We start from the raw sequence: 102,825 nt of genomic DNA on the forward strand, positions 1-102,825 counted from the left end.
GTAAACTTATATGCCCTTGATGCGCTTCTGCTATTTCTCTGCATAAAGCTAGCCCTAAACCACTCCCCGTACTTTTTGTTGAATAAAAGGGCACTAAAGCATTTGCCATTACTTGCTCGCTCATTCCTTTGCCGCAGTCGCTTACATTTATAACACATGCTTGGGGTACAAACTCGACCTGAATATGTATTTCATTGGCGTTGGAGCCTGACTCGTGTGAATTTTTTAATAGGTTTATCAGCAGCTGCTCGAGTTGGGCTTGATCAGCTTGTAATTCATTGTGTGAATTTTTTATTTCGTAGCTAAATTGCCAGTGATTTTTTAAATTATTGAGTGTGTTTTGCCAGTTAATCCGTGTTTTTTGTGGCTGAGGCAATTTAGCAAACTTGCCATAGCCTTGTACAAATTCAGTTAAATGACTAATTCGCTCATCAATAGTTGCAAATACACGGGCAAGGCGGGGCTCATCGACTTTATTTGCGAGCAATTGTGCGCTATGTAACATGGACGACATAGGACCGAGTGAATTATTTAATTCGTGGCTGATAATGCGTATTACCTTTTTCCACACGGCAACTTCTTGGCGACTAAGCTCACGGGTTAATTGTTTAAATATATATAAATGATGCTTTTGGTTATTGAGTAAAAACTCCCCTGTGGCTAAATGCCAAGTTTGCGAGTCTTGATTCTCTATTTCTATATTAAAGAGGCCATCAACACCGTGCTCTATAGCTGCTATTAATTGCAGAGGCGAATTTTTGAGTAATTTACTTAGCTGCATACCTTCAAGGCGGGTTGCGCTATTAAATAAACTACGGCTAATTAAATTACTAAATACCACCGTATTATTATCATTGACCAGTAATAACGCTTGCGGCGAGCTTTGCAATACTTTATCAAGCATTAACTCGCGCTGGTAAATCCATTGTTTTTCTTGGCGAAGCTGTTTAGCGGTTTGATTATAAAGTCGGCATAGTTTTCCAAGTTCATCATTACTTTTATACGCTAGTAAGCTGGAGAGCTCACCATCTTTAAAATTAAGCAACCCGGTTTCGAGCGATTGCATGCCAAGCTTTATTGGCTTGGTGAGAGCTCTTGAAAGCAAGGTGCTAAATGCAAGCGTTAGTAATATTAAAAACAGAGTGTAGTACATATCAAAACCACTAAGTGCGGCAATAATAAAAACAGGCAGCGCGCTACAAAGTGAGCAAATTAACACAACCTTTTGGCTTAGGGTAAAGTGGCTAATAATGTTTGGCATTAATAATCAATACCCATTTTTTGTAATCGCCTGTAAAGTGCTTGTCGGCTTAAACCAAATTCACGGGCCACTTTGGCTATAACACCTTGATGAGCGCGCATTGCTTGTTCTATTTCCTGTTTGGTCGGCTCTGCTTTTGCTTCTTGTTGAGCAGTAACCGATGACGAAAGTGCAAAATCATCGACTGTAAGCGCACCTGTTGGTTTTAGTACCGCTACACGTTTACAAGCATTTTCTAGCTCTCGAACGTTACCTGGCCATTTATAATGTTGAAGTGCTTTCTCTGTGTTTATAGTCAGCTCTCGGTGAGGTAAGAAGTGGCTAATGAGTGCTAAAACATCATCTTGCCTTTCGCTAAGGGCAGGCACATTGAGTTCAATTACATTAAGGCGATAATATAAGTCTTCCCTAAATCGACCTTGTTCAATTGCTTGTAGTAAGTTTTCGTTAGTAGCCGATATTACTCGCACATTTACTTTTTGTGTTTGTGTTGAGCCTAAACGTTCAAACTCGCCGGTTTGTACTACGCGTAGTAATTTTATTTGTCCTGAGAGTGGTAAATTACCAATTTCATCTAAAAATAACGTACCGCCATCAGCTGCTTCAAATCGACCAATACGTTGTTTAGTTATCCCCGTGTATGCGCCAGCTTCAGCGCCAAAAAGTTCGGCTTCTATAAGTTCTTGTGCTAGTGCGCCTGCGTTTACCTTAATAAAAGGTTGCGATACAAGTGGGGAGTTTTTTTGAATGATATGCGCAATGCACTCTTTACCACTCCCATTAGGGCCTGTAATTAATGCAGATATATCAGATTTAGCTACTTGTAGCGCCATAGTGACCAGTCGTTCCATAGCCGTGCTTTTAAATATTAGCCCGGCAAGGTCTGCGCTTTTAAATGTACCTTCACGCTCTTGTTGATGGCGATTATGTGTAGCAACTGTTTTTTTAGCACTGCCTAGCTCTATTAAGTTACCGATACAAACTAGTAGTTTTGCATCATCCCAGGGTTTTGGTAAGTAATCAGCAGCACCGGCTTTTACAAGCTCAATGGCGGTGGCAAGTTCGGTCCAAGCTGTAATAAGTATAATAGGTAGGTGTGGGTTTATTTCTCGTAGTTCATAAAACAACGTTTTACCTTCTTCGCCAGAGGTTGTGTCGCTGGTAAAGTTCATGTCTTGAATTACAAGCTCAATTCGCTGATAGCGAACTATTTGCAGTGCATCAAATGTGTTTGTGGCAGTCACTACCGAAAAGTCGTGGATCTCGAGCAATAACGAAAGTGCGTCGAGTACTGCTTGGTTATCATCAACAATTAATATTTTATGAGTCATAGGTTTTTTTTATAATTTTTTAATGGCTACACTGCCTTACTAATCAGTGTAGCATAGTGATTTTTGCATGATTTAGTAACCTGAACTCTGGATAATAAATCTACCTCAAGCGGATTCTAGGTTAAATTGTGCGAGTTGCGATACTGGGCGAAATATTAGCAGCGCGTTTAGCCGGCGCTAATACCGCAAGTAAGCTCATTAAAAATACGGCAATGGCGGTAACGGCTATATAACTTGGCGGTAGTGCAGCTACAGAAAAATACTGCATTAACATTTTCCCAAGCAGTATTGCTGTTACTACACCTAAGGCTAAACCTAGGCTACAAATTAATGCATTTTCTACTAAAAAGTAGCTAACAATAGCTGACTTTCTTGCGCCAAGTGCTCTGCGTGTACCAATTTGCTTAGTACGTTTGCTAATATTAAATAAGGTTAAGCCAAAAATACCGAGAGCGGTTATAAGCACTAAAATAGTGATTAATACTATGAGCATGCGCATCATGAGGCGATCTTGAGCAGTATACTCATTTTTTAATTCATCAAGTCCTTTAATGTTGTTAATAACGCGTTTGCTGTAATTTTCGAGCATGGCATTTTCTATTTCTTTCATTACAGCTGCTCGCTGACCAGGCTCTGTACGAACGGCAACTTGTGCATAACTTGCTGCTTTAATATAAGGAATAAACGCAAGATTATCGGGTTTACTATCTTTGAGCCACGGGCCTTTCATGTTTCCGATCACGCCAATAATTTTAAGTGGTAGGTCGCCAAAATAAACTATTTTCCCTAAACCATCTCTATCAGGGTAGAGCTCATCAAGTAAGGCTTTAGTGACTATAGTGACGTTGGTGCGCTTTTGTGTAATTTCGTTTGTAACGAGCACTTCATCTTCGGTAAAGTTTCGCCCAGCAATTAAGTTTACGCCGTAGGTATTAATTGCGTGGTCATCTATAAAAAAATAAGCGGTCCTGACACTTAGGCCTTCTTGTGGAGCAGGTTTTAAATTAAAGCTCGAAGCGCTGCCACTCCCTGATAGCGGAATACTGCTACTTAATGCGGCATCGACCACGCCTGGCATTTTTCTAAGCATGCTTTCATCAAGCTCAAACTGCTGACTTAAGTTAATATCAGTACCAAAGGTCATTACATTAAACTTAAATATATCTTGTTCAGGGTAGCCCGTTTCTTGGTTTAAATAGCTAATTCTGTCTTGAATGATAAATGCAGCATTACTGACTATTGCCGTTGTGATTGCAATTTGAATTAGCAGTAATACAGCCCCCACCTTTGAGCGGCATAAGGCGTTGAATATAGGTTTTATTTCTAACATTGTTAAATTCCTTATTGGCTCTTAAGGTAAATGGCAGGGTTGGTTTTACACACTAGCCAAGCTGGGTACAAACCAGCCAAAATGCAGGTTGTAATTGCAATCAATGGGGCGCTCAATAGCATGGTTAAATCCATTGTCGCTAAGTTTTCATAGTAGTCGTAGCTTTGCCCTACGCCCATTAAGCCAAGTTGTGCTAGTACAATTCCTAGCATGCCACCTATAAAGCCAAGCATGGCGACCTCAACTAAGTGCTGTAAAAATATTTGCCTTTTACTAGCACCTAATGCGCGTCTTACACCTACTTCCGGCGCTCTGCGTAAAAATTTAGCTAAAAGTAAACCTAAAATATTGGCTAAGCAGACACCTAAGAACATAAAGCTCAGGCCCACTAAAATTTTATTGTCTTCGGTGACGACGTTGTTGTATTGCATCCATTGGTTTACATCGCGAAGTTTATACTCAAGTTCTTTACGATTAAATCGACCACGTTTTTGTTGTTCTTGCATATAGGCTAATAAGTAATTTTGATAGGCTTGTTTTTGCTCAAGCGTATTGAGCTCTGCCCAAAACTGGATCCATACTTGCTCAGATTGCAGTTTATCTGCAAAGGTTGGTGTGTTTTCGTGTTTCCATCCATTGCTATTGCCCCAACTTACTAGCTCTTTTGCCTTTATTAAGCTAAAGGGCATAAATAACTCTTCTACTTGATTAAATGCACCGTTATTTAAATCATAATATTTAATATTGAGAGGCCAATGGTTAATAACACCAACTACTTGATAGCTTGCATCATCTAAGTAAATCAGTTTTCCGACGGAGTTTTGTCCTGCAAATAGTTTATCGTTTATCTCTTGGGTAATAACAACCACAGGTGCGGCTGAGTTTTCTTGCTCTTTGCTCCAAGCCCCTCCGTATAAAAATGACAAATTAAACATGCTAAAAAAGTCAGGCGTTGTCATGCGAGCATTACCTATAAAAGGTTTTATTTTGTCGGAGTCTAGATAAACTGAAAAGCCGGTACGCATCATAGCCACTTTTTTCTCTGACGTGGGTGTGTTTAATAAGTTCTCTGCATCTTGATAGGTCAGTTGCAGTGGCATGTTATCTTCTGTCCTCCACGTACTACCATCGTCCATTGTTTGTAATTGCACACTGTAAAGTTGGCTGCTTTTTTCTGGGATAGGATCGGCCGACATCATGTGATAAACACTAAGGCTGGTCATTGTTATGCCTATACCTAACGCAATGGCAAGTACCATTAAAAAGCTAACCAGTGGGGTGCGCTTGAAGCTGCGCCAACTTAAATCTAAATAATGAATAAACATTAGCTAAACCCCCGATGCTGTTTTTATAGTTTGCGCGCCCTGATAAAGCGTAAAGTCGGCAAGTTGTCCATCAACAACTTGAATATTACGCGGAGCACGACGGGCTAATTCGCTATCATGCGTTACCATTACAATAGTGGCACCGTCGCGATTGATTTGTTCAAGTAACTCCATAACTTGGCGAGCCATTAAGCTGTCAAGGTTACCTGTTGGCTCATCGGCAAGTAAAAAACGAGGTTCACCAGCAAGCGCACGGGCTATTGCCACACGTTGTTGCTGGCCACCAGAGAGTTGTTGAGGTAAGTGTTTAGCGCGAGATGCTAAACCAACTTGTTCAAGGCATTGCTCAATTCGACGTTTTCGCTCATTTGCTTTAATCCCTCTGTAGCGAAGAGGAACTTCTATGTTTTCATATAAATTTAAATCGGGGATCAAATTAAAGCCTTGGAATATAAAGCCAATTTTTTGATTACGTAAATCAGCACGTTGGTTATCGTTTAGGCTGCCAACATTAACACCATCCAACAGGTATTCACCTTCGTTAAAAGGCTCGAGCATACCTGCAATATTTAAAAAGGTTGTTTTTCCTGAGCCGCTAGGACCAGTAACAGCAATAAATTCGCCTTCGTTAACGTGCAGGTTAAAGTCTCGAAGCGCATGGGTTTGTACCATTTCTGTTTGGTATACTTTACTTACATTGTTCATTTGTAACATGGTTGTTCCTAATTATTTTTAGCGTTGGTTGAGAACGTCTGTTTAATTTAATAAAATCGTGTTGGCTTGCTTAAAGTCGCTGTAGCTTGAAATAATAATTTCATCGTTTTCTTTTAGTCCGCTCAAAAGCTCAACCGCATTAATGCTGGTGGCACCTATTGTAATAGGTATGCGCTTTGCGATATTGCCATCGACTTTATAAGCTACAATTCCGCCTTGCTGCATAAATGCACCACGCTTTACTTGCATTACACCTTCTCGGTTGTCGAGTAAAATACGTGCAGTTAAGCGTTGGTTCTGACGAATATTGTTAGTAACACCTTTAAACCGGACGCGTGCTGTTACTTCACGATTATTTACTTCTGGTGATATGGCGGATAAATTCCCCATCACTGTTTCATTGCCTAACTTAAGCTCTACTTCCATACCGAGCCCTAATTCGTTTGCGTAACTTTCAGGAACTTGGAGTTCGGCTTCAAAATTACTTAAGTCGACGAGAGTCATAAGAGGTTGGCTTTGCGTCACTGCGGCTTTTTGTTGCACTAATAGGTTACCCACAATCCCTGTAACGGTAGCCTTAATAGATAGGTTTCTTACTTTTCGGATTAAGTCATCAACAATAAGTTGTTGGCGGATTACATCACTTTTAGCTGCTTGTAGTTCAAAGGCGAGCGTGTCTTTGGCAAGTAATACCTCTTGTTGTGCATGCTTATATGTGAGCCTTGCACGTGATAAATCATCAACTGCTTTTTCAAGATCAATTTGGCTGATTAAGTGCTTTTGAATTGATAACTGCGCACGACGATTTTCGCGCTCAGCGGCGTTAAGCTCAACTTGTGCCATATCGAGTGTTTTATTTAAGGTGAGTGTTTGGCGTCTTGCTTGCAAATGTTGCCTTTGCTGCTCGCCTTCAAGCCTTTTAAGTACAGACTCCTGTTGCTTTAATTCATTAGTCAACTCAGGACTTTGCAGCAGGGCAAGTGTGTCGCCTTGTTTTACTGTATCACCGGCCTTTACTTTTAAATCTATAAATCCACGTTCTGGGCTATAGATTTGAGGGGCATTGGCAGCAACAATTTTACCACTGGCGGCAATGTCCCGAATAAGCGCTTTAACATGTACTTTTGCAATTTGCACTTTTGAGCGGCTAATAGAGCTTTTAGCGCTATGGCTAGTTAAAAAAATATAAGCAATTGTAGAGAGCACAATGAAAACAATCGCAGTGATTATTGCGTATTTTTTATAGCTGATAGGTGCCTTTACCTGTACATCTTGTGCGCTGGTATCTTTAATCATTTAATTCTCCCTACATTGCTTTTATGTATTTTTCGCACAGCAGTAATAAAGCTGCTGTGCAAATTGCGGCAATAGGAGAGAGTAAAAATAAGCTTAGAGTAAACATAGTAATTCCAATTAGCGATTATATATAAAGCTATACGATTAATATGCCAACAATTATGGTATTGATATTTAAGTGATTTTATTTTTTTGTTCTTTAAATTCATGTCCGCGGACAGTTTGTGTGTCCGCATCGGACACTGGTTTAAATAAAAATTCACTATAAACGTACAAAAAATGACATGAACTTTCATAACTATACTAATGAGCAGCAATAATCGGGGATGTTAAGTCATTAAAGTAATGAAATAGCACAAAACTATCTAAATGTTAACTGAATAGCCCTTCCATTGCTGAATACTTATTCACTTTTGTTGCCTTTACGTTTACGTAAGCTGTCACGACGAAGCCTTGTGTTTTTTACAATATGTTAAAGTTGACACCAGTGTCATGAAAAAATAGTGGTTAAAATAACGCTAAATGTTAAAAGTAATGGTAAAAAGAAATCTTGCTATGAAGTGAGAAATATTCAAGAATGTGAATATGTATTCAAAGTGCTATTGACTCTATTTAAGATAGAGGCTAGTTTTGTCCGTCTGTTAGCAAATCGTCGAGTAGTTCATCCACGCTAACAGTGCAGCAAGGGGAGGGGTCTATGTTATACGACTCAAAGTTAGAAAAAGAAAATTGTGGCTTTGGCTTAATAGCTCAAGTTAATGGTCAAGCTAGCCATAGGCTTATTCGTACAGCTATTACGGGGCTTGATCGCATGCAGCACCGTGGCGGTATATCTGCTGATGGTAAAACAGGTGATGGCTGTGGTTTATTATTACAAAAGCCAGATAGCTTTTTCCGTGCTATTGCTAGTGAACACAACTGGCACTTAGGCAAAAACTATGCAGTGGGTATGATATTTTTAAATTCAGATCCCGTTTTAGCGCAAGCTGCAAAAAAAATACTTAGTGAAGAATTAGAAAAAGAAACGCTAAATATTTTAGGTTGGCGTGTTGTGCCAACCGACCCATCTATGTTGGGTCCTATTGCTGTACAGCAATTACCGGGTTTTGAACAAATTTTTGTTAGCGCGCCAGAAGGTTGGCGCTCTAAAGATTTAGAGCGTCGCTTGTACGTAGCACGCCGCCGCGCGGAAAAGCGCATTGTTGATGACGAAGCTTTCTATATCGCAAGTCTATCTGGTTTGGTAACTATCTATAAAGGCTTAATGATGCCTGCAGATTTACCAAATTTTTACCTAGATTTAGCTGATATTCGTATGACGAGTGCGATTTGTGTTTTTCATCAGCGCTTTTCTACTAATACTCAGCCGCGTTGGCCTTTAGCTCAACCTTTCCGCTATTTAGCACACAATGGTGAAATTAATACTATTGAAGGTAACCGCCAGTGGGCACGCGCACGTTCATATAAGTTTGCGTCACCGCTTATTCCTGATTTACAAAGCGCAGCGCCGTTTGTAAACGAAACCGGTTCTGATTCATCAAGCCTAGATAATATGCTTGAGCTATTTTTAGCTGGCGGTATGGATTTATTCCGCGCTATGCGTATGCTCGTTCCACCTGCATGGCAGAAAAACCGTGCAATGGACGACGATTTACGTGCATTTTACGACTTTAACTCTATGCATATGGAACCATGGGATGGCCCCGCCGGTATTGTTATGTCGGATGGTCGTTTTGCGGCTTGTAACCTTGACCGTAATGGGCTTCGTCCTGCGCGTTATGTAATTACACAAGATGGTTTTATTACGCTTGCATCAGAAGTAGGTATTTGGGATTACACTGCCGATGAAGTGGTTGAAAAAGGCCGTGTTGGTCCAGGTGAATTATTAGTCATTGATACTAAACTTGGCAAAATCTGGCACTCTGATGAAATCGATCAAGACTTAAAATCTCGCCACCCTTATAAATCATGGCTTGAAGAAAACGTTAAGCGTTTAGTTCCATTTGAAGAACTGACTGAGCAAGACGCCGGTAATCGCTCATTTGATGACGAAACGTTAGCTAAATATCAAAAAATGTTTGGTTATACCAACGAAGAGCTTGATAGCGTTATCCGTGTAATGGGTGAAAATGGTCAAGAAGCGACAGGCTCTATGGGTGACGACACGCCATTTGCTGTGCTTAGTGAAGGACACCGTTCGCTTTATGATTACTTCCGCCAAAAATTTGCGCAGGTAACAAATCCACCTATCGATCCACTGCGTGAAAACCATGTAATGTCGCTTGCAACCTGTATTGGTAGTGAGCAAAACGTATTTAACGAAACTACAGGCCATGCTAAGCGCCTACAGTTCGATACACCAATTTTAATGTACGCAGATATGCAGCAGCTATTAAATGCTGATGAAGCGCACTACAGCTACTGTAAAATTGACATTACCTACACAGTTGAAGAAGGTTTAGAAAGCGCGGTTACGCGTATTTGTGACCAAGCACAAGAAAAAGCAGCCGCTGGTTGTATTATGCTTATTTTAACTGACCGTAACTTTGATGAAGTAAATTTACCAATCCCAGCAGCTATGGCTGTAGGTGCGGTACAAAAACGTTTAGTTGATAACAACCTTCGTTGTGAATCAAACATTATCATTGAAACCGGTAGCGTACGTGATGCGCACCAGTTTGCTGTGTTATTAGGTTTTGGTGCTACAGCAATTTACCCATACCTAGCGTATGAGTCGCTTGTTGCGATGAGCGACAGCAAAATTATTAATAAATCGTACTGCGAGGTAACTCTTGCTTACCGTAAAGCCATTAATAAAGGCTTGTACAAAATTATGTCTAAAATGGGCATAAGTACGGTTGCGTCATACCGTTGTTCAATGTTGTTTGAAGCGGTTGGTCTATCTGATGCTATTGTTGACATGTGCTTTAAAGGTGTGGCAAGTCGTATACAAGGTGCATGCTTTACTGACTTTGATGACGATCAGCAAAGTTTGCACAAACTTGCTTTAAGTAAGCGTAAATTATTAAGCCACGGCGGTTTATTTAAGTACGTTCACGGTGGTGAGTATCATGCTTATAACCCAGATGTTATTCAAACGCTTCAAAAAGCGGTGCGTTCAGGTGATTATAAAGACTACAGTGCGTACGCTGATTTAGTTAATAATCGCCCAATAGCGACTTTGCGCGATATGTTAGCGCTTAAATTACCTGAGCAAGGTATAAGCATCGATGAAGTAGAGTCTGCAGAAAACCTATACAAGCGTTTTGACTCAGCAGCAATGAGTATTGGTGCACTATCTCCAGAAGCGCATGAGGCGCTAGCAATTGCAATGAATCGCTTAGGTGGTTGTTCAAACTCTGGTGAAGGCGGCGAAGATAAACTGCGTTACGGTACAGAGAAAAACTCGCGTATTAAGCAAGTTGCTTCAGGTCGATTTGGTGTAACGCCTCATTACTTACGCAGTGCTGACGTTATTCAAATTAAAGTAGCACAAGGTGCAAAACCAGGCGAAGGTGGACAATTGCCGGGTGAAAAAGTAACCCCGTATATTGCAAAACTTCGTTATTCGGTACCGGGTGTTACGTTAATTTCGCCACCACCACATCACGATATTTATTCAATTGAAGATTTAGCACAGCTGATTTTCGATTTAAAACAAGTTAACCCTAAAGCACTTATTTCTGTAAAACTGGTCTCAGAACCAGGTGTAGGAACTATTGCAACAGGTGTTGCTAAAGCATATGCCGATTTAATTACTATTTCTGGTTATGACGGCGGTACAGGCGCAAGTCCGCTTACTTCTGTTAAATATGCGGGTAGCCCTTGGGAGCTTGGTCTTGCTGAAACGCAGCAGGCACTTGTTGAAAATGGCCTTCGTCATCGTATTCGCTTACAAACAGATGGTGGCTTAAAAACAGGTTTAGATATTATTAAAGCAGCGATTTTAGGTGCCGAGAGCTTTGGTTTTGGTACCGGCCCAATGGTTGCGCTTGGTTGTAAATACTTACGAATTTGTCACTTAAATAACTGTGCGACCGGTGTTGCAACACAAGACGAAACACTTCGTCAAAAGCATTACCACGGCTTACCAGAAATGGCGATGAACTACTTTAAGTTCATAGCTCAAGAAGCGCGTGAAATTATGGCAAGCTTAGGTGTTGCAAATTTAACTGACTTAATTGGTCGCCTGGATTTACTAGAAGAAATTGAAGGTAAAACAGCGAAGCAAAAGAAAATTGATTTATCTTCTGTAATTGCTCAGCCAAATAACCCAACAGGTGAGACTCTTTATTGCAGTGTACCTAATAGCTCGCATTATTTAGGAAAGCTCAATGAGAGCTTACTTGCTAAGGCACAAGAAGCAATTGATGCATCAAGCGGTATTTCACTAGTAAGTCGTATTTGTAATACGGACAGATCGGTTGGTGCAATGCTTTCTGGCTATATTGCTGATAAATATGGTAATCAAGGTATGGCGGCAGACCCTGTAGCAATTGAACTACATGGTACTGCGGGTCAATCATTTGGTGTGTGGAATGCTGGCGGTCTTGAAATGACACTGGTTGGTGATGCTAATGATTACGTAGGTAAAGGCATGGCGGGTGGTAAGCTAGTAATTCGTCCACCACTTGGTTCGTCTTTTGAAAGTCATAAAGCAACAATTGCAGGCAATACATGTTTATACGGCGCAACGGGTGGCAAACTATTTGCTGCAGGTTGTGCTGGCGAGCGTTTTGCAGTGCGTAACTCAGGTGTGCAAGCGGTTGTAGAAGGCGTAGGTGACAACGGTTGTGAATACATGACGGGCGGCGTTGTATGTGTACTGGGCAATGTAGGTGTTAACTTTGGTGCGGGTATGACAGGTGGTTTTGCTTATATTTTAGATGAACGAAATGATTTTGAAAAACGCATTAATCCAGAGCTTGTAGAAATAGTAACACTGGATGAATTAACATCGCATCAAGAGCATTTACGCGGCTTAATTGCCGAGCATTTAGAGCTTACAGGCTCATGCCGTGCAGAAAGTATTTTAGCTAACTTTGAATTGTACTTACCTATGTTTAAATTAGTTAAACCGATATCAAGCGACGTAAAAAGTTTACTCGGGCATCGCGCTCGCAGTAGTGCCGAACTACGTGTTCAGGCGCAATAAGGGGGCAGTATGAGCGAAAATGTATATCAATTTATAGACGTGCAGCGTGTAGACCCACGCAAGAAACCAATCTCGTCACGTAAAAAATCTTTCGTAGAAATTTACGAACCCTTTTCAGAGAATCAGGTTAACTCACAAGCTGACCGTTGTTTAGATTGTGGTAACCCATACTGTGAGTGGAAATGTCCAGTACATAACTACATTCCACAATGGTTAAAGTTAATACGCACAGGCCGTATTATCGAGGCGGCTGAGCTTTCTCATCGTACAAATAGCTTACCAGAGGTTTGTGGGCGTGTTTGCCCACAAGACCGCTTGTGTGAAGGCTCGTGTACGCTCGACGAAGAGTTTGGTGCAGTTACAATTGGTAATATTGAAAAGTATATTACTGATGAGGCATTTAAAATGGGCTGGAAGCCTGATATGTCTTATGTAACATGGACCGACAAAAAAGTAGCTATTATTGGTGCGGGCCCTGCAGGTTTAGGCTGTGCTGATATTTTAGTACGAAATGGTGTTAAACCAGTGGTGTTCGATCGTCACCCAGAAATTGGCGGACTACTCACATTTGGTATTCCTTCTTTTAAACTTGAAAAATCAGTAATGCAAAAGCGCCGTGAAATTTTCACTGAAATGGGCGTAGAATTTAAGTTAAATGTTGAAGTAGGTGTTGATATTACACTTGATCAAATTTTAGCTGATTACGACGCTGTATTTTTAGGGGTTGGTACGTATCAGAGTATGCGTGCGGGCCTTGAAAACGAAGATGCACCAGGTGTTCACGATGCATTGCCGTTTTTGATTGGTAATACGAACCGTGTAATGGGCTACGACGAGACAAAACAACCGTGTATTGATATGGCTAATCAAAAAGTAGTTGTACTTGGCGGTGGTGATACAGCGATGGACTGTGTACGTACGTCTATTCGACAAAATGCGGCAAAAGTAACCTGTGCTTATCGTCGTGATAAAGAAAATATGCCAGGCTCTAAACGTGAAGTTAAAAACGCGAAAGAAGAAGGCGTTATATTTACGTATAACGTTCAGCCTAAAGGCATTGTATTGGACGATAAAGGTAAAGTGACCGGCGTTAAAATGGTTAAAACTAAATTAGGCGAACCTGACGCAAAAGGCAGAAGCCGCGCTGAAGAAGTACCTGGTTCAGAGCATGTTATTGAAGCAGACCAAGTTATTATGGCGTTTGGTTTCCAACCTCACAAAATGGATTGGTTAGAAAAATACGATGTAGAAATAAACCACTGGGGTGGCATCAATGCACCAGAACAAGGTGAGTTTACACATCAAACTACTAACCCTAAAATATTTGCTGGTGGCGACATTGTACGTGGTTCAGATTTAGTGGTAACTGCTATTTTTGAAGGACGTAACGCTGCAGAAGGTATTATGGATTACTTAAAAGTTTAATTGCTCGTATTGATTAAATGATATTTAAAGCAAGCCAAGAGGCTTGCTTTTTTATTTGTTCTATTCGAATGTAATATCAACGTAATTTGTGGCAAACGGGGCTACATTCACACCACCTTTTGTATGATTTTCTTTAGCCATATCTCCAGTTACTAACTTCATACAGTAACTACCAGAAAAAGTTGCTTTGTCATTGTTGGTTGTTCTTTCTAAGCCTAATGCGTTTGCTTTGGCATCTACTAACCAGCTTTATGGGCTAGTTTCATACATACAAACGTTTCCGACACTCCTTTATTCTTTGTCGTTTATATTCTAATACTAGTTCGGTTAATTAAGTGGTCTATCTTGAGATAACAGAATCGTGTCGATAATAAGGCTAAAGTTTCGCTATTTAGCTGTTCTCGTTAAACCCTCTTACAGTACTCTGCATTCATGCAGTCGTATCTCACAAGCGTTAACGCAGCTAGCATTAAGCTCAACTTCTGAAATTAATTAATGTGTTGTGTACTAGGTCCACACACAATTCATAGAATCGTTATTACCACCTTTAGCTGAGCAGGTTTATGTTATTGCTCTACACCCAGTCAGTTCAATTATTACAGAAATAAAAGGGCGAACTTAAATGATTTTAGAAAATGGTATTAGGACTAAGTAATTTGATTTCATAAAAATGTATTTATCTGGGATAAGTGCAAAAGGCTAAATATATAGGCACAATTGTCAGTGCTAATTACTAACCTTAATAGTTGATTTAAACATAAAGTCAGTTCATTATTAAAGGCTGTTTACGGTTTGCTTACTTTATATAATAAGGTTGGCTCTTACTATAATGATAAAATAAATATAAATTATGTACGAATATTCAAACAATTCAGAAAGGAAGCTCATTGTCCGATTCTTTTCTTCGATAGGCTTTATAGCAACCTTTTCTATGGCTAGCTTAGCGTTTATCAATAATAGCTATTTATTAACATTTACTTTAGTAGCTTCTTCGTTTGTTTATTTATTGGCATTCAATATAGGTAGAGGTGTAGAGAAATCTGCAACCATAATTTTATACAACCTTTATGCACTGATGTTTTACCTAGTCCTCACTGGTGGAGCACAAGGAACAGGACCAATATGGATATTTATAGTATCTCCTGTTACTTATTCAATACGTGGGCTTAAGCGAGGTACTTATGATATTGTTTTATTTTTATCGGCGATTGTTCTCGGTTTCTATTGCGCTGATACATTTAATATATATGACTACAATCCTGAGCAGTTTCCAGTCAGAATCATACTCGCTTTTATAATTGTTGCATCGCTGAGTGGTTATTACGAATTCTCAAGAGAGAAATACAGCAGTAAATTAATTGCTTTAAGCCAAAAAAATGAATTTTTAGCAACTATAGATCCACTCACTAATCTGCCAAACCGCCGTTTCACTATGAATAAGCTTATAGTTTTTAAAAATGAGCTTAAAAACAATAATATTCCGTTTGTAATATTATTAGCTGATGTAGATAATTTTAAAAAAATTAATGATCAATTTGGCCATGATTTTGGCGATGAAGCTCTTATCCATTTAGCCAAAACATTTGAGAAAAGTATTCCGCAAAATGCGATTGCTTCCCGTTGGGGCGGTGAGGAGTTTTTAATTGTGATTCCAGATGCAACAGTTGAGCAGGGGGAGCTCGTTGCAGAAAAAATCCATAATGCCCTTGAATCTTCAGCTGTAAGCCTATTCTCTGATAGTGTAAATATAACGCTAAGCATTGGCATCACAGCTGCAAACGCTGAGCGCTCAATTGACCTAGATATTAAGCATGCTGATGAACTACTTTATAAAGCAAAAGAGCAAGGTAAAAACAGAACGTGCTCTTTTTAAATGTTTATTTCAATCCATCGAGAACGAATCTAGAGATGGCCTTATTTTAGCTTTTCTGCGTTTTACGCTCATATAGCAAAATATATTGCACGCAACTTGTACCGTGATTAAAGCCCAATAACTAATACCTAAACCACTTAATCCATTTTCCTTTTCGCTTGCAAGGTAATAGGCCACAACCGCTAGGTGAAAAACTAAAAAGCTATTTAAAAAACGAAATAAGCGTTGTTTAAAACAAGTATGTTTATATTTACTAAATATAATTAAACAGGTGCTTAGTACTAATAACAACCAACTTAAAATTATACAAAAATCAACTAAAGTACTGTGCATTATTTAATCCTTGAAGACGTTATTTACTAACATATTAGGCGTGAGCCATTATTAGTTCTTTAGCATTTGCTTTAGCTGTTTTACTTATATTGTCACCGCCTAGTAAACGGGCTATTTCATTAATGCGGCCATCTTTATTTAAAGGCAGCATATGAGTAAATGTCTCCCCTTGTGCTATTTCTTTAGCTACAAAAAATTGCTGATGTGCACTACTGGCAACTTGCGGTAAATGAGTAACACAGATTACTTGGGTCGACTTTCCTAACTGGCGTAATAACTTACCTACAGCAGATGCCGTTGGGCCAGAAATACCTACATCAACTTCATCAAAAATAAGTGTTGGAGTTGTTACTTTTTGGGCAATAATAACTTGTATAGCAAGGCTTATACGAGAAAGCTCACCACCTGATGCTACTTTAGCTAATGGTTGAAGTGGTTGCCCCGGATTAGTTGATACTAAAAAAGAAACATTATCAAAGCCTAAGCTGTTTGGTGTACGATTACTCTCTTGGGTTAAGGCTATTTCAAAAACACCGTTTTCCATAGATAAATTAGCCATGCTTTCACTTATTAATATATTCAGTGTATTAGCATACTCACAGCGGCTTTTACTTAATTCATCAGCAGTTTGCTTATAACTAAGTAATGCGCTTTCTATTTCTGACTCAAGTTGCTCTAGGCGATTACTATTGTTACTTATTGACTCAAGCTCTTGAGCAATTGATTGATGAAACTCAACTAACTGCTGAGGTTTTATATGATGCTTACGCGCTAAATCCATCGCACCACTTAGTCTATTCTCTACTTCAACTAAGCGGGCAGGGTCTAAATCTGCTTGCTCAGTGTAATTACGCACTTCACGGCTTGCTTCTTCAACTTGTACTGCGGCTTCACTAAGCATAGCAGCTACGCTTGCTAAACTTTCGTCATATTGAGCCAGCTCAGTAAATTGTTGAGCACTATGCTGGAGTAATGAACAGGCATTTTGCTCATCACTTTCGTATAACTGTTGTAATTCGCGTTGGCACGATTCTAATATCGTTTGACTATTACTAAGCTTATAATGCTCAGCTTCAATTAAATCAAACTCATTCTCTTGCAATGCAAATTCATCAAGTTCAGCAACTTGATATTCTAATAATTGTTTTTGCGCAGCTTGCTGCTGTTGTTGTTGCTCTAAGTGTTTAAATTCTTTTTGTAAGTTAGCAAACTGTTTATAGTTTTTATTTACCGAGTTTACTAAGTGGTGATGCCCTGCATAGGCATCTAAAAGCTGTAACTGATGCTCAGCTTTTAATAAATGTTGGTGGGCATGTTGTCCATGAATAGATATTAAATATTGTCCTAGTTCTTTTAATTGTGACGCGGTAACTGCACTACCATTAATATAGCTTTTACTGCGGCCGTTTTTGCAAACAACACGACGCAACAAGCACTCATTGTCTGAAGTGCTTAGCATATGTTGCTCTAAAAATGCTTGAGCAAGCGGTAGATCTGTTAAGTCAAATTGTGCACATACTTCTGCTTTATCAGAACTTGGGCGCACTGCTGATGCTTCAGCGCGTTCACCTAAGCACAGGGATAGGGCATCTATAGCAATAGATTTACCTGCACCTGTCTCACCTGTGATCGCGGTCATACCGCTGCGCCACTCGGTGCTTAAATTACTCACGATTGCGAAATTTTTAACTTCTAAACCAATTAACATACTGTTTATCCATCCAGTCAATTAACTGTTAATTTATACAGTGTTTTGGTTTTTTGCAAATTAATTTTGTATTATTTACGCAACACTTACATCTTGAGTAAACTGTGTGTCGGTAGTCTGGGAGGAGGTGTCAATTTTATCATCAACAATATCAGTCAGTTGTACAGTGTCTTCAGTTATAATTAGAGCTATGAGGGGAGGTAGTACATTTATATAAAAACTCTTATTGTATAAAATTCCTTGCTGAGGCAATTCAGATACAAAGTACTGTATATTATCAATCAATGGTTGAATTATATTTGTCTGATTAGTTTTAATTAACTCGTTAGACAACGTGTTAATTAGCAAGTCGGCGATATCTTCAAGCTGTTGCAAGTTCTCGTCTGTATGTGGTTGAACTACAAAAAAATTATTCACAATAGCTTGAATGCGAGGAATGTATTTTGGGCGAATTATTTTAGCATCAAGTAGTTCATTAAGCTTTGTTTTAAGGCGAGTATTTACATGCGAAACACGTTCATTAAATAGCTTTTTTCTAGCTTCAATTGCCTTTTTACGATTACTTTCTACTTTAAGGTAAGTAGCTAGTAATGTAATCAATAACAATAGAGCAAAAAAAACAACATAAGTCATTATTATCCGTTCCTGAAATGGTTAATTATTTTTATAGTGACATTTTGCTCTATAGTACTGCTTTTAGCAATAAAATTAGTATAAACGACTACCCCAATTTAGTTTTGTACGCAAAACGTTGTAGTAAGAGTAATTTTTTGGATGAATTAAGCGCAACTGTTTATCGGCTTTTTTAATTACTACTTCATCACCGGGTAATACGGCAAGAACTACATGGCTGTCGCAACTTACCTGAAGGCTATCTGTATTTTCTAGGCTTAGCTTTAAACGAACCTCGTTATCGGCATCTACCACTAAAGGTCTGCTAGATAAGGTATGAGGAAACATAGGTACTAACGAGATTGCATTTAGCTCGGGCGTTAAGATTGGCCCGCCACCTGATAGCGAATAGGCTGTAGAGCCTGTCGGGGTTGATACTATTAAACCATCGGAGCGCTGAGAAAACACAAAGTCATTATTTATAAAAGCTTCAAATTCAATCATGTGCGCCACTTTATCGGCATGAAGTACCGCTTCGTTAACAGCTGAGTTGGCGCTTTTTAATTCATTATGTCGATATACTTCTACTTCTAATAAAAAGCGTTTTTCTTCTAAGTATTCACCACTGAGTACTTGCTCTAAGCTTGCTTCAAACCCTTCAGGGTTTAAATCAGTTAAAAAGCCTAGGTTACCTCTATTTACACCAATTACAGCAATGTTAAAGCGCGCAAGCACGCGTGCTGCGCCAAGCATGTTACCGTCACCACCTACAACAATGGCTAAATCGGCTTGTTCACCTAAGTCGACTAACTTTACAAGTTTGTCATGCGGAATATCGTCTAACTGACTCCCTGTGCGTTTTTCTACTATTACCTCAAAGCCAAGCGCAAGTAAAAAGGTATGTAAACGCTGCAGAGTAGCCGCTGCTCCTGGGTGATTAGGTTTGCCAATTAGGCCTATGGTGTTAAAAGGAGAGTCCATAATGTACGCACAAAGAGATTTAATAATAGTAGAGTAACTCAAAACAGAAGTGTTTGAAAATACAGATTATAGCAATATTATAAACCTTCAATTTTATTCGCAGTGAGTTAGCTGCACGACTTGAAAAAGAACTAAACGCCCCGATATCTCTTTCATGCAACAAGATGTAGATACCATGAAACTAAACCCACGAGATCAGCAAATTTTTTCAGCTGTTATGAACATGTACTGTAATGGTGAAGGCTTGCCTGTTCCATCAACAAAAATTGCCAAGCTCAAAGGCATGGCAGTGTGTTCGGCTACAGTTCGTAATGCTATGGCTCGCTTAGAAAAAGTGGGCTTATTGTATTCACCTCATACATCCGCTGGGCGAGTGCCTACAAATGAAGGATTTGATTATTGGTTTGACGAATTTTTTGTGCTTGGCGATATTGCTAATTATTGGCAACCACAGCAATCACAACTCGTTGAGTTAGCCCATGGTTTGAGCCAAAAATATCAAGTCTGTTGTTGTGTTGGTTTACCTCAAGCCAGTTCACAGCAAGTATTTAGAGTAGAAGTGCTTGATTTTGATTCTACCGACTGGCTTATTTTATTAATAGATAGGGCTGGGCAGAGTCACAATATTTGTATTGATAAACCTCATGATTCGTCAGACTCTGTTCGTTATCAATTTGCCACATGGTTAAATACAGTATTTAGCCAACAAACCTTAATGGAAGGTTTGTACCGTATGCAAGCTATGGCAAATACAGCGCCTCGAAATTGCCATGATTCGCTTAATCAATGGACGCGACAATTGAGCCAGAAATTAGGCTCAGATAACAGTATTGTTGTTGGTGAAAATTACCTCTACAAACAAATTGATTGCGAGCAGAGCTTAAATATTGGTGTTTCATTTTTAAATTACGTAGAAGATAAGCTCGCTTTTAAAAACGGGTTATCAGTACTTAATAGCGAAAAGCTGCCTTTTACTGAGTGCAACGAATTGATTGTAATAAGTGTGCCATACTTTCAAAATCAAGAATATCAAAGCCGCTTTTGTATAATTTGCCCTAAATCAGCGCAGATTGAAGAAATAATTCAAGAATTTAAATTAATTGAGGCATCTAACTCTTGAATCTTTTTATTCAATCCCCATAATTACCGCAGTTGTAAAGAATTGGAGCACGTATTTTATGTCTGAGCAGACACAAAACCCTGAGCAAGAAGTAGAATTAAACGAAGAAATTTCTAAAATGCAGGCTGATGTAGAAGCAGCAGTAGAAGCCGCTGATCAGCATGCAGAACAAGAGCAAAGCCCTGAAGCAGAAATTGCTATGTTATATGCAGAGCTTGAAGCTGCAAAGCAAACAATTGCTGATCAAAAAGACGGTGTTGTTCGTGCCGCAGCAGACGTAGATAATATTCGTCGTCGTGCAGCACAAGATGTAGAAAAAGCACATAAATTTGCACTAGAAAAATTTGCCAACGAATTACTACCTGTAATTGATAACCTTGAACGTGCTATTGAATTTTCTGATAAAGAAAATGAGACTTTAAAGCCGTTACTTGAAGGTATCGATATGACGGTTAAGAGCTTTAATGACGCTGTTTCTAAATTTGGTGTTGAAATTGTAAACCCACAAGGTGAGCAGTTTAATCCAGATTTTCATCAAGCAATGTCAATTCAGCCAAGTAACGATGTAACACCTAATACAGTGCTTGCTGTTATGCAAAAAGGTTACACATTGAATGGTCGTTTATTACGCCCTGCGATGGTTATGGTTTCTAAAGCTGCTGATGCTTAATTAATTTAAGATTATTAGCTTTGATAAAAATGCCTCATATTGAGGCATTTTTTTTGTCTTTTTTATAGTGAATTAACTGCACGAGCATAGTGAGTAACACGGCGCTAAACATTAAACTTGAAAATGGCACTGCGCTTTCTGCATGCATAATGGCAAGTAGCGGGCCAACTAATGCACCACTACCAAAACGAAGTGTGCCAATTACGGCCGTTGCCGTACCTGTGTTTCTTTCAAATTTCATTAATATTAGTGAATCAGCATTACTTGCAGTGACACCTAAACTCATCATTAATGGCGCAATAGCAGCCACAATATAATAAAGTGATAAGTGCAATAAGCTAAATGTTAACAGCGAAAGCCCCGATACAAACCCACATACAAGCCCAATATAGAGCATTTTTCGAGAGCCCAGCCTTGGTACAATTCGCGTATTTAAAAAGTTACCAAACATAAGCGCCATTACATTAAACGCAAATAGCACACCAAATAATTGTTCTGAAACCTCATATAAATCTAAATAAATAAATGGTACTGAGGTCAAAAAGCAAAAAAATCCAAACGATACAAACATAGAACTGAGTATATCCGCACGTGCGTCTTTATTACTGAGTACTGTTTTATAGCTATCAAAAAACAGAGCAAGGCCCTTTTTTTCATTTGTATGAATAGGTATATCTATTAAATACACTTGTACAAACGCTAATATTAAAAAGCTATAACCAGCAAGTACTAAAAATATGCTCGACCAAACAGAGAACCCTAAAATAAACGAACCAACAGAGGGGGCTACTAACGGTGCTACCATCATGATCATCGACACATACGACATTCCCTTAGCTGTATTTTGCTGATAAATATGGCGAATAATACCCGGTACGACTACGGTTGCTGCAGCTCCCGTAAATGCTTGCACTGCTCTAAGAGTCCAAAATGCATGGATTTCGGTGGTAAATGCCAGTGCAAGTGAGCTTGCGCCAAATAGGGTTAAGCCAATACGTGCGAGCTTACGACGGCCAATTTGATCGGCAATAGGGCCAAAAAATAACATACCTAATGAATAACCAGCTAAGTAAATACTCAACGATATTTGTACATTTGGCATATTAGTGTGTAAATCGTTTGCAATTACCAGCATGGCGGGCAAATACATATCAATCGCCAATGGAGTAATCGCTACGATACTGGCTAATAAAGGCAATAAAATACGGGTATTAAAAGACGAGGCTGAGGTGTCCATGTGTAAACTCAACAATCACTAAAAACAAGGGTTATAGTGTAACAGGGCATTGTATTTGGATAAACTTAGTTTGCCTGCTAAGTTTATCGTCTCATCGCATCTTTTAATATAAAGGTATATAAAGCAAATATTTTAAATTGGTACTGTGTTTGCTATTCTACAAGCAATAAAAAATTTATTACTTAAGAGAATTACCATGAAAAAACTAGTACTTGCAGTATTAGCGACAGCTGTTTTAGCCGGTTGTAAAACGTCGCCAACAGGACGCACACAAATAGCGCTTTACTCAGATCAACAAATGAGTGAAATGGGCACTGCTAGTTTTGCAGATATGAAAAAAAACCAACCAATTAATAAAGATGCAAAAACAAATGCATATGTAAATTGCATTGCTGAAAAAGTAGTGGCTGTATTACCAAAAGAATACGCGTCGCAAAATTGGGAAGTAGTGGTATTTGAAGATGAATCTGCTAACGCTTTTGCACTACCTGGTGGCTATATTGGGGTTCATACGGGCTTATTAAAAATAGCCACCAATCAAGACCAACTAGCAACAGTGCTAGGGCACGAAGTTGGGCACGTAATTGCTGAGCATTCTAATGAACGAGTTTCACAAAGCTCTATTTTAGATACAGGTATGCAACTAGGTAGTGCAGCACTTGAAATGGGTAATATTCAATACCGTAATGAAATTATGCAGGGTCTAGGCTTAGGCGCACAGTATGGTGTTGTTTTGCCATTTAGCCGTTCGCATGAGTCAGAAGCTGATGAAATTGGCTTAGATTTAATGGCGGAAGCAGGCTTTAATCCACAAGAATCAGTAACCCTTTGGCAAAATATGAGTGCTGCAGGCAGTGGTACAACACCTGAGTTTTTATCAACTCACCCAGCGCCAACTAACCGTATTAAAAACTTACAAGCGCAAATGAGCAAAGCTCTTGGCGAACAAAGTACAGCTAAAGCGCAGGGTAAAAACCCACAATGTAAGCTGTAATTTAGCTTATATAATAAAAACCCTGTAAATAGTTTACTTACAGGGTTTTTGTTTTTTTACTATAAAAACTTATTATCTAGTATTCAGGTTATTTAGTATTAAGTGCCTTGTTAAATACGCCTTTAAAACGATCAAAATCTTCAATTTGCGGCAAATGACCTAAATTATTCAGTTCAAATAGTTGAGCATTAGGGATAAGTGATGCAGCATGCTTACCTAACTTATCGTATCGACCAAGCTCGTAATCAACATCGTCTTTTTTCCAGTTGCGACCTGGACCGGTCCTGTCTCGTGTACCAATAATTAATTTAACCGGCACAGTTAAATCTTTAAATTCGGTTACTACAGGCTGAGTGAAAATCATGTCATATGTTTTAGCATTTACCCACGCCATTTTTTCTTTATCTGGGCCTTGTATTTGCCCTGTTATAAAGTCAGTTAAGGCTGAATATGTTGTATTCCACTTACCATCGTAGTAATTTTTTTGTTGATACTTTCTTACACCTTCAGGTGTTTTTGCTAATTCATTTTTATAGAAAAAGTTAGTATCTTTGTAATCAACATACAGCAAGTAGTTTTCAAGCCCAATAGGGTTTACTAAAATTAGCTTTTTAGTAGTGTTTGGATACATTAAAGCAAAACGACTCGCTAGCATCCCGCCCATTGAGTGCCCTAATACAATCGACTCCTTTATATTAAGTGAATCTATTAACGCGTGAGTATGATGAGCAAGTGCCGCAAATGAATATTGATAATCCGTTGGTTTAGACGATTTGCCAAAACCAATTTGATCAGGGATTAATACGCCGTAACCTAAAGATTGCAGGTATTGCGCAGTGGTAGTCCAGTAATCTGCATTAAAATTTTTGCCATGCATAAGCGTAACTGTAGGCATGTCGGATTTGGTTGGCTTTAAGTAAATATAGGCCATTTTTAATGATTGTTTTTGCGACTCAAGTGCAAAATAATTTACTTTAAAATCGTATTCGTAATTACTTAAAAGTGCATCGTAAGATAGAGATTCTGTATTTACTTCACTACTTGCTAAAGCATTATTAGTTAAAGCTAACAATGCAGAAAAACAAATAACTTTGATTGATGACATGTTGATACTCCTAGTAAGGCAAGCGTGTGGCTTAAATGAAGTACGACAATAGCTAAGTATTAGACGCTGTTCAATTAAATACTTTTTATGCATAAAAAAAGGAGCGCTTAAAAGAGCTCCAATATATGTAATTTTAACGCAGTGTGGCTGTTTAAAATGTCCACTCTACATGTATTTGTGGAACCGACTCGGTCACTTCAGTACCTAATTTGTTGTGCCAGTATTGAAGCTCCATACCCAGCAGTAGTGTGTTTTCTTTCATTTGAAGGGCATGACCCATATCCCACACTAAAATAGGCTGTGCGAGTATCCACGCTTCTACGTCGTTACCAAATTCATCTTCACGCTCTGCGATGTATTCAGCGTGGCCTTTAAAGCTAAACTTTTGTGAGCCAATAGTGAAAGGATATTCAAAAGCTACATCAAGCATCCAGCTATTAGTTTCAATAGGTGCGCCGCCTTTTGCGACACCTTCACTATCGTCAATGTAGGCTGTGAACAGCGTTTGAAAAAAGTTGAACCCAGGTACATCCCAGCTTAATTTAACACCTGGTAGATATTTCATTACTTTTGCATCGCCAGCAACGTTAATACCGCCCGTTAGGCCAACATCTAATAATGCGCCAGAGCCAATTTGCTTACCAGTGATGGCAGATAAGCTAACCGTTGAGTACCACTCACCATAAAAATCAGCATCTTGGTAACCATCATCTATATCGTCTTTACTGTAATCGATAAAAAAGAAGTTATCGCCGTAATCGTAACCTGATGCATGTTGAACCGAGTATACAGTGGTGTCTGACTCTTGCTCAGTGAATGGATTTTTTTGGCTGCCATTATTTATATGTAGCGCTGTACTGCTCCAATTGGCAGCAAAAGCCGACGATGATAAAGCTAGAGAAGTAAGGGTAATAAAAGGGAGTAATTTTTTAAATTTCATAACTGTTTAATAACTATAATTTTAGTGACACGCGGAAGCGGCAATTATAGCAGAAGAGATTGATTTGTTGATCGCTAATTTAACACATGTTGCAGCCTACTTAATAAGCTGCAACATGTAATAACTCAATGTATTACGCTTTATTACGGCGTAAACAAATAATAGTAATCGCCGTAAATGCTAAAATAAAACAGTAATAAGAAGACGTTGATACTTCCCACGGGCTAATTTTAAACGTAGCACCTAACAGTAGCGCTTGTGCGCCATAAGGAAGTGAGCCTTGCGTTACACAAGCAAATATATCAAGTAAACTTGCAGAGCGTTTACCGCTTATTTCACCATCATCTGCCAGCTTTTTAGCAATAGGGCCAGCAACAATAATAGATACGGTGTTATTGGCAATACACATATTACTTGTCATAACCAATGCTGCAATACCTAATTGATCGGCCACTTTACGGTGCCATTTTGCGATGATTTTAGTTATGGCTTGAATTTTTTGAGCAATGTAATCAAGGCCACCGTTAATCCGAATAAATTCAGATAAGCCACCTATAAACATAGATAGTAAAAATATTTCCTGCATATCGGTAAAGCCTTTGTAAATATCTTTTACAAAGCTTGCGCCTTCATAACTTCCTGTAAAGCCCATTAATGCAGCAAAAATAATACCGCTAAACAACACTACAAATACGTTCAAGCCAGCAACGGCTAACACTAAAATAAAGGCATAAGGAAGTACTAACCAAATATCGTAATCTTTGGTTTCAACAACTTGCGCCGCAGGTGTTAAATAAAACAATAAGCCAATAGTTAGTATTGCAGCAGGGACTGCAATTTTAAGATTCTCTTTAAACTTGTCTTTCATTTCACAGCCCTGTGTACGTGTGGCTGCAATAGTCGTGTCTGAAATAATTGATAAGTTATCGCCAAACATAGCACCAGATACAATCGTACCTGCCATTAAAGCTGGATCTATACCTGTTTTAATTGATACAGCATAAGCAATAGGACCAATAGCACCAATCGTTCCCATAGACGTACCCATTGCTGTAGATACAACCGCTGCAATTAAAAATAAGCCAGGAAGCAACAACGCAGGTGGAATAAGAGATAAGCCTGCATTTACTACCGCATCCACACCACCGGTTGCACTGGCAACGGCAGAAAACGCACCTGCAAGTAAGTAGATTAAACACATTGTAATAATATTGTTGTGCCCGGCACCCTTAATAAAGGTTTCTACACACTCATTTACTGTGCCTTTATTTAAAATGAACGCAAGCATTATGGCAGGTAATATAGCCACTGGAGCAGGAAGTTGATAAAAAGCGTAGTCAACCCCTTGAGATTGTAAATATAAACCAGAGCCCAAAAATAGTGCTACAAAAGTTAAAAGGGGTAGTAAAGAAAGTATTGCTTTGTTTTTGTTAAATGATGGCTGCATCATAATCCTCGAAACCAGTTAATTTACAACAGCCAAAAATTCCTCTTTTAGCTGAATTTAGCAAATCTACCTACTATGTTAATCATTAACAAAATTAGGAGAATGCAGCGCCCGCAAGCCAAAGACCAAATCGACGCGAAAGAGAAGTTTAAATGTATAGATGGCTAAAGTAAACTGGTATTGTTATTATTATTTAATTAAAGGGTTACCTGACTATTGCATGACTTTTAGATAATATCTACAAAGTAACGCTATTTTCAGCGATTAATATTTGTCCAACTGCATAAAAATGCCCAAACGCGTATTTGCAATGCTCCGGATATATACTCAGATTAGTAAAAAACGGATTCAAATTTAAATTAGGTAAAAACAATGACTACAAATCGAATAGGCGTTTTTGGTGCTAACGGCAGAATGGGCTTAGCATTACTGGAAGCTGCAACAATTAAAGAGCAAACACAACTTACAGGTGCATACGTTCGTAGCAGTTCATCGTTATTAGGTATTAATGTAAATCAAGTAAATAGCGCAGCCGATAATAGTGTTAGCTTTAGCGAAGAAACCACAATAGATAATGTAGATGTTTTAATCGACTTTACGCTTCCCGCTGGTATGAAAAACCATTTAAAAACCGCTGTAGCACAAAAAATTCCTATGGTTATTGGTACAACGGGTTTAACAAGCGACGATATGGCACTTTTACACGATGCCGCTAAGCATATTCCTATTGTATTTGCGCGGAACTACAGTGTAGGAGTCAATGTATTACTGAACCTTGTGCAAACCGCAGCGATTAAATTTGGTGACGATTTAGATATTGAAATATTTGAAGCGCATCATCGCCATAAAATAGACGCACCATCGGGTACTGCGCTCGCTATAGGTGAGTCAATCGCAGAGGCAAAAGGCTGGGATCACGACGAGGTTGCTGTATACGACCGAAGCCAAGTAGAAACCGCTAAATCGCAAAACGAAATTGGTTATTCGGTACTAAGAGGGGGCGATATAGTAGGTGAACACACCGCATACTTCGCCACAATGGGCGAAAGACTCGAATTAACCCACAAAGCAAGTTCAAGAATGACATTCGCTTTAGGTGCTGTAAGGGCTGCAAGCTGGTTGAAAAATAAACCTGCAGGACTTTATGATATGCAAGATGTGCTAGATCTGAAGTAGTTTAGTTACTTTTTTAGCTGTTTGGGTCTAATTTCACCTACAGTGACTTGTTTGTAACAATTTACCAAATAATGTTAGACCTAAATAGTATCTTCATGTAATATGCAGCCAATTTGCCAAAAATTACTAAATGCGTGTTTCCAATTATACCCAAGTGGCTAGTAAATCCACGGTTTCAGTGGGAATAAAAATAGTTTTAGGCAAGAAAAAATGATTGAAGGTTTAGTGGTTTACATCTGCATCATTTAAGACTGCGTAAAACAATTTAAGCTCACAAAAATCTGGTTTTGACGATCCCTCTGGGTATTGGCGGGGTGTTAAGCAATTGCTTGCTCCCGTTTTTTACTGTTAGGAGGTTTAACTTGACTAAATCCGCTCTGTTAGTCCTAGAAGACGGCACAGTGTTTCGCGGTACTGCAATCGGCGCTGACGGCATGTCTGTCGGTGAAGTAGTATTCAATACGTCTATGACTGGTTATCAAGAAATTTTGACTGATCCATCATACGCGGAACAAATCGTAACTTTGACGTACCCACACATCGGTAATACGGGTACCAACAGCGAAGACGAAGAAGCGAATCAAATTTGGGCTAAAGGCCTAGTGATCCGTGATTTGCCACTGCTAGCGAGTAATTTCCGTAACGAGCAATCGTTAGATGATTACTTAAAAGAACGTAATATTTTAGGTATTGCGGACATCGACACCAGAAAATTAACTCGAATTTTGCGTGATAAAGGCGCACAAAACGGGTGTATTATTGCTGGCGACGAGTTAGACGAGAAAAAAGCGTTACAAGCCGCGCAAGCCTTCCCAGGTTTAAAAGGTATGGATTTAGCAAAAGTTGTCTCAACCAAGGAAAATTTTGAGTGGCGCGAATCAAGCTGGACATTAGGCGAAGGATTTAAAACCCTTGATACTGCTGATGAAAAGTTTCATGTTGTTGCCTACGACTTCGGTGTAAAGCGTAATATTTTACGTATGCTTGTAGACCGAGGCTGTAAACTTACAGTAGTACCAGCGCAAACCTCTGCCGCTGACGTACTGGCTTTAAACCCTGATGGTATCTTCCTATCTAATGGCCCTGGCGATCCTGAGCCATGTACTTACGCTATTGATGCAATTAAAACCTTTTTAGAAACCGACACACCTATTTTTGGTATCTGTTTAGGTCATCAGTTATTAGCCCTTGCCTCAGGTGCTAAAACAGAAAAAATGAAATTTGGCCACCACGGCGCTAACCACCCAGTTAAAGACTTAGACCGCGATGTAGTTATGATCACGGCTCAAAACCATGGTTTTGCAGCTCAAGAGTCAAGCCTGCCAAGTACGCTTCGTGCCACGCACAAATCGTTATTTGATGGAACGCTTCAAGGTATTCATCGAACAGATAAACCTGCGTTTAGCTTCCAGGGTCACCCTGAAGCAAGCCCTGGTCCGCACGATGCAGCCCCATTATTTGACCACTTCATCGATTTGATGCAAGCGCGTAAACACTAATTTAACTGGAGTAATAATGCCAAAACGTACCGACATAAAAAGCATTCTTATCTTAGGCGCAGGCCCAATTGTAATTGGTCAAGCTTGTGAATTTGACTACTCTGGTGCACAAGCGTGTAAAGCACTTAGAGAAGAAGGCTACAGAGTTATATTAGTTAACTCAAACCCTGCAACTATCATGACCGACCCTGATATGGCCGATGCAACCTACATCGAACCAATTCATTGGGAAGTGGTAGAAAAAATTATTGAAAAAGAAAAGCCAGATGCAGTGCTGCCTACAATGGGTGGTCAAACAGCATTAAACTGTGCGCTTGAACTAGACAAGCACGGTGTATTGGCTAAGCACGGCGTTGAACTCATTGGTGCAACGGCTGATGCAATCGACAAAGCAGAAAACCGTGAACGCTTTGACATTGCAATGAAAAATATTGGTCTTGAATGTCCACGTGCTGAGATTGCTCACACAATGGAAGAAGCTAAAGACACAATGACTCGCATTGGCTTGCCATGTATTATTCGTCCATCTTTCACTATGGGCGGCACCGGCGGCGGTGTAGCGTATAACATGGAAGAGTTTGAAGAAATTTGTGAGCGCGGCTTAGACTTATCGCCAACAAACGAATTACTAATTGATGAATCACTGATTGGTTGGAAAGAGTACGAAACAGAAGTTGTACGTGATAAAAACGACAACTGTATTATTGTTTGTACTATTGAAAACTTTGACCCTATGGGTGTTCACACTGGCGATTCAATCACCGTTGCACCAGCGCAAACGCTAACCGACAAAGAATACCAAATTATGCGTAACGCCTCTATGGCGGTATTGCGTGAAATTGGTGTTGAAACTGGCGGTTCGAATGTACAGTTTGGTATTAATCCTGCTGATGGCCGTATGGTTATTATTGAGATGAACCCACGTGTATCACGTTCATCTGCATTAGCATCTAAAGCAACGGGTTTCCCAATTGCTAAAATTGCTGCAAAGCTAGCAGTAGGTTACACGCTTGATGAACTTCAAAACGACATCACTGGCGGTAAAACACCAGCGTCTTTTGAGCCTTCAATCGATTACGTTGTAACAAAAATACCTCGCTTTAATTTCGAAAAATTTGCCGGTGCGAACGACCGTTTAACTACGCAAATGAAATCAGTTGGCGAAGTAATGGCGATTGGCCGTAATCAACAAGAGTCACTGCACAAAGCATTACGTGGTCTTGAAGTGGGCGCAACGGGTTTTAACCCGATAGTTGCGCTTGATGACCCTAAAGCAAAAGAAAAAATTATCCGTGAACTACGCGAGCCAGGCGCTGAGCGTATTTGGTACATTGCCGATGCAATGCGCCATGGTATGAGCGTTGATGATGTTTACGAACTGACTAAAGTTAATCGCTGGTTCTTAGTACAAATAGAAGACATTTTAAAAGACGAAGCAAAAATTGGTGAAGTAGGTATGGCGGGCTTAAATGCCGACTTCCTACGTAAACTTAAACGCAAAGGTTTTGCAGATCCGCGTATAGCTGAAATTGCGGGTGTATCTGAAGCTGAAATTCGTAAAAAGCGTCATCTATTAAACATCGTGCCAGTATACAAGCGTGTTGATACGTGTGCAGCTGAATTTAGCTCAGACACTGCTTATATGTATTCAACTTACGATGAAGAGTGTGAAGCTAACCCAACTGATCGTGATAAAATCATGGTTATTGGTGGCGGCCCTAACCGTATCGGTCAAGGTATTGAGTTTGATTACTGTTGTGTACACGCTTCGCTTGCGCTTCGTGAAGACGGTTATGAAACCATCATGGTTAACTGTAACCCTGAAACGGTATCTACCGATTACGATACATCTGACAGGTTATATTTCGAACCAATTACACTTGAAGACGTACTTGAAATCGTACGTGTTGAAAAGCCAAAAGGCGTTATCGTGCAGTATGGTGGTCAAACACCACTTAAACTAGCGCGTGAGCTTGAAGCGAATGGCGTGCCAGTGATTGGTACTTCACCTGATGCGATTGACCGTGCAGAAGACCGCGAACGTTTCCAACAACTTGTTGAACGTTTAAACTTACTTCAGCCAGAAAACGCAACAGTAACTTCAACTGAAGAAGCTTTACTTAAATCAGTTGAAATTGGCTTCCCATTGGTTGTACGTCCCTCGTATGTACTTGGTGGTCGTGCAATGGAAATTGTATACGACGAAGACGATTTACGTCGCTACATGACCGAAGCTGTGCAAGCATCAAACGAAGCGCCTGTATTGCTGGACCGTTTCTTAGATAATGCGATTGAAGTTGACGTTGACGCAATTTGTGATGGCGAGCAAGTAATCATCGGCGGTATCATGGAGCATATTGAACAAGCGGGTGTTCACTCAGGTGACTCAGCATGTTCATTACCAGCACATTCATTATCGCAAGAAGTGCAAGATGTAATGCGCAAGCAAGTAACTGACATGGCGCTTGAACTTGGTGTTGTTGGCTTGATGAATACACAGTTTGCAGTAAAAGATGGCAAAGTGTACTTAATTGAAGTTAATCCACGTGCTGCACGTACTGTACCGTTTGTATCTAAAGCAACCGGTGTTGCGCTTGCAAAAGTAGCTGCACGTTGTATGGCAGGTCAGTCTTTAGCAAGCCAAGGTATTACTAAAGAAGTGATCCCTCCTTACTACAGCGTTAAAGAAGTTGTACTGCCGTTTGCTAAGTTTCAGGGTGTGGATCCAATCCGTGGTCCTGAAATGCGTTCAACGGGTGAAGTGATGGGTGTTGGTGATACTTTCGCCGAAGCATTCGCAAAAGCACAATTAGGTGCAAGCAACACTTTACCACGCGGTGGTCGCGCGCTATTATCTGTTCGTAATAGCGATAAGCCACGTATTGTTGAATTAGCCAAAATCATGACCGACTTAGGTTTTGAACTTGACGCAACTGGTGGCACGGCACAAGCTCTTGAAGAAGCTGGCATTGAAGTACGACGTGTAAACAAAGTATATGAAGGCCGCCCGCATATTCTTGATTATATCAAGAATAAAGAGTACAGCTATATCGTTAATACCACCGAAGGTCGCCAAGCGATCGAAGATTCGAAGGTGTTACGTCGTGGTGCATTGCAAAATAAAACCAACTATACGACAACCTTGAACGCGGCATTCGCTAACTGTACTGCTAATAAAGCAGATGACCGCAGTAAAGTGACGTCAGTTCAAGAGCTACACCTGCGATTGAACTAAGGAAATGTGCCAAGGCCAACTAGGGCCTTGGTGTTAAGTGAGAAAAGTATGCAATCAATTCCGATGACAGTTCGTGGCGCAGATTTACTGCGTAAAGAGCTTAACGAATTAAAAACAGTTACCCGTCCTAAAATCGTAAGTGATATTGCGGTTGCACGTGAACATGGTGACTTAAAAGAAAATGCTGAGTACCACGCTGCGCGTGAGCAACAGGGTTTTTGTGAAGGTCGAATTCAAGAAATTGAAGCAAAGCTTTCAAATGTTCAAATTATCGACGTAACTAAAATGCCGAATACTGGTAAAGTTATCTTTGGCACTACGGTAACTATTGTAAATGTAGAAACCGATGCAGAAGTAAAATACCGTATTGTGGGCGATGATGAAGCAAATATTAAAAACAATTTAATATCTGTTAACTCGCCTATAGCGCGTGGTTTAATTGGTAAACAAATGGACGACGCAGTGTCTATTGAAACACCAAAAGGTATTGTTGAGTACGAAATCATTGAAGTTGAGTATCTTTAACGCACAACTCACTTTAACGTTTTAAATAAAAGCCGATGTAATTACATCGGTTTTTTTATGTCTTAAATAAATTACTATACTGATAAGGGCGTTCATATTGCATAAAGAGTAGGCATGATGATATAGGTACATAATCACTTCATTAAAAGGAACACTCAATGGCTAATATACTTTACCCTGCGCCTTTAAAAGTAGGATCAAAAATAGCAATTTGCTCACTTTCAGCAGGTCTTAAAGAAAAGTTCCATGCACGATTAGACATTGTTATAAATGGATTAAAAAATCGAGGGTATGATGTTGTTGAAGGCGAGTTTTTACGTCAAAACAAACCGCGTGAACAGCTTAATGCTAAAGCACATGCTCAGCAATTAATGGGCTTTTTATTAGATGAAGAAATTGATGCAATTATGCCGCCAATGGGTGGTGAGCTGGCAATGGAAATACTGCCACTGCTTGATTTTAATGCCATTAAACAAGCAAAGCCTAAATGGTTAGTTGGCTTTTCTGATGTGAGTACTATTGCCTGTGCATTAACGGCTAAGTGCCAATGGGCGACCCTGCACAGTGCTAACCTTATGCAGTTGCATCCTGATGAAAAAAATCCGTATAGCTTACAAATATTCGAAACCCTTACTTACGAAGCGGGTAGTAAATTTGAGCAAGGGCCTTCCTCTTTATATCAAAAAAACAAGCCTAGCTACGCGCAAAACCCAAATGAATTACTAAGTCCTAGCGAGCCAACAAAATGGCAATGTTTAAACTACACAGATAAACGCACCATAGAAATGTCAGGTCGCTTATTTGGCGGATGTTTAGATACAGTAGGTTTACTGCTCGACTCACCATTTTTAGCACTACATGAATTTAAAAAGGACAGTGCGCCCGAAGGGCTTATTTTATACCTTGAAAACTCAGAACTTACACCTACAACCGTTGCACGATTTTTACTGTCATTAAAATTAGCTGGCATATTTGACGACATTAATGGTTTGGTTTTAGGGCGAAGTGAAATTACTCAAAGTCATTATGATGCCTTTGACTATCGACATGCGCTTGATGTAGCACTGGGTGGGTGTTTATTCCCAGTCATTTTTGATGCTGACATAGGGCATGTTCAACCTAACTTAAATTTAGTTAACGGCGCTACGTGTACGCTTATTGCTGATATAAATGAAGGTATAGTAAACAGTGCATCGTTAAATATTCAACTTTCGTAGTTTTTATCGCATTTAGTTTTGAAAAACAAATAAGTACAGGCGTATAATGTGCCTGCAGTAAGTGCTAATGCTTACTGTAAATTCTCAGGGCGGGGTGAAATTCCCCACCGGCGGTATGTTTAAAGTTACTTGTAACTCAAACGAGCCCGCGAGCGCTTTATTTAACTTATTTTTACGGTTAAGTAAAGGTCAAGCAGATCTGGTGAGATGCCAGAGCCGACGGTTAGAGTCCGGATGAAAGAGAATATAGCTTATTTATGTACACCAAAACGTAGCTTTTTGGTGAGCATTTTTAATGCTGTTTTGGTTTAATTCATGCAATTTTATTTGTATGGCTTTGCCATGCCTTTCAGTGTCCTGAATCTATTATTTTTTATTTGGAATATAATGATGATTCAGTCTCTACTTACTCAATTCGGCGAAAGCCAAATCCGCGTACAAAGCGCAATTACTGCACTACAGCAAGGGCAAGGCGTACTTGTTGTTGATGACGAAAACCGTGAAAATGAAGGCGACTTTGTATTTTCAGCTGAGCATTTAACGACTTCTCAAATGGCCGAAATGATCCGCGAAGGCAGCGGCATTGTTTGCTTATGCATGGGGGAGGAGCGTATTAAACAGCTCGACTTACCGCAAATGGTTACCCACAACACGAGTCAAAATAACACCGCTTATACAGTCACTATTGAAGCTAAGCATGGCGTTACAACAGGTGTGTCTGCTGCTGATAGAGTAACGACTATAAAAGCGGCGACAGCCGATAACGCTAAACCAAGTGATTTATCGCGCCCAGGGCATGTATTTGGTTTAAAAGCACAATCGGGCGGAGTATTAGTTCGTCGTGGCCACACTGAAGCATCGGTTGATTTAATGCAGCTTGCCGGCTTAAAACCATTTGGTGTAATTTGCGAACTAACAAATCCTGATGGTTCAATGGCGCGCTTACCTGAGGTGAGTGATTATGCTAATAAACATAATATGACCGTAGTTTCTATTGAAGATTTAGTACAATACATTCAGGCAGCGCAGCTTCAAGTAAGTTAAACCGCTTTGAAAAAAAAACCACTTATTTAAATAAGTGGTTTTTATAATATTGTTATCATTTAAGTTTATAACGTATTGCTCATAAAATCTGAATAACTTGCTCTTTTGCCAAGCGAGATTTAGGTAGTTTAGCATTATAATCTTCTGCGTCATCATGGTAGCCAAGCACTAAAGCTACGTCGCAAATATAACCATCGAGTTCTTTTCCAAAAACTTCGCCAATCAGCTGTGCATCTACGCCTTCCATTGGAGTAGAATCAACCCCTAAACGTGCAGCTACATGCATAGTGTTACCAAGAGCTATGTAAGTTTGCGCTTTAGTCCACTCTTCATTACCGCCTTGCTCATCAGTATTCATATCCACAAACGCATAAGCACCAAAAGCTTGTTCGCGATTTTCTGCTTTAGTACGGCCATTTTTAATATCTGCATCAATTACTTGTGCGTAATCATCGCGGGTGTATTTAGGATTGTGAGCAAACAATATTATATGCGACGCTGTTTTAATATGTGGCTGGTTAAACGCAAATTTATTAGCAAATGTACTGTGCATACGCTCTTTGGCTTCATCTGATTCAATTACGATGAATTTCCAAGGTTGCGAGTTAATTGATGATGGAGATAAGCGCATAGCTTCGTAAATAACTGCTAAATCGTCTTGAGATACACGTTTCGTTGCATCGTAACGTTTTGCTGTGTAACGCTTTTCTAAGTCATTAATAATAGGGTGAGTCATTGGTTTCTCCAAAATAAATAAGATTAGCTGTACAAAGTATTCGTCATTTACTTTATGTATAAATAATACAGCTTGCTTTGCATTAAATAAATCGCATAATCATTGAATCATTATCAAATATAAATAGATAATATGAATATAGAAGATTTAAAACTTATTTTAAAAGTCGCTGAGTTTAGAAGCATTACGCTTGCAGCTGCTAAATTAGATATGCGTACAGCCACAGCAAGCGCTGCTATTAAGCGTGTTGAGTCTGCGCTTGGTAGTGAACTATTTGTTCGTACAACACGTCATTTAAGGTTATCGGCTGCTGGGGAGCGCTACATACCACAATGTGAGCAGGCTTTAGCAGTACTTGAACTTGCAAAGCAAAACCTTAAAGGTGAACATGACGAAATCGAAGGGGAGTTACGTGTTGCACTTTCATCTGATTTGGGGCGCAATTTAGTGATCCCATGGATTGATGAACTCATGGATAGTTATCCTAAGTTAAGCCTACGAACACATATAAGTGATAGTAATATCGACTTTTATCGTGACTCAGTTGATATAGCACTTCGTTATGGCTCGCCTAATGATGCAAGTGTTTATGGTTTTAAAATTTGTAACGTACCACGCTTATTATGTGCAACTGACGAATACCTCTTACAAAACGGGACTCCCGTGCATCCTGATGATCTAGCGTCGCATCAAGGTTTGTTTTATCAGTTGCAGGATATTATAAATAATACGTGGGAATTCAGTGATGGTGAGTCAAAATATAAAGTTAAAATGGGTGGCAGGCGCGCCTCAAACGACGGCGATTTAGTAAGGCGCTGGTGCGTTGCGGGTAAGGGCTTAGCTGTAAAGTCGGCACTTGATATAGCCGACGATTTGCTTAACGACAGGGTGGTTACCGTAATGCCAAATTATCAACATGTTAATGGTGAACTTTGGCTTATTTGCCCAAGTAGGCAGTCAATAACCCCTGCGGTGCGTTTATTACGCGATGCATGCAGAGAAAAGTGTAAAGCTATTTTAGAGCAGCTGGTAAATAAAGGCATTATTGATAAAAGCGTACTGAGCTAATTAAGGAAAGATTATTTACTTCTCGAGGCCTTAGATATGCTTTGGCACGTAACTGAATTAAATTAAAAATAAAAAGGAATAAATATGAAATTTAATAAATATATAATCATTTTGATGGCGGCCTTACTTGCTTCTTGTAGCTCGTTTATGAGTAACAATACAGGTAAAAATACACAATCTAGTAGCTTAATGGATTTTTTATATCCTGATCAACAAAGCCGTGCTACCTATAAACCTGAAATACCTGTTTTAAAACTCCCTGTTACCGTCGGAATTGCATTTGTACCGTCTAAAAACTGGCAGCCAGACGGGTTAGAGACCCAAAACCAAGTCGAATTACTCGAAAAAGTAAAAAAGTCATTTCTTCAATATGATTACATTGACCGCATTGAAGTTATACCAAGCACCTATTTAAAGGGTGGTGAAGGTTTTGCAACACTCGAGCAAGTAGGGCGACTTTACGATGTAGATGTAATGGCACTGGTTTCATATGATCAAATTACGCAATCTTATGAAAATAATGCAGCCTTACTTTATTGGACAATAGTGGGTATGTACGTTATTCCAGGTAATGAAAATACAATCCAAACCTTTGTGGATACAGCTGTTTTTGATATTAAAAGTAGAAAAATGCTATTTAGAGCACCTGGTATAAGTAAGCTTGAAAAAAGAACAACAGCAATAGGTATTGATGAAACGTTATCTGAAAAGTCGGCTGAAGGTTTTAATCTAGCGGTTAGTGATATGAGTACTAATTTAGATGCAGAACTAGCAAGGTTTAAAACACGTGTTAAAGAAGAGAAAATTGCAAAAGTCGAAAATAAAGATGGCTCCAGCAGCGGTGGCTCTTTGAGTATTTATATACTCGTTTTGTTGTCGTTATTAGTTATGCGTAGCAAAAAAGTTTAAAGCAAAAAATAGCTAAGTACTTTAATAATGCCACCTACTTTGAGCAGGTGGCATTATTTTTTATTCGCTAACTTAGCTTTTTATTAAAAAACTCAACGGTACGTTGCCATGCAAGCTCGGCATTGTCTTTATCATATCGACCTGTAGAGTCGTTATGAAATCCATGATTTGCCCCTTTATACATATGCATAGTGTATTCAACGTTATTAGCTTTTAAATCTTGTTCGTACTGTGGCCACGACGCGTTTACACGTTTATCAAGCTCGCCTAATTGAATCATTAATGGTGCTTTAATGTTTTTACGTAAACTTTCGCTGGCTGGAGTACCGTAAAAAGGCACTCCGGCGCTGATTAAATTACTATCTACTGCCGCTAAATAATTAACAATGTAGCCACCAAAACAAAAGCCCACAGCGCCGAGTTTACCGTTACTGTTGGCATGCGATTTTAAAAAGTGCGCTGCGGCTACAAAATCGTTTTGAATTTTGGCTCTGTCCATTGTGCGCTGCATAGCGCGTCCTTCATCATCATTACCAGGGTAGCCACCCAGTGGAAAGAGCGCATCGGGTGCAAATGCAATAAAACCTACCTTAGCTAAGCGTCTTGCTACATCCTTTACGTATGGGTTTAATCCACGGTTTTCGTGTATCACAAGAACAACAGGGAGCTTACCTTCTATGTTTTTAGGGGTTGCTAAGTAACCCTTGCCTTTACCGTGCCCGTTTGGCGAATCGAATTCTTCGTACGTTGCCGTTATATCGTCATCGTTAAATGACACTTGTTCAGCCAGCGCGTAATTAGGTAATAATGCTGATGTAAGTACAGCCATTGAAAAACCAAGTGCAGCAAGGCCACCGAGTTTTTTCATAAAAGTACGTCGGTCCATTAAACCGTGGGCGTACTCGTCATACCAATCAAAGGCTTCTTGAGGAATGTGATCAGAGGGGGATGTATTCATGGCTGTTCCTTAATTTTATTATGTTATCTGTTATTTAAATACCATAACGTATTAGGAATAAAAAACGAGCAATATTTTATCCAATTACTAGGGCTATTAATTAATCCTGCTTGTTAAACTATGGGTAGTAGAAACAGTATTAGCAAATAGATGAATATCATTTTAAGCTTAAAATAAAAAACTCGGCATAGTATGCCGAGCTTTTTTGGTTGGGATGTTACTTAATTTAGCTATTTGTAGGCGCTGGTTGGGCATCTACTAGTGGTGACTTGCCACGCATTTTACGTACTAATCGCTTAGTATCTTCTAGTGCAACATACTGACACGGTATAAGTATCAGTGTAATTACTGTGGCAAATAACACACCAAAAGCAAGTGATACAGCCATTGGGATAACAATTTTAGCTTGTAAACTCGTTTCAAAAATAATTGGCATTACACCAATAAAGGTAGTGATTGAGGTAAGTAATATTGCTCTAAAGCGACGAGCACCGGCTTGCATTACAGCATCCTTAATCGAAACACCTTCAGCGCGGGCTTTGTTTACAAAATCGACCATAACGAGGGAGTCATTTACGACCACACCCGCTACAGCAATAATGCCAAACATAGATAAGCTGCTCATGGTCATACCTAAAATCATATGCCCAAACATCGCGCCAACTACACCAAACGGAATAACCGACATTATAATAAGTGGCTGCGAGTAAGAGCGAAGCGGAATGGCTAACAAGGCAAATATAATCATCATTGATATACCAAAATCACGAAGCTGCTCTGAAGCGCTATCCATCTCTTCTTGAATGCGCCCAGCTACATCACTTGTAACGCCAGGGTAGCTTTTAAGTAATGTTGGTAAGTATTCATCACGAATTTCTTCTGCAATCGCAAATGGTTCGGCTTGGTCGGTATTTACCGCAGCCCATACGTTTACAGTACGTTTAGAGTTTTCGCGGCGAATACGGTTTACACCGTCAACCAGTTTAACTTCGGCTACTTCACTTAGCGGTACTTCAGCGCCTGTAGGCGTAATAATACGCACACTTGCGATATCACTTATTGAGTTACGTTCGTCTTCTGGATAGCGGATCATGACTTTAATTTCTTCGCCTTCACGCAATATTCGCTGCGCTTCTAAGCCGTAGTAACTAAAGCTTACTTGCGATGCGACATCAGCAAGCGTTAAACCCATGCTGTAAGCGAGTGGTTTTAAATCAAGTTGCACTTCGTCGGTAGCGCTTTGCATTGAATCGTTTACGTCGCCAACGCCTTCCATTGTTTGTAATTTGGCTTTTAATTTACCAGCCACTTCTTTTAGCTCGTCAGCATTTTTGCCTTCAAGTTTAAAGCTAACGTCGCCATCATCTCGACCGCCATTCATTATACTGTCTTGAATGGTCATGGTTTTAATGCCCGGTAAAGCGGGCATTTGCTCGCGCCATAATGCACTTAGAGCAAAGGTGTCGATAGGGCGTAAATCAGGCTCTACCAAAATAGCCATAATATTTGCTTCAGTTCGTCCGCGAAGGCTTACCGATAAATCGCGGATCATCGGTTTACCGTATTGCTCTTGTAGTTGCTGATCGACCTTTAACAACACGCTTTCAATTTTACGTGCGGTTTCAAGCGTTGCTTGCTCAGATGAAGCTAGGTTCATTTCTATATCAATACGCGGAAAGTCGTGCGGTATTTTAGGGTTTGGTACAAACTTAACTAAACCACCTGCAAACATACCTGCGCTTACAATAAGCAAACACATAAAGCCAACAATAACGGTATAGCGGTAGTGAATACAGCGGCCAACAAAAGGAAGGTAGTAGTTATTCACAAAGCCTTTTAAACCACTATCAATCACCATACGTAAGCGATGTAATAGGTTTTTAGGGTTTGGTTTACGCGGGTTCATTGCTGCAATATGGGCAGGTAAAATAAGTTTTGATTCAATGAGTGAAAAAATCAAACATAAAATAATAACGCCACCAATTGCCTTAGAAAAAGCAGCGCCAGGACCAGTTGCGAGTGTTTGTGGCAAAAATGCAGCAATGGTAGTTAGTACACCAAAGGTTGCTGGCATCGCAACACGTTTTACACCGCGTACGACGTTATCAAGTGTATGGCCGTATTTTTCTATTTCGGCACTGGCTGATTCGCCCACAACTATGGCGTCATCGACAACAATTCCGAGCACAAGTATAAAGGCAAAAAGAGAGGCTAAATTAATGGTTACGTCTAAAAAACCAATGGGCATAAACAAAAAGGCGCCCAGAAAAGACACCGGTAAACCCATCATTACCCAAAATGCCAAGCGTAGCGGTAAAAATAGTGCCAGTACTATCATTACTAACAAACCACCCCAAATCATGTTATCGACCATCATATCGAGTCGACCTTCAAGGTAGTAAGTTAAATCAACAATAGGGGAGAGCTTAACACCTGCTGGTAAAAGCGGCTCTTTAGCTGCCATGTAGCTTTTAAGTACTTTTGCTACATCGGTAATATCTTGATCTTTTGATGCGTTAACTTCAAACGAGAGTGAATTTTTACCATTGTATTTTGAATACTGTAAGCCTTCTTCAAAGCCATCGTTAATGGTTGCTACATCGCCTAAATAAATTTGTGCGCCATCAGCAAGGGTAATAAGGGGGAGTTTTTCAAACTCAAAGCCACGGTAGGCTTGTTTTTCAACACGCATTGAAATATAACCGTTTTCAGAGCGTATTTGCCCCGCCGACATATTGGCCGAAAAACTTTGTACAGCGCCTGCAATATCTCTAAATGTTAAGCCATATTCACGCAGTTTATCAGGGCTGACTTCTATACCAATTTCGTACTCTAAGCCGCCGTTAAAATTAACAAGGTTAACGTGAGGCAGTGCTTGTAACTCGTCTTTTATATCGTTGCCAAGCTCTTTTAACTGGTAGTTACTCATGTCGCCATAAAGCGCAAGTATCATTACTTCTTGCTCAAACTTATCGCGGCGCACAACAGGGCGCTCCATCCCCGCAGGAAAGGTGTTTATTGAATCAACTTGTACTTTAATTTCATCAAGTACTTCTTGTGGATTGTATTGCTCTTCTATTTCAATCCATGCTTGTGAAAAACCACGGTTAGAGTACGTAATTAGGCGTTTAATGCCTTCAATACCTTCGAGGTTTTCTTCAACTTTTATGGTTATGCCTTCTTCAACCTCTTGCGGGGCAGCCCCTGGGTAAACCGCTTGTACGCTTATCCAGTTGCTTTCAAACTGTGGGAACATTTGTTTGCGAATCGTCATCGCCATTAAAATACCGCCTACTAATATAAATATCATTAGTAGGTTGGCAGCAACGGGATTTCGGGCAAACCATGCTATTAACCCTGTTTCACGAGTGTTCATGATTATTCCTCTTTCAGCGCAAGTTGAGTTACATCAGTTTTATCAGGCGCAATATCTTCAACTTTTACTGCCATACCTTCTGTTGGATACTCAAGCGCTGAGGTAACAATTTGCTCGCCATTTTTTAACCCTTGGCTGGCTATAATCATGCCGTTTTGCTCGCGTATAATATTGAGGGTTTTAAACGACAATGTTAAATCGTCATTTAAAATTACAATTTTATTATCTTTAACTAAGTGGTGCGCAACAATAATTGCGTTATCAAGCGGGCGACCTTCAATGGTAGCGTTAATATATGAACCAAAACGAAGAGGGCGTGTTTTGTCGCCGTACGGAGTTGCAAGTTGTGCAACCAAGTAGCTCATACGGCTTGTTTGATCAACCACACCTTCGGTGCGAATTACTTTGGCTTGCCACATTGTTTGCTTACCCGCGTATTCTGCGTTAAATGTAACATTTGAGCCTACGCCGCCATTTTTTAAATATTGCAGTTCTTGGTCGGCAACTGGTAAACGTACCTCTGCAACTGAGGTTGCACTTAATGCACCAAAACTATTACCTGGGTTTACCACGGAGCCTAAGCTAATTGTGCGCTCATTAATAATGGCATCATAAGGGGCTTTAATATAAGTACGTTCAAGATTGCGGCTAGCACGTTTAACACTTGCTTGAGCAGAGCGGTAACGCGCTAGTTTTTCGGCCAGTTGTGGTTTACGTAAATAAAGTTCTGAGGCAATAGCTTCGCTTGAGTCCGATTTAATACGCTCCCATTCAGCTTTTGCTACGTGTGCTTGTGCGCGTTCTATTTCAAGTGCTGAGCTTGCCTGTGCTAAACCTGCTTGCGCTTCAATAAAGTCTGCCTCGTAATCATTTGCATCAATTCGTGCTAAAATATCGCCTTGCTTTACAAACGCGCCTTCAACAAATTGATCTGATACCGAAATAACTTGCCCACTAACTTGTGCTATCAGCTCGGTACGGTCCTTTGGTTTAACAATGCCGTACGATTTAACATCGAGCGTTATAGAATCTAAAAGTATGCTTTGTGTTGCAACTAAAGGGCGTAAATCTTGCTCTGGCTTTTCTTCCGGTGGTTTTTTCATTGCCGTAAAGGCGAAAGCTAAAGCAATACCGCCTGCTAAAACAGCAATTGGGAGTATTATTTGTTTTGTAGTAGCCACAAGGCATTCCTTCATAATTGGTGGTGACAGAGCAATAATACGCAATAAAGTGTTTACAAGCTGTTTTAAGATGTAACAAAGCATTACATGTGTGTGTTACAACTCACTATGCGACTAATTAAGTTCCTAAAAAGAAATTAAAGTAAGTGTTTTTTATACAGAGGAAATTATGAAAACCGAATCGATGAATTGCAGGCTAGGCTGCGGCGCATGTTGTATTGCGCCAAGTATTAGTTCGCCTATTCCAGGTATGCCAAATGGTAAAAAAGCCGGAGAGCGTTGTATTCAGCTAGATGAACGTAATTTATGTAAGTTATTTGGTGATGAAAGTCGCCCAAAAGTATGTAGCGATTTTAGCGCCACGCTTGATGTGTGCGGGTCAACAAATGCACAAGCTTTAGCGCTTATTACAGAGCTTGAAGAGCTAACTTAGTAAGCTCTTGAAATACACATATATTTACAAATGAAAAAAGTGTGTTGTAAAATGATTAACTAATTTAGTAGAGAGACTCTTGGTTAACTGGATTTGCCGAAGTTATTCAGCTTTATAAGGAAATATTGTATCCAAATCGATTATTCAAAGTATTCATTAGATGAACTACTCGAAGCAAAAAAGAGTATTGATAAAGTAAAATACGCAGAGAATTTTAATGCGCTAATGATTGAGTTTTCTCGTAGAGAAACTGAAATAAATGCGCGTAAAAGTGAGGCTAAATCTGCGATAGCAGCCAAACAAGTTATTTTAAAAACCACCTGCACAGCAGAGCGTATCCTTGGTTTGTTCTTATTTGGCCTAATTTTTGGCTTTCCTGTAGGATTTTCCATAGTTCCCGATACACTTGATGGCTCTGATGTGTTTTTTTCTTTGCTATTAATGAGCATGTCAGGCGGGCTACTATTTCACTCATTCAACAGTGGCTGGACTTTTGGAGGAAACTGCAACTTAGATATTACTGAAGATCCTATTATGTTTACCGTTGCACAGCTAATTTATGCATGGCTTTTAGGTTTCTCTTTCATCGTTTTCGTACTCGCAGTCTTTTTATAAGTTAAATTTATTGGGTACCTACTTTTGTAAGCAGGTACCTAATGAATAAATTCCTAAAACTTTAATTACCAACTATACGTTGCGCTTAACGTATATTGCTCACCTCGCCCTGGTGTACCAGGTATCTCTTCAAACGATTCACCCCATAAGTTATCTGCTGCTAAAGTAATAAATAAGTTTTTTAGCATTGGCGGCGTAATTTTTAACGTTAAATGAGTAAATAAAGCATCGTCGTCACTACCGCGCAGCGCATTTTCGTGCTGTTTGCGCCACTCGTTATCTATTCTAAACTGCAATATATCAGTAGGATTCCAAACTGCGCCGAGTGTTAGGCGGTGATCAGGAAAGTTTAATGCGTAAAAACTAGCGTCAATATCTGCCGCACCGTAATTTTCTGATTTATGAAGGTAGGTGTAACTCGCTACAATTTCGGTTGTTTCAAAGTGTTTAGTTGCTAAGAACTCAATGCCCGTTGTATTTATATCTACAGGGTTTGCAAAGCGCGCAGAGCTTGAGTCAAAATTAAACGTCCAATCGGTTAAGTTGTCATCTTTACGATAAAAAATAGCCGAATTAAGTTGCCAAGTTTGCTCATCAACTAATAAACCTAGCTCTAGGCTTTTAGTCGTTTCGCGCTCAAGGGTGTAATTACTTCTAAATAACCCGCCTGAATCACTTCCGCCAATGGCGGTATAGCCTGCTACTTGGCTTGCCTCTGCGTACGATAAATAAAACGTGCGCTCAAAACCTTTGCTGTTTTGTGTATTAAGCGTTATATCACCAATAAGTGATAGTTCAGAGTCGTCTCTATTTGTATCGTCAAACGCAGCACCTAAACGAAATGTAAGTTGTTTATTATCCTCAAGCGCCATTTTGTATTCAGGCAATACGCTTAATTTATAATACTTACGAGAGGTAAAGTTGTTTTCAAGCGTGGTAGATTCAATTGAGTCGTCAATAAACTGTGCTGAATAATTTACAGCAAATACATCGCTTTGAGCATGATGCCCCGATAGCGCTAACGACTTAACTTCACTTTTGTGAAACGCTTCAAAAGCGCTTGGATTTTCGCGAGAGTAAATATAATGATCGTCGTGTGTGCGGTAATAAGCCGACACTTCAAAGTTACTGTCCTGCGCATAACTTTGCTTATGGTTTAGCATTAATAAGCGGGTTTCTAGCTCTTCTGTTTCGTTAACGCCAAATGGTGTGTACAAATTTGGCCAGCCAAAAAACTTATCTTGTGAGCCAAAAAACAAATCTGTTTGAGAATCAGCGCCAGCTAATTGAACGCGACCCGATGCACGCGTAAAGTCGTGATCGCCGTTATCAATAGTGCCATCGCTTTGTGAGTGAGAAATCTCGCCTTCAAAACCAAGCTTCCAATCCTTTGCGCCTTCAAGGGGCATACTTACAGCTGCATGTAAGCTTTGTAAGTTAAAATCGTTTGTGCCAGTACCTACCGATACACTGCCGCCCGTGCTAATTGGTTTCCAGCCAAACGATACAGTGCCTACAGAGCTATTAGCACCATTAAGTGCATTGTCTGCGCCTGTTAAAATATAAGGGCCGGTAAGCATTTGCGGTGCAATAGGAATTTCAGCAAAGTAATGCCCAGACTGTGGGTCAAGTAAAGTAGCACTACCAACTCTAAAGCCGGTATTTTCAAAAATACCGCCACGTATAGTTACATCGGCTTGCGCTTCAGCCATATTACGTGATTGTAAATCAACACGTGGGTCATACTCTAAATTAGATACTGGAGAGTCAAATGTACCTACAGGTAATGTGTTTGCAGTGGGCGATGCCTCAACCGTTATTTTTTCGATTGCCGGTGATGTTTCAGGTTTATCAGTTACAGCTTCGCCGTAGGCAAAACTGCTCACGCTGCATAGCAGTGCAGGGAGTATAAAGTGCGGTGACCATTTCATGTTGTGTGTCTCATTTTTTATATGCAATTACGGTAACAATTAAATTTAGAACACACTTTTAAGGCGTGATAAAATAATTCAATTAAACAACTGCGATTTTGGCGCGATTGTACATTAATTCATTAAAAACTGCATTTGATTATCATTTGCAACGTTAATGCATCTAACAAACTTGGTCACATTTATTATGAATATAAAACAGCAAGATACTATTTACTTTGCAGGTGGCTGCCTGTGGGGCGTGCAAGAATTTTTAAAGCACTTACCTGCTGTAATAAGTACTGAAGCAGGGCGGGCTAATGGAAAAAACGACAATACGCAAGGCGAATACGACGGTTATGCTGAGTGTGTAAAAGTAATATTTAGTACAAAAGAGGTTAGCTTAAACGAGCTGTTTGGCTTCTTTTTTGAGATTATTGATCCGTATAGCGTTAACAAACAAGGGGATGACGTAGGCCCTAAATATCGCACTGCCATTTATAGCAAAAGCCAAGATCATTTAAAGGTTGCTAGCAATTATATAAGCCAGCGAAGTGATGCCGATAAAATTGTGGTAGGGGTAGAGCTGCTAACTAACTACGTGCCAAGCGATCCTGAGCATCAAGACCGCTTAACTAATCACCCTGATGATTACTGTCATATACCGCTTGAGTTACTGCATAAGTATAAATCGTAAATTTAACGCGGTGTTTTTGTAGACGTGCAGCTTGCTGACGTGACGAGCGCAGCTCGTAATTTAAGGTTGAATATAGCGTTAGGTAAAGGTAAGTGATTAGAAGCTATCGCTTCTCGCGCAAGCAAGCTTAGCGCCTACAGGTAAAGTTTAATCCGGTGTTTATTTTGTTGACGTGCAGCTTGCTGGCGTGACGGGCGTAGCTCGTAATACTTTATTTTAAAAGTTCCAAAAATACACACCTACAAAAAAGCTCACATGCTGTGAGCTTTTTAAAAACTAATTTTAACTTACAGCTGCTTTTGCGGCGGGAAGTTACTTAAAATTTCGCTAACTGTTTTATTAATTGATGCTTCACGTTGTTCTGGCGATTGATTTTTCTTTAATCGACCTTCTTTCGCACCGCGCCATACTAGCTGGTTAGATTCACGATCTACAATATCAATGACCAGTGTACCCACCTCGTATTCACGCGCAGTTGTATCGCGTTGAAAACCAGTACCCCAATAACCCCAATGCGGGCGGTAGTTTACATTAAATGTATCTACTTCAAGCTCTTTGTCTACCGATGCATGATAGTTAACAAGTACATCAGCTTGCGCTGCATCAACTATGCTCATACCTAATGTTTGGCTTAGCTCTGCGTTAACGGCAGTGCGAACACGTTTTTCCATTAGGCCATTAATTTGGTAGTTATTTGTGTCTTTAGTTAGGCTGGCGTTTTCTACCCAAGCAAATGTTTTAAAATTGCTAAAGTTAGCTGATTTATCGTAATCCCAATCTGGGGTTTGTGTACAGGCTGTAAGTAGTGCTAGCGCTGCAACAATAAGTATATTTTTCATTACGTTTGCTCCAATAAAATGCATTAATTCAAAATAACACACATAGTTTAAATGTGTATTATTTAAACGTCCTAAATATTAGTCTAATTGTCAGGGCGTGTTGACCTTTCGTGGTTGAATTTGCAGCAGTATGTTTGGTATTTGGGCAAGGCAGAGCCTATGTAGTGTGGTTATTCCCCATAAATAGGCGATAACGCAGCATAAATGCCAAACATGCGCTGTCCTTTGGATTCTTTCTAGGGACGATTAACTCTTTGTTGCTCGGTTTTTACTTAGCCCGCTAGGTTACAAACCTCGCGCCGCGATTAAATCGTCCCTAGATTGAACAAATTTCAATCCACAAAGGTCAACACGCCCTAAGGCTGAACGACTAATTAACCTCTGTTAATTAGTCGTCATTAAATGTTTAATGTTCAACTTCTATCCAATCTTTTTCATCTACCCAGTTTTGTGCACCGTCTTTTACTGAACGAATAGGCACAATGTAGTCACAACTTATTTGTGGCTTAACTGAGGCAAATATAGGCACAAAACCAAAGCTTAGTGCGGTTTCTATAATTGCTTTTTGATTTTGTGGGTCAATATCGGCCGCTTCATCTATATAAATAGGTATACGGTATAGGTTTTGTTCTTGATCGCTTAATAAGTAGCGAATAAATAACATGCCACACAATAACTTAATCGTAATACGTGTGCCGTTTGAACCCGCCGAATCTATTTTTTCAAAGTGCTCTGTTTCACCTGCGCGGTTAACCACTTCAAATCGAATATCAAATAAATCGGTAAGTGTTAAGCCCGCTTTATCTGAGGCGAGTTTTATTAAGTGATCTTTCGCTTCGTTTACCGCGCTTTCGCTGTACGGTTCTTGGCTAAGTAAATCAAGCGTGTCACCTTGCTCAAACTGATGCGACGTGCTGATAATGGTATCGATACTATCAACCAGCATTTTGCGAGGTATTACGTTAATTTTAAACGCTTGCAAGTTTGAAATACGGTGCTGGCTTATGCCTTTATTAAAGCTATTCATTTCGCGGCGAAGGCGGTCTAAATCTTCTCGCAAGCCTTTAATAGTTGCAGCCACTTCGGTAAGCGCAACACGCGCTTGGCGCTCAACGGCATCGCGTTCGTTATCAATATTATGAAAGGCACTAATTAGCTTTTGATATTTTGTAAACTCGTCGTTTTCATTGTCGAATTTAGTAATACCTGCGTTATATACATGCAAATAGGTGTTGCGTACGTTTATGTCAAAATTACGCAGCTCTTGGCAGTCTTTATTAAAGTGATGAACAAGGTCGCTTAAGTTATCAAAGTCGACTGTAATATCAATCATGTATGGAGTTACTTTACCGCTGTATAAATCAAGCGTGTGATCAATTCGCTCGCTCTTAACTTGGCGCAGACGCTCAGTTTGACGATTAATTTGCTCTTGTTTTGACTTAATTAACGAGCGGCGATCGGCAATTGAGCCACTATTTTTTTGAATGTCTTGCAGGTAGTCGTCAACTTGTTCGCGCTCAGCTAATAACTGCTCTTTTAGCATGGCTTGCGCTTCAACCGACTGCTGCATTACATCAAACTGCTCTAAGCGTTTTAGGGCGCTCTCAGCGCTCATTAGTTCATCGTATAATTCGTCTTTTTCTTTTTGTTTGTCGGCAACGTTTGCAGCAACATCGCGCTGTTGCTTAAACTCTTTAAGTGAATGCCCAAGTGCATTTAACTGAGCGGTTAATTGCTCTTTGTTTTCGCCGCTTTGCATTTGCACAGGCGAGAGCTTTTTAAGCTTAATGCTCGCACCTGGTAGCGTTAATACGCCGCCTTTAACGTTTTCACTTAATAGCGATAAAAATTCACCAAACGCGTCTTCGTCATCAATGGTTATATCGCCATTGGTGGTGGTTGCAAATGAGAGAATATCTGGGTTTAAAATGCGCGATATTTCTTCTACTTCTTTTAACGATAAGTCTTCGCGCATACGGGTAAACAAATTAAACTCAAGGTTTTTAAGTTGCAGCTTTAAACTCTTAATTTGTTTTTGTGTTTCGCTAATGCGGTAGTCAAGCGTGTGTAGGCTTTGCCCTTGTGCGCTGGTTATAGAGTGCGAAAGCGACTCGTAATCTTGCTTTAACTGAGTCAGGCTGGTTTTAAGCGTGGCTTTATTTACTAGTTCAAATTCGCTTTTAAGCGCATCGTAATCTAAAAACCACTGCTCAATTTGTGTTTGTCTGCGCTCTATATCGCGCGATTGCTGTACGTATAGGCTTTGCTTTTGCTCAAACTCGTGTTTTTCGTGATCTATATTTTCAAGCGCGATGGCAAGCTCAGAGAGTTGCGATTCTTGATAAGTATCAAAATCAATCAGTGCTTGGTCAATTTTAGGGGCGTACGCCGCCAATTTACCTTTAAGCACGGTTTGGTTTTCAAGCATTGACTCAAGCGCGGCTATTGGCTCTTGCATTGATTCAAGGGCTTTTAATTCGCGTTTTGAGCGGTTTACTTTATCAAACGAGCGACGCCATACTTCATAAAAGTCGACCTTAGAGTTTGACATATGGCGCTCAAACACGCGTAGCATAAAGCGTTTTACGTCGCTTGCGCCTAATTTATGTAAGTTAAGAATACGTCTAAATATTTCTTTATAAATAGAAGAATCTTGCACATTATTAAGCGGGATCATTTTTAAGTTTATGTCGCCATCAAAAGGCGTTGCGCCACCAGTCAATAGCGCGTTTAGCTCTTGTGCTTTTAACTCAATAGGATTGTAGTTAAGTGATTTTAAATGGTTGAACAGCTTGGTAAATTTAATAATAGTTTTACCTTGCGTGTACTGCTCTAAATCAAGCTTTCCTTGATAACAAAAGTACTGATGCGCGTAACCGGCAATTTTACCAAGTCCTGCAACACCAATCACTACCGAGCCATGAGGCAAGTTAGCTTCGAGTAAAATGTAAGACTGATCGGATGAAAAATAAAACTTACGGGTTTCATCTAAATCGTGTCCGTCCCATTCTGTTAAGCGCAAATCGTTAATAAGCGGAAACTGCAAGGCGTTAATAACCGAGCTTTTACCTGTGTTATTGGGCGCGCAAATAGAGCTGCTTTTATCAAGCGGGATCACACACTTTGCATAGCCTGCAGTGTTAAGTAGGGCGAGTTTACTTAGTCCGTATAGATTTTTCATTCCTCGTCCTCTGTAACGTAGGTTTCTTCGTTTACTTCCATTAATGCATCTATGTAGCGGTGAATTGGCGCTTGTAGCATAAAGCCGCCTTCTACTTCACGGGCTAACCCTAAGCGCACCATGCGCAGGTATACGTCTTTGCGCAGGTCCGATCCCGAAAATATCTCAAGCTGATCAAACAGATGTTTGTTAATTTGCACCAGCGTTTGCATAAGCTCTAAATCGTTTACGTCGTCAAACAATGCGCGCATTGGGTCTTTACCCGTATTGGCGTAGTGCTCAATTAAAATGTAAATGGTAAGCGCGATAGCGCGAGATATTTTGCCCATATTTGGCGTGCTCTCGTCGCTACCAAAATAATAAAAGCCACGGCTGTCGCGTTTTAAATCGTTACCTAGGGCGGTAAATAGGGCAGTGTAGTCTTCTATGTGTTGGTCAAGCTCTTGCCACATTACGTTGTCTTGCTCGCAAATGTGATAACCCGCTACTAATTTTTTATTTATGGCTTGTAGATGGGTTAGCTCGTCTAAGTTTATGTGTGTCATGGTTTATTTACCTGCCTTTGAATCTGGCTGAGGCTCTGAATTAAATGGATATAAAGAAAAGTGCTGACCGGCAATTTTTACGCGGGCTTTTTCATCGCTTTGAATTATTTTAATATCGCTGTCACTAACTAATTTTTGATACAAAAATAGCATTTCGTCGGCATCGAGATCTGGGTAGCTTTCGTCTAAAAATTGCAGCAAGGGCTGCGGCTTTTTGCGTTTTTTATTAAAGCGCTTAGCAAAGCTGGTTTTAACATCGTTGTAGTCAGGAATATTAGGCGTAACAAATGCAGGCACGTCTTGTTGATCTGGCAATTGGTATTCTTCGTGTTCAAATTCAACCAAGCTTGCCATGTAAGCCACAATATGGCGTTGCTGACCAAGCGAATATCGCAGTGCGTCGCTTACAAAATGTGGCTGCACAGCACTTAGCATATTGTCTACGCCATTTTTGCGCACAAGCCCAAGTACTTTGGCTGCTTGGCGAGTAATTAAGTTATTACGGCGTAACTCTTCGCGCAGCGGCATAAGCATATCGGCACTTTTACGTAAGCTTTCTCTACCCACTAAATGCATTTCGAGTATACGGGTACGTAATTGCTCAAGCATACGTTTGTCGTTGTACGCTTTACCTGAGCGCTCAATGTGCAGTATTTGCTTACTTATTTGCTCTTCAATGAGGGTAAAACACGCATGAAATTCACCGCGAATATCAACCATTTCAAGCATGGGCTCTATGTATTCGTCAAATGCTTCTATTACTGCTTTGTAACGCTTTTGCAGCGATTGCACCGCATTATTAGATTTAGCTTGCTCAACAATATTTAAAATAGCGTTTTCGTTGTGCGTATAGAGCTTCATTATTTTACGCACCCGATCATCCATAATACGGCTGTAGCGGCGTAAGTCGTCAAAGTCTTCTATTTCGCCAGCGTTATCTAGGCGATTTCCTAAACGTGCAAGGTCGTCGACTAATACGCTAATTTCTTGCGCTAAGCCTAAATGTTCTTCTTGCAGTAAAAAAGTAGCAAAGTCGGCAATGGCACGATTTATTTCAAGCTGTGAGGATTTAGCCAGTGGAATTAAAATATCTTGGTTTAACAAACGATTTGTTTCTTTATAAATACGTTCGTTTGACCACGTAGGCTGCTTTTGCTTAATCGCGTTTTGTACGTCTTTTAGGCTAAAGTCAGCCATTTTAAAACGTTTAAATAATAGCTCTAATACACCCCAATGTTCGGTTATGGTGTTTAGCAGCTTTTTAGCTGGGATCATAAGGGGTTACAACATCCTAGTATTTTATTATTGAGTTCTTTTAGAAGACTCATTATTACGTATTTTTAATTAACCTTGTCTGTATATAGTATTCGTTTTTAAGACCATTTAATAATAGTTTTTGCATAGAGGCAGTGCTAAAATTCGCGCCGAAAATAGGCACATGAAATGGAATGTTATTTGTGTGTTCTTTAAAACTATATCAAAGGTTGTTTAACTACCATGGTTTCCTCGATTATTCTAACCCTGATAGCGATTGCATTTTTACTGATCGTTATAGAAGATATAATCCATGTCAATAAAGCTAAAACCACGCTGTTTTTTGGTACGCTTTGCTGGATTCTTCTTTTTATATACCCTCTACACGGGCAAAGCCCCGATACAATTCAACACCTTTTAAATGAAAATATTTTAGAAATTGCCTCGTTATGGTTATTTTTAATGGCTGCAATGACCTTTGTAGCGTATTTAAACTCAAAGGGGTTTATAGAAAATATTGTCCATCGCGTTATGCCAAAAAGTATTAGCGAAAAAAAGCTCATGTTTTTGGTGGGTGGTTTTGCATTTTTGTTTTCGTCGATTTCAGACAACGTAACAGCCACGCTTATATCGCTTGCGGTTGTTATGTCGTTAAAACTTGAACCTAAAAAGCTTATTAAATATGCCACGCTTATTGTGTTTGGGGTTAACTCAGGTGGGGTATCGCTAATAACAGGTGACGTAACCACGCTAATGATATTTTTAGATGGCAAAGTAACCATAGCTCATTTATTACTGCTTATAGCGCCAGCACTTACAAGCGTTATGTTACTAGCCGCGCTCCTGTCTATCGGTATGAAAGGGCGTGTTGAGTTTGCTGGTGCAGGTAAAACCCGCATTGAAAAAACCGACATTACCATTGCTGTTATATTTTTATCTACTGTAATTAGCACACTTACGCTGAGTGTAATTTACAGCGTACCGCCTTTACTCACCTTTTTGTTTGGCTTATCAGTCATGTTTTTAGTAGCGCAATTTTTAATGCGCAAAAAAGACATTAACAAAGACATAATCGATTTTGTTCGCGATATAGAATACGACACGTTATTGTTTTTCGTAGGTGTACTTTTACTTGTAGGCGCACTTAAAGAAATTGGTATGTTGAGTAAATTTACCGACCTATATACGGTAATGGCACCTGAATACGCAAACTACTTAATGGGCATATTATCAGCAGGGGTCGATAACGTACCGCTTACTGCTGCTTTATTAAAAGCCGATATAGTAATGAGCCAACAACATTGGTTGTCGTTTACGTATGCCACGGGCGTGGGCGGTTCAATGCTTATCATTGGGTCGGCTGCGGGCATTATTGCCATGAGCAAAGTTAAAGCGCTTACCTTTATGAGCTACTTGCGTTTATCACTGCATTTATTAATTTGCTACACCGTAGGTTATGCAGGCTCGTATTACATGGGCAGTTTTATCTAATTTAAGTGTTATTAATTATTAAAACGCTTGACAGCTAGACGTCTAAACGATAACTTTCAAAGCCCCGCTACTTAGCGGGGTTTTGTTTTATTAGCCACTGGTTAATAAAGCATTCAGAAGAGGTGCGATACTTAGGTACTTAATGTTAGGCGACGAAAGCCAATGATCATTAAGGAGGGAAGTACTCGCCGAGGAAAATAATGGTACGTCGTCATTGTTTTTCGGTTTATGGGGCTGAATCCTCAAAACTGTCACCAATATAGGTGGAGAGCTTCTGGCAGTGGACTTATCTTCAAGCATTCCTTTGCCAAGTTCTTCTTGTTTTATTGCGGTTTGGATACCGCGAAAGGAGACTAAATGACTACCCAATCAGTGCCACAAACAGTGCCTAAAATAGAGTTAAGCGCAAAATCAGATTACATCGTTGCCAAATTTGGCGGAACCAGTGTTGCAAACTTTGAAGCGATGAGTCGCTGTAGCGAAATTATTGTTGCAGATAAAAGCGTACGTATTGTTGCCGTGAGCGCTAGTGCCGGCGTAACTAACCATTTAGTTGCACTGTGTAAATCAAGTATTACCCCAAGTGAGCGCCAAGAACACATAAACGGCGTGCTTACTATTCAACAAACTATTTTAGATGAGTTATCGCTTGATGCCGATTTAGCGGTTGGCTTTAACGAAACCCTAAAAGCATTTCAAACATTGGCTCAAGAGTCACTAACAACCGATCAGCAACACGATGAGCTACTTAGCTTTGGTGAGCGTTTATCGTCGTATTTGTTTGCTCAGGTGCTGCGTTTAAATGGCTTAAACGCCGATCGCTTTGATGTGCGCAAGGTGCTTAAAACCGACAGCCAATTTGGCAAAGCAACGCCTAATGTTGCGGCCACAGCGCAAGCCGCTAAAGAATTCTTAATCCCGTTATTAGATGAGCAAGTAATTGTTACTCAGGGCTTTATTGGCAGTGACGAATACGGCCAAACAACAACGCTTGGACGTGGTGGTTCTGACTATAGCGCTGCACTTTTAGCTGAAGCAATTAACGCTAAAAGCGTGCATATTTGGACCGACGTAGTGGGCATTTTTAGCACCGACCCGCGTTTGTGTGCAAAAGCGACGCCTATTGCACGTTTAAGCTTTGACGAAGCCGCCGAAATGGCGACCTTTGGCGCAAAAGTATTGCACCCCGCGACTATTTTACCAGCCAGCCGTAGCCACATTAACGTGTTTGTAGGTTCTAGCCGCGAGCCAGAGCGTGGCGGTACATGGATTGAGCGCGAAAAATCGCAGCAACCAGGCATACGCGCAGTAACGCAACGTAAAAACCAAATATTGCTTACGCTTAAAAGCCCAGAAATGCTACTCGCTAGTGGCTTTTTAGCACGCGTATTTACACTATTAAGTGAATACAATATATCGGTAGATTTGGTAACCACATCAGAAATCAGCGTAGCTATAACGCTTGATAACGCGCAAAACGCCTCGCGTCCAGAGCTTGACCAAGAATGCCTAGATAAGCTTGCAGAGTTTTGCCATGTGTCGGTAGAAAACAATTTAACACTGGTAGCACTTATTGGCTCTGAGATTCAATTACGCCAACACGAAATGAACTTAATGAGTGTACTAAAAGACTTTAACATTCGATTAATTTGCCACGGTGCTAGTAAGCACAACCTGTGCTTTTTAGTAGAGCAAACTGAGTCAGATAACGTAGTACAATCTATTCATAGCCGTTTATTAGAAAACGATTTTGCTGCGTAAATCGCGCTTATTCACGAAAGTGATTTATTAAAGTTACTTAACAAAATCAGTTAATAAAAAGCATCGCCAGTCGGTGCTTTTTTTATGCACCACACTTATATCAAAACAAACATTACTGTCACTGCTATCAGCTACAGTAACGCTATTACTGCAAGCACTGAGCTTTGCACTATGTAATTCGTCAAACACATTAGGGCTAAGTAACTTTGCAATAGGGCGGCTGGTGGCTTTAGCAAGTGACTCTTTTAATGTCCAAATTCTAAAAAACGTATCCGCTTGGGCTTGGGTATTAGTGGGCTTTGTAATAAGTGTAATTTCATCATTATGATAAAAATGCTTAGCGAGCTTTTCAAATGGGCGCTTTAGGCTTACTTTTTCAATATCAAAACCAAACTCACTTTTACCAAGGTTAAGCGCAACCCCAACTAAACCATGCGAGTGCGAAATACAGGTATTAATAACATCACCATTTACATGTAGTTGCAGCTTTGAGCTTGCCTCGTCAAATTCTGTACTCATTTTATTAAGGGCTACGTGCGCATGTTGCGGCTGCGTTATTTTAATAAGGTGCTTTAACAATAACCGCGTAGCTAAATACTCTTGCTTAGCTTGCGGGCTTTTGCGGCGGTTTATAATGGCTAACTCAACCGGGCTTAAGCAATCGGGCAAATTAAAGTCACTAAGCTCAAGTGTTTTAGCATTAAATAATAAAATACTGTTACTAGCTAAAGGCAAATTTGCAAATTGAGTTGAAGTAATGCTCAAGGCGTTTTTAAAATAGTGTTCAGTCATAAAAGCCCTAAAGCAAAAGAAGTCGCTGATATTGTGAGCGGTTAACGCCCCTAATAAAGGCTGGGTACAATTTTATTACTCAGCTGGCATGAAATATGGTTTAATTCACAATAATCAAAATAATAACAGATTTGTAGATGTATGGCACAAGTGCGTGATGGGTTTCAAAGCCGACTTGGTTTTGTTTTAGCCGCTGCTGGCGCGGCAGTGGGTTTAGGTAATATTTGGGGTTTTCCTACGCAAGCGGCCAACCATGGCGGCGGCGCTTTTTTACTGGTTTATTTTATTGTTATATTTTTACTTGCGCTCCCGGCGCTGTATACCGAACTTTATTTAGGTCACAAAGCACAAGCTAACCCGGTAAAAGCATTGGGCGATGCATGGCAAAGCACTAACCGCAAAGTAGGCGCAACAGCAGGTTATATTGGTCTTGCGGGCGCGGTTGTTATGCTAAGTTTTTACTCAATAGTAGCAGGGTGGATGCTCTCCTACGCTATTGAACCCATAACAACCTTTTTAGGTTTCACAGGCGCAAGCGAATTTTTACATAGCGACTCAGTGCTTCGTAATTTTGTATTTACGCCGCTTATGCTTATTTTAACTGCCAGTATTATTTTAAAAGGGGTTAAATCGGGAATCGAAACCTGGTCGCGCCGTTTAATGCCACTGCTACTCGTATTGCTTGTTGGTTTAATTGCCTACATTGCAACACTCGATGGCGCAAGTGAAGGCTTTGCCGCGTATTTAATTCCTGATTTTAGCCAAATACTCGACCCTAATTTGATTATTGCCGCAATGGGGCAAGCGTTCTTTTCGCTCTCGTTAGGTGTGGGTTGTATGATGATTTACGGATCGTATTTACAGCCAGATGCTAATTTACCAAAGCTCACAGCCGGTGTTGCCTTACTCGATACCAGCGTTGCTTTTTTAGCGGGGTTACTTATTATTCCTGCTATTTATGTGGCGCAGCACAACGGTGTAGAGGTATTTAGTGGCGGTAAACTGATTGGCGAAGGGCAACTTATTTTTGCTATTTTACCTGCGCTATTTAGCACCATGGGCGAAATTGGTTTATTAGTGGGTTTACTGTTTTTTGTATTAATGTCTATCGCATCGGTTACGTCAACTATATCGACAACTGAGATTCCGGTGGCGTTTTTAGTCGAAAACCACAACGTTAGCCGCACCAAAGCAACGTGGGCGGTAAGCGCCGTTGTACTTGTGTGTGCAAGCGCGATTATACTAAATTTTGATTGGTTATTTGGCTTAGTTATTATGCTATTTACTCAATACCAATTGCCGCTTATGGGCTTGTTTTACTTTATTACAGTAGGGTGGATGTGGCAGCGTGGTAATAAATTACACCAAGCAACAACCGGCGTACATTACTGGTTTGCTCAGTATATTCGTTTTGTTTGCCCAATATTAATGACCTTGGTATTTGCAAATGTTGCGTTTGGTTAAGCTCTATTTAAAGTGAATTTTTAAACAAAAAAAGCGAATAGGGCTCACCTTATTCGCTTTTTTTGTGCCTGTTATCTAGGTATAGCTTAGGTCTTTATAAAACCTCATTAGTTAGAGGCCTACCTTCACTTACTTCAAGCGCGTTAAATACGGTTGTGTTTGCTATTTCGGTAAGTGCTTCTTGCGTAAAAAAGCCCTGATGACCCGTCACTAAAACATTTTTAAAACTCACTAAGCGCGAGAATATATCGTCTTGATTTATTTCGTCGCTGTGGTTTTTAAAAAATAGCTCCGACTCTTGCTCGTAAACGTCAAGTCCCAGGTAACCTAGCTTTTTAGTTTTAAGCGCGCTAATACACGCGTTACTATCAAGCAATGCACCGCGAGAAGTGTTAATGAGCATAACGCCAGTTTTCATTTTACTAAATGCCTCATCATTTATTAAATGATGAGTTTGCTCGTTCAGTGGGCAATGCAAAGAAATCACATCGCTTTGGCTAAGTAAGGTGTCTATATCGGTAATTGTATAATTGCCAGGTTGCGCGTATGGGTCGCACACTAATACTTTAGCGCCAAAGCCATTTAAAATGCTGCACAGCGCAAGGCCAATTTTACCGCAACCTACAATACCCACGGTTTTGTTGTGCAAGTTAAAACCTAGTAATCCGTTTAAATCAAAATTGTCTTCGCGTACACGGTTATACGCTTTATGCGTTTTGCGGCTAAGTGTTAGCATAAGCGCTATACAATGCTCAGCTACGGCTTCTGGGCTGTAAGCCGGTACGCGTAATACTTTAATTTTATGTGCTTTTGCTGCAGGTAAATCAACATTATTAAACCCTGCACAACGCAGCAAAATAGTATTTGTGCCTTGGCTTGCCAGTTGCTCAATAACGGCGGTATTTACAGTATCGTTAACAAAAACACATATGGCATCAAACCCGCTTGCTAAAATAGCCGTTTGTTCGCTCAGGGCTTGCTCAAAATACGTTATTTTTATAGCGCTGTAATCGCGTGTACTTTGTTCAAAAAAAGGCAGTTCGTACTTTTGAGTACTAAAAAAAGCAATGTTCATGGTAATAGCCTCGACGCTTAAGTATTTGTAGGGTAGTTAACCTTTAATACATTAAACTACTTTACAAGTAAGCGCCTAAGTAAAACGCATTTTATTGATTTAAATTAAGCCTTAAGCGGAGCCTTACTCGGGGTAAACAAAGGTATTTTTGACGATACTTTTTTACCACCTTTAGCTGCGTTTAACTTTGCGGCTTGAAGTAAGTTGCTTTCTATTACTTGTATAAGTGTTTCGGGCTTAGTTCGCGGTGCATAACGTGCAACAAGTTGCCCTTGTGAATTAATTAAAAACTTAGTGAAATTCCACTTAATAGCACGATTTTGCGAAATACCCCGCGTATGCGATTTTAAATAATTAAACAACGGGTGTGTTTCTGGCCCGTTTACCATTACCTTACCAAATACCTCAAACGAGGTATTAAATTGATCTTGGTAAAAGTCTTTTATGGCTAAATTATCAAGCGGCTCATTTTGGCCAAACTGGTTACACGGAAACGCAAGCACAGTAAAACCATTGCCTTTGTATTGCTGATAGAGCTTTTCGAGTGCGTTTAATTGCACCGAAAAATTACACTTACTCGCTGTATTAACAATAAGGACGGTTTTGCCCTGTAACTGGCTAAGAGAAAAATTTTCGCTGTTGTAAAGTGGTGCATTAAATTGATAAATACTGTCCATAGGTTACCTACTTACCTTTCCCGCTAAGGAAATTTTATAAAGACTTTCATTCGCTTTTTTATCGACCGATTGACATAATCGAGGTCTAGTTTCTAAGTTATCAGTTTAATAGGTCATTTTTATGTCAATGAAAGTCGCATTTATAGGTTTAGGCGTAATGGGTTACCCAATGGCGGGGCATTTAGCAAAAGCAGGGCACAGCGTATGCGTTTATAACCGCACTCAAGCTAAAGCAAAAGCGTGGACTGCAGAACATTCAGGAAGCTTTGCATCAACCCCGCGCGAAGCTGCCAGCAATGCCGACATCGTATTTATGTGTGTTGGTAACGATGACGATTTACGCTCAGTAGTGTATGGCGACGATGGCGTGTTAGCGGGCATGTTACCGCACACTGTTTTGGTTGATCACACCACAACCTCTGCCGAAGTAGCCCGCGAAGTGGCTGCAAAAGCGGCTCTGCAAAATATCGACTTTATAGATGCGCCTGTATCGGGCGGACAAGCGGGCGCCGAAAACGGCGTATTAACAGTTATGGCGGGTGGTAGCGAAGCCGTATTTGCTAAAGTGCAGCCAGTTATGGCGGCATTTAGTCGTTTTAGCCAATTACTAGGCGGCGTTGGCTCGGGACAACTTTGTAAAATGGTTAATCAAATTTGTATTGCTGGTGTAGTGCAAGGTTTAGCCGAAGGCTTGCATTTTGCCAAGCAAGCTGGGCTTGATGGCGAAAAAGTTATAGAAACTATTTCTAAAGGTGCAGCCGGTTCGTGGCAAATGGAAAACCGCTACAAAACAATGTGGGCGGGTGAATATGAGTTTGGTTTTGCCGTAGATTGGATGCGTAAAGATTTAGGCATTGCACTCGATGAAGCTAAAAACAACGGTGCAACATTGCCAATGACCGCAACGGTCGATCAATACTACGCCGATGTACAAGCACTTGGCGGCGGCAGATACGATACCTCAAGTTTACTAGCACGTATTGAAGCACTGCATAAAAAATAACGTTTACGTTGAGTATGTCGATGTAGACGACAAGCTTGCTTGCGTGACGGGCAAAGCCCGTAAAGTGATTTATTCACAAAGAGGTTATGAGGCGCTGCGCTTTTAGAGGCAGTGATAGATAAAAAAGATTATTGTTGGTCTTTATGTTTTCTCATTTACTCCTCTTGCTCTTCTCTTTGTGAATAGAGTTTTATTTAAGTAATTAAAAGCTGTGCTTTTCACGTGAGCAAGCTCTACGTCTACCGCCGGAGTATAAATTTACGCCTGTTTTGTAGACGCTAAGCTTGCTGGCGTGATGGGCAAAGCCCATAAAAATTCAAACAATAAACGCGACGCTTAAATTACTATAGCGTCGCGCTTTTATATGCGTTGTATAAGCGTGTCTACACAAATTACATGCTTTGTGCGTAGTTATACAGCGCCTTTAAAATTGTAAGATTTTTTTCGCTATCGTCATGTTCATGCGCTAGGTTTTCAAGGGTAATCATAAAATCTTGCGCATTAATCGACGGTTGATCTTCTCCGTGCATTAACTTGTTTTGGCAATATTGGCGCCATTGATCAAGCTCTTGCTGGTTTAGCGTTTCAGGCCAGTTACGGGCGCGGTATCTAAACAACAATGTATTAAACTTTTTATCTTCAAAGTCTAAATTCAAACCGGCTAATTCATCTGGTTTTGCATCACGAATAATCGCAAACTTAGCTTTATCGGCATGGCTTGTAAAACCATCGTAAAGTAAGTAGTCAACGTTAGTAGTTGCGCTGTAATCGCCTTGTTCGTTAAACACTTCCGTTACTTTATCGCGAAGGTCGGTATTGGCTTTTAAAATAGCTAAGTTAGCTAAGCACTGCTCGCGGTCAATGCCTAAACGGGCGGCGTTTTCAGGCAATAATGTTTTAGCTGGGGCTAAAATAGGGCACTTGTTTAAATGCACTAATTTTAAGCCAACAGGTAAATCGTCTTCGGCTAAATCTACACGTTTGGTGTATAAGCGTTTGCGTAACTCATCTACGTTTAAATCAATGAGTACTTGCGGGTTTTGGGTTAAATCAAAACAAATAACCGCGTTTTTATTAACCGGATGAAAGCTCATTGGTGCAACCCAGCTGGTACAGCCTTGCGTTGCAGGTATGCGCGACGTGGTATGCACTAACGGCGTCATGTTAAATACATCAACTAATTCAGCGAGCGCTTTTTTGCCACGCAAACCAAAAAAGAAGTTATACAGCTTTGGCTGTTTTTCTTTTATTAGTTTAGCCAGTGCAATAGTGGCGGTTACGTCGCTTAGCGCATCGTGCGCAGCGGCGTGTTCAATACCATTGGCTACCGTTAAATGCTCTAGCTTAAAGCTTGGGCTGCCGTCTTCTTTTAACGGCCATTCAATGCCTTCAGGGCGCAGCGCGTAACAAGCGCGTACTAAATCAATAATATCCCAGCGGCTATTGTTATGTTTGTATTCGCGCTCGTACGGGTCGTAAAAGTTACGGTAAAAGCTATAACGGCTTACTTCGTCATCAAACCGAATACTGTTGTAACCCGCAACACAAGTGTTTGGCACGCTAAATTCGGCATGAATTTTTGCTATAAACTCAGCTTCAACCAAGCCTTTTTTCATCGCCACTTGTGGCGTAATACCCGTAATTAAACACGCCTCAGGGTGAGGTAAGTAATCCGCTTGCGGCTTACAATATTCAATAAGCGGCTCGCCAATAATATTTAAATCAAGATCGGTACGAATACCCGCAAACTGGCTCGGCTTATCCTTTTGAGGGCTCGCCCCCCAAGTCTCGTAGTCGTGCCAATAGATTGTTGCTTGATTCTCTTGATAGCTTTCATTATTCATTCTATGTCTTAGCCCTTTAAATTTACGGGTTGTTAGCGCTACTCAGTTTCTTTTTGTATTTTCGAGTTTCTTGTAATTGACGCGTTGTGTGTATAGCTTCGTGTATAAATTTTTTGCTAACTGTGTATAAAAAATTAAATGGCGTTCAGTAACACCAAATTAAGAAAGCTGCTAGGTAAAAATCAAACACCGTTCGTATTATCGCATAGAGATAGTTTAAGTGTAAGAGTACCAGCTAAGGGAACTATCACTTGGCAGTACCGAGTTGTTACAGGGTTCGCCTCGTTGTAGATACCGCCAACTGGAAGACATCGTAAAACGATAGGGTGTTATGTGTATAGACCGTGCTGCTAATTTCAAATCAATGTACTAAGACACAATAATGGGCAACGAATACGCCGCATAAAATGCATTGTTACAAATGTAAGTATAGAATCAAAGCTTGATCGCAGCCGACCGATCTTGGACTAGTGGTAACAACTGCACGTTTATAGCCGCAGGGTTTAGGGCTAAATTTCTTTAGCCCTTTATAATTACATTGCTAGCAGTGTACTGATTGCAACTATTAAGTGTGAAACATTAATAATCGCACGATCTGAAATCTCTAAGGATAAATTGATTTTCAATTTATTATCCTCCAATTTTTAGATGTGGGTTGCTCAAGATTCCAGAATAAGTTACGCTCTTTTTTCAAACCAAAGCGCTTAGCTGAAATCTTAGCAAGTGACTTCCTCAACACCATATTACCAGTATGGTGTTGAGCCCTCCCCTGAAAGCACAACACTATATGTAGTATGATTTTCAAGTTCCGTAACAAGATAGAGTGGTTGAATCTGTTTTGCAAGGGACATAATTGCCCCGAAATGTGGATAACACTGGGATAACGCATGAGTGTTAGTAAGCGTTAACCTTTGATCATTAGGTTAGGTTGAAATATGCAAAAATCAACTTATGATGTGCTAAATTTACGTATTATAGAAATAAAAACCAGTTGATTTTTTAATCATCACTTTGAGTGTTCTTTTTAACCAGTGCTTAAATTATTTTACAGAAATAACTGTTAGGCAAAGGAAAAATCTTTAATTTAAAGTACTCTTTATAGTCCAATAAGTTCTAATTGCTCTTCACGTGGTAGGTTTTTAATTAGCGACGCAGCTAATTGTGCAATGGTTTTAAAAGGCGGATTTAAGAAGTGATCAAACGACTGGGTAATACGGCACGTTGCACCGTATTCATTTGTGTTAGTACGTGAGCAATATAAATTAACCACATGCGCGCTTTGTGTTTCGCGTGATGTAATTGTTGCTTTAGCTTCGCAATTTGGACAAGTAATCCGCGCCATAATAACCACCAATCGCTAATAAAATAAGCATTTAACTATTTATGCTAAACCTAAAAGCGCAAAACTATTTCTAAGTGAGTTTTGATCATTTACAAATATTTTAAAGTGGTGTTATCTTATTATGGAGTTATTAATTACTCTAAATTAAAGGAATATATATGAAAAATATTTTGGTGCTATTTACTTTACTCTTGACTGCTTGCAGTAGTACAGGTGTTATACCTATGGATGATGGAATTTACATGGTTGCGAAAAGAAGTGCACAAATTGGTTTTGGGCCACCTGATGGAGCTAAAGCTGACGTTTACGCAGAAGCAAATCAATTCTGCAATAAAACAAATCAAAAGGTTAAAACAGTGAAACTTGATATGACAGACTCAGGGCTTGCAAAACCAGGGAATGTTTCACTTGAATTCAAGTGTGAATGAAGTCAGCTACCTGACTTCTTATTTGTAAATTTTAACTACTTGCCTCTAAATCAAAATTAAGCTGTAACTTAATGCCAATTTCAGGATCACGCGCTACTTCATCACTCATTAATTTAATAAGCGGTTTAGTCTCGTTTTTAAAATACATGGCATCGTATTTAATCGGGTCGTCAATGACTTCGGCAAAGTAGGGGCTGAAAACCAAAAAGTCAAAAAATTCACTCCTCATAGCCTTCCGCTTTCGTGCAAAAAACGCGTCAAATTGACAACCCCAGTGACACGCCATTAATCGCCAGCCAGCCCAGTAAAAGGAACTGTGAGCAATTTTAAAAAGATCGCATTGTCAAAAAGTGACAATGTTTGACACAAAATGATAATAAAAAGATCAAATAGTTGGTGATTTACTTAATATTGAAATATCATTAATTTATTATCAGTTAAGTGATAAATAAATTATGAATTATTTATACAAAGGCTCTCAAAGCCAAGAGCGTTTAAATGCACTATTGTCGTTTGGTAAAAGCACCAGTGAAGATATAAAAGCAGCACTCAGTGATTACTTAGTTCGCGGTATTAGCAAGACCAATGCAGCAACACTTAATGGTGTGCCTGGGCCAAATTTTACAAGGGCACTTAAGCGTCTTGAAGTTGTTGCAGGTAAATTGGAAAACGCATTCGAAATTGAATGGTACTCAAAAAGGCAAGATATGAAATTAGAATTAATAAAAGAAAGAGTTGATGCTTTATTGTTTGAGTTAAATTCGTTACTAACTAGCCTTGATTATTCAAACGATGACCTAGAAAACCACACACTTAGAATAGCTAATAGGCTTGAGCTAGAGGTAGAGCACATAGGCACAAGCAAGCGTAGTACTGAAAATGAACATTGTTATCTTGCTGCTATTTATGATGATGTGCTAAACCCAATAACGGATAATAAATACGAGGTTACACAAAGAATAGATAACAGTATTTTTAATTTAGAAGAATGGAAAAGCAAGCTAAGTGGTTTGTAAAGCTATAGCGCTAGCTCCTAACTAGCGCTTTTCTTTTTATGCCGACTACCCTAAAACGCTCTAAATAATCGCATTAACGCCAGCGTTGAAACGGCAATACCCACAGTCACAAATTCAAAGTACTAGGGCGTGCCGTTATAGACCATTGCTTGCCAACCTTTTTGCACATTCGGTTACATAGCGGGGATAAAGTGACACACAAACAACCCAAAGAAGAATAAAATAATCACTTCATCCATAATGGCTTTGTCGCGGTTTTTTAAAACCAGCAAGTCGTAATCGGCGTCGTTTTGCTCGGCTTGCATACAGCGCCTTGCTTTGGCTTCAAATAGGGCAATTTTAAAGTTGTTTTCAGCGCGTGTTACATCAGCGGCCATTTCTGCCGCGATGCGTTTACGGTCAACATAGCCGCCGGTTAAATCGGCTATTGGGTCAGTAATAAATGAAACCAGTGTTTTTAACCATCCTATTATTTAATCCCTCGTATAAATTTAAGAAAGCTTTTAGAGTCTTTGCTAAACGCTTGGTGCCTTAACCGCTGGTTTGGTGGATAAATGAAGTTGTAGTCAAAGGTTTTGAGTCTAAAGTTGTAAGTCAAGTAGTGAAGTCACTGAAACGCAATCAATAAGTTTAATTTTCGTTGGTTGTTTTTATAAATACCAATTGCCGTAAATTAGTAATTTGGCATTAGACTAAAGTCTATAAGTTAATTTTCTTCACTTATTAGGTTTGTTTTAATCGTTTGTCGGTTTTGTGTTAATTCTCTAAAGTTCAGTTGTCGGCAACAAGTACGACTTAACCAACAGGACTACGACCATGAAACTTACTCTTATCAAAACTATCGCTCTTAGCTCACTACTTACATGTTCAGCTGCTGCAATGGCTGAGCAAAGTGATTACAAATTAATGGTTATTGAAACTGCAACAGCGCCACAGCCACTTGAGCAATCATTTAATAGCTGCGCACTGAATGTTAAGTCAAAAAATTACGCTGAAGCTGAAGCAATTTGTACTAAAGCAATCGCGCTTTTAAAAGACGCAGATGGCCCTAAATTTAAAGTACGCCAACTTACATCGTTTGCATTAAGCAACCGTGGTGTTGCACGTTTAAAAGCGAATAACGACACTGCTGGCCTTGCTGATTTATACGAAGCAAATGAAATGTCTAAAAGTGCAATGGTATCGCATAACTTAACTCGCGCTAAAGAAGACTTATCTTTGATAAGCGCTTTATAAAATACTTATAAAAGTATGATATAAAATAGCGAGAGTAAAAAAGCCCATGTTAGGTTAATTCCTAACATGGGCTTTTTTGTTTTATTTTACGCGTGAGTTAATACTTTAAATACGTTAACAGAGTAGGGTGTGTATTTATAATTAATATTTTGGGTATGCTTGTTTAGGCTACACGAATATAATACGAGATAACCGTATAAAAAATAATAACCCTTCTGCTTTGCTTGTTTTGAGCAAGGCATCATTAAATAAATATTGAGATTTAAACCATGGCACCAGGAACCAGCCTAAGCGTACTTGAAATAAGTGCGATATTTTTATCGATTACCGCGTTACTCACCTATGTAAACCATCGCTTTATTGGCTTGCCAACAACCATTGGCGTTATGGTTATTTCGATGCTTTTGTCTATCGGCGCTATATTTTTGGGTTTTTTAGGGTTTGATGATCTTATAGATTACGAAGTGAGCTTGCTCGATCAGTTAGATTTTACTGAAGTTTTGCTTGATGGCATGCTCTCTATGCTGCTGTTTGCTGGGGCGCTGCATGTAAATGTTAGCGATTTAAGGCGCTATAAATTACCAATAGGTATTTTGGCCTGTATTGGTACGTTGCTATCTACGGTTATTATTGCTGGGGCGCTTTATTTAGTACTACCTTTGCTTGGTTTTGATTTAGCGTTTATTTGGTGTTTACTGTTTGGTGCATTAATTTCGCCAACCGATCCGATTGCGGTAATGGGAATTTTACAATCTGCGGGTGCGCCTAAAAGTATTGAAACCGTGATTGCGGGTGAATCGTTGTTTAACGATGGTATAGGCGTGGTTATTTTTGTGCTTTTATTGGGTGTTTTATCAAGTGGTGATATTCCTACAACTTATTATGTAGCACACACGCTGGCGGTTGAAGCCGGTGGCGGTATTGTTTTTGGTTTGGTATTAGGTGGTATTTTATATTACTTACTAAAAAGTATTGATAGTTACCAAGAAGAAGTACTACTTACTTTAGCGGGCGTTATTGGTGGTTATGCACTTGCAAGCCATTGGCATTTGTCGGGCCCACTTGCAATGGTAATGATGGGGCTAATGGTGGGCAATCATGGTCGTAGTATGGCTATGAGCGACAAAACACGCCATTACGTTGATTTATTTTGGGAGCTGATTGACGAAATTTTAAATGCCATTTTATTTGTACTCATAGGGCTTGAAGTCGTCATGATTGCATTTTCGAGTAATTTATTTATTGCTGGTGGCTTAACAATTTTAATCGCGTTACTCGCACGTTTAATTGTTGTGGGTATAACAACCACTACATTTAATAAGCAATTAGAGTTGCCATCTGGCGCGTGGAAAGTTTTAACCTGGGGTGGCTTGCGTGGTGGTATTTCGGTTGCACTGGTATTGCAACTACCTGATGGGAACGAGCGCGATATTTTATTGGCTCTCACTTATGCGGTAGTTGTGTTTTCTATTTTAATTCAGGGTTTGAGTATTGGTAAAGTAGCCAAAACTATCCGTTAAATATAAATTGGTTAGACTAAACCTGTTAAATGTATTTTTAAAAAAGCGTGTGAAATAGCTTTATTTCACACGCTTTTTATTTTTCTTATAAAACAAAAGGGCAATTAAAACGTAAAGCTGAGCTGCACACCGCTGTAAATATGTTCTTGTGCTTCCCAGTAGTCGCCATCTATTTGGCGTGCTCGAGTAAATACTTCTATTTTAAATGGCTTAAAATGATAACCCGCTCCTATACCTGCGTAGCCGTCTATGTCGTTGTTCGATTTTTCTATTTGGTAGGTGTTATCGCCTCTATCGTTTTTAAAGGCGAGTTCGAACAGATCTAAGCCAAGCTCGGCGTATATAAAAAAGTCATTGAAATAACCAAGCTTCATTCCGTTGTCCCACGTTATAAACTCTTCTTGCTCGCCTTGTTTATTATCGATTACTGCCGCGCCAATTGCGCTTGTAAAAACAACACCAAAGTTACTGTAATTTTGCTTAACCATCATTTCTACACCCGCAGATGTAATGCTGCTATCGCCATTAAATTCTGACTTTATAAACATACCGGTGTTAGGCATGTTGTTACCGAGCAAAAGCCTTGCGTTAGCATTTTGGCTAAATGATAAAAGCGTGCTTAATAAAACAAAAAGAGGAAGTGTGTGTTTCAAAAAAGTTAACCCATTAATGATGAAAAGTTACCAGAGCTACAATTATAAATACATGACTTAGTATTGCATGTAATTAAATGTATAAATTTGTTTGAATGTTACTCAGCTATGCTTAAGCAAGTTGCTCAAAATAAAATCGACTAAATAAAAGCATAAATAATTATATGTATTTTAAAACGTAGAGTAGCGATTTTAGGCACGTAAGATGATGCGTAAGTTATTTAAATATATAGAAAAAGTTTAAACGTATTAGACTAAGGTCTATAGGTTAATTTTTCTCACTTATTAGGTTTGTTTTAATCGTTTGTCGGGCTTGTGTTAATTCTCTAAAGTTCAGTTGTCGGCAACAAGCACGGCTTAACTAATCAGGAATATGACCATGAAAACACTTATCAAAACTATCGCTCTTAGCTCACTATTAACATGTTCAGCTGCTGCAGTAGCTGATGCAAGTGATTACAAATTAATGGTTATTGAAACTGCAACAGCGCCACAGCCACTTGAGCAATCATTTAATAGCTGCGCACTGAATGTTAAGTCAAAAAATTATGCGCAAGCGGAAGAAATTTGTACTAAAGCAATCGCACTTTTAAAAGACGCAGATGGCCCTAAATTTAAAGTACGCCAACTTACGTCATTCGCATTAAGCAACCGTGGTGTTGCACGTTTAAAAGCGCATAACGACACTGCTGCACTTGCTGATTTATACGAAGCATCAAAATTGTCTAACAGCACGATGGTATCGCACAACTTAACTCGCGCTAAAGAAGAATTATCGTTATAAAAAACCTTTATAACGTGTTTTATAAAGTGCTTACTAAAGCATAATATAAAATAGCGAGAGTAAAAAAAGCCGATGTTGGGTTAAACCCCCAACATCGGCTTTTTCGTGCTTATTAACTTTGTATTGTGTTATACCAATCCGCAATAATACTTAATCATTTTGCGGGGCTAAACGTGTCGCTACCTGCGTTAAAAAATTCTCATTTAGAACAACCAAATAGCGAATTTTTTGCCTAGCTATCAACACGTTTTTTCATCCTCAAAATAGATCACTTAATTAAGCGAATTGGTATTATTAAAAAATAATAAAACTGTATTCTGTTATTTATTGTTTAGTGATTTTTATAGTTTTTAACTGATTGTAATTAATGAGTATTTTTACAGGTGTTAGACTAAAGTCTATAGGTTAGATTTATTCACTTATTAGGTTTGTTTTTATCGTTTGTGGTAATTGAGCTAACACTCTAAAGTTAAGTTGTCGGCAACAAGTACGACTTAACTAATTAGGAATATAATCATGAAATTTACACTTTTAAAAACCATCGCTCTTGGCTCATTATTAACTTGCTCAGCTGCTGCAATGGCTAAACAAGGTGACTATAAATTAATGGTTATTGAAGACTCTGTAACTGCAGCACCCGCATTTGAAAAATCATTTAATAGCTGTGCTTTAAATGTTGAATCAAGAAACTACGAAGAAGCAGAAGCTATTTGTACACAAGCAATTGCATTACTTAAGCAAAGCCATGGTCCGCGTTTAAAAGTACGTGAACTTACATCGTTTGCATTAAGTAACCGTGGTGTAGCGCGTATTAAGGCTCAAAAAGACACTGCTGGTATTTCTGATTTATATGAAGCGGTTCAAATTTCTAAAAACTCACTTGTAACACATAACTTAACTCGCGCTAAAAAAGAGTTATCTTTATAAGAATGCTTGCATAAAGCGCTTATAATTTAGCGAGAGTATAAAAGCCCATATTAGGTAGCACCTAATATGGGCTTTTTTTGTATGTTTCAATAACCGTAGTTACCTATTAAATACACTTTTTTTAATAAAGCAGCTTTACTGAATAATAGTGCTTTTAAGAGTGATTTTTAGAGCCTTACGTTACTAATTTATATTGGTAAGTACTTGTTACCTAAAGCATAGGTCTATAAATATAGAAACATAGGTAAAAATATTATTTTTTGACGTGACTTAACTGTGCAGTAAAACGGGATTATTTTATTTAAGTGGTTGTTTTTAATTGATAATAAAACCTAATACCTTTGACTTTAGTCTGTTTTTATTTAAAAATCGAAATGATATATATTTTATAGTATTAACGAGATGTGAATGCTAATCACTGTTTTGTGATAAATAGCTAGATATTACCTTTGTTTTAATTTTTAGTCCCACCTCCATATTACTAATAATTAAACACGGAATAGAGTAGTTATTAACTTGCGCAATAAAAATAAAAAGCGCAAATAAAGGGATTTAAAAATGCAATTCAAACTAAAAAAAATAGCTGCCTTGTTATTCGGGGTGGGTATTAGCCTTTCTGTATTTGCCGAAGATATAGAACTATACGTAAACCATAATGTTGAAACCGACGAAAACCCTCGCGTGCTTATTGTGTTTGATACATCAGGAAGTATGAAGACTGAGCTGCCTAATGGGGGCCCTAAAAAAATCGATGCTGGTATAAGCGCGATGACCCAATTAGTAAGTGATAACAGCTCGATTGATTTTGGTTTAATGCGTTTTTATAGTTCATACGGTGGATATGTTTTATCTGATGTTGGGACTGATCACGATACTATCACGGATAAAATTGAAGAATTAAGTGCGGGTGGAAGCACGCCTTTAGCTGAGACTCTATGGGAGGCTTATCGATACTTAAGAGGTTGGTATGTTGATTATGGTCGAAATAAAGGTGATAGGGATTATTCTGCCGAAACAGGGAATCGATATGACGGCTATGATTCTAAATACATCTCGCCCTTTAAAGCTGTTCAAGGTTCTGATGAGCGCTGTGACAACTCTATTAACGTGATTTTAATGACCGACGGTGATCCCTACAACGATAATCAGTCAGACTCAGATATAAAAGCATTATACAAATCTACTTTTGGCTCAAACCCAGCTAAAACAAGTGGCAGTTATTTAGCCGCTTTAGCTCAAATAATACATGGTACAAGAGATGTTGAGGTGGACTTGTACGACACCACGCCAGAGGTTGCCGATACTGGGCGAGTTTTTACTATCGGTTTTGGTAGTGGCATGAGTACAAATGGTAAAAAACTATTAGAAAAAACCGCTTTATTGGGAGGAGGCGAGTACTTACATGCAGATACATCAACTGAACTTTCTGAAGCGCTTAATAATACAATATCGAAAATACGCGAAGTTAACGATAGTTTTTCATCTCCTACGGTAGCAAGTAACAATGTTGACCAAACTCGTAGCCGAGAATCAATTTATTTTGCGATGTTTTACCCAGAAACAGGCGCACGCTGGAGCGGGAATTTAAAAAAGCTTAAAGTGTCTGGTGCAAATATTGTAGATTCAACTGATAAAATAGCTTTAGATAATAATGGGTTGATTGATGAAAAAGCACGAACTTTTTGGCTGCCAACTAATAAGCCTGCAGACGGTAATTTAGTGGCTCAGGGGGGCGTAAATTTACTTTTATCAACCCTAGACCCTGATAGCCGTAAAATTTACATAGATAAAACGGGTAGTATTATTGATTTTACTTTTGATAAAGTACAAACCATTTTAAATTTAGCGACAAGTACAGTTACCGATCTTGCCCCTGATTTGATTCCTAATATTGGGTTAACTTTAGAGGAAGATGATATTAGCTGGGCACGAGGGGTTGATGTTGATAATGAAGATGGAGATAACTCATCAGTCGATCAGCGAATCAATATTTTTGGCGACCCTTTGCATTCAAAACCGGTATCTATAGATTACGGCGATGGAAGTATTCATATACTTGTTGGTACCAATGCCGGCTTTTTACATATGTTTGAAGACAAAGGCGATACAGTTGAAGAAAGGTGGGCTTTTACACCTGCAGCCTTATTAAAAAACATTCCGGCTTTGCGGAGTAATCTCGCAAATACAAAAGTGTATGGCATGGATGGCCCTATAAGTGTGTTCTTTAATAATAAAAGTTTAAACACTGATGGTTTAAATGATGGCGTTGTTAAAGCAAGTGAGGGCGATGAAGTTTGGGCATTTACAGGCATGCGCCGAGGCGGTAAAAATTACTACGGCCTGGATATAAGTGACCCAGATAAACCTAAAAAATTATGGAATAAGCCAATTGTTGGTGGCTCTGAAGAATTTAAATATTTAGCACAAACATGGTCTAAGCCCCAAATTGCGTATATTAAAGCGTTTGGTGAGGATCCATTGCTGATATTTGGCGCAGGCTACGATACAAACAAAGATAATGCGATTAGAACAACAGATGAAACCGGGCTAGGTATTTACATTGTTAATGCTAAAACTGGCGAAAAGGTATGGGCGCTCACTCCAGATGAACATGGTTTTACCGGTGAGCACAGTATTGCAGCGGATGTAACTACGCTTGACTCAGATTACGATGGGTATATTGACCGAATTTATGCAACCGATACTGGCGGTAATATTTGGCGTGTAGATATTCCCACCGATGATGAAGATGAGATTACTCACTTTAAACTTGCGGAGCTTGGCAGTACATTAGCGTCACAAGACAGACGTTTTTTTTATAAACCGTTAGTTGCTAGAACGCTGTTTAGTAAAGTTACTAAGACCAATTATGATGGTGAAATGATCACGACTCGTTTAGACACCCCGTACGACGCAATTGTGATAGGCAGCGGAAACCGCTCAAACCCACTTGCTACTAATGAGCAAGATCAGCTTTATATGATCCGTGATGAAAACACCTTAACAAAAATATTTACTGAATTTCCAGATCCAATAGTGCCAGATGATTTAATGAAAATGAATGAAGACCCATTTGGTAACGCACTTGATGACGTTGATAAGTTTGTTAACCTTGAAGTTAAGTTAGCTGAATTTAAAGGGTGGCGATATGAATTAGGGACAGGTGAGAAGTCCCTTGCTGCAGCTACAGTCGTTGGTGGGGTTGCTTACTTTACTTCCTTTACGCCCGCATCTTCCTCATCAACTCAAAACCAATGCTCGTTAACAGGTGGCGGTGGGTCGCTTTATGCCTTTCATTTACATTACGGAACGAAGGTTTATGACGATGTGAAATTTGCAACAAGTAATGATGTACCAGATACACCACAACTATTTTTTGGAGAAGGACCTTCGTGTGAAGATAGTGATGCCAATGGTAAGTGCGATTGGGATGATGAAACGGATGTAACGCAAATTAGTCAGTTTTATTTAATAGGCCCTGGGATTGAGGGTTCTGATAAGCCAATAAAAGCTATTGAAATACTTGGACCAAATTTAAATATTGAAGATGGAAAAGTTAAGCTAGTAAATGGCGCTGAACCAATTGGTTTTGGCTTCAAAACTCAGCAAACGTATATTTATAAACGCGAAGAAAACGATAGTCAGGCAAATTAATAATACGATACTATAAGCTTTAGCCACCTTATTTAGGTGGCTTTTTGCTTTTAGAAGCTAATCAAAAATACAGATGGTTTGCTTATATAATTGTTTTATAGTCATCGCAGCGCTCTAAACCAACCCATGTGTAATATACATTCGTTTACAAAACTCGGTCATCACTTGAGCCCTTTACTCTAGGCACTTGCAGTCCATATTAGTCAATAATAACTGGTATTAGTTATATTTAATTAACAAATGTAAAAGCTAAACTTAACAAGGCGTGTCACTATATAGGTACAGGGCATGTTAACTTGTTGCCATCCCCCCATAAAAATTCAATAAATTTCTGTTGTTTAAATCTATTTATTTAATTTATAACAATATGATTTTTAATAATAATTAAAGTGCAAAAAAGGAAGTCTTTGTATGTTTTTTAAAAAAAGTCAGTTAGCTATTTCATTAGCGTTTACGCTAGGCCTTGTTGGATGTGGCGGCGGTGGCGATGATAAAGTGGTCGTTGTAGAGCCAGTTGTAGCTAAGCCTGACCCTATAAAAGTAGACCCCGTAGAAGTTAACACTATCTCTCTTACTGGAAAGGTTATTGATGGCTATGTATCTGGTGCAATAGTATGGCTAGATATTGATGGCGATGGTACTTTTGACGAGCAAACAGAACCTTCTGTAGTCTCTGAAGAATCGGGTAATTATAGTTTTAATTTTACAGAAGAGCAGGCGCTGTGTGTGCCGTATTCAACTATGTATGTTGATGTACCTGTTGGCGCAATTGACGAGGATTTAGGAGAGGTAACACAAGCGTATCAAATGTCATTTCCGCCCTCAATTGAGGCTTTAACTGATGAAGACATTCGAAATATATCACCTTTAACAACCGTTATTTGGGAGCAATTGAGTCTTCAATTACAAAAAGTTGGTAGCAATAATTTAAGTTGTGATGCACTCAAAGAAAATACTGAGTTACTTGCAAATCTTCAAAGCGAAATAACAAATGTTATGCAAAACTTGGTAGCGCATTATAATTTGTCGACTGAACAAATGTACTCAGATTTTATTGCCAATAGTGACAGTGATGCTTACGACAGAGCACAGGCGATTGTTAAAGGACTAAAAGCGGCCTATAAATTCAAGCAAGAGCTAGATGCTCAGTTTCCTGATGCAGAAGAAGTAAGAGCAGTTATTTACCAAGACACAGCAAAAGATGCAGAGTATGGGTTTGAAAATGCATGGTACCGCGACAAAGTTATTTTTGCAGGCGCTGAGCTTATTTATGAGCAAGTAAAGCTTCAAAATACAAACGAACTCGACAAAATTGACGTTATTTTGTCTCGATTGGATTCAACAGATACGCCTTGGGGCGAAGAATCATTAAATGGAAAATTAACAGTTAGAGATGATGTTTACATTAACGCCGATCGTACTTACCGATGCTCTAGCATTGAGAACGTTAGTTTTGAGCAAAGCAATGTGCTTTATGGCGTTGATAATACAAGCCCATCGGTTAACTTTCCTACAGCAGATGAATGCGTTAGTGCTAATTTAGATACACCGTTCGAGCGAGGTTTTAGCATTAGCTATACTGAGTCAGGATCGTTTTATCAAACTGACTTTGCCTTTAGAGAAGAAAATGCCGATTTTCAAACATTATCTAATTGGGTAAATGTTAAAGACAAAGCTGCTGATTTAGAAACTCAAGATTTAGTTACTGTACTCGCTGCTATGCCCTATAAGTTTGATGACGAAACATCTATTGATGCTAGCTTTTGGCGTAAATACAAAACCACAGATAACGTACGTATTACGAAAACAATTGAAGGGAAATGGTTTAGAGATACCCGCCAAGAAGATGGAACAATGCTGCATGAGTGCGGTGAAAATGGTGTTGATTGGGTGCAATGCGAATAATTTAAAAAGCACTTTAATAAATATTAGTTTAATGTCTGTCAGTTAATAACTGACATGCATTTTTTTGTTCAAAAAAGCTTACTTTTACGTGCAGTTTTATTATATACCTGCTGAACTTTATTTTTAATCTGTTTTTTACTCGGGTTTACTGTAAAATTACTGGGTTAACATTTGTTAAGCAGTGCTTACAATTGTTATTGCTCGTTAAGTATTTAAACTAATTTAAGTAGAGCTTATGATTTTTTATATTATTGGGTTAAGTTTACTGGTTATTATTTTATGCGTTGCACTTTATGTAATTTACAGCAACGTACATAAAAGCCGGGTAAGAAAATCCAAGGAATACAACGTACTGTTTGATAAAGACACGATAGTGGATGATTTAATCACTCAACTAACAGAAAAAAATCAAACACAAGAAAACCAAGATAAAACAGCAAAAGGTAAAGAAGAAATCCTTGCAACATTTGTTGAGTTACATCGCTCTGGTAGCTTTTGCGCACATTTGAGTGAACAGGAAATTATTTACTTTGTTAAAAAGAAATTAAACATGGAGAGTAGTAAAAATGGATAGCGAAAAAGCAGTCCCAGCAGTAAAAAGTGGCTCATTTATGAGTCGATTTGGTCGTCGTAATGTAATTGTTGTTTCATCAATTGTTGTTGTATTAGCGGTAATTGCAACGCTGACATCGCAAGTTGTTTCATGGAATGAAGCTGATGAGCGTTTAGTCCATCAATCGGCTTTTACAGGTAACTTAACCGTAATAAATCAAGCCGGCCCTTATTTAAAAGCGTTTGGTACTACATCGGCTTATAAAAAAGTAATTTCGATTAATTTTACGGGTGACGCAGGCGCAACAGCAAGCGCAATTGTACCGCTAATACCCATTCGATTTTTAGATACGACAACGGGTGGCGCACGCGGTGTTTCTCGTTTTAGATTGCCAGGCAATGTACCAGCAGCAGAATCGGGTGCTCTACGTGGTTTACTTAAAATACACGAAGAGTTTGGTTCACAAGAAACATTAATATCTAATTTATTAATGCGTGCAACCACTGAAAATGTAAAAGCATCGGCGCGTATGATGTCGGTAGAGCAACATTACTCTGGTGGTAATGGTCAATTAAGCCAAGATTTTGCTGATCAATTAACCAACGGTATTTTTGTTACTGAACAAATTATTAGTACCGGTGAGCGCGATAAATCTGACGATTTAGGTAATTTAAGTAAACAGCAGCGCGTCACTATTAATATTAAAATGGACGATGAAGGTAATACACTGCGCAATGCACCTATTTTAGGCGCTTATGGTATTACAGTAGTTGATGCCAGCATTATTGATATTGACTACGAAAGCAAAGTAAACGCTCGCCTTGAGGCGCAAAAGCAAGCAGCTGCAGATGAAGCGCTAGCGCGTCAAAATCTTAAAAAAGCTGAGCAACAAGCACGAACTGAAGTGGCTTTAGGTGAACAAGCAATTGCTAAGCAACGTGCTGAATCAGAAAAGCTAAAAATTAAAGAGCAAATTGATGCTGAGCGAATTAAGGCAAATGCCATTATTTCTGCACAGCAACGTGTTGCTGTAAAAGCGGAGCTTGCAAAAGAGCAAGAAGAGATTTTAAAACAACAACGCCTAGAAGCATTAGGTATGGACGTTTTAGCTGAGGCTCGTTTAAGAGCTAAGTCTGCGGCACTTGATCCTAAGTATGTATTTGATGAAACGCTAAAAGCAGAAGTTAAAATTCAGACTGCTTTATTTACAAGTTTAGGCAATAGCCGTTTAGTGCCTGAAATTGTAATAGGCGGGAGCCAAGGCGAGCAAAGTAATGGCTCAGAATTTATGCGCTTATTAGCCGCTGATGCAGCATTAAGTCTTAAAAAACGTTTAGAAAAAGATAAAAAATAAACAATAGTTAAGTATTGTACAAACAATAAAAACGTTGGCTGATTCGCATTGGCCAACGTTTTTTATTGCGTAAATTTTGTTATTGTATGGTGCGGCTTAGCTTGTGAAAACAAGCTTTTTAAATTATGAAATAAAAGAGTGAGCAGTACTTATGGACTCCAGCAGTAATCAGTTTATTTTAGATTTAGGGCAAGAGCATATTACCATCCAGCGTCGATATGAAGCGCTGGGTGCATTTAACGATTTTTTGATTGCCGTGTGGTTTTTAATTGGTAGTTTTTTCTTTTTAAATGACTCATTAGTAGAGAGTGGCACATGGTTGTTTATAGCGGGCAGTGCCCAATTACTTATAAAGCCTGTTTTGAAATTGATCAGCTTAGTGCATGTTAGTCGGGTATTTCATTCAAATAAAACTCCATAAATAAAACCATAAATACGACTCATGATGAGTTCAGTTACTATGGCTAATAATTTACCAGTATAAGTTATTTAAATATCAAGGATAGAGCAGTGAAAGTACTTAAGTGGATTGCAATTGGAATAGCTACTTTATTAATTATAGGCTTACTAATTCCCGAAAAAATAATGATTCCGGTACAAGGTGCTACACCTAAAGATTGGAACCATAATACATTTTGGTATGAGCCTTGGGGCAGATCGGGTGTGCACAAAGGAATTGATATTTTTGGCATAAAGAACACTCCTGTAGTTGCCTCAACAAACGGGATTGTTATATTTGCAGGTGAATTAACTCGTGGTGGTAAAGTGGTTGCGGTGCTTGGGCCTAAATGGCGTATACATTATTTTGCACATTTAAATGACTACTCGGTAAGTGCAGGTGATGTTGTAAGCATAAACAGTCAAATTGGGTTACTAGGCGATACCGGAAATGCCGCCGGGAAGCAGCCTCATGTACATTATTCTATTTTATCGTTAGTGCCCATGCCATGGCTTTATACAACACAAAGCCAAGGCTGGAAAAAGATGTTTTTTTTGAGTCCACACGACAAATTAAAAACTACTTAGCCTGCAACTGGGGTTTTACCCGCGCGAATATTTTTAATGCTTTTAATAAACATATAAATACAGGTAGTGATTAAACAGCCTGCTAAATAAAACACAATACCGTTTGATGCATCAGATAAATTGGCAGCAAGCATAGGGCCAAATACCGAACCAATACTGTAACTTAAAAGCATAACCTCAGTTGCTGAGACTATTTTTGCTATTGGCAATGAGTCGCACGCAAGTGTTATAGCAATCGGGTAAAGTGCAAAGCTGCACGCGCCTAGTATTAAGTAGCTCACTATTAATCCTGCTAAAGTGTTTGCTTGTAATATACCCACAGCACCGGCTGCGCCTACTAAACAAAACATACCCATCAGTAAGCTTTTTTCAAGCCGAGTAGATAAGTAACTCACAAGCGGCTGCACGACCATGCCGCCTAAAATAATAACCGCCATGAGTGTCCCTGTGTACTGAGCTTGATCAGTCTGTGCTGCAATATAAACAGGCATTAAGCCGTAAATAGGGCCCAGTAATAAGCCTGATGCTAAGCATCCGAGCATAGCTGGGTGGCTTAGTGATTTTATTTCTTTTAGTGGTAGTTTTTCAAGATGTTGTTTTTCTGGCTGACCTTTAGTTATTAATAAAGGCGCTAAAATAGCTAAAAATAATAACGAGGCTACAAATAAATAAGGCGTTGAACCTTCGGTGCCAAGCGGCCCTATAGCAAGTTGACCAACCGCGCTGCCCCCATAAAGTGATGTCATGTATAAGCCCAAACGTTTTGCACGCGACTTTGCGGTATTGGTCATTAATAACCAAGACTCAACAACTACAAATACACCGGCAACAGCAACACCTGCTACAAATCGTGCAATTAACCAGTTAACGGTATTTGGTAGTGCAAGTTGTGCAAGCACGCTTACTATTAATAAGCTTAAAAATAATATAAATGCGAAGCGATGACCAATTTTTACCACAATGCGCTCTATTGTGGTGGCGCCAATAAGTAAGCCAAAGTAAAAAATGCTCGCAAGCCAAGGCGCTAGGTTTTCATCAAGTTTAAATGCGGGTAACGACAGTGGAATAAGGCTCATTAAAAAGCCGGATGCGATAGCAAAAAATGACAGCCCTATAACAGGCGCTAAAGGGTTGTTAGAAGTGCTTGTGGCGGCTAATTCGGCCATGTGTGTTTATCGACTCGTTGAGATAAATAACCACTGTTTTAAAGTTTGAGAGGTTACTTTAATAATAAAATTTGCGCGAATTTAGTGCCAAATTAAAAATAAGTAAAGTGATATTTTATTAAACAATATAAATATATTTTAAAACGATCGTTTTGGTAAATTATCGGATCGATTATGCTTTTTATTGTAGTGTTTTTATGTAGATATTGTTTTATATTTGTGAGTATTTATTAGGGCGTGTTGATCTTTGTGGATTGAAATTTGTCAATCTAGGGGCGATTTAATCGCGGCGCGAGGTTTGTAACCTAGCGGGCTAAGTAAAAACCGAGCAACAAAGAGTTAATCGTCCCTAGATCGAGCTCAAAGGGCAGCGCATGTTTGGCATTTATGCTGCGTTATCGCCTATTTATGGGGAATAACCACACTACATAGGCTCTGCCTTGCTTAAATACCAAACAGTCTGCTGCAAAGTTAATCACGAAAGGTCAGCACGCCCTAGTGTTAAACCCTATGTAAAATAGGGTTTAACAGTTTTTAAAGTGATAAAATTAACATTTATTTGTTTATTGCATTGCTAGTGCAAGGTGGTGATATAAACCAATACCAACAATCACATTAAACGGGAAAGTTACACCAAGAGAGCTCAGCATAGCAAGACCAATATCGGCTTTAGGAATTGCCGCTTTTATTGCAGCGGGTGCGGCTATGTAAGAGGCGCTGGCTACTAAACTTCCCAATATAACTACCGAGCCTAATTCTAAATTTAAAAGTGTGCCTACTGCTGTGCCAATCGTACCTAAAAATAGCGGGGTGACAATAGCAAATACCGCGAGCTTCCAATGTTCCCAGGGGATAGGGCGCAAAGTTTGCGCGGCTACTAAACCCATTTCTAGTAAAAATAATGCCAGAACAACCTTAAAGCTACTTGTTAAAAGGCTAGTTACTTGGCTGCCTTGAACTGTGCCGTACATCATACCTATAACGACACCACCTATAAGCAAAATGACACTTTTGTTCGTAAGAGTTTCGTGCCAAAGCGCTTTTAACGATGGTTCACTTTTTTGGCTGTTTTGTTTATCAAGTTTTCGGTAAAGCAATAAACCAACAATGATTGCAGGGAGCTCTAACATCACTAAATACAGGGTTACTTCTGCACCCACTACCAATTTAGCCGATTCGGCATAGGCAAGCGCTACAGCAAATGTCCCCGCACTTACTGAGCCATAATGCGCGGCAATGCTGGCAATATTAGCAACAGAGAGTTTAATCACGTATTTTAAAATAGGGTAAAGCATCAATGGTATAAGTGCGCCAAGCAACATTACCGAACCCATTTCGGGCAGTAGTTGCCAGCTTAAGTTACCGTGTAGCACCATACCGCCTTTTAAGCCGATGGTTAACATGAGCAATAAGCTTAATGTGTCATAGGTGGCTTTTGGAATAGCCAAGTCCGAGCGTAAAATACCCGCCACTAATCCTAAAATAAAAAACATAACAACAATATCTGGCACAGGCTTTCCTTACTAGGTGGTAAATTAAGTGGCGCTATTGTAGATAAAACTTTGTATAGTAAATAATAAAATAAATACGAGTTATGTATAGATAAATATCTATAGCTGATTTATTAAGTGCAGTTTGTTAGGTTTATGAGGTAGGTATGGATTTACGACATATATCGTTTAGGTTGCTCGAAGTATTTATGAGCGTGGTTAAAACAGGTTCAATAAGCGAAACTGCAAGGCGTTTACACCTAACGCAGCCAACGGTATCGCTACAAATAAAGCGATTACAAGAAGCGGTAAGTGAGCCGTTATTACTTATGCAACAGCAAAAGCTACACGTAACCGATGCCGGACTTGAGCTATTTAAAACTTGCCAGCAGGTGTTTGGTCATTTTGACGATTATCAAGATTTTTTAACCGAGCTTAACGGTGGGGCACGCGGTCGTTGTAAAATTGCGATGGTTAATACGGCGCAATATATTTTACCGAAATTACTTGGCCCCTATAGTAATTTACATCCCCACGTTGAACTTCCGCTTGAGATTGGTAACAGGGCAGAGGTGCTTGATAGGTTTGAGCGAGGAGAGGACGATATTTATGTATTTAGCCACCCGCCGTCGCTTGAGAGCGCACAAGCTGCGCGCTTTTTGCATAATCCACTTGAATTTATAGTGCCACTAAACCACCCGCTAGCTCACGTAAAAGCCGTTAAATTAACGGATTTAATGCAGTATCGCTTTTTACTCCGAGAAAATGGCTCAGCGACCCGTATGTTATTTGAAAGCGAGTTACAAAGCCGAGGCTTAGTGCTGAGCGATAGCGTACAAATGGCGAGTAATGAAGCAATACGCGTTGCGGTTGCATCGGGGATGGGCATTGCGGTTTTATCACGCCATGTACTTGCAACAGACGATACAAGTTTTAAAATTTTAAACGTAACCGATACTCATTTAGCGAGTCATTGGTATTTTGTAATGCGAACAGATAGGCACATATCGCATGCTGCACGTAACTTTTTAAAGTTTGCGCAGCAGCACGTAGAGCAATATTTAGGTACACAGTGGGTGCGTAATGAGTTACATAACTTAGATTTAAACTAGATTTAAATTAGGTTTAAAGTTAATTAATATCGGGTGTTGAGTCTCTTAAAATAAGCTTTGGCTGAAACACGTGCTTTACTGTTATGCCGCTTTTTTTATAAATGTCTTTAAGTACTAAGTTAGCCGCAGCTCGGCCCATTTCGGGAACTGGGTTATCTATTGTAGTAAGCGTTGGGTAGAGGTAATTGGTAAAAATTACGTTATCGAACCCAATAATGGCTAAATCTTTTGGTAGGTTAAAACCGTGTTCGCGGGCGTATTTCATAGCACCCGATGCCATTTCGTCATTGGCACATACAAGAGCAGTTATTTGCGCTTTATTTTGAATAAAATGCCTTAAGCCGTCGCTGCCACCAGTTTCTTTAAAGTCACCTACATAATATAAGTTTTCGTCAAAGGTGATGTTGTATTCTGCTAGTGCTTGTTTGTGACCTTTCAAACGATTTGACGCATCTTCTTTAAACTGCGGGCCTGCTATGTACGCAATGTTTTTATGACCTTTGTTGATCATGGCTTTAGTGGCTAAGTAGCCGCCCATTACGTTGTCGAGGCTAATGCAGTTTTCTTCAATTTCTTTAACGTAGCGGCTCATTAAGTAAATAGGGGTTTTGCCTTTACTTAACTCAATTAGATACTCGTTTGATACCGCTTCTACGTGGGCAATAATAGCGTCGCAATTACGGCCTATTAAAAATTCAAAGCCGCTTTTTTCTTTTTTCTCGTCACTGTGCCCTGGGGTAATAATAACGTGTTTACCCGCAATACGAAGATGTTCTTCAATGGCTGACATCATTTGACCAAAAAACGGACCATCCAACTCCGAAACTAAAATACCGACGCTGTTTGTAGTGCTAGAGGCTAAAGAGCGTGCAATAGAACTTGGCTGATAGCCTAGCTCTTTCATTGCTTCTAATACCTTTTTTTTAGTTTTTTTGCTTACGTAGTCGTTGTCGTTAAGTACCCTTGAAACAGTTGATAAAGACACACCTGCCATTTCTGATACTTGATAAATTGTCGCCATTGATGTCCTAGCTTATATGTGTTTTTACTCGCGCTTTATAAAAATATAAAGCGCGAAGAGTCATTAAAAGTTAATTTACACATTACTGCGTCTAATTGCTAAGTCTTCTGTTATTTTTTGCGTCATTGCTGAGGTAAGCGGATAAATAAGCATCAATGCGGCGCCTAAAAATGCAAATGCGGCAGGTATCCAACTCATAAGTAACTGCATGCCAGGTAGAGCTTGGGTAATTGTTAGCTCATCCATGCCGTTATAACCGTAGCCTGCAAGTACCACTAATACTAATGCACCTGCAAAACCACCACCGGTTTTTTGCACAAACGTACCCGCAGAATAAATAAGCCCTGTTGCGCGGCGTTTATTTTTCCACTCTGAGTAATCGGCTGAATCGCCAAGCATACTAAAGAACAATGTTGGCATCATGGCGGCAAAAAATTCAGCAGCGCAACCAAAGGTAAATACTGCAACCAGGTTATCGCTAGGTACCCAGTAAAATGCAGTAGTGAGTAACCCGCTTAGCATTAATGATGCAATAAAGAGGTTTCGTTTACCCATTATTTCGGCCAGTTTACCTGTGGCAAGTGCGCCTAATATAGATACAATCAACAAGGCAATAAAGTATTGCCCAGCCATGAGTTCATTAGCTACGTGGTATTTAAAGTAATATGCAATTACTCCGTATTTTATGCCATTAAACATCATGGTTAAAAAACCAATGCCGAGTAACACCAACCAAGGTTTGTTGGTCAGAAGATCAACCATGTCGCGCTGTGAACCTGTTAGGCTTTGCTTATCTTTATTGAGTAATTTTTTAATAACGAATGTCATTGCTGCCATAACAAGGGCAAAAAATACGCCGCTGTATAAATCGCGGTAATAAAAAAACAAGGTAGTAGCAAGCAAAGGTAGGATTATAAATGGCAAGCTTTTGGTTAAATCAAATAACTCTGATTTTAAATTCCCTTCATTTGAGGCGTGCGGTGTTACACGCTCTTTAGTGGTCGCAAACGTTATAATCATTAAAATAATAAGTAAGCTGGCAAATAAGTACATAGTAAGCTGATAGCCTTTAGCGTTGTCGCCGCCACCAAAAAATGCCACTAGCTCAGGTAAAAAACCCATAACCAATAAACCACCAGTAAACGCACCTGCAAACCTAAAACCAGAGAGCTTTGTGCGCTCTGTGTCGTCTGGTGTCATAACGCCCATAAGTGCCGAATAGGGCACGTTACTTACGGTGTAGGCAAGCGTTAAACCTATGTAGGTTACGTAGGCATAAATAAGTTTGTTGGTGGTGCTAAAGTCGGGTGTAGTAAAACACAACACCATAAACAAGCCCAAAAATGGTGCCGAGTAGAGTATCCATGGGCGAAATTTACCAAAGCGCGACTGCGTTCTGTCGGCAATCATACCCATAATAATATCGGTTACGCCATCAGATAGCCTTACCACTAAAAACAACATGGCAGCGGCAGCCGCCGATATGCCAAATGTATCGGTGTAAAACACCGCTAAATAAGCAAGCGCGCCGCGCCACACTAAGTTAGCGCCGGCATCGCCCATGGCGTAACCGACTTTTTCGTATAAAGGGAGTTTGTTCACAGTGTGTGTTCTTATTGTTATAAGCCGATAATTTATCGGCTTGTTATGAGTTTAGTGTACGCTTTACCGCTGGCTTTAACAGTTCGTTTTTGTGTGTTGTAGTCTACGTGTACTATTCCAAAACGTTTTAAATATCCTTCAGCCCATTCAAAGTTATCCATTAAGCTCCAAGCAAAGTAGCCATCTACTTTTACGCCTTGCTCAGCTGCGTTATGTAGGGCATTTAAATGCTCGTGGTAATATTCAATACGGTCGTTATCGTTCACTTCACCGTCTTTAAATTCGTCAGCCATGGCTGCGCCATTTTCGGTAATATAAATAGGCGGTAGGGTGTATTTTTCGTTTAACGATACAAGTAACTCTGTAAGTGCTTTAGGATAAATTTCCCAGCCTATATCGGTCATTGGCGTTTTATGTGGCAGCTCATGGTAAAAGTCGGTTTCGCTTGCTTGATAATGCATGCGGGTATAAAAGTTAACCCCTAGGTAATCTAGTGGTTGAGCAATTATTTCCATGTCGCCATCCAAAATATCAGGGCGGTGGGCTTTAGGTAATTGATTAATAATATCAGGGTACTTACCTTGCATTACAGGCTGCATGTACCATTGGTTTATGTAGTCATCAGCAAATGCAGTCGCTTTTAAATCTTCTTCGCATTGGGTAACTGAGTAACAAGGCGTAAAGTTAAGTACAATACCGTTTAATGTATTTGGGCTATTTTTAGCAAGTACTTGCATAGCCAATCCGTGGCCCAGTAATAAGTGATGCGCAGCTTTACGACCAAACTCGCGACCTACAATACCCGGCGCATGTACGCCTATTTCGTAACCTAAGTAAGAGCTACAAAACGGCTCGTTTAAGGTGGCGTACGAGTGTACGCGGTCACCAAATGCTTTTGTAATTAAATCTGTGTAATGCGCAAATTCGTAAGCGGTGTTACGGTTTAGCCAACCGCCTTCGTCTTCAATATGTTGTGGTAAATCCCAGTGGTACAGCGTTACAAAAGCTTTAATGTTACGGCGTTTTAATTCATCTAAAATGTCGGTGTAAAATTTAACACCTGTCGGGTTTAGGTGGCCATTTTTAGTCATTACGCGCGGCCATGAAATAGAAAGTCTGTAAGCGTCTACACCTAATGACTCAATTAAGTTTATATCGTCTTTCCAGCGAGAGTAGTGCTCGCAGGCTACATCGCCATTTGAATTATCGACTATTTTGCCTTCTTTACTGCAAAAGGTATCCCAAATACATGGCAAGCGATCGGTTGCGCCGCCTTCAATTTGAAATGAGGCCGTAGCTACACCATAGGTAAAATTTTTGGCTAAAAGGGGTGAGCCACTAGGTAAAGATAATTGTTTCATTAAGAGAAAACCTCTGCTTCTTTTTTGGTAAAGGTTGCTTTGTATATATCGTGTATTAAATTCAATATTGGAAGCGCTTCCATATTTAATTTGATTAATCACTAAGGATGGTATTTAATAACTTTAAGGAAGCGCTTCCATATTTAGGTTAGTGGCTATTGCTAAGTAGGTCAATAGTTAAATTTAAATAACAAATAGGTGCTGCACAAAAACACACTGACACAACACAGGGCTATAAAAATGAAAAAAAGCTTAAACACTAATAGGTTACGAATGCTCCCTATTTTAATAGGCGGATTATGCGTTCTAAGTGCGTGTAATAAACAAGAAGCTAACGCTAATAATAACGAAAGCGCGGTGGCCAAAAATACTGAGCATGAGCAAGGTGATTTATCACTTTGGCCAACGCTTAAAAGCAAAGTAGTGAAAACGCCTGAAATTGAAAATACGATTGCACAATATTTAAAAACAATGACGCTTGAGCAAAAAGTAGCGCAGATGATCCAACCTGAAATTCGCGATATAACCGCTGAAGACATGCGCAAATATGGCTTTGGTTCGTATTTAAATGGCGGTGGCTCGTTCCCGAATGCTGATAAACATGCAACGCCTGCCGATTGGATAACACTTGCTGAGAGTATGTATCAGGCATCGGTTGATGACTCAATTGATGGCAGTAAAATTCCAACTATGTGGGGCACTGATGCGGTACATGGTCATAATAATGTGATTGGCGCGACGTTATTTCCGCACAATATTGGTTTAGGTGCAGCAAATAATCCTGCATTAATTGAGCAAATTGCAGCAGCTACGGCAATAGAAGTAATGGCAACAGGCATAGATTGGGTATTTGCACCAACAGTTGCTGTAGTGCGCGACGACCGATGGGGCAGAACGTATGAAGGCTACTCAGAAGGCCCTGCAATTGTACGTGAATATTCAGCCGCAATTGTAAACGGATTACAAGGCAGAGCTGGTGATGATTTTTTAAGTGACAAACACGTAATTAGTACTGTTAAGCACTTTTTAGGCGATGGCGGCACGGTAGATGGCGACGATCAAGGTGACAACATTGATAGCGAAGAGACGTTATATAACATTCATGCGCAAGGTTATATAGGAGGCTTAACCGCAGGTAGCCAATCGGTTATGGCATCGTTTAATAGCTGGAATGGTAAAAAAAATCACGGTAATAAATACTTACTTACCGATGTACTAAAAACAAAAATGGGTTTTGATGGCTTTGTTGTAGGCGATTGGAATGGGCACGGACAAGTTGCCGGCTGTACAAATGAAAGCTGCCCGCAAGCTGTTAATGCCGGGCTTGATATTTTTATGGTGCCAACGGGTGCTTGGAAACCACTTTATGAAAATACAATTAAACAAGTAAAAGCGGGCACAATAACAATGGCGCGAATAGATGACGCCGTGGCACGTATTTTACGCGTTAAGTTACGCGCAGGTTTATTTGATAAACCAAGCCCCGCAAATCGAAAATACTCAGGTAAGTTAGAACTCATAGGTGCACCTGCACATCGCGATATTGCCCGCCAAGCGGTACAAGAGTCGTTAGTACTGCTTAAAAACAACAACCATTTATTACCGCTTAACCCGTCAAGCAACATACTTATAGCAGGCGATGCGGCTGATAACATTGGCAAGCAATCGGGTGGTTGGAGTATTACGTGGCAGGGAACTAATAATCAAAATGCAGATTTTCCTGGAGCAACGTCTATTTATGCCGGATTAAAAACGCAAATAGACTCTGCTGGCGGTAACGCTATTTTAAGCCCAACGGGTGAATTTAATACTAAACCCGATGTAGCCATTGTTGTATTTGGTGAAGAACCATATGCAGAGGGGCATGGCGATAAAGACAACCTTGAGTTTGAGCGTAACAATAAACGCTCTCTTAAAATATTAAAAACATTAAAGCAGCAAAATATACCGGTTGTTTCTGTGTTTATATCGGGCAGACCAATGTGGGTTAACAGCGAGCTAAACGCGTCAGATGCATTTGTAGCAGCATGGCTGCCTGGCACTGAAGGGCAAGGCATTGCAGATGTTTTATTAGCGGATGCAAGTGGGCAGGTACAATACGACTTTAAAGGTAAATTGTCGTTCTCATGGCCTAAATCGCCACTGCAAACCGCAGTAAATAAGGGCGATGCTGATTACTCACCATTATTACCCTATGGCTTTGGTTTAACCTATAAAGATGAAAGTACGCTTGCCAATAATCTAAATGAAGACTCAGGTGTTGATATTAGTAACCTTGCACCGCTGTCTATATTTAATGGCAGTTTTAAAACGCCGTGGCGTTTGTTTTTAAATTCAAACAGCGAGCAGCACCAAGTAGCAAGTAACAGTGTAAAGCTCGGTGGCATTACTTATCGCACTGAAGACAAAACCATTCAAGAAGATGCGATGCAATTTAACTTTGATGGCACTGCATCCAGCTACATCGAAATTAATAGTAACTTTACCGAAGACAAAGTGGCCTACATTGAAGCAAATTCGGCCCTTAGTTTTAGCTATAAAGTAAACCAAATACCTAGCTCACATACATACCTTGCAATGAAGTGCGAACAAGGTTGTGGCGGCGAGCTTGATATTACTAATGAGCTTGAAAATGCTGATTTAAATACATGGCAAACCATGAGTATAGATTTAACCTGTTTTGCTAAAAAGGGCGTTGATTTTGCCAGAGTAACCAGCCCTTTTATTATTAAAACAGCAGGAGAGCTTAGCGTTTCAGTTGCAGATATTAGCTTTGAACCACAAAGCGCTAAAAGCGCCGTGGTTAAGTGTGAATAATAAAACGTAAAAGTAGTTGTGTGTACCCAAAGCCCTGAGGGCATGTTGATCTTTGTGGATTGAAATTTGTTCAATCTAGGGGCAATTTAATCGCGGCGAGAGGTTTGTAACCTAGTGGGCTAAGTAAAAACCGAGCAACAAAGAGTAAATTGCCCCTAGGCAGAACCCTACGGGCAGCGCATGTTTGGCATTTATGCTACGTTATCGCCTATTTATGGGGAATAACCACACTACATAGGCTCTGCCTTGCCTAAAAACCAAACATACTGCTGCAAATTCAACCACCAAAGAATAACACGCCCTAATAAGGGCTTTTTTATGCTGGGCAATATTGTTTTAAAAACTCATGATGAGGCGGTAATTGGCTAACGCGCTGTTCTATTTGCTGTTTAATACCGTGTAAAAAACGGGTGAGTTCTTCATCGCTCATCATGCTGGCTATTAAGTGATGTTGATTAGGCTCAATACCTTGACCAAGCATAACTTGCACCCACGAATCGACTCTAAAAATGTCGCCATCGTCTAAAAATACACGGCCGGTTTGCTTAAACAAATCAATTTTATGCTGAAGTGTTTTTGGCACCTCCATCGCACTACAGTGTTGCCAAAACTCACTGTCATCGCGATTAGTTACTTTGTAATGCAGCACAATAAAGTCGCGAATATTTTCTATTTCGCTTTTAAGCTGTTTGTTGTATTCGTCAATGGCGTGATTGGTAATGCCATTAAACGGAAATAAACGCATAAAGCGAATAATACCCGACATAATTAAGTGAATGCTGGTGGACTCAAGTGGCTCTACAAAACCGCTAGCAAGGCCAAGCGCTAGGCAGTTTTTGTTCCAGCCTTTTAAGCGACGCCCTGTTTTAAATTTAATAATACGCGGCTCTGTAAGCGCCTCGCCCTCAATGTTATTTAACAGCAACGCTTTGGCTTGTTCGTCATCCATATATTGGCTGCAATAAACTAATCCGTTACCTACACGGTTTTGCAGCGGTATACGCCATTGCCAGCCGCTTTTGTGGGCAATAGAGCGGGTAAGTGGCAATACGGTATCGCTGGTGGATTTTGTTTGCACGGCAATGGCGCTGTTACACGGTAATAAGTGCGACCAGTCTTCGTAGCCAGTATGCAATGCTTGCTCTATTAATAAGCCTCTAAAGCCGGTGCAATCAATAAAAAAGTCGCCATTAATATACTCGCCACTATTTAAAGTTAATGACTCTATATGGCCTGTTTTAGTGTTTTTTACTACTTTTTGTATTTTGCCTTCAATACGTTTTACACCTAACGGCTCTGAAAATTCACGTAAAAACTGCGCGTAACGCGTGGCATCCATATGGTAGGCATAGTTAATGGGGTTTTGCTGATTAAACGCAAATTTACCGGCTTTAGCCGCTTGCAGCTCGTAGCAGTAATCGCCAAATGGGTTGTTTATTCCAAGTGCTTTACCCTGCAGCCAAAAGTGATGAAATTCACCCGCCCAACATTCTTTGCCTGTTGCGCCAAATGAGTGAATATAATGCGTGTTTTCATCGCCCCAGTTTTCAAAGCTAATACCTAATTTAAAACTGGCTTGAGTGGCTTTCATAAATGCTTGCTCGTTTATACCCAGCAATTTATGAAATGTACGAATAGGCGGAATTGTTGCTTCGCCAACACCTACAGTGGCAATATCGTCAGATTCAACAAGGGTTATGTTTATATTGTTGCCAACTAGTTTAGCAAGTGCCGCTGCAGCCATCCAACCTGCAGTGCCGCCCCCAGCAATTACTACGTTTTTAACAGCGTTTGTTTTAGTCATTATGTGGCTGCCCATTATTTGATAAAAGATGATTTAAAAGCGCGCGATTACTTGGCAGTCCATTTAAGTACTGCGCTATTTTTTCGCGGTTTTGCTGATAATAGTAATCCCCAGCATGTGGGTCGTTAAATGCATTTTGTGCAGATACAGTTTGCGTATTAAAGCCCATGCCATATAAAACGTATTGGTAACTGCTTGATGAAAACACTTCTTCGTTTTCAATAAAATCAAAGCGGCTAGGGGGTTGAAATTGCCAAAGTTTAAGTAAGTTTTGCAGGCGCTCGGGCGCGGTATTTAAATTACTAATATCTTGCCAATAAGGAGTGTCGTCGCGCTCGCTTAGCACATAATGAAGCTTTAAAAATTCAACAACGCGCTGCCAACGCGTGCTAAAACGATCATTAAAACGCGTTTCAAGCTGGCTCATGTGTGTGCGGTTTTGCGGTAGTTGCTCGCTTATCATGCTAATTGAAAGCTCAACCATGGCAAGTGCTGACGCTTCAAGTGGCTCTAAAAAGCCAGCTGACATACCCACGGCAACACAGTTTTTAATCCAAAATTTTTGCCTGTAGCCAGGGCTGAATTTTAATACGCGGTAGTTAAGTTGCTCAGCTTGTTGCTCACTGGTACTTTTAGCTATGTAGCTTTTTAGTGTGTTTGTTGCGCTTTCATCACTTTGATATTTACTACTAAATACATAACCTGTACCACGGCGTGTTGGCAGGGCTATATCCCAAATCCAGCCGTTACTTTGTGCTGTAGATAGCGTTGCAGAGGCAATTGGCTGATTGGTGTGTGCATTAGGTATTTGCGCTGCAACAGCGCTGTTATTAAATAAAATATGATCTTGCGCTATAAACTCACTATTAAAATGTTCACCAATTAAACGAGCACGAGAGCCTGAGCAATCTATAAATAAATCACCTGTTATATCGCCATTGTTATTTGTTTTTATTGCGGCAATATAGCCATGCTCGTCGTTAATAACCTCGGTTACATCGTCAGTAATATGTGTAACGTTTAGGTTTTTAACGCAGTGATTTTTTAAAAATTCAGCAAATTTACCCGCATCTAAATGATAACCATAGTTGGTGACTGCTGCGTATTCGGGGGTTTGTAATTGCTTTGGCGCAAGTGCTGCTTGGCATACAAAGCTTTGCATATTAACAACGTCGGCAAATTTTTGATTAGGTGCAATGCGTTGCCAGCTGGCGTGTAAATTGGTTTGCTCATAGCCTTGTGGATTCATAAAAGGGTGATAGTAGTTTTCTCCCTCACTGAGGTTGCGCCAATTTATAAATTTAGAACCTTGCTTAAATGACGCGTCGCACTGCGTTATAAAATCAATTTCTTTAATGCCAATGCGTTGTAGCGTATTGCGCATTGACGGCCATGTACCTTCGCCCACGCCCAATATAGGCACATTTGCCGACTCCACTAACGTTACACTAAGGTGCGGGTGTTCGGCGGCTAATAAACCTGCACTTAGCCAACCGGCAGTGCCACCACCTAAAACGACTATTTTTGTTATTGATTTGGTCATGAGTTAACACCCTAAAATTGATAACAATTAAACTAGCATTAATACTGTTTTAAATACAAAAAAGCCGCTAGTAAAAACTAACGGCTTTACTTTGTATTACCTTTAGAAGTTGTAACGCATACCAATATTGTAACGTGCGCCTAGCTGTTGTAGGTTCCACAATTGAACTGAAGTACGGCCATGTTCGCGGCTGTTTTGCTCAGTTATGTTAAGGCCTTCAACAAAAAACGAGAGTTGCTCGCTGTAGTTGTACGCAACATTAAAGTCGATTTGATAATATTCTTCAGTAAAGCCTGGCTCATTAACGTATCGAGCTGCGCTATTTAAAAACTTATCACGCCAGTTGTAAGCAATACGCGCTTGAAAATCATCGTTTTCGTACATTGCAATAAAGTTAGCTGTATCGCTTAAACCCACTAGTGCAAATTGTGTTGTAGTAGGGTCGGCGTTTACATCAAAGTCTATGTCGCCGTTAACTGTGGTGTAGTTTGCTTGCACACCAAAACCACTTTCACCAAAAAAGTGCTGAAAGGCAATTTCAAAACCATCAATGGTGGCATTTTTATTGTTGGTAGGTACTTGCGCTGTAAATTCTAGTAATGGGTCATCGCTGTTAGCAATTACATCGTAAGCGGCTTCAAACTCTTCGTAGGTCATAGAGTCAAAATCAACGTTATTTTCTGTTGCGGCAACCATTTGAAATAAGTTTGAATCGGTTAGGGCAAGTCCGCGAGATTCTAGTTCAGCAATCGCAGCTTGTGCGCGAGGGCCTGCTGTTGCATCGCGTAATCCGTAGTAGTTTTGCGTCATTGGTGTCAAACCAATAAAGTTTTCGATGTCTTTAGTGTAATAACCTACCGACACATAACTTGTTTCTGCAAAGTACCACTCAGCCGATACATCAATATTGTCTGATTCAAGCGGCACTAAGCCAGGGTTACCCGTTGACGCTGTAGCCGGTGAAGAACCCGCTAAAAGAGTAGGGGCACCCGGTACACCAACAGTCGCTGCTGAACTTAAGTTGTCGTAAGTTGGGCGAGCAATTGTAGTGCTATAAGAAAAACGCGCTTTTACGTTTTCGATTACTTCAATGTCAAAGTCAAAGCTTGGTAAAAAGTGATCGTAGCTAGATTTAAGGGTGAAATCTTCTTTATCTGAGCCAAAACGAACGTTAAAGTCGTTATTACCTTCCCACGCGACTGCGTTAGGTAAGTCGATATTAGCCGTTGAGGTAATGTCGGTAGACTCTTGGCGCGCTCCAATAACAATGTTGTATGGCATATCGCCAATGTAGCCGTTGTAAGTAAATTGCACAAACGCTGCGGTTATATCTTCTTCAATGGTGCGGTTAGTTGCAAATGCGCCATCGGCTGCAAAGTTAAATCCGTATTCTTCACCTGCCCAGTAACCAATTTGCGATGCGCTGCCGGTATAACCTTGGTTGTACGAACCCGATGTATCGTAGTCGTCAAACTCAGCTAAAAAGTTTGTTGGGTTTAGGTAGCCATCAGGTAGTTCGCCTGGGTTTTCTATGCCCCAGTTACCCATTGTATTACGTGTAAGTGATTGCAGTGAATGGCTTTCCATAGAGCGAGACTCTATACCAAAGTCAATTGCGCCGTTTTCAATTTCGTATTTACCATGGATTCTAAATTCTGTGATTTCAGACTCTTGGCGAGCAAAGTTAGAATCTAAAATAGACGTACCCACATCAGAGGCATCTAACGTGTTATTACAATTTAGGTTGTCTCGGCGGCAATCATCAAAATCGATACTCATTGATGGCAGTTCGCGGCTAAAATCAACTTCTTGTGCGTTAACTACATTTGCGCCCAAGCCTGCGTTTACCCAGCTGCCGTAAGGTGCATCTGGTTTGCTAGTGGCTTTTGAATTGTGCGCATCAAACATAAAGCTCAATTCTGAATTAAAATAGTACTCAACGTTTAAGCCAATAGAGTCGTTTTGATTAACTTGGTTTAGCTCTTGAAACGCTAAGCCTAAATCGCGTGTTTGCTGATCGCGACGTTCTTCTCGGTAATAAATAGGGGTTTTTACCGTGTTATCGTCAAACGTTAGCGCGCTTTTGTAGTTATCCATCCATATTGATTGCTCAGCACGGGCTTCGAATAAATCTTGTTTAGAATATGTGTAATCAAGCGTGGCTGTTAAATCGTCAATTGGGCTGTACTGCAGCGTTAATTGCGCGTTTGTACGCGTACGTTCTCTGTCGGCAATGGTGTAGCGCAAATCTGATGGCATTGAATAAAGCTGACCAACAGCGGGTGCATTAGTTAAAACAATATCGTCTGCTGCTTGTGGGATTGTGCCGTCAAAAGCAGATGTGTTCCATTGATTTACAAACGCACCTGTTGATGAGCTATCGCGCTGTTGCATGCTTGCAGTTAACGAGGCACCAAATTTAGCTTCACTGTCGGTCCAGCTAATTAAGCCCGAAAGCTCTGGTGTTATGTCATCACCAACGCGGTTTGTTGAATCGTGTAATGCTTTTACGCCAATGCTTGAAACAAAGCCTGGGTTATCAAGTGGGCGAGCGGTATTAATATTAATTGTTGCGCCAATACCACCTGATGCAATACTTGCTTTACCCGTTTTATATACTTCAACCGATTTAACGCTATCAGACGCTAAGTTTGCAAAATCAAAAGCACGAGAGCTGGGTGTACCGCCGCCTGAAGGCAATGAAGCTGCCGGCATAGTACGTCCGTTTAGGGTTACCATATTGTAGTCGGGGCCAAAACCACGAACTGTTACTTTAGAGCCTTCACCATTTGAGCGATCAATCGACACACCCGTAATACGCTGTAGCGACTCTGCTAAGTTGGTATCTGGGAATTTACCAATATCTTCAGCTGATATAGCATCTACAACGCCTGCAGCGTCGCGTTTTAAACGAGTAGACTCTTTAATACTACTTTTAAAACCAGTAACTTGAATTACTTCAACATCTGTATTTGCTTCTTGTGCATATACAGGTAAAGAGATTGATGCGCCTAAAATCAGAGATAGGCTGGTTGCTATCTTTGTTTTTCTTACAATATGGTTAGACATTCGGTTTCCCTCGCGCTTTTATCATTATTATTAACAGCTTGTATGGGGCTGTTATTGTGTAATTGTAAACATTGTCAAATGTATGGAAGCGCTTCCAGAAAAGCCTATTTAATTTAGCTTTGTGGAAGCGCTTCCAGAAATGCTAGTTTAAATTTTAAATAGGGTCAACTATTGTTTTAATAAAATGAGACTAAATTGTTTTTAAAATGTGTGTTTTTTAGATTTAAATCATAAATTACAGTTGGTTATGAAAAGCCATTCAAAAACAGCGCTGTAACAACATTTTATTATAAGAAACCCGATTACTGATTCATTTAGTTATTTAGACACTTTATGGTGTTTTAACATCAGCTCTTGCTACGGGCTAAAATTAATAGGTAGAGCGTTGGTGACTAAACCTAGGCACCTAAAACAGAGGGTGTCTCGTTTTATAAATTGGTCATTAAAAAATCAGAGATTGTTTAAAAAATCGTTAATTAAATCACTAAAAAGTAACGTAGTTTTTGCAGAAGATGGTTTAAAAATAAACTTATAAAGTATTACGCATAAGAGTGTTGCGGGTCTCTAGTTTTATCGCTATTTTAAAGGCTCTCTCATAGATGGATTTTATTATGCGCATTAAATTTTTAGCGAGCTTTTATTCTTTCTTCTTGTTTGCACTGTTTGGTTGTGACGACCAAAGTATGGCAATGCAAGACAGCCCTCAGCTAAATAATAATGCAAGTAACTTACCCACTAATAACAAAGTAAACACACCTCCTGTAGTTCAAAAAAACGAACCCGCTTTAGTCGTCGGTATGCTAGCTACGCACTGTAAAAGTAATGAAGCAGCCTACATTAACGCAAAAATGCATAAAGTTGTGCGCAACCCAGATGAAAATACAGCTTACAAGTTAGAGCCTACCGAGAAGGTACTTTCTGTTTGTGTTGCAAAAGATGACTCATCGCTTAGTTATCGATTTGGTCGTATTAATGACATAGGGCTTGAAAAAGAAGCTTCACCAGATACACCATTTGGTAGTTACTACAGGCAAATAGGGCGTATTGGCCAGAGTATTTTATTTTTTAGTAACGGCGAATATCATTATTATATTATTAACTCAGGCGGCATGGGTAGCGGTGTAACCGTTAATGTTTATAAAAGCGATACATTAATTTCGGAGCTGTTTTCGGGTAATGACCCTTACGATGACTTTGTTATAGCAACCGATTTAAATTTCCCTAAAAAATTGGTTATCGAAAAACAGCCATTTAATAAGCAAATGCAGTAAATAATGACTCCTCAGCAGCAAAACGTTATAGAGCAAGGGCATTGGTTTAAAAGCCGCAGCGCTTATTTAAAAAGCTTTTTATTAACGCAGGGTAAAACGCTCTCGCTTAAAGCTCAGCAGTCATTATTTTTGCGAGGTGATAAGCACGATGGAATTTATGCAGTGCTTAGCGGCGTGGTGCGTATTAGTGGCGTAAGTAACGAAGGCAAAGAAGCCGTATTGAGCTTTATTGATTCATCACTGTGGTTTGGCGAAGTTACCTTGTTTGATGGTGGCCTGCGCACTCACGATGTATATGCACAAACTGATGTTGTGCTTTTTTACGTGCCCCAACGCGCGCTTGAACAGCTATTAAACGAACAGCCACAATATTGGCAAGAGTTTGGTTTATTGCTGGCACAAAAGTTACGCCTAATGTTTACCTCAATGGAAGATCACGCATTACTAAGCGCTGAGCAAAAAGTATGCAATCGACTTTTAATGCTTAGCGAACATACAGAGCACTTAACACCGCTTGTTTTATCTCAGCAGCAACTTGCTGATATGACCTACTTAACGCGCCAAACTATTAATCAAATACTGCAACAGCTTGTTAGCTTACAAGCTATTAGTTTGGGGTATCAACGCATAACTGTTTTAGATAAACAAAAGTTACAGGCCCGTGCTACACAAGCTTAAATAGAGGCTGCTTTATTTAGTTGGAACCAAAATTGCTACATAATATGTAATGCAACAATGGATTTGAGCTAATGACTACAATAACCTTTAAAAATCAATATAGTAATTATAACTCTCCAACAGTAAATAAAGCGGCAGGTTCAAGCGAAGTTGCGGCAACTAATACCCTCCCTAATGAAAAACCAAATGGTGTTAAAGGCATAAGCTCAACGCCTAAAGATCAAACGTTTTTAGAAAGTGCCCAAGAAGCGCTGGTTTATCAGCGCTTAGGTGTAAACAAAGACAAAATAGACGAGCTAAAAGCGACAATAGAAGAGCTCATTAAAGAACAGCAAAGTGAGGGCGCAGACCCTAGCGCAATTGCTGATAAAATAGAGGAACTTCAAAAAATGCTTGAGCAAGAGTATCAAAAAGGGCGCGAGCGAACGGATATGAAAGGTGAGCATGAGCCGGGTAAAATAATTTCTGCATTTGTTTAATTTACAAAGTGTCGGATACCTGACATTGTTGTTGTGTCTACTTTTGCTAAAGTAAGTTTTATAGATAAAAATAAAGGCAAAACAATGAAAACACTTCAACAGCAACTTGGTAAATATGGTTTATATCATCGTTCTAAACGTAATGTACTAACGCATTTTTTTGGTATTCCGCTCATTGTATTTGCAGCCTTGTGTTTACTAGCGCGCATTCAAATACCCCTTGGTAGTGTAGTAATTGATGGCGCACAACTTTTTGTATTAGCGTCGGTTGTTTATTATTTTATGCTGAGCTTTTCGCTTGGCTTTATTATGGCTGTGATATTCACTTTACTCATTGTTGCTGCTCAGCCCATTGCGGCAATGGCGTTTTGGCCTTGGTTGAGTATTGGCGTAGGTGTGTTTGTATTTGGTTGGGTATTGCAGTTTATTGGGCACTATTACGAAGGTAAAAAACCGGCGTTTGTAGATGACCTAATTGGCTTAATTATTGGCCCTTTATACGTAACTGTTGAACTACTATTTTTAATGGGTTTTTACAAAACATTAGAAGATGAAGTAAACGCAATAGCTGGCCCTACAAAGGCGTAAAATACTTTACTAAGTACCTTTATAAAACCTAAGAAATAACAATAAAAGGGCAGATAACGCATGCAATATAATAATAAAACCGTGTGGATCACCGGCGCATCGTCAGGTATTGGTAAAGAGCTTGCTATACAATTTGCCGAGCTTGGAGCGCGCGTTATTTTATCGGCGCGCAATGTAAATAAACTCAACGATTTAAAAGCAACGCTTAAAGGCGAAGGGCACTTAGTTGTGCCACTTGATTTAGCCCAGCCAGAACACGTACTGAGCACAATAACAGCAAAAATGAACGAGCTTCCTACAATTGATATTTTAATTAATAACGGCGGCGTATCGCAACGCAGTTTATTTTTAGAAAACGACTTTAACGTGTATCGCCAATTAATGGAGGTTAATTACTTTGGCTTAATTGCACTGACTAAAGCTGTATTGCCTTCTATGGTCGCAAGGCGCAGTGGCTCAATTGTGTCTATTAGTAGTGTGGCGGGTAAAGTAGGTTCAAAATTTAGAACGGGTTATTCGGGTTCTAAATATGCAGTTGTTGGTTTTATGGATTGCCTACGTGCAGAAGTAGCACAACATAACATTCATTGCTTAACAATTTGCCCAGGCTCTATTAAAACAGCAATTGCGCATAACTCATTAAACGAGCAGGGAATAGCTCAAAATAAACCAGAAGAATCGATAGAAAATGGGATGGATGTAAGCGTAGCTGCTACAAAAATGATTCGTGCCATTAGTAATAAAAAAGACGAAGTGATTATTGGCAAAGGTTTAAGTGGTTGGGCGCCTACAATTAAGCGCTTTTTTCCTACTTTGTTTAATCGCATTACAGCAAAAACAAACTATAGGTAGCGTCGTTTATTTCAAAGGCGTAAAATGCCGTAAATTTGATCAATTTAGAAAAGGATTCTAAATGAAGTATTTATGGCTGAGCCTGTTTTTTATTGTATTAATTTGGTCTGGTATTAATCCAAAAGATCAATTTACATGGCTGCTTGAAGTTATCCCCGCAATTATTGGTTTAGTGCTGCTAGCAAGTACCTATAGCCACTTTAAACTTACCCCTATTTTATATACATTTATTTTAGCGCATTGCATAGTGCTGATGATTGGCGGGCATTACACCTACGCCGAAGTCCCTTTTTTCGATAACCTATTTGGTAGCGAGCGTAATAACTACGACAAAGTAGGGCACTTTTTTCAAGGGTTTGTACCTGCACTACTAGCGCGCGAAATTTTACTGCGCAAAAAAGTAGTAAATGGTCGAGGCTGGTTAATCACTTTTGTTATTTCGGTATGTTTAGCATTTAGCGCCTTTTACGAATTAATCGAGTGGTGGGTTGCAGTGTTAAGCGGCGAAAACGCAGAAGCATTTTTAGGCACGCAAGGTTACGTGTGGGATACCCAATCAGATATGGGACTGGCGTTATTTGGGGCTATTTGCTCGTTGTTAATGCTTTCAAAAGTACACGACAAACAGCTTAAAAACGTTAAAGATTATTTATAGGCTATAGGAACGTTGAAGACTATATAGAAACGCTTATAAAATATTAATAAAAGACTATTAACTTATGACTGCAAACACTAGTGATTACTCAATTAGCACAGACAAAAGCAAACTTAATTTTAACGTTATTTATAACTTTATTGCTAATAGCTATTGGGCCAAAGGCATACCTAAAAGCGTGATGCAATCGGCTATTGATAACTCAATGTGCTTTGGTGTTTACAGCGCTCATAACGAACAAGTTGGCTTTGCCCGAGTAGTGACCGATAAAGCAACCTTTGCCTATTTAGCCGATGTATTTATTGCCCCGCACTTGCAAGGTAATGGGCTGAGTAAGTTACTCATTAAAACAATAGTAGAGCACCCTGAGCTGCAAGGGCTCAGGCGCTTTTTGTTAGCGACTTCTGATGCGCATAGTCTGTACGCGCAATATGGGTTTAAGCCAATAGACAACCCCGCACTGCTAATGCAAATAAATCCTGCAAATGTGTATGGTGATAGTAAGTAGAGAGTACTTTCTAAAGTGGGGTTATTATTTTTATGATTCACTATATAGCTAATTAGTAAGCTGTTTTTTGATGTTATAAACTTTTTGGCGGTAGATATTAATACTCTTTTAAATACGATATTTTTTCTTCATTGATAGAGCATAAGAAAGTACAAATAGAGCCACCCACCAAGCAGCAAATACCCACAATCCAGGCTTAAGTTCACACCATTCTTTAATGTTAATAACACCATATATAAACAAACCTAGAGAGATGAGTGGTAAAATAAATAAGGAGTAAAAAAGATATTTAATAAAGTTTGATAGAAGTTTTTGATACAGTTTATGCTCATTATCAGAGCGAAACTCGATCATTAAAAAAATACATTGTGAAGATATAAGCAAAAGTATTACTTGTAATAAACACCAGCCTAAAGCCGCCAAAATTGCGATCCATTGCATTGTCATTTTCGTTTTCCTTACCTTTTTACTTTAACAGATTGCTATAAAGCTATTGGTATATTTTACCTTTGTGTTTTAACCAACCACCAACATGATATCCGTTAGGATCTTTATAAGTCCAGTGTACTACGGCCACTTTTTTATTCCACTCATACTCTCTATAAAATTGAACATTATCACTTTTCGAAATCAAATTAATTTTTGGGGCTAGGTCAATGTTATGTGCGATTAAAATAGTAATGCTGAACTTAATTTAAGAATAAACTTTTGATGACGCCAGCCTTTATTATCGACGTTTAATATAGGAATCTTTTCGTCAACGACTGAGCATTAACGGATGAATATCAAGCGTCTTAGCAACCTCCTTTATCAAGACATCGTCTCGTAAGCTTAGTTCGACTGCTTTGATTTTGAAATTAACTGGGTAAAACCGTGTCTTTCTAGCTTGAGTATATCTAGGCATTTTAGTCTCCTCAAAGTGATGAGGAGGTGTCCACTAAAACGGGTGAGAAGCAGTCCTTGTTGATTGCCTTGTATGGATAATAAACCCATAAATTAATTAATACTTTAACCAAGTTCGGGTAATGTGAGGCCCAAGCTTTGGCTGC

Annotated in this window: 81 protein-coding genes, 2 pseudogenes and 2 riboswitches (1 of these 85 cut by a window edge); of the genes and pseudogenes, 42 read left to right on the forward strand and 41 right to left on the reverse strand. The window is 39.6% G+C overall.

Features of this window, described 5'->3' with window-relative positions; genetic code table 11:
* From I6E80_RS16410 to I6E80_RS16435, 6 genes are all read right to left on the reverse strand, one after another.
* Nucleotides 1–1,261, reverse strand: partial view of a PAS domain-containing sensor histidine kinase gene (locus tag I6E80_RS16410; RefSeq protein ID WP_197185985.1) — the 5' portion only. It extends 53 nt beyond the left edge of the window; the window shows 1,261 of its 1,314 coding nt (coding positions 1–1,261); it begins with the start codon at nucleotides 1,259–1,261; its stop codon lies off the left edge, out of view.
* Nucleotides 1,261–2,592, reverse strand: a complete 1,332-nt coding sequence (locus tag I6E80_RS16415; RefSeq protein WP_197185986.1) for a sigma-54 dependent transcriptional regulator — start codon at nucleotides 2,590–2,592, stop codon at nucleotides 1,261–1,263. The genes I6E80_RS16410 and I6E80_RS16415 overlap by 1 nt, the downstream gene beginning before the upstream one ends.
* 121 nt (nucleotides 2,593–2,713) lie before the next feature.
* On the reverse strand, nucleotides 2,714–3,922 hold the full coding sequence (locus tag I6E80_RS16420; protein WP_024598342.1) for an ABC transporter permease: 1,209 nt from the start codon (nucleotides 3,920–3,922) through the stop codon (nucleotides 2,714–2,716).
* An 11-nt stretch (nucleotides 3,923–3,933) separates the two neighbouring features.
* Complete coding sequence (locus I6E80_RS16425) at nucleotides 3,934–5,247, reverse strand: ABC transporter permease (protein WP_197185987.1); 1,314 nt, start codon at nucleotides 5,245–5,247, stop codon at nucleotides 3,934–3,936.
* A gap of 3 nt (nucleotides 5,248–5,250) precedes the next feature.
* Entirely contained in the window at nucleotides 5,251–5,961 is a 711-nt protein-coding gene (locus I6E80_RS16430) for an ABC transporter ATP-binding protein (protein WP_197185988.1), read from the reverse strand.
* Nucleotides 5,962–6,003: 42 nt separating this feature from the next.
* A complete protein-coding gene (locus I6E80_RS16435; RefSeq protein WP_197185989.1) occupies nucleotides 6,004–7,257 on the reverse strand; it encodes an efflux RND transporter periplasmic adaptor subunit in 1,254 nt (417 codons plus the stop codon).
* A gap of 697 nt (nucleotides 7,258–7,954) precedes the next feature.
* Here I6E80_RS16435 and gltB point away from each other — a divergent pair.
* From gltB to I6E80_RS16450, 3 genes are all read left to right on the forward strand, one after another.
* Nucleotides 7,955–12,412, forward strand: a complete 4,458-nt coding sequence (gltB, locus tag I6E80_RS16440) for a glutamate synthase large subunit (protein ID WP_197185990.1) — start codon at nucleotides 7,955–7,957, stop codon at nucleotides 12,410–12,412.
* A 9-nt stretch (nucleotides 12,413–12,421) separates the two neighbouring features.
* A complete protein-coding gene (locus I6E80_RS16445) occupies nucleotides 12,422–13,837 on the forward strand; it encodes an FAD-dependent oxidoreductase (protein ID WP_076924143.1) in 1,416 nt (471 codons plus the stop codon).
* A gap of 850 nt (nucleotides 13,838–14,687) precedes the next feature.
* The gene (locus I6E80_RS16450; protein WP_331459341.1) at nucleotides 14,688–15,710 is read left to right on the forward strand and encodes a GGDEF domain-containing protein; all 1,023 of its coding nucleotides are present in this window, start codon (nucleotides 14,688–14,690) and stop codon (nucleotides 15,708–15,710) included.
* 367 nt (nucleotides 15,711–16,077) lie between these two features.
* Here the strand turns inward: I6E80_RS16450 and recN are convergent, their stop codons facing one another.
* From recN to nadK, 3 genes are all read right to left on the reverse strand, one after another.
* On the reverse strand, nucleotides 16,078–17,751 hold the full coding sequence (gene recN, locus I6E80_RS16455) for a DNA repair protein RecN (RefSeq protein WP_197185992.1): 1,674 nt from the start codon (nucleotides 17,749–17,751) through the stop codon (nucleotides 16,078–16,080).
* 75 nt (nucleotides 17,752–17,826) lie between these two features.
* Entirely contained in the window at nucleotides 17,827–18,384 is a 558-nt protein-coding gene (locus I6E80_RS16460) for a hypothetical protein (protein WP_076924147.1), read from the reverse strand.
* Between the two features lie 75 nt (nucleotides 18,385–18,459).
* Nucleotides 18,460–19,344, reverse strand: coding sequence for an NAD(+) kinase (gene nadK / locus I6E80_RS16465; RefSeq protein ID WP_004335384.1), 885 nt, complete (start codon nucleotides 19,342–19,344; stop codon nucleotides 18,460–18,462).
* Between the two features lie 154 nt (nucleotides 19,345–19,498).
* Between nadK and I6E80_RS16470 the strand changes: the two genes are divergently transcribed.
* Together I6E80_RS16470 and grpE are read left to right on the forward strand one after the other, a co-directional pair.
* Entirely contained in the window at nucleotides 19,499–20,464 is a 966-nt protein-coding gene (locus I6E80_RS16470; RefSeq protein WP_170070680.1) for an HrcA family transcriptional regulator, read from the forward strand.
* Between the two features lie 58 nt (nucleotides 20,465–20,522).
* On the forward strand, nucleotides 20,523–21,134 hold the full coding sequence (grpE, locus tag I6E80_RS16475; RefSeq protein ID WP_007375833.1) for a nucleotide exchange factor GrpE: 612 nt from the start codon (nucleotides 20,523–20,525) through the stop codon (nucleotides 21,132–21,134).
* Nucleotides 21,135–21,168: 34 nt separating this feature from the next.
* Here grpE and I6E80_RS16480 read toward each other — a convergent pair whose 3' ends face one another.
* A complete protein-coding gene (locus I6E80_RS16480) occupies nucleotides 21,169–22,371 on the reverse strand; it encodes a Bcr/CflA family efflux MFS transporter (RefSeq protein ID WP_197185993.1) in 1,203 nt (400 codons plus the stop codon).
* Between the two features lie 196 nt (nucleotides 22,372–22,567).
* On the opposite strand from I6E80_RS16480, the gene I6E80_RS16485 reads away from it, so the two are divergent.
* Nucleotides 22,568–23,365, forward strand: coding sequence for a M48 family metallopeptidase (locus I6E80_RS16485; protein WP_197185994.1), 798 nt, complete (start codon nucleotides 22,568–22,570; stop codon nucleotides 23,363–23,365).
* An 88-nt stretch (nucleotides 23,366–23,453) separates the two neighbouring features.
* Here the strand turns inward: I6E80_RS16485 and I6E80_RS16490 are convergent, their stop codons facing one another.
* From I6E80_RS16490 to I6E80_RS16500, 3 genes are all read right to left on the reverse strand, one after another.
* A complete protein-coding gene (locus I6E80_RS16490) occupies nucleotides 23,454–24,470 on the reverse strand; it encodes an alpha/beta fold hydrolase (protein WP_197185995.1) in 1,017 nt (338 codons plus the stop codon).
* A gap of 151 nt (nucleotides 24,471–24,621) precedes the next feature.
* Nucleotides 24,622–25,410, reverse strand: coding sequence for a nucleoside-binding protein (locus I6E80_RS16495; protein WP_170070684.1), 789 nt, complete (start codon nucleotides 25,408–25,410; stop codon nucleotides 24,622–24,624).
* A 133-nt stretch (nucleotides 25,411–25,543) separates the two neighbouring features.
* Nucleotides 25,544–26,857: a Na+/H+ antiporter NhaC family protein gene (locus I6E80_RS16500; RefSeq protein WP_165725900.1), complete on the reverse strand. Its 1,314-nt coding sequence runs from the start codon at nucleotides 26,855–26,857 to the stop codon at nucleotides 25,544–25,546.
* A 372-nt stretch (nucleotides 26,858–27,229) separates the two neighbouring features.
* Between I6E80_RS16500 and dapB the strand changes: the two genes are divergently transcribed.
* The 6 genes from dapB to ribB all read left to right on the forward strand — a co-directional run bounded on the left by dapB (nucleotide 27,230) and on the right by ribB (nucleotide 35,553).
* Complete coding sequence (gene dapB, locus I6E80_RS16505) at nucleotides 27,230–28,033, forward strand: 4-hydroxy-tetrahydrodipicolinate reductase (protein ID WP_076924152.1); 804 nt, start codon at nucleotides 27,230–27,232, stop codon at nucleotides 28,031–28,033.
* Between the two features lie 362 nt (nucleotides 28,034–28,395).
* On the forward strand, nucleotides 28,396–29,532 hold the full coding sequence (gene carA, locus I6E80_RS16510; protein WP_197185996.1) for a glutamine-hydrolyzing carbamoyl-phosphate synthase small subunit: 1,137 nt from the start codon (nucleotides 28,396–28,398) through the stop codon (nucleotides 29,530–29,532).
* Between the two features lie 16 nt (nucleotides 29,533–29,548).
* Nucleotides 29,549–32,767 carry a carbamoyl-phosphate synthase large subunit gene (carB, locus tag I6E80_RS16515; RefSeq protein WP_024599615.1) on the forward strand — a complete coding sequence of 1,073 codons (3,219 nt, stop codon included), beginning with the start codon at nucleotides 29,549–29,551 and terminating at the stop codon, nucleotides 32,765–32,767.
* Between the two features lie 48 nt (nucleotides 32,768–32,815).
* Nucleotides 32,816–33,292: a transcription elongation factor GreA gene (greA, locus tag I6E80_RS16520; protein ID WP_024599614.1), complete on the forward strand. Its 477-nt coding sequence runs from the start codon at nucleotides 32,816–32,818 to the stop codon at nucleotides 33,290–33,292.
* A gap of 158 nt (nucleotides 33,293–33,450) precedes the next feature.
* Complete coding sequence (locus tag I6E80_RS16525) at nucleotides 33,451–34,509, forward strand: S66 peptidase family protein (protein ID WP_076924154.1); 1,059 nt, start codon at nucleotides 33,451–33,453, stop codon at nucleotides 34,507–34,509.
* A 76-nt stretch (nucleotides 34,510–34,585) separates the two neighbouring features.
* A riboswitch (FMN riboswitch) is annotated at nucleotides 34,586–34,759 on the forward strand.
* Nucleotides 34,760–34,899: 140 nt separating this feature from the next.
* Nucleotides 34,900–35,553, forward strand: a complete 654-nt coding sequence (gene ribB, locus I6E80_RS16530; protein WP_197186030.1) for a 3,4-dihydroxy-2-butanone-4-phosphate synthase — start codon at nucleotides 34,900–34,902, stop codon at nucleotides 35,551–35,553.
* Nucleotides 35,554–35,632: 79 nt separating this feature from the next.
* Here ribB and I6E80_RS16535 read toward each other — a convergent pair whose 3' ends face one another.
* Complete coding sequence (locus tag I6E80_RS16535; RefSeq protein WP_197185997.1) at nucleotides 35,633–36,289, reverse strand: nitroreductase family protein; 657 nt, start codon at nucleotides 36,287–36,289, stop codon at nucleotides 35,633–35,635.
* A gap of 132 nt (nucleotides 36,290–36,421) precedes the next feature.
* On the opposite strand from I6E80_RS16535, the gene I6E80_RS16540 reads away from it, so the two are divergent.
* A complete protein-coding gene (locus I6E80_RS16540; RefSeq protein WP_197185998.1) occupies nucleotides 36,422–37,357 on the forward strand; it encodes a LysR family transcriptional regulator in 936 nt (311 codons plus the stop codon).
* 84 nt (nucleotides 37,358–37,441) lie between these two features.
* A complete protein-coding gene (gene rhlP, locus I6E80_RS16545; RefSeq protein WP_182711577.1) occupies nucleotides 37,442–38,266 on the forward strand; it encodes a rhombotarget lipoprotein in 825 nt (274 codons plus the stop codon).
* A gap of 67 nt (nucleotides 38,267–38,333) precedes the next feature.
* On the opposite strand, the gene I6E80_RS16550 is transcribed toward rhlP, so the two are convergent.
* The 3 genes from I6E80_RS16550 to I6E80_RS16560 all read right to left on the reverse strand — a co-directional run bounded on the left by I6E80_RS16550 (nucleotide 38,334) and on the right by I6E80_RS16560 (nucleotide 43,781).
* A complete protein-coding gene (locus I6E80_RS16550; RefSeq protein WP_197185999.1) occupies nucleotides 38,334–39,224 on the reverse strand; it encodes a dienelactone hydrolase family protein in 891 nt (296 codons plus the stop codon).
* Between the two features lie 226 nt (nucleotides 39,225–39,450).
* Nucleotides 39,451–42,600, reverse strand: a complete 3,150-nt coding sequence (locus I6E80_RS16555; RefSeq protein WP_197186000.1) for an efflux RND transporter permease subunit — start codon at nucleotides 42,598–42,600, stop codon at nucleotides 39,451–39,453.
* A 2-nt stretch (nucleotides 42,601–42,602) separates the two neighbouring features.
* Entirely contained in the window at nucleotides 42,603–43,781 is a 1,179-nt protein-coding gene (locus tag I6E80_RS16560; RefSeq protein ID WP_024599525.1) for an efflux RND transporter periplasmic adaptor subunit, read from the reverse strand.
* A 169-nt stretch (nucleotides 43,782–43,950) separates the two neighbouring features.
* Here I6E80_RS16560 and I6E80_RS16565 point away from each other — a divergent pair, with 169 nt between their 5' ends.
* Both I6E80_RS16565 and I6E80_RS16570 read left to right on the forward strand, forming a co-directional pair.
* Complete coding sequence (locus tag I6E80_RS16565) at nucleotides 43,951–44,214, forward strand: YkgJ family cysteine cluster protein (RefSeq protein ID WP_007375812.1); 264 nt, start codon at nucleotides 43,951–43,953, stop codon at nucleotides 44,212–44,214.
* 93 nt (nucleotides 44,215–44,307) lie between these two features.
* Nucleotides 44,308–44,829, forward strand: a complete 522-nt coding sequence (locus I6E80_RS16570) for a hypothetical protein (RefSeq protein ID WP_197186001.1) — start codon at nucleotides 44,308–44,310, stop codon at nucleotides 44,827–44,829.
* A 65-nt stretch (nucleotides 44,830–44,894) separates the two neighbouring features.
* On the opposite strand, the gene I6E80_RS16575 is transcribed toward I6E80_RS16570, so the two are convergent.
* Complete coding sequence (locus I6E80_RS16575) at nucleotides 44,895–46,760, reverse strand: TonB-dependent siderophore receptor (protein ID WP_197186002.1); 1,866 nt, start codon at nucleotides 46,758–46,760, stop codon at nucleotides 44,895–44,897.
* A gap of 187 nt (nucleotides 46,761–46,947) precedes the next feature.
* Between I6E80_RS16575 and I6E80_RS16580 the strand changes: the two genes are divergently transcribed.
* Nucleotides 46,948–47,436: a peptide-methionine (S)-S-oxide reductase gene (locus tag I6E80_RS16580; RefSeq protein WP_197186003.1), complete on the forward strand. Its 489-nt coding sequence runs from the start codon at nucleotides 46,948–46,950 to the stop codon at nucleotides 47,434–47,436.
* 287 nt (nucleotides 47,437–47,723) lie between these two features.
* On the opposite strand, the gene I6E80_RS16585 is transcribed toward I6E80_RS16580, so the two are convergent.
* The 4 genes from I6E80_RS16585 to I6E80_RS16600 form a co-directional block, all read right to left on the reverse strand.
* Nucleotides 47,724–48,275 (reverse strand): DUF4136 domain-containing protein, encoded by a 552-nt coding sequence (locus I6E80_RS16585; RefSeq protein WP_197186004.1) that lies wholly within the window; start codon nucleotides 48,273–48,275, stop codon nucleotides 47,724–47,726.
* A 406-nt stretch (nucleotides 48,276–48,681) separates the two neighbouring features.
* Entirely contained in the window at nucleotides 48,682–51,456 is a 2,775-nt protein-coding gene (locus I6E80_RS16590; protein WP_197186005.1) for an ATPase, read from the reverse strand.
* Entirely contained in the window at nucleotides 51,453–52,001 is a 549-nt protein-coding gene (locus tag I6E80_RS16595) for a hypothetical protein (protein WP_024599530.1), read from the reverse strand. The genes I6E80_RS16590 and I6E80_RS16595 overlap by 4 nt, the downstream gene beginning before the upstream one ends.
* Nucleotides 52,002–52,004: 3 nt before the next feature.
* Complete coding sequence (locus I6E80_RS16600; protein WP_197186006.1) at nucleotides 52,005–53,276, reverse strand: hypothetical protein; 1,272 nt, start codon at nucleotides 53,274–53,276, stop codon at nucleotides 52,005–52,007.
* Nucleotides 53,277–53,498: 222 nt separating this feature from the next.
* Between I6E80_RS16600 and nhaD the strand changes: the two genes are divergently transcribed.
* The gene (gene nhaD, locus I6E80_RS16605) at nucleotides 53,499–54,746 is read left to right on the forward strand and encodes a sodium:proton antiporter NhaD (RefSeq protein ID WP_076924170.1); all 1,248 of its coding nucleotides are present in this window, start codon (nucleotides 53,499–53,501) and stop codon (nucleotides 54,744–54,746) included.
* Nucleotides 54,747–54,855: 109 nt separating this feature from the next.
* Nucleotides 54,856–55,028, forward strand: a riboswitch (Lysine riboswitch).
* Between the two features lie 75 nt (nucleotides 55,029–55,103).
* The gene (gene lysC, locus I6E80_RS16610) at nucleotides 55,104–56,507 is read left to right on the forward strand and encodes a lysine-sensitive aspartokinase 3 (RefSeq protein WP_197186007.1); all 1,404 of its coding nucleotides are present in this window, start codon (nucleotides 55,104–55,106) and stop codon (nucleotides 56,505–56,507) included.
* A gap of 33 nt (nucleotides 56,508–56,540) precedes the next feature.
* Here lysC and I6E80_RS16615 read toward each other — a convergent pair whose 3' ends face one another.
* Nucleotides 56,541–57,299, reverse strand: a complete 759-nt coding sequence (locus I6E80_RS16615) for a 4'-phosphopantetheinyl transferase superfamily protein (RefSeq protein ID WP_197186008.1) — start codon at nucleotides 57,297–57,299, stop codon at nucleotides 56,541–56,543.
* Nucleotides 57,300–57,440: 141 nt separating this feature from the next.
* On the opposite strand from I6E80_RS16615, the gene I6E80_RS16620 reads away from it, so the two are divergent.
* Nucleotides 57,441–58,763: a sodium-dependent transporter gene (locus I6E80_RS16620; protein WP_170070698.1), complete on the forward strand. Its 1,323-nt coding sequence runs from the start codon at nucleotides 57,441–57,443 to the stop codon at nucleotides 58,761–58,763.
* A gap of 94 nt (nucleotides 58,764–58,857) precedes the next feature.
* Here the strand turns inward: I6E80_RS16620 and I6E80_RS16625 are convergent, their stop codons facing one another.
* Nucleotides 58,858–59,838 (reverse strand): 2-hydroxyacid dehydrogenase, encoded by a 981-nt coding sequence (locus I6E80_RS16625; protein WP_197186009.1) that lies wholly within the window; start codon nucleotides 59,836–59,838, stop codon nucleotides 58,858–58,860.
* Nucleotides 59,839–59,942: 104 nt separating this feature from the next.
* Nucleotides 59,943–60,515: a glutathione peroxidase gene (locus I6E80_RS16630; RefSeq protein ID WP_197186010.1), complete on the reverse strand. Its 573-nt coding sequence runs from the start codon at nucleotides 60,513–60,515 to the stop codon at nucleotides 59,943–59,945.
* Nucleotides 60,516–60,636: 121 nt separating this feature from the next.
* Here I6E80_RS16630 and I6E80_RS16635 point away from each other — a divergent pair, with 121 nt between their 5' ends.
* The gene (locus I6E80_RS16635; protein WP_182197563.1) at nucleotides 60,637–61,518 is read left to right on the forward strand and encodes an NAD(P)-dependent oxidoreductase; all 882 of its coding nucleotides are present in this window, start codon (nucleotides 60,637–60,639) and stop codon (nucleotides 61,516–61,518) included.
* A 392-nt stretch (nucleotides 61,519–61,910) separates the two neighbouring features.
* Here I6E80_RS16635 and sbcB read toward each other — a convergent pair whose 3' ends face one another.
* Both sbcB and I6E80_RS16645 read right to left on the reverse strand, forming a co-directional pair.
* On the reverse strand, nucleotides 61,911–63,362 hold the full coding sequence (gene sbcB / locus I6E80_RS16640; RefSeq protein ID WP_197186011.1) for an exodeoxyribonuclease I: 1,452 nt from the start codon (nucleotides 63,360–63,362) through the stop codon (nucleotides 61,911–61,913).
* Nucleotides 63,363–64,458: 1,096 nt separating this feature from the next.
* Nucleotides 64,459–64,704 carry an ogr/Delta-like zinc finger family protein gene (locus I6E80_RS16645; RefSeq protein ID WP_169044874.1) on the reverse strand — a complete coding sequence of 82 codons (246 nt, stop codon included), beginning with the start codon at nucleotides 64,702–64,704 and terminating at the stop codon, nucleotides 64,459–64,461.
* Nucleotides 64,705–64,862: 158 nt separating this feature from the next.
* Here I6E80_RS16645 and I6E80_RS16650 point away from each other — a divergent pair, with 158 nt between their 5' ends.
* Nucleotides 64,863–65,132: a hypothetical protein gene (locus I6E80_RS16650; protein ID WP_197186012.1), complete on the forward strand. Its 270-nt coding sequence runs from the start codon at nucleotides 64,863–64,865 to the stop codon at nucleotides 65,130–65,132.
* Between the two features lie 31 nt (nucleotides 65,133–65,163).
* Here I6E80_RS16650 and I6E80_RS16655 read toward each other — a convergent pair whose 3' ends face one another.
* Nucleotides 65,164–65,361: a hypothetical protein gene (locus I6E80_RS16655; RefSeq protein WP_197186013.1), complete on the reverse strand. Its 198-nt coding sequence runs from the start codon at nucleotides 65,359–65,361 to the stop codon at nucleotides 65,164–65,166.
* Between the two features lie 226 nt (nucleotides 65,362–65,587).
* On the opposite strand from I6E80_RS16655, the pseudogene I6E80_RS20625 reads away from it, so the two are divergent.
* Nucleotides 65,588–65,800: pseudogene (locus I6E80_RS20625) on the forward strand (hypothetical protein); the annotation flags it as partial.
* Nucleotides 65,801–66,321: 521 nt separating this feature from the next.
* On the opposite strand, the gene I6E80_RS20630 reads toward I6E80_RS20625, so the two are convergent.
* On the reverse strand, nucleotides 66,322–66,525 hold the full coding sequence (locus I6E80_RS20630) for a hypothetical protein (protein ID WP_306271871.1): 204 nt from the start codon (nucleotides 66,523–66,525) through the stop codon (nucleotides 66,322–66,324).
* A 439-nt stretch (nucleotides 66,526–66,964) separates the two neighbouring features.
* Here I6E80_RS20630 and I6E80_RS16670 point away from each other — a divergent pair, with 439 nt between their 5' ends.
* Nucleotides 66,965–67,384: a hypothetical protein gene (locus I6E80_RS16670; RefSeq protein WP_024600633.1), complete on the forward strand. Its 420-nt coding sequence runs from the start codon at nucleotides 66,965–66,967 to the stop codon at nucleotides 67,382–67,384.
* A gap of 269 nt (nucleotides 67,385–67,653) precedes the next feature.
* Nucleotides 67,654–68,904: a sodium:proton antiporter gene (locus I6E80_RS16675; protein ID WP_197186014.1), complete on the forward strand. Its 1,251-nt coding sequence runs from the start codon at nucleotides 67,654–67,656 to the stop codon at nucleotides 68,902–68,904.
* Nucleotides 68,905–69,008: 104 nt separating this feature from the next.
* Here I6E80_RS16675 and I6E80_RS16680 read toward each other — a convergent pair whose 3' ends face one another.
* Nucleotides 69,009–69,557, reverse strand: a complete 549-nt coding sequence (locus tag I6E80_RS16680; RefSeq protein ID WP_024600635.1) for a hypothetical protein — start codon at nucleotides 69,555–69,557, stop codon at nucleotides 69,009–69,011.
* Nucleotides 69,558–69,936: 379 nt separating this feature from the next.
* On the opposite strand from I6E80_RS16680, the gene I6E80_RS16685 reads away from it, so the two are divergent.
* The 8 genes from I6E80_RS16685 to I6E80_RS16720 all read left to right on the forward strand — a co-directional run bounded on the left by I6E80_RS16685 (nucleotide 69,937) and on the right by I6E80_RS16720 (nucleotide 79,760).
* Complete coding sequence (locus I6E80_RS16685) at nucleotides 69,937–70,341, forward strand: hypothetical protein (RefSeq protein ID WP_024600636.1); 405 nt, start codon at nucleotides 69,937–69,939, stop codon at nucleotides 70,339–70,341.
* Nucleotides 70,342–70,857: 516 nt separating this feature from the next.
* The gene (locus I6E80_RS16690) at nucleotides 70,858–71,268 is read left to right on the forward strand and encodes a hypothetical protein (protein ID WP_024600637.1); all 411 of its coding nucleotides are present in this window, start codon (nucleotides 70,858–70,860) and stop codon (nucleotides 71,266–71,268) included.
* 558 nt (nucleotides 71,269–71,826) lie between these two features.
* A complete protein-coding gene (locus I6E80_RS16695) occupies nucleotides 71,827–74,922 on the forward strand; it encodes a pilus assembly protein (protein WP_197186015.1) in 3,096 nt (1,031 codons plus the stop codon).
* Nucleotides 74,923–75,333: 411 nt separating this feature from the next.
* Complete coding sequence (locus I6E80_RS16700) at nucleotides 75,334–76,827, forward strand: hypothetical protein (protein WP_197186016.1); 1,494 nt, start codon at nucleotides 75,334–75,336, stop codon at nucleotides 76,825–76,827.
* Nucleotides 76,828–77,062: 235 nt separating this feature from the next.
* Nucleotides 77,063–77,401: a hypothetical protein gene (locus I6E80_RS16705; protein WP_024600640.1), complete on the forward strand. Its 339-nt coding sequence runs from the start codon at nucleotides 77,063–77,065 to the stop codon at nucleotides 77,399–77,401.
* On the forward strand, nucleotides 77,394–78,734 hold the full coding sequence (locus I6E80_RS16710) for an SPFH domain-containing protein (protein ID WP_076925962.1): 1,341 nt from the start codon (nucleotides 77,394–77,396) through the stop codon (nucleotides 78,732–78,734). The genes I6E80_RS16705 and I6E80_RS16710 overlap by 8 nt, the downstream gene beginning before the upstream one ends.
* Nucleotides 78,735–78,885: 151 nt before the next feature.
* The gene (locus I6E80_RS16715) at nucleotides 78,886–79,155 is read left to right on the forward strand and encodes a YrhK family protein (RefSeq protein ID WP_076925961.1); all 270 of its coding nucleotides are present in this window, start codon (nucleotides 78,886–78,888) and stop codon (nucleotides 79,153–79,155) included.
* Nucleotides 79,156–79,244: 89 nt separating this feature from the next.
* Nucleotides 79,245–79,760 carry a M23 family metallopeptidase gene (locus tag I6E80_RS16720; protein ID WP_197186017.1) on the forward strand — a complete coding sequence of 172 codons (516 nt, stop codon included), beginning with the start codon at nucleotides 79,245–79,247 and terminating at the stop codon, nucleotides 79,758–79,760.
* On the opposite strand, the gene I6E80_RS16725 is transcribed toward I6E80_RS16720, so the two are convergent.
* Nucleotides 79,757–80,926: an MFS transporter gene (locus tag I6E80_RS16725; protein ID WP_076925960.1), complete on the reverse strand. Its 1,170-nt coding sequence runs from the start codon at nucleotides 80,924–80,926 to the stop codon at nucleotides 79,757–79,759. The genes I6E80_RS16720 and I6E80_RS16725 overlap by 4 nt on opposite strands.
* Nucleotides 80,927–81,489: 563 nt before the next feature.
* Nucleotides 81,490–82,437 carry a sodium-dependent bicarbonate transport family permease gene (locus I6E80_RS16730; RefSeq protein ID WP_197186018.1) on the reverse strand — a complete coding sequence of 316 codons (948 nt, stop codon included), beginning with the start codon at nucleotides 82,435–82,437 and terminating at the stop codon, nucleotides 81,490–81,492.
* A gap of 146 nt (nucleotides 82,438–82,583) precedes the next feature.
* Here I6E80_RS16730 and I6E80_RS16735 point away from each other — a divergent pair, with 146 nt between their 5' ends.
* Nucleotides 82,584–83,528: a LysR family transcriptional regulator gene (locus I6E80_RS16735; RefSeq protein WP_197186019.1), complete on the forward strand. Its 945-nt coding sequence runs from the start codon at nucleotides 82,584–82,586 to the stop codon at nucleotides 83,526–83,528.
* A 19-nt stretch (nucleotides 83,529–83,547) separates the two neighbouring features.
* Here I6E80_RS16735 and I6E80_RS16740 read toward each other — a convergent pair whose 3' ends face one another.
* The 3 genes from I6E80_RS16740 to I6E80_RS16750 all read right to left on the reverse strand — a co-directional run bounded on the left by I6E80_RS16740 (nucleotide 83,548) and on the right by I6E80_RS16750 (nucleotide 87,512).
* Nucleotides 83,548–84,549 (reverse strand): LacI family DNA-binding transcriptional regulator, encoded by a 1,002-nt coding sequence (locus I6E80_RS16740; RefSeq protein WP_024594396.1) that lies wholly within the window; start codon nucleotides 84,547–84,549, stop codon nucleotides 83,548–83,550.
* A gap of 75 nt (nucleotides 84,550–84,624) precedes the next feature.
* Nucleotides 84,625–86,151, reverse strand: coding sequence for an MFS transporter (locus tag I6E80_RS16745; protein WP_197111431.1), 1,527 nt, complete (start codon nucleotides 86,149–86,151; stop codon nucleotides 84,625–84,627).
* A 32-nt stretch (nucleotides 86,152–86,183) separates the two neighbouring features.
* Nucleotides 86,184–87,512 (reverse strand): GH1 family beta-glucosidase, encoded by a 1,329-nt coding sequence (locus I6E80_RS16750; RefSeq protein ID WP_197186020.1) that lies wholly within the window; start codon nucleotides 87,510–87,512, stop codon nucleotides 86,184–86,186.
* Between the two features lie 240 nt (nucleotides 87,513–87,752).
* Between I6E80_RS16750 and I6E80_RS16755 the strand changes: the two genes are divergently transcribed.
* Nucleotides 87,753–90,329: an exo 1,3/1,4-beta-D-glucan glucohydrolase gene (locus tag I6E80_RS16755; RefSeq protein WP_197186021.1), complete on the forward strand. Its 2,577-nt coding sequence runs from the start codon at nucleotides 87,753–87,755 to the stop codon at nucleotides 90,327–90,329.
* Between the two features lie 316 nt (nucleotides 90,330–90,645).
* Here I6E80_RS16755 and I6E80_RS16760 read toward each other — a convergent pair whose 3' ends face one another.
* From I6E80_RS16760 to I6E80_RS16770, 3 genes are all read right to left on the reverse strand, one after another.
* On the reverse strand, nucleotides 90,646–92,133 hold the full coding sequence (locus tag I6E80_RS16760) for a tryptophan halogenase family protein (RefSeq protein WP_197186022.1): 1,488 nt from the start codon (nucleotides 92,131–92,133) through the stop codon (nucleotides 90,646–90,648).
* On the reverse strand, nucleotides 92,126–93,676 hold the full coding sequence (locus I6E80_RS16765; protein ID WP_197186023.1) for a tryptophan halogenase family protein: 1,551 nt from the start codon (nucleotides 93,674–93,676) through the stop codon (nucleotides 92,126–92,128). The genes I6E80_RS16760 and I6E80_RS16765 overlap by 8 nt, the downstream gene beginning before the upstream one ends.
* Nucleotides 93,677–93,778: 102 nt before the next feature.
* Complete coding sequence (locus I6E80_RS16770; protein ID WP_076925949.1) at nucleotides 93,779–96,745, reverse strand: TonB-dependent receptor; 2,967 nt, start codon at nucleotides 96,743–96,745, stop codon at nucleotides 93,779–93,781.
* A gap of 611 nt (nucleotides 96,746–97,356) precedes the next feature.
* Between I6E80_RS16770 and I6E80_RS16775 the strand changes: the two genes are divergently transcribed.
* The 7 genes from I6E80_RS16775 to I6E80_RS16805 all read left to right on the forward strand — a co-directional run bounded on the left by I6E80_RS16775 (nucleotide 97,357) and on the right by I6E80_RS16805 (nucleotide 101,776).
* On the forward strand, nucleotides 97,357–98,016 hold the full coding sequence (locus I6E80_RS16775) for a hypothetical protein (RefSeq protein WP_231616815.1): 660 nt from the start codon (nucleotides 97,357–97,359) through the stop codon (nucleotides 98,014–98,016).
* Between the two features lie 3 nt (nucleotides 98,017–98,019).
* The gene (locus tag I6E80_RS16780) at nucleotides 98,020–98,694 is read left to right on the forward strand and encodes a Crp/Fnr family transcriptional regulator (RefSeq protein ID WP_101163003.1); all 675 of its coding nucleotides are present in this window, start codon (nucleotides 98,020–98,022) and stop codon (nucleotides 98,692–98,694) included.
* 71 nt (nucleotides 98,695–98,765) lie between these two features.
* A complete protein-coding gene (locus I6E80_RS16785) occupies nucleotides 98,766–99,173 on the forward strand; it encodes a hypothetical protein (protein ID WP_197186025.1) in 408 nt (135 codons plus the stop codon).
* 84 nt (nucleotides 99,174–99,257) lie between these two features.
* Nucleotides 99,258–99,761 carry a DUF962 domain-containing protein gene (locus I6E80_RS16790; protein WP_197186026.1) on the forward strand — a complete coding sequence of 168 codons (504 nt, stop codon included), beginning with the start codon at nucleotides 99,258–99,260 and terminating at the stop codon, nucleotides 99,759–99,761.
* 60 nt (nucleotides 99,762–99,821) lie between these two features.
* Complete coding sequence (locus I6E80_RS16795) at nucleotides 99,822–100,613, forward strand: SDR family oxidoreductase (RefSeq protein WP_197186027.1); 792 nt, start codon at nucleotides 99,822–99,824, stop codon at nucleotides 100,611–100,613.
* A 61-nt stretch (nucleotides 100,614–100,674) separates the two neighbouring features.
* Entirely contained in the window at nucleotides 100,675–101,268 is a 594-nt protein-coding gene (locus I6E80_RS16800) for a DUF2238 domain-containing protein (RefSeq protein ID WP_076925943.1), read from the forward strand.
* A gap of 64 nt (nucleotides 101,269–101,332) precedes the next feature.
* A complete protein-coding gene (locus I6E80_RS16805) occupies nucleotides 101,333–101,776 on the forward strand; it encodes a GNAT family N-acetyltransferase (RefSeq protein ID WP_197186028.1) in 444 nt (147 codons plus the stop codon).
* Nucleotides 101,777–101,884: 108 nt separating this feature from the next.
* On the opposite strand, the gene I6E80_RS16810 is transcribed toward I6E80_RS16805, so the two are convergent.
* The 3 genes and pseudogenes from I6E80_RS16810 to I6E80_RS16820 all read right to left on the reverse strand — a co-directional run.
* Nucleotides 101,885–102,223 carry a hypothetical protein gene (locus I6E80_RS16810; protein ID WP_024597909.1) on the reverse strand — a complete coding sequence of 113 codons (339 nt, stop codon included), beginning with the start codon at nucleotides 102,221–102,223 and terminating at the stop codon, nucleotides 101,885–101,887.
* A gap of 43 nt (nucleotides 102,224–102,266) precedes the next feature.
* Nucleotides 102,267–102,410, reverse strand: a complete 144-nt coding sequence (locus I6E80_RS20510; protein WP_231616816.1) for a DUF3465 domain-containing protein — start codon at nucleotides 102,408–102,410, stop codon at nucleotides 102,267–102,269.
* A gap of 126 nt (nucleotides 102,411–102,536) precedes the next feature.
* Nucleotides 102,537–102,680: pseudogene (locus tag I6E80_RS16820) on the reverse strand (transposase); the annotation flags it as partial.
* Nucleotides 102,681–102,825: the final 145 nt, after the last annotated feature.

Origin of the sequence: Pseudoalteromonas sp. NSLLW218 (assembly GCF_015864775.1) — a bacterium.
In the GTDB taxonomy this organism is placed as follows: domain Bacteria; phylum Pseudomonadota; class Gammaproteobacteria; order Enterobacterales; family Alteromonadaceae; genus Pseudoalteromonas.

Coding starts and splice junctions, on each gene's coding strand:
- I6E80_RS16415 (WP_197185986.1), bottom strand. CDS start 2,592: ATGACTCATAAAATATTAATTGTTGATGATAACCAAGCAGTACTCGAC.
- I6E80_RS16420 (WP_024598342.1), bottom strand. CDS start 3,922: ATGTTAGAAATAAAACCTATATTCAACGCCTTATGCCGCTCAAAGGTG.
- I6E80_RS16425 (WP_197185987.1), bottom strand. CDS start 5,247: ATGTTTATTCATTATTTAGATTTAAGTTGGCGCAGCTTCAAGCGCACC.
- I6E80_RS16430 (WP_197185988.1), bottom strand. CDS start 5,961: ATGTTACAAATGAACAATGTAAGTAAAGTATACCAAACAGAAATGGTA.
- I6E80_RS16435 (WP_197185989.1), bottom strand. CDS start 7,257: ATGATTAAAGATACCAGCGCACAAGATGTACAGGTAAAGGCACCTATC.
- gltB (WP_197185990.1), top strand. CDS start 7,955: ATGTTATACGACTCAAAGTTAGAAAAAGAAAATTGTGGCTTTGGCTTA.
- I6E80_RS16445 (WP_076924143.1), top strand. CDS start 12,422: ATGAGCGAAAATGTATATCAATTTATAGACGTGCAGCGTGTAGACCCA.
- I6E80_RS16450 (WP_331459341.1), top strand. CDS start 14,688: ATGTACGAATATTCAAACAATTCAGAAAGGAAGCTCATTGTCCGATTC.
- recN (WP_197185992.1), bottom strand. CDS start 17,751: ATGTTAATTGGTTTAGAAGTTAAAAATTTCGCAATCGTGAGTAATTTA.
- I6E80_RS16460 (WP_076924147.1), bottom strand. CDS start 18,384: ATGACTTATGTTGTTTTTTTTGCTCTATTGTTATTGATTACATTACTA.
- nadK (WP_004335384.1), bottom strand. CDS start 19,344: ATGGACTCTCCTTTTAACACCATAGGCCTAATTGGCAAACCTAATCAC.
- I6E80_RS16470 (WP_170070680.1), top strand. CDS start 19,499: ATGCAACAAGATGTAGATACCATGAAACTAAACCCACGAGATCAGCAA.
- grpE (WP_007375833.1), top strand. CDS start 20,523: ATGTCTGAGCAGACACAAAACCCTGAGCAAGAAGTAGAATTAAACGAA.
- I6E80_RS16480 (WP_197185993.1), bottom strand. CDS start 22,371: ATGGACACCTCAGCCTCGTCTTTTAATACCCGTATTTTATTGCCTTTA.
- I6E80_RS16485 (WP_197185994.1), top strand. CDS start 22,568: ATGAAAAAACTAGTACTTGCAGTATTAGCGACAGCTGTTTTAGCCGGT.
- I6E80_RS16490 (WP_197185995.1), bottom strand. CDS start 24,470: ATGTCATCAATCAAAGTTATTTGTTTTTCTGCATTGTTAGCTTTAACT.
- I6E80_RS16495 (WP_170070684.1), bottom strand. CDS start 25,410: ATGAAATTTAAAAAATTACTCCCTTTTATTACCCTTACTTCTCTAGCT.
- I6E80_RS16500 (WP_165725900.1), bottom strand. CDS start 26,857: ATGCAGCCATCATTTAACAAAAACAAAGCAATACTTTCTTTACTACCC.
- dapB (WP_076924152.1), top strand. CDS start 27,230: ATGACTACAAATCGAATAGGCGTTTTTGGTGCTAACGGCAGAATGGGC.
- carB (WP_024599615.1), top strand. CDS start 29,549: ATGCCAAAACGTACCGACATAAAAAGCATTCTTATCTTAGGCGCAGGC.
- greA (WP_024599614.1), top strand. CDS start 32,816: ATGCAATCAATTCCGATGACAGTTCGTGGCGCAGATTTACTGCGTAAA.
- I6E80_RS16525 (WP_076924154.1), top strand. CDS start 33,451: ATGGCTAATATACTTTACCCTGCGCCTTTAAAAGTAGGATCAAAAATA.
- ribB (WP_197186030.1), top strand. CDS start 34,900: ATGATTCAGTCTCTACTTACTCAATTCGGCGAAAGCCAAATCCGCGTA.
- I6E80_RS16535 (WP_197185997.1), bottom strand. CDS start 36,289: ATGACTCACCCTATTATTAATGACTTAGAAAAGCGTTACACAGCAAAA.
- I6E80_RS16540 (WP_197185998.1), top strand. CDS start 36,422: ATGAATATAGAAGATTTAAAACTTATTTTAAAAGTCGCTGAGTTTAGA.
- rhlP (WP_182711577.1), top strand. CDS start 37,442: ATGAAATTTAATAAATATATAATCATTTTGATGGCGGCCTTACTTGCT.
- I6E80_RS16550 (WP_197185999.1), bottom strand. CDS start 39,224: ATGAATACATCCCCCTCTGATCACATTCCTCAAGAAGCCTTTGATTGG.
- I6E80_RS16555 (WP_197186000.1), bottom strand. CDS start 42,600: ATGAACACTCGTGAAACAGGGTTAATAGCATGGTTTGCCCGAAATCCC.
- I6E80_RS16565 (WP_007375812.1), top strand. CDS start 43,951: ATGAAAACCGAATCGATGAATTGCAGGCTAGGCTGCGGCGCATGTTGT.
- I6E80_RS16575 (WP_197186002.1), bottom strand. CDS start 46,760: ATGAAATGGTCACCGCACTTTATACTCCCTGCACTGCTATGCAGCGTG.
- I6E80_RS16580 (WP_197186003.1), top strand. CDS start 46,948: ATGAATATAAAACAGCAAGATACTATTTACTTTGCAGGTGGCTGCCTG.
- I6E80_RS16585 (WP_197186004.1), bottom strand. CDS start 48,275: ATGAAAAATATACTTATTGTTGCAGCGCTAGCACTACTTACAGCCTGT.
- I6E80_RS16590 (WP_197186005.1), bottom strand. CDS start 51,456: ATGAAAAATCTATACGGACTAAGTAAACTCGCCCTACTTAACACTGCA.
- I6E80_RS16595 (WP_024599530.1), bottom strand. CDS start 52,001: ATGACACACATAAACTTAGACGAGCTAACCCATCTACAAGCCATAAAT.
- I6E80_RS16600 (WP_197186006.1), bottom strand. CDS start 53,276: ATGATCCCAGCTAAAAAGCTGCTAAACACCATAACCGAACATTGGGGT.
- nhaD (WP_076924170.1), top strand. CDS start 53,499: ATGGTTTCCTCGATTATTCTAACCCTGATAGCGATTGCATTTTTACTG.
- lysC (WP_197186007.1), top strand. CDS start 55,104: ATGACTACCCAATCAGTGCCACAAACAGTGCCTAAAATAGAGTTAAGC.
- I6E80_RS16615 (WP_197186008.1), bottom strand. CDS start 57,299: ATGACTGAACACTATTTTAAAAACGCCTTGAGCATTACTTCAACTCAA.
- I6E80_RS16620 (WP_170070698.1), top strand. CDS start 57,441: ATGGCACAAGTGCGTGATGGGTTTCAAAGCCGACTTGGTTTTGTTTTA.
- I6E80_RS16625 (WP_197186009.1), bottom strand. CDS start 59,838: ATGAACATTGCTTTTTTTAGTACTCAAAAGTACGAACTGCCTTTTTTT.
- I6E80_RS16630 (WP_197186010.1), bottom strand. CDS start 60,515: ATGGACAGTATTTATCAATTTAATGCACCACTTTACAACAGCGAAAAT.
- I6E80_RS16635 (WP_182197563.1), top strand. CDS start 60,637: ATGTCAATGAAAGTCGCATTTATAGGTTTAGGCGTAATGGGTTACCCA.
- sbcB (WP_197186011.1), bottom strand. CDS start 63,362: ATGAATAATGAAAGCTATCAAGAGAATCAAGCAACAATCTATTGGCAC.
- I6E80_RS16645 (WP_169044874.1), bottom strand. CDS start 64,704: ATGGCGCGGATTACTTGTCCAAATTGCGAAGCTAAAGCAACAATTACA.
- I6E80_RS16650 (WP_197186012.1), top strand. CDS start 64,863: ATGAAAAATATTTTGGTGCTATTTACTTTACTCTTGACTGCTTGCAGT.
- I6E80_RS16655 (WP_197186013.1), bottom strand. CDS start 65,361: ATGAGGAGTGAATTTTTTGACTTTTTGGTTTTCAGCCCCTACTTTGCC.
- I6E80_RS20630 (WP_306271871.1), bottom strand. CDS start 66,525: ATGGCCGCTGATGTAACACGCGCTGAAAACAACTTTAAAATTGCCCTA.
- I6E80_RS16670 (WP_024600633.1), top strand. CDS start 66,965: ATGAAACTTACTCTTATCAAAACTATCGCTCTTAGCTCACTACTTACA.
- I6E80_RS16675 (WP_197186014.1), top strand. CDS start 67,654: ATGGCACCAGGAACCAGCCTAAGCGTACTTGAAATAAGTGCGATATTT.
- I6E80_RS16685 (WP_024600636.1), top strand. CDS start 69,937: ATGAAAACACTTATCAAAACTATCGCTCTTAGCTCACTATTAACATGT.
- I6E80_RS16690 (WP_024600637.1), top strand. CDS start 70,858: ATGAAATTTACACTTTTAAAAACCATCGCTCTTGGCTCATTATTAACT.
- I6E80_RS16695 (WP_197186015.1), top strand. CDS start 71,827: ATGCAATTCAAACTAAAAAAAATAGCTGCCTTGTTATTCGGGGTGGGT.
- I6E80_RS16700 (WP_197186016.1), top strand. CDS start 75,334: ATGTTTTTTAAAAAAAGTCAGTTAGCTATTTCATTAGCGTTTACGCTA.
- I6E80_RS16705 (WP_024600640.1), top strand. CDS start 77,063: ATGATTTTTTATATTATTGGGTTAAGTTTACTGGTTATTATTTTATGC.
- I6E80_RS16710 (WP_076925962.1), top strand. CDS start 77,394: ATGGATAGCGAAAAAGCAGTCCCAGCAGTAAAAAGTGGCTCATTTATG.
- I6E80_RS16715 (WP_076925961.1), top strand. CDS start 78,886: ATGGACTCCAGCAGTAATCAGTTTATTTTAGATTTAGGGCAAGAGCAT.
- I6E80_RS16725 (WP_076925960.1), bottom strand. CDS start 80,926: ATGGCCGAATTAGCCGCCACAAGCACTTCTAACAACCCTTTAGCGCCT.
- I6E80_RS16735 (WP_197186019.1), top strand. CDS start 82,584: ATGGATTTACGACATATATCGTTTAGGTTGCTCGAAGTATTTATGAGC.
- I6E80_RS16740 (WP_024594396.1), bottom strand. CDS start 84,549: ATGGCGACAATTTATCAAGTATCAGAAATGGCAGGTGTGTCTTTATCA.
- I6E80_RS16750 (WP_197186020.1), bottom strand. CDS start 87,512: ATGAAACAATTATCTTTACCTAGTGGCTCACCCCTTTTAGCCAAAAAT.
- I6E80_RS16755 (WP_197186021.1), top strand. CDS start 87,753: ATGAAAAAAAGCTTAAACACTAATAGGTTACGAATGCTCCCTATTTTA.
- I6E80_RS16760 (WP_197186022.1), bottom strand. CDS start 92,133: ATGACTAAAACAAACGCTGTTAAAAACGTAGTAATTGCTGGGGGCGGC.
- I6E80_RS16765 (WP_197186023.1), bottom strand. CDS start 93,676: ATGACCAAATCAATAACAAAAATAGTCGTTTTAGGTGGTGGCACTGCC.
- I6E80_RS16770 (WP_076925949.1), bottom strand. CDS start 96,745: ATGTCTAACCATATTGTAAGAAAAACAAAGATAGCAACCAGCCTATCT.
- I6E80_RS16775 (WP_231616815.1), top strand. CDS start 97,357: ATGCGCATTAAATTTTTAGCGAGCTTTTATTCTTTCTTCTTGTTTGCA.
- I6E80_RS16780 (WP_101163003.1), top strand. CDS start 98,020: ATGACTCCTCAGCAGCAAAACGTTATAGAGCAAGGGCATTGGTTTAAA.
- I6E80_RS16785 (WP_197186025.1), top strand. CDS start 98,766: ATGACTACAATAACCTTTAAAAATCAATATAGTAATTATAACTCTCCA.
- I6E80_RS16790 (WP_197186026.1), top strand. CDS start 99,258: ATGAAAACACTTCAACAGCAACTTGGTAAATATGGTTTATATCATCGT.
- I6E80_RS16795 (WP_197186027.1), top strand. CDS start 99,822: ATGCAATATAATAATAAAACCGTGTGGATCACCGGCGCATCGTCAGGT.
- I6E80_RS16800 (WP_076925943.1), top strand. CDS start 100,675: ATGAAGTATTTATGGCTGAGCCTGTTTTTTATTGTATTAATTTGGTCT.
- I6E80_RS16805 (WP_197186028.1), top strand. CDS start 101,333: ATGACTGCAAACACTAGTGATTACTCAATTAGCACAGACAAAAGCAAA.
- I6E80_RS16810 (WP_024597909.1), bottom strand. CDS start 102,223: ATGACAATGCAATGGATCGCAATTTTGGCGGCTTTAGGCTGGTGTTTA.